The sequence below is a fragment of the Paenibacillus soyae genome, from assembly GCF_024623455.1.
GTDB classification, from domain to species: domain Bacteria; phylum Bacillota; class Bacilli; order Paenibacillales; family Paenibacillaceae; genus Pristimantibacillus; species Pristimantibacillus soyae.
Genome location: NZ_JANIPJ010000003.1, coordinates 1 through 114205, shown reverse-complemented (window position 1 = coordinate 114205; position 114205 = coordinate 1). Strand labels below are relative to the sequence as shown.

Below are 114205 nucleotides of genomic sequence, written 5' to 3'. Positions count from 1 at the left end.
CCGCTGCCCGTGAGCGAGTGGAGCGCTTTCTCGGCGGCCATGATGTCCGTAATGTCCATATTGATGCACACCGCGCCGATGATCTGGCCCGCGCTATTCTTCACGTACATCGACGAAGAGCGAAGCAGGCGTCCGTCCGCGGTTTGCGTAATGTAGTTGTGGCGATTGTCCCCGTCCCGGGACCCCCGCATGATTTCCAGTCCGAGATTGGTGCTCGGATCTCCAACCTTCCGTCCCGTGACGTGTCCGTTCTCGATCGCGACGATCGTGCTTTCGAACGGCTTCGACCAGTCATGGATGACGACCTCGCACTGCTCACCGAATTGGGCGGCAATGCCTTTGGCCAACTCGGCGAAAAAAACGAATTCCTGTGATATGGTTTCCAACAACGTCACCTCTCTTCAGAAAAACCATTTTCAAGTGTCATGGTACACCTCGCAAATGAAAAAATCAAACAAAAATTTTGGCATTCTAACAAAAAGTATGATTTGTTTTGCGCAAATCGCTGTGCAATTTCGACTTTTTTCTCTATACTTGTACATAGGAGAGGGATAGAGGGGGGCGCTTGGAATGAAGCAGGCCATGTCGCTAGTCGCTATTATGTCGATTCTTGTTGCCGTTTCGACCTCCTGCGTTGTCCAGAGGGAAGAGGCGCAGGAGACGGAATCCAGGGTCATCGAGCTCACGCTGTGGCACAATTTCACCGGGGACGATCTGCGCGCGCAGACGATGCGGGACATCGTACGGGAGTATCAGGAAGCGAATACGAACATCAGCTTGTTCGTCGAAGCCATTCCTCCGGACGAGTACCGATCCCGCCTGATGGCCGCGGCTTTGAGGGGCGAGGTTCCGGACGTTTTTGTCATGTGGAGCGGGTCGATGACGAGGAAGCTGGCGGCGGCCGGGCTTATCGCGCCGATTAATCCGCTGCTTGAACAATATCCGGAATGGCGGGACGGCTTTCTGCCGAATTCTTTGGAAGCGTTCTCGGAGTGGGACTTTGTTTACGGAGCCCCCATGGGGCTGTCGCCGACGTCGATCTTGTATTACAACAAGGATATATTCGAGCGGAGCGGGATGAAGGTGCCGACGACATGGGGCGAGCTGCTGCACGTGATCCGTCATTTCAACGAGCAGGGAATTACCCCGATCGCGCTTGGCAATAAGGCGGGCTGGCTTGCTCAAGCCAGCATCTTCAGCTCGATTGCCGACCGGGTGACGGGAACGGAATGGTTCCTGCAGGCGGTAAGCCAGAACGGCGCCCGGTTCACCGACCCTCCATTCGTCGAAGCGCTGGCTTACATGCGGCAGCTCGGACAAGCCGGGGCATTCCAAGAGGACTACGAACGGATCGATAATGTCGAGATGGAGCTGCGCTTCGTAAGAGGAGAAGCCGCGATGATGATCGACGGCGGGTGGGCGCTCACGAATATGGCCGCGCATGCATCGGACGAAGAGCTTCGGAGCATGGGAGCGACCGTGCTTCCAGCGATCCCCGGCGGCCAAGGCCAGCCGAACACGCTGGCGGGCGTCGTCGGATCGGGAATGGCGCTTGGCGTGCGGGAAGAAGGCGCGAGGAAGGAGGCCGCTCTGCGGCTCATCTTCGCGATGTCAGGCCCCGACGCGCAGCGCCGAACGCTGGCGAGCAACCAGCTCGTCAGCTATAAGCTTGCGCTGGACAAAAGCATGGTGTCCCCGATCTTCGCGCAGGTGTACGATCTGGTGAACAGCGTTCGGCTGACGCCCGTCTACGACTCGATGTTAACGGCCGAAGGCGCGGAAGCGCTGAACCGCGGCCTTCGGGAGCTGTTGAAGGGCGGCGATCCCGCGGAGGTCGCGGAGAGCGTGCAGGAAGCGCATGCCGCCGCGCTTGCGGAGCTGAATGGATCACCTATTACAGACGGGAGTTAATCGATAATGATAAGCAATGAACAAGCGAAGCCGACGCCCGTTTATTTGCTTTCGGGCTTTCTAGGGAGCGGGAAGACGACGCTTCTCGGGAACCTGCTGAGCGAATGGAAGCGGCGCGGGCTGAAGCCGGCCGTTATTATGAACGAGCTGGGTGAAGTGAATTTGGACGGCGAGCTGGTTGATCGGGAGGTGCCGATGGCCGAGATGCTGGGGGGCTGCATTTGCTGCTCCATCCGAGGGGATCTTGGCGTAGAGATCGGCGCGCTCATAGCGGAGCATCGTCCTGACGCCATCGTGATCGAGTCGACGGGCGCGGCTAATCCGATGGAGACGCTGGACGGCGTGACGGACGCCTCCATGTACAAAACCGTCGATCTTCGAGCGGTGATCACCGTCGTCGACGGTCCTGAGCTGCTGGCGAGAAGCAGGTCCGGCAAAGGCAGGACGTTCAAGCTGATGAAGGAACAGATCCGATGCGGAACGCTGCTGCTCCTCAACAAGTGCGACAAGCTGGAGCCGGAGCAGCTCGTGGAGGCGCAGCAGCTGCTCCGGGAGTGGAACGGCCATGCCGATATCGTGCCCGTCGTGCGCTGCGAGCTGGACGATTGGCGCTGGCTGGAAGCGGAATCCGGCGACATCGAGGTTGGCTCGATCCGTCATGGCCGCGAACACGGTCATGAGGAGGACGGGCATGAGCATGAGCATTCTCATGGGCATGTCATGGCCGCGACCTACTATCTGGATGAGCCAGTGAACAGCGTGGCGTTCGAGGAGCTTCTGCGCGGTCTCCCGGACAACATCTACAGAGCCAAGGGCATCGTGTCATTCTCCGACATGTCGGCCGGCAGCCGCTATTTATTCCAATACGCATACAGAGAGTCCGATTTCATCCGAATCGAGCCGCAGGGCGAAGTGCTGGACGTGGCGGTATTTATCGGAGAGCACTTCTCCAAGGAATGGCTGGACGAGAGGATCGCTCTTCTCTTGTCGGAGTCATAATTTGTTGAATCATGTCTATCGGGATACGTGCATGGGAACAATATTCCAGAAGAGGAGAGCGCTGCATGTGCTGCTAACGGCTCTCCTCGGCATACAACTGCGATAGAAGGGTGAGTCAGCATATGTATAGGAAGAAGGCAAGAAGAGGCTTCCTCTTGGCTGCGGCTGCGGGTGTCGCGGCAGCATCGATCTGGCAGGCGGTACCGGTCAGCGCGGAGACGACGGCGCCTGCGGCGGCAGAGAAACAGGCTGCGAAGCAGGAGAGCGAGGACGGGCATCATGAACGTCATCGCATCCATATGTCGAAGGAGGACTTCGAGGCCTATCGCCTGAAGAAGCTTCAGGAGATGGCGGATTACTTCGGCATCCAGACGGAAGGAAAGTCGGCGCAGCAGCTCAAGGAAGAGCTGGCCGTGGCGAAGGAAGCGAACAAAGAGAAATGGGAAGCGTTCAAAGCGGAGCACCGGGCCAAGCGTCTGGAACATCTGCAGAAGATAGCCGAGAAGCACGGCATTAAGACGGACGGCAAGACGGAAGAGCAGCTGCGCGAGGAGCTTATGAAGGCGCACGGCGGCAAGGAGCAGCGCCGGTGGAAGATCCACCGCGAGCAGAAGCAGGACGGCGGCGCTACGCCGAAGGAGTCGCCGAACGCGGGTGCCGCCCCGGCACCAGCGCCGGCACCGGCTCAAGAGAAGCAGACGTAACCGAGCGAAGCGAAGGCATGACCGTACATCGAGTGGGTAGATTCGATGTACGGCCATGCCTTCTTTGGTTCATCTATATGGTCCAGCCCGAGTGAACGACGGCGCTGACGTACCAGCCGCCTTCATGCTCCTCCATAACGAGGATGAGGCTGGCCCAGTCCATGCCTTCGTTCTTCTCGTCGAAGCCATTGAAGTGGTAATCGACGATGTAGCTCTCCGGGTAGATGTCCTTAATATTCGGCGTCGTATTGCCGCTGCCGAGTATGGAGTCATCCCCGATTTCTTGCGGCTTCGCGTAGTCATGGTCGTATACGAACCGATCGTAATATTCCGCGAAGGTCAGCTCGATCGGCTCGCCGGAGCCATCGTAGTTGCCCCAGTTACGAACCGTCGCATCTTCCATGGATGGCAGCTTGCCGGCATTGAACCGGACGGCTTTCTCGGCGTCGATATGCACGTACGGAGAGAATCGGATGCCGTGTTCCGGATGCACAAGCTTGCCGAGCGTTGCCAAATCTTTGGTTTTCAGCGCCGATATGACGGCGTCGGCCGCTTCCTTCGGTTCGGCGTAAGGCTTGTCCGAATCGTTGTCGCCGCTGTTGTCTCCCGCTGCCGGGGACGGAGAAGCAGTCGGCGTCTGCGCGTTGCCGTCGTTCGTCTGGTTGCCGTTGCCGGCATTCCCGGATTGCCCGTCCGATCCGGCCGGGGTCTGCTGCTCCTGGGTCGGCTCTTTCGTATTATTCGCCGAATCGTTAGCGCATCCCGTGAATACGAGAACGGCGGCCATGCAGAGCAGCGTCATCATCTTTTTCATGCGGATCACTCCTGTTCGTTTCATAGTCATTACACCTAAGACGCAGGATCGGAGCGGAAAAGTTGCAGCCTCCAAGCTGATTTCCGCTACTTCCCATTACCCGATATTCTAGTATTGTGAACTAAAGTCCGATTTGTTATGATAATTACGTTCAGTAAAATTATTAACTAAACATTATCTAGGGAGGTCGAAGGTATCCCATGCCAACGATCAAAGACATCGCGCAGCAGGCGGGGGTATCTCCGGCGACCGTATCGCGCGTGCTTAACAACGACGCGACGTTAGCCGTCGGCGAGGAGACGAGGACGCGCGTCTTCGCGATCGCGGAGCAGCTCGGCTACAAGCCGGCCAGACTGAAGAAGCTGAAGCGTGAAGAGCAGCTATCCAGGAAGCAGATCGGCCTTCTCATGTGGTCGTCGCTTGAGGATGAGCGGGACGATCCGTATTTCGCCTCGATCCGCCGGGGGATCGAGCATCGCTGCGACGAGCTGGGGCTGACGATATCCAAGGTCCTCCGCGGAAGCGGCGGCGCCGAGCTTGGAACGGTGAATGAGCTGGATGGCCTGATCGTTGTCGGATCCATCGCTTCGGAAGACGTCGCGCAATTGTATTCCCGAACGGACCGCACCGTCTTCGTCAACAATGCGGATCAGCCCGCGAGCTGCGATTGCGTCTCGCTTCACTTCGAAGGGGGCGTGCGCGACGCTATTGCCCATCTGCTCGAGCAGGGGCATAAGCGGATCGCGTATATCGGCGGAGACGAAACCGTGCACCGGCTGGTGCCGGGACTTACGCCTATCGAAACGATCGATCCCCGAAGATCGGTATTTCGCAGGGAGATGACCGAACGCGGCCTGTACCATTCGGAGTACGACATTGCCTCCTACTGGGCGCCGGCGGGCGGGTATCAAGGGATGCTTCGTCTTCTCGAGGCTGGAGAGCGTCCGACCGCGGTGCTGATGGGCAGCGATCCGATGGCGGCGGGAGCGCTTCGCGCGCTTCAAGAGAATGGCGTGAACGTGCCGGAGGAGATGGCCATCATCGGCTTCGACGATATCGAAATTTCCGCCTATTTGCATCCGCCGCTTACGACGGTCCGCGCCCATACGGAATTAATGGGAAGAACGGCGGCGCAGCTGCTGCTGGAGCGGATCGAAGGGCGCGAAGCGGCCATGCACGTCAAGGTAAACACGAAGCTGATTGTTCGGGAGAGCAGCGGCGCAAATCTATCACATTCGAAATCGAATTAAGGGAGGCTGTTATCGATGGGTATTCAATTTCTGCAGGAAGGCTCCGTCTTCCATCTGCAATCCGGGAATACAAGCTACGTCATGAAGGTTACGGAGCAGGGGTATCTGGCGCATTTGTATTGGGGGAGAAAAATTACGGGCATCGGCGTGGAGCGTCTCCTCGAGATCAAAGGAAGGGCCTCGTTCTCGCCGACTCCGGACATGGATCAATTGGAGCTGTCGCTCGATACGCTGCCGCAGGAATATCCTTCTTACGGCGCGTCCGATTTCCGGACGCCGGCGGTTCAGGTTCAGCAGGCGAACGGATCGACGGTAACGGAGCTCCTGTACGACTCCTACCGGATCGTGTCCGGCAAGCCGGGACTCGCAGGACTGCCGGCCGTATACGCCGAGAGCGACGAGGAAGCCGAGACGCTCGAAATTACGCTGAAGGACGACATTGCCGGCTTGCAGGTTATCCTCTCGTACACGGTATTCCGGGATTCCGACGCGATCGCAAGATCCGCCAGGCTCGTGAATACGGGAGGCAGCCCGCTCAAAGTGCTCCGAGCGCTCAGCATGAGCCTCGACATGGCGGATGACCGCTACGAGCTGCTGCAGCTTTCCGGTTCGTGGGTGCGCGAGCGCCATATCCACCGCCGGGCGCTGGTTCCGGGCATGCAGTCGGTCGAGAGCCGCAGAGGCTCGAGCAGCCATGTCCAGAATCCGTTCATCGCGCTGCTGTCGGAAGGAGCGACGGAAGAGCATGGCACGGCATACGGCGTCAGCCTGGTCTACAGCGGCAGCTTCGCGGCGGGAGCCGAGGTCGATCAGTTCCACAGCGCCCGCGTGTTCGCCGGCATCAACCCGTTCGATTTCAGCTGGCTTCTTAGCCCGGGCGAGTCGTTCCAGACGCCGGAAGCCATTCTCGTGCACTCCGATCAAGGGATCGGCGGCATGTCCCGCACTTATCATGATTTGTACCGCTCCCGTCTATGCCGCGGAACGTTCCGCGATCAAGCAAGACCGATTCTGGTCAACAACTGGGAAGCGACCTACTTCAACTTCAACGCGGATAAGATCGAATCGATCGCCCGCGCGGGCAAGGAGCTCGGCATCGAGCTGTTCGTCCTCGACGACGGCTGGTTCGGCAAGCGCGACGACGATCGCACCTCCCTGGGCGATTGGTTCGTCGACCGCCGCAAGCTCCCGAACGGGCTCGAGGATCTCTTTGCCCGCGTTAAAAATCTCGGCATGGAGTTCGGTCTGTGGTTCGAGCCGGAGATGATCTCCCCGGACAGCGAGCTGTACCGCAATCATCCAGACTGGTGCCTGCATATCGAAGGCCGCAGAAGAACGCAGGCTCGTCAGCAGCTGATTCTCGATTTGTCCCGCGAGGACGTCCAGGAGTATATCGTTCGCACGGTTTCGGACATTCTGTCCAGCGCGCCGATTACGTATGTGAAATGGGATATGAACCGCAACATGACGGAGATCGGCTCCGCCTTGCTTCCTGCGGACCGTCAGAGAGAGACGGCGCACCGGTACATGCTCGGCCTGTACTCCGTTCTGGAGCGCATTACGACGGCCTTCCCGAACATACTGTTCGAGAGCTGCTCGGGCGGCGGCGGACGCTTCGATCCGGGCATGCTGTATTACATGCCGCAGACTTGGACAAGCGACAATTCCGACGCGATCTCCAGGCTGAAAATCCAATACGGCACCAGCATCGTCTACCCGGTCAGCACGATGGGAGCCCACGTATCCGCGGTGCCGAACCATCAGGTAGGACGCGTGACGTCGCTCGAGACAAGGGGCAACGTGGCGCTCTCCGGCAACTTCGGCTACGAGCTCGACCTGACCAAGTTCAGCGAGGAAGAAAACGCGGTCGTCAAGGAGCAGGTCGAGCTGTACAAGAGCATCCGCCATCTCGTGCAGTTCGGCGATTTCTACCGTATCCTGAGCCCGTTCGAGGGGAACGACACGGCATGGATGTTCGTCTCCAAGACGAAGGACGAGGCGTTCGTCGTCTACGTTCAGGTGCTGCAAGAGCCGCACGCGCGTCTTGGCCGCTTCAAGCTGCAAGGCTTGGCGCCGGATAAGCAATATGTCCTGGAAGGCTCGGACAGCGTGCCTTACGGAGGCGACGACCTCATGTACGCCGGCTTGCCGAAGCCGCAATTCTTCGGCGATTTCGCCAGCAAGATTTACCATTTCCGCGCCGTATAAGCGCGCGTGCCATACCGCGACAAGCATAAAGAAGCAGCAGCCTACCCGGCTGCTGCTTCTTTGCGAAATTGATAACCAATGACTGATTGCTATTGCAGAACCAAGCTGCTCTTCACTACGCGATAGCGACTCATCGTGTCGCTAATGCGCCGCAACCCGCCGTCGTCACTGGAGTAACGACACGACAGACCGCTACCGCTCAACCAAGCACTCTTCTCGAAGCGATAACGATCCTTGATGTCGCTAAAGCATCGCAACCCGCCGTCGTCACGAGAGTAACGACACGACAGATCGCTATAGCTTTCTTTCTCCTGTCAACGCTCCCTCAATAATCCAGAAGACGTCCGTGATCGTGCCACTGGCCGAACATTTTGTTCTCCCTCGTGTTCGCAATCAATCGCTCCAGCCGGCTGGCGAATAGTTCGGGCTGATCTTTAACGCTTTGGATCGTATCGATCCGGACTCTCTGGTACAAGGGCGGGAACGCTAGAAAAATTTTGTAAACCTGCGGATCCTGCTTCAGCCTCTGCTCAATAGCTTCATCCATCCGGAACGAAGCGGGGTCCATATCGGGAAGCGCCTCTCTGCCTTCTTCGCTCATGAGCCCCAGCTTCTCAAGGCGGCGGACGCGTTCTTTGTTAAGCTCGGTCCAATTGCTTCTTCTGCTTCTGGGCGACAATCTTTGGGCAAGGCCCGCCCCGGGCACGTTCTTCTTGACGCTGTCGATCCATCCGAAGCATAGAGCTTCTTCGACCGCGTCCAAATAAAGCAGCGTATCCGGGCTCGGCGTCATGCTGACGGCGACCCAACAGGATTTTGCGGTCTTTCCGTTCTCACGCAGCCACTCCCTCAGCACTTCCCTTGATTTTGCCTCCAGCAGGAAATTCTCGATTTCCATTAGGCCGTTGGCGACGCAGCCGCCTGATACCAGAACAGTGCGTAGTCGTTCATGGCGGATGCATGGCCGAGCTGACGGAGCATCGTGGATACATTGCCCCGGTGATAGGTGCCGTGATTGACGACATGCAGCACGATTTCCGACAGACGGGTTTGGCGGACGCCGGCGAATGGGTTATCCAGCAGGATGGTTTGCTCCAAGTCATCTTGGCTTTGGATCCAATCTCCGTATTGTCCGGCTAACTCTTCGAACATGACTGCGTACTCATCAATGGATCCAAGAATTCTCGTATTGAGCGCCATCGTGGCTTGGAAAGCCTCCGGCATGCCCGCGCCTGTCAGCACCAGATACCACATTCGATCCACAACATAAATATGGCTTAAGGCATGCGCCACGGTCGGGAACGAGCTGTTCACTTCTTGGCTCAGCGCCGGGGCCGGGAGCTCCTTGATTCTCCCTATAATCGTTTGGTTAGCCCATGCGTGGTATTTCAATAGTTCGGCCGGATGATTCGTCATTCGTATCGTCTCCTTTGATGTTGCGTTTGTTTTTTGACCCTGAAGCGATTATACGGACTCAACTATGACAACAGTCTGTCATACTTTTCTCTTGGGTTTCGCGGCAATTAAAAATAAGGCTTGCGCCTCACGTTACGTGAGGTGATACGCTATGAACCATAGAGGAAAGCCACGCATTAGGGGAGGAAAAGCTTATGGAAATCAAACCGTTTCTATCGTTAATCGGCAGGCACCGTCCGGCCAAATGGATCATCGCCGCAGCCGTCGTGCTGGGTCTGGGAGAGACCGTCTTGTCGTTGTTTATTCCGCTTCTGACCAAAAACGTCGTGGAGCAGCTGGCAGGCTCGGCGCTGGAAACCTTCACCATCGTCGCGCTGGGGGTTGTGTTTGCCTTGCAGACGGTCATGTCCGGCTTCTCCGTCTACACGATGTCCTATGTCGGGCAATTCATGATCGCCGGCATGCGCAAGGAGCTGTGGGAGCGGGTCCTGAAGCTGCCGGTGCCGTTCTTCGACCGCAGCTCGTCCGGGGAGACGATGAGCCGGGTAACGAACGACACAAACGTAATCAAAGATTTTATTATCAGCCATGTGATTTCGTTCGTGGGAGGCCTCGTTTCGATTGTGGGCGGCGTAATCATCCTGCTCTACATTGACTGGAAAATGACGCTGCTCATGTTCATCGCCGTACCCGCCGCCATGCTGGTGCTGTGGCCGCTCGGCAATCGGATGTTCAAGGTGTCGAAGGCGATGCAGGACGAGACGGCTTTGTTCCAAGGCGATCTCGGGAGGGTGCTGTCGGAGATTCGGCTGGTGAAAGCCTCGCTCGCGGAGCGCGTGGAGCTCGAGCAAGGAAAGGGGCGCGTATCGAGCTTGTTCCGATTCGGCTTGCAGGAAGCCAAGATCATGTCGGTCGTCACGCCGCTCATGATGACGGTTATGCTGCTCATTCTTGTGCTGCTTATCGGTTACGGAGGGGTTCGGGTCGCGCAGAACACGCTTTCGACCGGCGAGCTCGTCGCGATCATTCTGTACATGTTCCAGATCGTCATGCCGTTTACGCAGATGGCGTCCTTCTTTACGCAATTCCAGAAGGCGACGGGAGCGTCGCAGCGCATTATCGAGCTACTGGAGGAACGAGCGGAAGAGGTAGGAGCAGAGCTGCCGAGCGGCCTGTCTGGAGCGAGGGCAAAAGAGCCATTAGCCTTCGAAGGCGTAAGCTTCGCCTATTCGCCGGATAGACCGATTCTGCGAAATCTAACTTTCGCGGCTAAGCCGGGAGGCATGACGGCCATCGTAGGACCAAGCGGCACGGGCAAGACGACGCTTTTCTCTTTGATCGAGCGATTCTATGCGCCGACGGAAGGCGTGATTCGTTACGGGAACGAACCGATCGAGGGGATCGGGCTTGAGAGCTGGAGAGGCCGGATCGCTTATGTTTCCCAGGACAGCCCCATGATGGCCGGTACCATCCGGCATAACTTGACGTACGGTCTGGACGGGGCGGACCCCGCACGGATGGCGGAGGCGCTGTGGCAAGCGAACCTGTCGTCCTTCATCGAGTCGCTGCCCGAGGGCCTCGATACGGAAGTGGGAGAGAGGGGCGTTAAGCTGTCGGGAGGTCAGCGGCAGAGGCTGGCGATCGCGAGAGCGCTGCTGCGGAATCCGGACATTCTGCTGCTCGACGAGGCGACCGCCCATCTGGACAGCGGCTCGGAGAAGCTGGTGCAGGAAGCGCTGCAGGCGCTGATGCGGGACAGGACGACGCTTGTCATTGCGCATCGTCTGTCGACAATCAGCGCGGCGGATCAGATCCTAGTGCTCGAGAACGGCGGGATCACGGGGCAAGGCACGCACGCCGAGCTGCTGCAGTCGCACGAGCTGTACGCGAAGCTCGTTCGTCAGCAGTTCATCGAGCAGGATTCGGCGGTTACGGCATAGAGAAGGCGGCAATAAAAAAAGGGAGGCCTGCACCGGGTGCAGGCCTCCTTCTCATTACTCGAAAAAACCATTGAAAATAGCCGCGATTTCCTCTTGCTTATCCGAGATCGAGAACAATACGTAAGGACCGTTCCGGATAACCTGATAGTTTTCCGCAAGCTGGTATTGATCCTGCAAATAGTTCTCGAAGCTCTTCATGACCGTCTCGGCGCGGAACGCGAAGGCCGCGGCGGCCGTATCATACTCATCCTCCGATTTCAGCTTTATGACGGAGTATTCGCTGGCGGAAATCATGATCATTGCTTGCTTGAACACATATTCCTCCAGCATCGCGTCCGGTTCGATGCCTTGGTAGAACTCGGGGATTTGTTCCTTTTTGATGGTTGTCATCGACGGCATCTCGAGCTCTTCGGATAATCGGGCGACGATCTCATCGACGCTTGGTTCGCCCTCCGGAGCCGAAGACGGCTGTGTCGCGGCAGGCGTTGCCGTTGGCGCCGGCGTTGCAGTCGGTGTTGCCGCGGGCTCGGCCGTCGGCTCCGGGGTTGGAGAGACCGACGGCGCGGCTGTCGGTTTAGCGCTTGGTCTGACGCTGGCGGTTGGCTTCGCGCTTGCTGCCGGCTTAGCGGCAGGCTTGGCGCTAGGCTTCGTTGTAGCGGGCTTCGATGCTGAAGACTCCGCCGGCTCCGGCTTTTCGGTTTGCTCGGGTGCAGCGGAAGGCTGACTCGTCGGCTTGTCCGTCGGCTCCGACGTTATCCCGGATTCAGGAGCTTTGCTTGCTTCTATTGTAGGCGTTTCGGTTTCGGTCGCTATTTCAGTCGGTGAAGGAGAGGGAGTGACGGCTGCGCCTGAATCCAATTGGTCTTGTTTGCCGCTGCTGCAGGCTGTCACGGTCAATGCCGCGGCCAGCGCGAGTGCCGCAAGCTTGAGATGCGTTTTGGATTTTTGTGTCATGTTGAGCTCCTTTGGTCCATGCCGTTAATGGTATAGTAGTCACAAAGGTAGACGCTTGCCGGTGGACAAAAGTTGCGTATTTCTGGCAAGGAGGAGATTTGAATGTTCTCTTGGTTTCGAACGGGCGTTATCTTCTTGATCGTGTTATTCTTGACGCGGTTTGTGCCGTTTTCGGCTTTTTTCCGCAATGTGAATACGCTCGTCCATGAGCTGTCGCATGCCGCGGCGGCGCTGTTATTGCAGGGCAAGGTGATGGAAATTCATCTCTACGCGGATCAGAGCGGCGTGACGCTGACCCGGTTCTCGGAAGGCTGGATGCTCATCCCGATCGGACTGGCGGGCTATGCAGGAGCATCGTTATTCGCGGCGCTGCTGTTCGATTTGTACCGGCGGGAGCGACTGCGGACGGGCTTGTCGTTCATTGTCATCATGGCGGTGCTCGCGCTGGTGTTGTTCGTTCGCAACGGATACGGCATCGCTTGGTGCGCCGGCTTCTCCGTCGTGACCGCGCTGATCGCGTTTCTCGCCCCAAGATGGCTGCAGAAAGGCTATTACCTGCTTATCGCGTTTCTGTGCTTGGTCGAATCGGTCGTCTCGGCATTCGTGATCCTGTATCTATCCTTCACGAGTCCCGCGCAGGCGGGCGACGCCGCCAGCTTGAGCCAAACGACGATGCTGCCGGCCGCCGTTTGGGGACTGATGTTCGCGATCTTCTCGGTGTGGTGCGCTCGAATTGCTCTTAGTCGGCTGCTGGGAGGTAGAAGGCGGCGGGAGGTGCAAGCGGGACTGGAATGAGGAAGGAAGATCCGTCTAGAGGATTTGCCTTCTTCCTTCTTCCTTTACCGCATTTTCCGATAATGCCGGATTCAGGCGGCATCATTCGGGGTAAGGTAAAGATACAGCGTCCATAACGAGAGGAGCGATGAAGATGCAAAATACGAAAAAAATTGCGTTTCTGCTGGCGGAGGGCTTCGAGGATTCCGAAATGCAAAATCCATACGACGAGATGGTGAAGAACGGGCACGAGACCGTCATCATCGGGCTGCGGGCGGGGCAGGAGCTGAAGGGGAAAAACGGCACGGTTTCGTATACAACGCATCTATCGATTGATGAGGCAGACCCGAATGATTACGCCGCTATCATCATTCCGGGAGGCAGCTCTCCGAGCAAGCTGATGGACAATAAGAACGTGCAGCAATTCGTACAGGAGGCGGACGCGTCCTGCGTGACGATCGCGGCCATCTGCCACGGTCCGCAAGTGCTCGCCGCAGCCGGCATCCTGGAAGGCCGCACGCTGACCTCCTATCCGGGCATCGCCGGCGAGGTGGAGAGGGCGGGAGGACGATTCATCGACAAGAAAGTCGTCGTCGACCAGAACTTGATTACGTCCCGCACGCCGGAGGACGAGCCGGCATTCATTAGCGAGACGCTGGAGAAGATCGGCGTGAACGCCTGGTGACGGGCCAGCGTCAATCCGCTCCGACAGCGCGGCTGATGAGGGCGACAGAGAAGAGGCTGCTCCTGCGCAGATTCATTCTGCGGGGAACAGCCTCTTTCCTATGCGATGCGAGCTGAGGGACCTCATTAGACGAGCGGACCGGCTATACCGCCTGCAGGCCGGCTTGGTTCAGCAAATTCCACGGTTTGTTATAGTGCGGCTGGAAGAAGAAGTCGACGTAGCTTAGCTCCTCCATCGTCATGCCGTTCTGTATGCATACCGACAGCGTATTAATCGATTGCGTCAAGTCGACCTTCGACAGGACCTGCGCGCCTAGAATCCGGCCGGTCTCCGCGTCGTACACGACCTTGAGCGTAACCGGCTCGTGCGTCGGCATAAACTCGGGACGGTAGTTGTCTTCGATTGTGACTTTTTTCACATTCAAGCCTGCAGCAAGCGCGGCCGTTTCGGTCAAGCCCGTCGACGCGATGTTGTAGTCGTAAATTTTGATGCCCGACGTGCCTTGGGTGCCCCTATATTTGACGGTAGGTTCCATCAGATTCCGGGCAACCAGCGTACCCATTCTGACGGCGTTCGTAGCAAGAGGGATATAGGCATGCTCCCCGGTCGGATTGTAGTGAACGGCGCAGCTGTCGCCCGCGGCGAACACGTCCGGCTTGCTGGTGCGCATATATTCGTCTACCAGGATGGCGCCGTTCGGCAGCATATTCACTTGGCCTTTCAGCAGCTCGGTATTCGGCCGGAAGCCGATGCACAGGACGACGAGATCCGCCTCGTAATCGCCTTTGTCCGTAATCACTTTCGCGACGCGTCCTTCTTTGTCGCCTTCGAACGAAGTGACCGTTTGGCCGAGCTCAAGCTGGACGCCTTTTTCCTTGAAGGCTTGCTCCGTAACGCCGGTTATTTCCTGATCCAAATATTTGTACAGAATGCGGTCCATATTATCGATAAGCGTGACTTCCTTGCCCAGCATCTCGAACGCTTCGACAAGCTCGATTCCGATGTAGCCCGCGCCGATAACGGCGATGCGGCGGGCTTGCTTTGCTTTTTCGATGATGGCCTGCGCATGGTTATAATTTTTGCAGAGCACGACGTTCTCGAGCCCGATGCCGACCATCTTCGGAATAATCGGCCACGAGCCGGTCGTTACGACAAGCTTGTCGTAAGCCTGCGTCAGCTCTTCGCCGGTAACCAGGTTGCGGGCTCTCAGCGTCTTGGCTTCCGTGTCGACGGCGAGCACGTCATGCTTCATCAGCGTCGTGACGCCCAGCTCGGCAAGCCTCTCCGGCGACGAGTAGAACAGTCCCTGCGCGTCTTTAACGACGCCGCTCACATGAAGCGCGATGCCGCACGAGAGGAACGATATATTGTCGTTCCGTTCGAAGACGGTAATGCGAGCGTCAGGATATCGTTTTGCCATTTCCGTAATGGCAGCCGTACCTGCATGGGTACATCCGATAACAGCGATTTGGGTCGTCATTTGAATTCCTCCTTATGATTGGACCGAAGCTCAGCCCCTTGAAGGGAGGTGCCCTCGATCTACGTGAATGTTTTCACAAACTAATGTACTATGTGATTTCATTCACAATCTTTTGATGCTCTTATCATATGCGATCCGCTTGAAAAAGACAATGACGGATTTGTGACAAAATTCACAACCTATTCGAAACGTATCCGCTGCCTGCAAAATAAACAAACAGCCGGGCGGACATTCCGTCCGGCTGCATCAACGGGCAGCTGCTTAACCAGCCGCGATCGTCCATACCTGCCTAGCTATAAGAAGCGCGCTGACGCCGATGAAGAGAGGCCTGACGTAACGCGCGCCTTGCTTGATCGCCACCCGCGAGCCGACGAGGGAACCAAGCACCATCGCGGCTCCCATCAGCAAGCCGACGCCGTAGGAGATGGATCCGAGGAAGAAGAACGAGCCAAGGGCAAAGAGATTGCTCGTAAAATTAAGCAGCTTCGCATTCCCGGCAGCCTTCACGAAATCGAGCCCAAGAAGCAGGAACGCGAAGATGAGGAACGATCCTGTGCCCGGTCCGAAGAAGCCGTCGTACCCGCCAAGCAGAAGTGCCGCCGCGGCCATCGCGATCCAGCCCCTGCCGGACATGGCCTTCAGAGTGTTGACCTTTCCCCAGTCCTTGCGGAAGAGGGTGTAGACGGTCACGAGCAGCAGCATGGCGACAACGAGCGGGCGCAGCCAGTCCGAAGGAACGAGCTGCAGCAGCAGCGTGCCCGACACGGCGCCGATCGCCGCCAGCGGCACTAGCTTCCCCGACATCTTAAGGTCGATGTTGCCGGAGCGGAAGAAGGCGATCGTGCTCGTCAGCGACGACATCGTTCCGGCCAATTTATTGGTGCCGAGCGCGAGGTGGGGAGGCAGGCCTGCCGCAAGCAAAGCCGGCACGGAGATTAGTCCGCCCCCTCCGACGACGGAATCGACGAATGCCGCCAAGAATCCTCCGGCTATAATAATTAAGATCATCTCTGTGGTCCATTCGATGCTCATGCTGTCCATTACCGTCCTGTCCATGATGTCTGTTGACTGTTAGAATACTGCCGAGCCATCATACCTTATTTGACGGGTTCCCGCTAGAGGCATGAGGAATTTTCCAGTTAGGCAAGCTATAATCATATCAAGCCATGATGGATACAGGTAATGAAGGAGCGTGAAACGAGTGAATGCAGATATCGTGTTTCAAAATAAAACCGTGCTCATCACCGGTGCGGGAGCCGGGATCGGCCGCGCGCTGGCGCTGGCCTACGCCGCGCGGGATGCCCGCGTCGTGCTGGCGGACAAAAATCAGGAAGGGCTGCGGCGCACGGCCGAGCTGCTGCAAGAGCAAGGCTATGCCGCAGCGGCGAGCGTCCTGGCGGACATCAGCAATCCCGATGAGGTCGGAAAGCTGTTCCGCGAATTAGACGAGAAGGTTCAGTCGCTAAATATATTGATCAATAACGCCGGGTTCGGCATTTGGAAATCGCCGTACGACTTGGAGCTGGACGAGTGGGACAGCGTCGTGAACACGAATCTGCGCGGCACTTTCCTATGCTCGAGAGAGGGAGCCAAGCGGATGCGGGAGGGCGGCGGAGGGGCGATCGTCAATATCTCGTCTACCCGGGCACTGATGTCCGAGCCGAATTCGGAGGCCTATGCCGCGTCCAAAGGAGGCATTCTCGCCCTCACGCACGCCATGGCCGTCTCATTCGGGCCCGACCGCATTACGGTCAACGCGATATGCCCGGGCTGGATCGAGACAGGCGATTACGGCGCGCTGCGGGAAGCCGATCACAGCCAGCATCCGGCCGGGCGGGTCGGCAGGACGGATGACATTGTCAGAGCGTGCTTCTACCTGACGGATCCGGGGAATAGCTTCGTAACGGGCACCCATCTAACGGTGGACGGCGGCATGACGAGACGAATGATTTACGAGGAATGAATAGCAGCCCACATATGAAAGAAGACCGCACTGCCGTTACCCAGTGCGGTCTTCATTTTCATCTATATAAAGGCTAGCTGCCGGATTTCTTCAGCAACCTCTGCAACTGCTCTTCCACCAGCGCGCTGCGCTGCTCGTTCTTCTGGCTGGCCGCCGCGTCATAGCCGGCGTAACCGCCGCCGGATGTCTTCGAGAGCTCGCGCGCCGCTTCCCATTCCAGCACCTTCTGCTCGATCCGCTCGAAGCCTTTGGCAGCCGCGCTGCCTTGCAAATGCGGGGCCGCGCCATAGCCATGGCCTGCGCCCGAAGCCGCCGATTGGCGAACCCGCGCAATCAACTCCGTCCGTTTGCTTTGCAGACGAGTTTTCTCTTCCTTAAGAGACTCGACTTTCAGCTGCAGATCGATGACCGCTTGCTTAGCGAAGCCGCGCAGCTTATCCGTCTCTTCCGCCTGCTCCAGGTACAGCAGCTTGGCTTCGAGCGCGGTGCGCGCTTCCGCTTCGCGGCCTTCAGCCGCCGCCTGCTCCGCTTTGCCTTCGTAATGCAAAGCCTGAGCGTTCTGTTCGTCGAATTTGGAGCCAAGGATGCGCTCCTGCGCTTGCTGTGCGATAAGGGCGCGCTCCGTTTTTTCGATCTCTTCGTCCAAGTCCCTCAAATAGTGGTTCAGCATCATGACCGGATTTTCCATTTTGTCCAGCATTTCATTGGCCGCGGCCTTCGTCATATTCACAACTCGTTGTAGAATTCCCATTTCGCATTTCTCCTTTGGTTTTGTTTTATTTTTAGTAGTGGAAGTGAGTGAACGTCATATCGTTGTAAGGCGGCTTGGGCACGAACAGCGCCGCCGCGAAGTAAACCAGCAGGACCGCCCCGAAGCTGAAAAACGCCGAGATGATGAACAGCAGCCTTACTATGGTGGAGTCGATGCCCAGCCATTCCGCGATTCCTCCGCATACGCCCGCGATTTTGTTGTCCGTGTGGGATCTGAACAATTTTTTCATTGTCTTCTTCATCCTTTCTTGCAGCTCATCTATGTCTTTATTCTAAATGCGCCCGGCTTTTCGGGTAACGGTCCCCGGTCTATTCTTGAAGCTGGCCTTTAGGCGGGGCAGAGGTCGGGCGTATGGCGGAGGAGGCTTCTGCAAGGGGGTACAGACATAGACAAAGATAGAACCCCGAATATATAGCCCGCCTGGGACTTTCCGTCAGGCATGTTCGCCTGCGATAGTTCTTAGGGTACGGATGGATAGCTCGAAATGCTCTTGTCCGCACGGATGCCGGTTCGATATACTCGGATACGTCCGATGTTCTAGTAAATACATAAAAAGGAGTGTGTTGGCAGTTGAAGAAAAAAACAGCAGCGGCTCTCATTAGTTTGTCCATGTTGGCGAGCATGGGGACCGGCGCGTACGCCGCGACAAAGCTGGAGGAAATCAAGGCGTTTCTGAATCCTGAAATTAAGGTGAAGGTGGATGGCTCTCCCGTTCAATTAAGGGATGTGAATGGTAACGCCATTGCGCCGATCATGTACAACGAAGCCAATTATTTTCCGATTCGGGCGATATCCGATGCGCTTGGCGTAGCGGTTGACTATGATCAGGAAAGCAAAACGATAATTCTCGGCGAGAAGGTTGAAGGCATCTCCATAGTGGATGGCTTTAATGATACGTACCATACAAAAGATCCTAAACACACGACGTACATGGGCAAGGATTACAAGGAAGCGTTCTTCGACAACGGAAAGTCGAACCGCGGCAGCTCATTCCTCCTTTATCCGAACAAGGAATACCAGACGCTTTATCTGCAAATCGCGGCAGTCGGCGAAGACCTGACCGGTCTGGAGATCGAGGATGCGGAGGAGAATATTACCCTGAAGGAAGTCGAAGTGCTAAAGGTCGAGGACGGGCTTGTTACGCTCGAGGTAGACATTGGCGGAGTGGAGAGGCTCTATATTCACAGCGATGCCAAAGCGGGCGGAGCGGTGTTCGTTCCGCTGACGACTTCTTATTATAAATAAACATTAAAACAGACGGCCTCTGACGATTCAGAGGCCGTCTGTTTTATGGCTGATTTACGGGACCATGACTTCGATGTGGGCTTCGTAGATGCCGGGAGTGAGCGGGCTGAAATCGAATTCGACGGATTCGGCGTATTGCTGGTTCCGGTTCCGCTCGCGGATCAGCAGAGGCAGCGGTTCCTCGCCGGGCGGAGCGAACACGGCCGTCGCGCGGTATTGGCCGACCGGTACTTGGTCGATCCCGAAGCCGCCGGGGAAATTATAGCCGTAGCCGCTTACGGGATCGCCTTCTCTGCCGCCTGCTCCGAGCCTCGTAAGCGTGATTTTGACGTCGTTCTCGTAATAGCCGTTAACGAAGCTGTTAATGTCCATATACAGGTACAGATAGCCTGTCGCCGTATTGACGTCCATCGTAAAGTTTCGGACAGCGCCCGTATTGCCTGCAAAAGGCTGATCAATATCAGGGATCAGGTCAACCTCGAAGCTGCTCCCATCGATAACGACCGTATGCGAGCCGCCCATGTTCCAAGTCGTGGCGAGAAGCGGGAGCTCAATCCGGTAGAAGCCGTCTTCATCGGTTACCGCGTGAAGATTGCTGTTATAGAGGAGCTGGTTATCCGCGAACACCTCGGCGCCTTTGACCGGATGGCCCTCTTCGTCGACGACGCGGCCTTTCACGACATAAGGCTCGGCTTCGGCGTGGGAGGAGGCGCCGCTAATCCGGATGACATACACGTCGCCCTGGTTCGCGAACGAAACTTCATAGCCGCTGTTCTCCGCAACAAAGCGAAGCGGAATCATGGTCCTGCCGTTAACAAGCTGGGCGGGGACGTCCAGCTCCACCTGCCGGCCGTTCACGGAGGCAAATTTCCCGTTAATGGGCAGCTCGATCGACAGTCCGGTTTTGGTGCCCGTCGCCTTGCGAACGCCATCCTTGTCGACCCAATTCACGGTGAAGCCGAACGTCTCGAACAGCTTGCGGAAAGGGACGAGCGTCCTTCCGTTCTTCACGATCGGCGCCGCGTCTTCGAACGTCAATAGACTGTCTTCGAAATAAATATCGACGCGGGGCGTTTTCGCCGCGGTATAAGCGGCGGGAATGACAAGAATAAGCAATAATAACGCGCTGAGCGAGCAAACTAGGTAACGATGCATTTTCTTCAAAAGGGCACACCTCTACTTTCTTAGAATGGCCTCGGGCCTCTAGCGCTATTGGCCGCGAGTCAAATCCTGGAAAAGCTGCTCCAAAGCGAGGTTTAAGTATCGATAATAGGTAGCCGGCGACATGTTCCACTTCTTCGCGATGCGTTCGGCCGGCCTGATCTTCTCTAAGTAGGTGTCATGAAGCAGCTTGCCGTACAGCTCTTCCCGCTCATAGCCTTGGCATAGCCTTTGAATGGCCTCGCTTAAGGCTTTCTGCGCGGCGTAGCCCATATTGCCGTCCGATTCCGGGCTTGCCGTCCGGTGAGGAAACAACCTCGCGTACATCTGGGACAACTCCGATTTGCGAGGAAGGGCATGCCAATTTTTTAACAACAGCCTGAGGCTCGGAATTGCCTCTTCATCCGCCGGAACGTTCGAAGCGCTCTCGGCCATGCTCCGGTTGACGGCGCGGTCCATCTTCGTCACGAAATCCTCCTGCCGCAGATCGAGCGCGAACGCCCGGAATTCGATTCCGTCCTCCGTTGCCGCGTCGGCCCAAGGAAGGCGTTCGAAGCCGCACAGCTCGAACACGGGGAACCATTCCTGCAGACAGGTGAAGTCGAGTATCCACTCCGAACGGGAGAAATGGTTGATCAGCGCGGTGATGATATAGCCGCGAGTCTTGCTCTCCAAGTCGGGCTCGATGCCGATAAGCGAAAATAAATAAGCATTCGGAATAGGCTTCCACGCCGAGAAGAACGGAAGCAGCAGCGGTTCGGTTTGAAGCAAAGCGAGGGTTTTTCCCCGCAGCGGTATTTTCGAAAAAAACGCGATCATCCGGTCTTGCTTCCAAAGCGTGATGAATGAGGACGGCTCCGCCTGCCATAAGCTGCGCAGGAGCGAGACCATAGGCGGATCCGCGCTTAAGTCCGCAAAAGAATGGCGATGAAAGCGAATATAGAGCTCCTGGACCGCGGCCACGTCGGCTTCCCTGCACATGCGCAGCTCGACCTCGTCAAGATGCCCGGACGCGCAGATCGCGCGCACGACCGGCTGCTCGTGAAGGCTCATCTTATCAAGCTGCAGCTTGCTTCGCTGGGAGGGATTCAGCTGTTCTTCCAGCTGGAGCTGCTTCAGCGCTTTGCGTCTCATTTGCTCGTAAGCGACCGGCTTGCGCATGGTTAAATCCTCCAGCGCCCATGCTCTGACGGCATCATGGAGCATCCAGCCGTCTTCCGTCAGGGAAAGGAAGGGCAGCCCCGCGAATGCCCGGAACTCATCGCTGCCGGAGGGTTCGTTCAGAATCGCGGCTAGTCTCTCTTCATTAAAGCACCGATAGACCGAAGCCGCTTCGAGAAGGCGGTGAATGGCAGGGGAGTAGCCCCTTAGCAAATCCGCCATGAGCGTCGACAGAAGCTGGAAGCGATCCCCGCGCTCGGGTATTCCGGGGTTGTCGTTCCGAAGCATCGATTCCGCAGTTAGGGTCATGGCTAGAGGCACGCCGCCGGAGAAACGGTATAGATGGGCGTGAACCTGCTCATCCACTAACCCGCGCTCTTGCGCATATCGGCCTACATCGCTCGGATTCAGCTCGCGAAGCCGAAGCGAATGGGCCCGGGCCGCCCAAGAAGAACGAAGCCATCCGCCCGTTAAGGAATGGCGGCAGGCCGATACGACCCGAACCGGCTCCCGCAATGTCTCGAGCCATTGCAGGAACCGGTGCTCGATCGGCCGGAGCTGATCCAGCTCGTCGACGAGCAGGATGGGAGCATGGTTATCGGCGTTCGAGCGGCTGCCTGATTCGCCGGGTCCGGCGCTGCCTGAGCGAACGAGAAAGGCTTCTTCAAGCTGCCCGAACGTCTCTTCGGCTTGCCGCACGGCGCGGCTGCCGTCCAAATAGCCGACGCGCATTCCCGCGTTTGCGCATTCCATCCGGAATTGTCGCAGCAGCGCCGATTTTCCCATGCCGCCTTGCCCGTAAATATGAAGCCACTGCCAGGGCTCATCGCCTGCCGCGTAGCGGCGCAGCGCTTCTAGTTCCTCGGAACGGCCCACGAATAAGGTTCGTTGCGCGTTCGATAATTTTTCGCTTGCCGACATCCATCACCGACCCCTTTAGCATACGAATTATTTTCATTATATTCCATGGGATTTGACAGATATAGAAAATTTGAGAGGGTTTTGAGAGAGAACCGAGAGGACGCGCCAGTGAACGGAAGCAGATGCGGAAGCGGAGGCGTCAGAGGGCTCGTTCACGCTTGTCAAACTAGTCCGCATAAATGTCCAAGTCCCCTCATAGACATGTTATCAGCCAGTTAAAATTAAGGGTGCAGAGGGGATGATTACATGCGTCGCATGACATGGACCGCGGCAATTATTTTGTGCTTCACACTCGTCTTGTCCGCTTGCGGTACGACTAAGGACGCCGAGTCCGTGGTGAAGGAGCTCGACAAAGTAGTAAACAGCATGGAAAGCTATCAAGGAAGCGGCACGATGACGCTTCATACCGGCCAGCAGCCGCTGGAGTACAAGGTGGAAGTCGCTTATCAGAAGCCTTCGAATTACCGCATTAAGCTGACGAACGAAGAGAAGGACATTACCCAAATCGTGCTTCGCAACGACGAAGGCGTATTCGTGCTGACTCCGAAGCTGAACAAGGTATTCCGGTTCCAAAGCGACTGGCCGCAAAACCAAGGACAGGTGTACTTGTATCAAACCTTGATTCAAAGCATCATCGTGGACGGCTCCAGAAATTTCGCGGTGGACGAAGAGGCGTACGTGTTCGACGTCATGGCGAATTACAATAACGGTTCCCTTGCCCGCCAGAAAATTTGGCTCGACAAAGAGGACCTTAGCCCGGTGCAGGTGGAAGTCAGCGATACGAACGCTTCCGTCATGGTGGACGTGAAGTTCGATTCGTTCACGTTCAACCAGAAGTTCGACAAGAGCGTATTCGAAACGCAAGCGAACATGGCGGCTTCTCCTCCTGCTTCCGGCGAGCAAACCGAGCCGTCCGAAGACAACGCGGACCAGCCGACGCTCGGCACGCCAGAGCAAACCGACGAAGCCGCGGCGCCAGGCGACGACGCCGTAGAAGAAGACGGAGCGGAGAACGGCAGCGAAGAGGAAGAAGTGAGCAATCCGGACGAAGAAACTTCGGCTGGAGCGGAAGGCGAAGCAGCGGCCGAATTCCTCGCGATGGAGCCGTCCTACTTGCCGGAAGGCGTGGCGGAGCTGGATAGCCAGGATATCGTATACGGCGGCAATAAAGGCATGATTACCCGCTATACGGGAACGTACAGCTACACGCTCATCCAGACGATGCCGAAGGATATGGCGTCCTCGCTTGTACCGGGCACGATGGTGAGCCTTGGCCATACGATGGGCGAGATGACGACGAGCGAAGACGACACGCTGAAGACGCTGACGTGGACATACGAAGGCCATCTGTTCCGCTTGACGTCCACCGACCTGCCGGAGACCGAAATGATCAAGGTCGCGCAGTCGGTGCAGGGCGAGATGGATAAGTAAGCAAGCAAGTCCGGCCTGGCGCGGTCTCCGATTTTCCAAGAGCTGCTAGCCGATTCCGGCCCGCAATTCATTGACAGTCCCAGCAGCAGGGTTTAACATTGTTTTTATGAGATTTGCTGCTCGGACTGTCAGGGTTGTGTAAGCGGAGAGAAGGTGTAGGAGTTGGAGGAATTTAATCGCCCGACATGGGCCGAAATAGACTTGGACGCGCTTCGTCATAATCTTGGCGCCATTCGCGATTCGCTGCCGGAAGGCTGCCTGCTAATGGCATCGGTGAAAGCGAACGCGTATGGACACGGCGCGGTAGAAATAGCGGAGGCGGCTGAGCGCTTCGGCGTAGATTACTTGGGGGTCGCGTTTCTCGACGAGGCGCTCCAGCTGCGCGGAGCGGGCATTCAGTCGCCTATTCTTGTGCTCGGCTACGTGCCGGCGGAGGCGCTCGAGCTTGCGAGGGAGCAGCGGATCACGATCAGCTTGTTCCGCGAGGATATCCGGGAAGCGGCCGCGAAGCTGCCGGCTCATCCGGACGGGCTGAAGCTCAAGGCGCATGTGAAGGTGGATACCGGAATGGGACGTCTCGGGGTGCTGGGTCACGACGAGGCGCTTGCTTTTATCGGGCGTTCTCTCGGTACGCCGCAGCTCGAGGTCGAAGGGCTGTTCACGCATTATGCCAAAGCGGACGAGAGGGACAAAACATATACGAAGCTGCAGTACGATCGATTCCGTCAGTTGGCCGAGGCCGTGGAAGCGCGCGGCTGGACGATCCCGATCATCCATGCGGCCAATAGCGCCGCCGGCATGGATACGCCGGAAATGGCGGGCAATATGGTGCGTCTCGGCATCGCGATGTACGGCTTGTATCCATCGGACGAAGTGAATAAGGACTCCATCAAGCTTCGGCCGGTTCTGTCGCTCAAGACGCGGGTCGTATGGACGAAGACGGCGCCAGCCGGATGGGGCATCAGCTACGGAACGCGATACGTAACGTCGGAAGACGAGACGATCGGCACGCTGCCGATCGGTTACGCCGACGGCTTCAGCCGGATGCTGACAGGCAAGGCGCATGGACTCGTGCGCGGCGTGAAGGCGCCGATCCGGGGCACGATCTGCATGGACCAATGCATGATTGCGCTGGACGGCGTGCAGCAAGCGGCGGGAGGCGCGTCCGTCGAGACGGGAGCAGAGGTCGTGCTGATCGGCCGCCAAGGGGAAGCCGAGATTACGGCCGAGGAAGTGGCCGAACAGCTGGGCACCATTCCTTATGAGGTGACATGCATGCTGGCGGCGCGCGTGCCCCGGCTGTACGTCGAAGGCGGCGAAGTCAAGAAAACGAGCAATCCGCTCGTTCGATGAATCGATTCTTCCCGGCTGGTAATAATTCCATTATGCCGAATTACGGATTCGAGCAGGGAATTGCCGTCCGGAGAGCGAATATAGTAAGCAGTTATCTTTGAATTCGTGCATGCGAAGCATATAGCATATCTGATATACGTCAGGCATAGATATGGTGGAGTATAGCCGGAGCTATATTTTGTCATACTGTTAATGTGGGTTTTGGAAAAGTTTTGGGGGTGCAGTTCGGTGGCTAATTTGCATAATACGAAAAGGATCATGATCAGCTTGCCCGATCAGTTGCTGGAGGAGGTCGACGGCATCGTCGCGAAGGAAAATTCCAATCGCAGCGAGTTTATTCGGCAAGCCATGAAGCTGTATCTGGTGGAGCGCAAAAAGCGTCAAATCCGTGAGTCCATGCAGCGCGGATATATGGAGATGGCAAAAATCAACCTGAACATGGCCTCGGAAGCGTTTCAAGCGGAGGAAGAAGCCGACCATACGTTAGGCCGTCTCGTAAGCGGGGTGTAGAGCTTGATCGTAAAACGCGGAGATGTGTTTTTTGCCGATTTGTCCCCTGTCGTCGGCTCGGAGCAGGGAGGAGTCCGTCCTGTGCTCGTCATTCAGAATGACATCGGTAACCGCTTCAGTCCAACGGTAATCGTAGCCGCCATTACCGCGCAGATTCAGAAGGCGAAGCTGCCCACTCATGTAGAGATGGACGCCGCTACACATGGGTTCGATCGCGACTCTGTCGTGCTTCTGGAGCAGATCCGCACCATCGACAAGCAACGTTTGACCGACAAAATCACGCATCTGGACGACGAAACGATGCGTAAAGTAGACGACGCCTTGCTGATTAGCGTAGGCTTAATCGATTTTTAACAGCATTTGCCGCCATTAAGCGCGAGTTCAAAAAGTCCGGATCGGAGAGGAATAGTGGGCTTTTTGAACAACCTCTTAAATTTGGTGTAGACAATTCATCCTCCTATTTGCTATTATAGGCTCAAATTCATGGCATAACCGAATAGAAGAGCACGAAATGCGAAGAACGCAATGAATCGCCGATTACGGCGGTTGATGGCGTTCTTTTTTTTGTTGCTCCGGGAGGGAAGAAGATGGGGAGAGGAAGGAATAGGTGGATCGGCGTGACGGCTGCCGTGCTGTCGGCCGCGCTGGTGTACGGATTGTACATGCTGCAGCGGCAGCAGCTCGTTCATCAGGAAACGGTGGCCGTGCTGGCGCCGAAACGGTTCGTGGCAGCGGGAGAGAAGCTGGAGCGGACGGATCTGGAATGGATTCGGATGCCGGCAGGAGCGTACAGCAGCGATATGGTGACGGAGCTGGACGCGGCGTCGGGGAAGGAGACGGCGATTCCGCTCGGGCGGGGCGAAGCGATACGGGATTGGAAGCTTAACGAGCATCAGCTGCAGCCGCTTAGCGGGCAATCCACGTTTCAAATTCCGAAGGATTACGTCCGCTCGGTCTCGAACGGCATTCGGGCCGGCGACCGGGTTCTGCTGTACGGGTCCGGCGAGGGGAACGAGTCCAGGCGCGTGTTCGGGGAGCCGGTGGTCGTCGCTTCCGTGAAGAGCTCGGCCAACGTGGAAGTGGACGGGCTGGAGCAGTCCCACCTGCTGTCGATGGCGGAGAACAACAAGGACGGCATGTATGCCGCAAGACGGGACGCGAACGCCATGATCGAATACGTGAATTTGAATTTAACGGAAGAGCAGTGGCTTGCCATCGACCGGCTGTGCAAGGACGGAAGCGTGAAGCTGGTGATCGCCTATAGTCCGGAATCTTACGGCGGCGTCGCGGCGGAGGAGGGGTTGCGGAATGAATAGAGCAGGGGCGCCTATGGCCGCGTTTATCGGGACGACCCCGAACATCGGGACGACTTCCGCCGCGTTTGCGGCGGCTTTCAGGCTCGCCGAGCTCAGCGGCTTGTCGGTCGGCTATCTCTGTCTGAACCTGAAGAGCGCCAAGCTGCATCGGTTTCTCGGCATTGAGGAGCCTGAATTAACGCTCGATAAGCTCCAGCCGGAGCTGCGGTCGGCCTCGCTGACGCCGGAGAGGCTGCGGAGAGCGGCCTATGCCGTTCCGGTGATGCGGAATCTGAGCATTTTGTTCGGCAACCTGGACCGGGAAGGAGCGGAATTCATCGGAGCGGAGGAGATCGATCATCTGCTGGACACGGCAGAGATGGCATTCGATTTCGCCGTGCTTGACGTGGGGGCTTATTGGGACAATGCGGCGACGGTATGCTGCATGCGGCGCGCGTTGTCCCGCATCGTCGTCACGACGCCGGCGTTGTCTCACTTCCAGGAGGACGGAGGGAAGTGGATCGGGGGCGTCTCCGCGCGCTTCGGGATCCGCCCCGATCAATACGACTGCATCGTCGTGCAGCCCTCTTGGGCCAAGGGAGGCTACGGCATGAAGGTGATTTGCAAGGAGCTCGGCTGCTCGCCGCTTGGAGAATTTCCGCTCACCGAAGCTTTGCTCGGCGGGTTCGACCGCGGAGAATTCGGCGCGTGGCTATGGGAGGATCCCGCCGGCAGGACTGCGATGAAGAAGATTGCGGCCGTCTTGATGGAACGGCACGGGCTGCGGGCGGTCTTCCCTTCGATGATGAGGCAGCCATGGTACCGGAAGCTTCGGTTGTATCGGAACGGAGTGAGCTCCTCATGAAGAACGGCAGGTTTTCGTTAGCAGAATTCGCGGCCAAAGTACGGACGGAGGGAGAGAGAGAGCCGGAAGCCGGTGAAGCCGGGGAATCGCGCGGGCAATCGGATTCGTCCGAGGATTTCGAGCGGCTGGCCGGCGAGATCCGGACGTACTTGAGCGCGCCGCGGGGAATGACGGAGGAAGAACGCAGGCAATACAGCGAGACGCTCAATCGGGCGGTGCTTGGCTTCCCCCAGGAGAGGGAGCAGGTACTGGCGGTTATCGAGGATCGGCTATTTCGGCTTCGCGCTCAGAGCCTGCCGGACTATAAGCATCCATACGGCAGTCTGGCGGAAGCGCTGTTCGCCGAGGTGGTCGGTCTTCATGTGCTGGAGCTCGTGCTGGCGAACCGTCAGGGGCTTGAGGAAATTCAAGTGCTTGGCGACCGGATCTATGAGGTTCGCGGAGGGACGGCGTCCTTATCCGAATTCCGGTTCGCCAGCGTTCGCGACGTGGAGCGCATTCAGCAAAATTTGGTTCTCTACAACAATGACCGGATCAATCCGCGCAAGCGCTGGGCAGAGGTCATGCTGAGGGACGGCTCGCGAGTCACGATGACCGGATTCGGCTTCACCTCGCGACCGACGCTCACGATCCGGTTCTATACCGTTCGGCATTACGGTCTCGAGGCGCTGACGGCTCCCCCGTACCGCACGATGAGCGAAGAGATGCGGCGAATGCTGCTTGCCGCTCTTCGCGGAAGATACAATATGGTGTTCATCGGTCCGACGAACTCCGGCAAAACGAATTTGATGAAAGCGATGATCGCGGAATTGCCCGACGACGAGCGAGTCGTCACGATCGAAGGACGGTTCGAGATGATGCTCGGCAGGGATTTCCCGGGGAAGAACATCGTCGAATACGAGACGTCCGAGGAAGACCCCGCCCATAGCGCGGCGCAAGCGTTCAAGCTTGCGCTCCGGCAATCGCCGCAGCGAATCATCCATGCGGAAATCCGCGATGATGACGCTAATATCTATGTAAGGGCCTGCACGCGGGGACATGCCGGAAGCATGACCACGGTGCATGCCAACCGGCTCGAAGACGTGCCCGAAGCGATCGCTGACATGTGCATGCTCGACGGCAGGGGCATGAATCCGGAGAGACTCACCAAACGAATCGCGGAATACGTAACGGAGCTCGGCGTCGAGATGAAGGTGTGGCGGGGGCGGAGAATTGTTAGCCGAATCGGCGAGATCCGGTGGGATGACGGCGAAGTGCGCGTGAGGGAGTGGGCGGTTTTCGACGAGAGCAGAGACGCTTGGTTTTATCCGAATACGCCGTCATCCAGGGCTGCCGCTTGGCTCATGAAGGAGGTGGCGCAATGAACCAGATTTCGATGCTTGCAGGCATGACGCTGTTGTTCATTCTTCTGAACATCGTCTCGTACGGCATCTTGCAGTCAATCGCCGAGAGACGGCGATTGCGAGGCAGGCTCACCTATGAGTCTCCCTATAGCCTGCGCAAGCTGCTGTTGGACAAGAGCAAAGCGTACCTTGCGCTCACGGGGCATATCGGCGAGCTTCTCGAGACGGTGCGGTTCCGGGTGAAAGCGGAGATGTTCCTCGGCATATCGGGCTTGCTGCTGCTGGCGGGAACGTTGGCGGGAGGGCTGTTTTTCCAGACGCCGAAGGGGACGCTGCTATTTGGCTGCGTTGTCGGCTTAAGCCCTTATGTTTGGATAAGGGGACTTCTCGTTCATCGCCGAATGGGCGCGCAGATCGACTTTTTGCCGGCCGTGGAATTGTTCTATCAATGTTATCTCGTGACGGGGGAGCGGCAGGTGAGGGTCGCGCTGCAGCGGACCGTGGAAGAGAAGCGCCTGCTCGGTCCGATGCAGGCGGTGTTCGAGCAGCTGTACCGGAATTTATCCGTGCGCGGCGACGACGAAGCCAGCCTGCGGATCATGGCGGGATCGCTAGGGCATGTGTGGGCGGAATATTTCGCGCAAATATTGAGGGTATCGCTTACCGAAGGCGTATCCGTATCGGAAAGTTTGAGGGAGCTGCTCGGGGACATGCGCAGAGCGAGAAGGGCGAACGAGCAGGAGCGGAATCGGCTGCTCGAGATTCGCGTCGCGAATTTCACCCCGGTATTGTTCCTTGCGTTGTTCATCGGCATTAATATTCGGTACAACCCGAGCAACGCTTATTACTATTATTTGCAGGACGGCGGGGGCCGCGACATGCTGCTTAACGCGGTAATGCTTATATTCGGTTCGTTCTTGATGGGATTGTATCTGTCCCGCAGAAAAATGTAAGGGAGGCGCATCTCTCGATGATGCAATGGGTAACGGCTTGGGCGGCGGCCGGAGCCGTGCTCGGCCAGTTCGTATTCGCCGCGTTCGGTCTCTATGCGCTGTTACGTCTGCTGCCTCGGCGGCCGGTAAGATGGAAGCGTCTGGCGTTCCTGACCTGGCGCAAGACTCCGGCTCCCGACAGCTGGCTGAAGATGTTCGGCATCCGCAGAGAAGGGCCCTCCTATCAGGAGAGGGAGCTGTTGCTTGCCGGCTGCGGCTTCGCGGCGGATCCCGCGTGGTATCTGCTTGTCCGAAGAGCGGGCATTGCCGCTTGCCTGGCTCTTGCGGCGCTCGCGGCCGTTTTGTTCCAGGATCGGCTGTTATCGGTCGCGATGCAGCTGCTGGGCGGCATTCCGCTGCTGGCAGCCTTTCTAATGAAGCTGGACCGCGTGTGGCTTCGAGCCTTGCGCAAGATGAGGGCCATGCAGCTGACCAAAGAAATTTACGTCATCAGCAATCAGCTGCTTTATTTGGCGGATTCCACGCTTAATATTCACACGAAGCTGATGCGCTGCGTCCCGTACACCAAGGTCATGCGCGGAGATCTCGAGAGAATGCTTGCCGAATGGTATCACGATCCCGCCGTTGCGCTGAGAGAGTTCAAGCAGCGGATAGGGACGGATGACGGCATGAGCTTCGCGGAGACGATCGACGCCCTTCGCCAGCATGAGAGCGTTGAGTACTACGAGCTGCTGCGGGTGCGGATTTCCGATTATAAGGAGAAGCTCGAGCTTGCCAAAGAAAGCCGGAAAGAATCGACCTCGTACGCATTGTTCATCATAGCGGGCGTTCCGATTCTGTATACCTTTCAAGTGTTTATTTATCCTTGGGTCAGGGAAGGGCAGAAGCTGTTCCAGTCCCTTGGTTGACGATTGTATCTCGATATATTTCGCACGGGGAGGTGACGGATATGCGCAACATTCTGATGACAGTCATGCTGCTGGTGGTCGTGGTCGTCATGTTCAACACGATCATCGCGCAGGACACGACGGGGACGAGAAGCCAAATCGAGTCCCAAGGCAACGCGGCGAATACGCGGATCAGCACGCTTCTGCCATAAGGAGCGATAGCTTGCCGGAGAGTAATTACGGCGGGGATTGAAGAGGAGAGACAGATCGGAGATCGGTTCAAAAATTTGAAAGTTCGAAGTTTCGAAAGTTAGGCAGGTTCGGGGGTGAGAGCATGAGGGCGATACTGACTTCGATGTTGCTGATCGTAACGGTCGTGTTGATCTATACGACCGTAGCGGATGGCGAAGACGGGCTCAAAAGCGGGATCAATCGTTCGGGCAGCGCCATGAGCGATTACGTGAAGGGAATGAGCCCATGAAGCAGATTCTGGTATTTGTTTTATTCGCGGCAACGATCTGTTGGATCATGTTTTCTCCAATCTACAAGCATGTGGCGATCGTCAGGCAAGCCGTGCTGCAGCAGGAGGTCGATTATTTGCTCGAGGTTGGGGCAAGCGGAACCTACGGTTATATCAGCACGGCGATGGAGGAAGAGTCGAGGCGAAGGCTGGCTGGATTCGGACTTCGTGAGGACGCGGTCGAGTACCGTTATGAGACGACAAGCGGAGCGGACGCGACCGACCCTATGGCCCCCGTCATAAGGGGAGTAGGCATCGAGTTGACCGTAACCTACCCTTTCGAAAATTTATTCCTAATCGATTCGTTAATCGGCGTCACCCCGGTCGGCCCGGACGAGCGAATGAGCGCCTACGGCATGAAGATGAGCGAATATGTCCCATAAACCGGCGAAGGAAGGAGGCGAACCGTCTTGTACAAGCTTGTGCTGTACGTGGCGATGATGGCGATCTGGCTCAGCGCGCATACGCTGCAAATCGAGGAGGAGATGGCGATGAAGGCGCTGTTCCAAGGCAAGCGCGCCGTTAACCGCGCGGCGCATGCGGCCGCCCAGCAAGTGGACAAGACCGCTCTTGCGGACGGCATCGCAAGAATAGATGCTTCCGCGGCCTCCGATGCCGCGGCGCTCTATTTGCAGCGTAATTTGCAGCTGGACGAGAACGGCGAGCCGCTGGCCCGTTCCTTCCTCCGGGAACGCGTGGATATTCTCGTCTTCGAGGTCATAAACGATGATCGGGAATTTCCATTTTTTTATCGGAACGAAGATTATGATTTCGAGGCGGTGCTTAAGCAACCGGGTGTAGTACTTATTGTAAGAATGGCTCACCCCCGTCGTTTTTCGGTCATGGAACCGATTAGCTGGGAAATTAAGGGCACGGCGGAGCTGGTGGTAGGTTGACTGCGAATTGGAAAATTGGTGTAATAGGAGGGGGGAACGAATAGGGGGAGAATCATAATGGACAGGGAATTAACGAAACGGCTTCATCCCGATTATTTAAAGGCATACCGCATTGCGGATTTCATCGGCAACGGCATCTTCCTGCTCCTCATTATCGCGTATGCGATCATCGCGAAGTGGCAGGATTGGACATGGATTCCGGTTTGGATTTGTTTAGGCTTGCTGGTATTGTTCCTCCTTATATTCACATGGCTGGTTCCTGCCGTGAAGTATAAACGGTTTCGCTACGAGCTGTTCGAGGAAGAGCTGGAGATCGAATCCGGCGTCATCTTTATTAGCAATGTGCTGGTGCCGATGGTGCGCGTGCAGCACGTCGAGCTGGGAAGCGGCCCGCTTATGAGAAAGTTCCAGCTGGCGACGGTTTCCGTCGTAACGGCAGCGACGACTCATAAAATCGCGGGATTAAAGAAGGAAGAAGCGGAAGCGCTCAAACGACGTATCGGACAGCTCGCGAAGGTGGAAGACGATGCTGAATGAACGGCGTACGCTGCATCCGTCCTATATATTGTTCGTCGTCTTTTCGATTATCAAGGGTTTCCTGCCGATTATTATCGTATTTCTGCTTAAGCGGCCGGACTGGGCGGATATCAAATGGTACTGGTACGCGGGAGTCGGCGGCCTTTTATTGATTTTTGTGCTGCTTAGTTATTTGTCTTGGCGCAGGTTCGGCTTCTGGCTGGAGGAAGATCGGATTATTATCCGCTCCGGCATTCTGTTCCGCGAGGAGAAAACGATCTACTATTCCCGCATTCATTCCGTCAATATAGAGCAGCCGTTGATCCAGCGTCTGCTGGGCGTCGTCCAGCTGAAAATCGAGACGCCTGGCGGCAACAAAAAAGCCGACGGCATTCTGCATACGTTGAAAACGGAGGAAGCGAACGAGATCAAGCAGCTGCTTCGGCGGCAAACGCCAGTCGCCGGTCAAGAATCGGGGACCGAAGCTGGCGGCGCGGCCACGGAGATGTCCGGGGCGGGAGCCAGCCTTGCTGGCCCGGAGTCAGCTGGCGTGGATGCTGTGGGAGCGGCGGCGTCATTCGATACTCGACAGGTCTCCTCCGTTAATGTCAGCTCGACGGCCGCCGGTAATGATAAGCTTTCCGGGCAGAATGGTGCGGCCGGTACGCAAGGCATCGACATCCCGGATGCCCAGATAACGTTAGGTCCGGGCCAGCTGTTCCAGGCGGCCGCCTCTTCGCTTAACTTTGGTTTGGCGGCGGCGTTCATCGGCGGTCTGTATTCCTTTGCGGACGATTTTCTCGATTTACTGCTCCCGGAGCATTTTTTCGAAGACGTCGTAGAGGACTCGATCCGTTCAATGCCCAGCGTTTTTCTTATCGTGGGAATCGCCGTGGTTGTTATCCTTTTTGCCTGGATTCTGTCGATCCTGCTCTATATATTGAAATATAGCGGGTTTACGCTGCGGCGAGACGGCAAGCAAGTGATGCTGTCATATGGTCTTCTCGAGAAGAAGAGCATCCTCTTCGATCCGAAGAACGTGCAGGCCGTCATCGTGGGCGAGAGCTGGCTCCGGCAGCCGTTCGGTTATGCGGAGGTTAAGCTGCAGGTCGTGTCCTCGGACAAAAACGAACAGCTTATGCTCCATCCGTTCATCAAAGCGACGGAGATCCAGAAGCTGCTTCACAGCTTCGTGCCCGGCATAATGACTCACGCTTCGGAGCAATTGGCGTTATCGCCTCGGAAAGCGCTGATCTACTACGTGCGGATTCCGCTGCTGATCGCCCTTTGCCTCTGCATCGCCTGCATCTGGATTTTCGGGGCAGTCGGCGCATGGTCGCTTGCCATTGTGCCTCTTACGCTTTGGTGGCGCATTAGCTGCCATCGTGCGGCAGGGCTGCTGCTTCATGACGGACAGCTCACGATCCGTAAGCGGATCCTTCATCGCATCACCTATTACGTTCGCAGGCCGCGTATCGTCGTCATGAAGGTGAAACGCTCGGACGCCCAGCGCCGCAGAGGAATCGCCGCGCTATCCGTTAACGTCCTAGGCAGTCCCTTCGGCTACACGGTATCCGGAATGGAACAATCCGTTATCCAGCCGATCTGGAACTGGTTCAGCCGGAGCGGCAAGAACGGACGCAAAGGTAACGGAATCGGAATAGGTGAAGGGGACGGAGATGGGGAGTCAATCAGCGTCTAATAGAAGCTAACCCTTTTTCGAACAATAGCAATGACACGCCGCTTTTGCGGCGGTCATTGCTTTTTTGTTGCGCAGGGTCTCCGTTTTCGAGCTGCGGGTTGTTTTTCGGGGCTGTAAGGCGTTGTTACCGCCTTAGAGACTCGCAGGTGCTTCTAGCTGCTGCTGCAAGGCGATATCGGCGCCTTAGAAGCTGGGGCGCGCTGTTTTTCGGGGCTGTAAGGCGTTATTACCGCCTTAGAGACTCGCAGGTGCCTGTAGCTGCTGCTGCAAGGCGATATCGACGCCTTAAAAGCAGGGGCGCGCTGTTTTCCGGGGCTGTAAGGCGTTATTACCGCCTTAGAGACTCGCAGGTGCCTCTTGTTGCCGCTGCAAGGCGATGTCGGCGCCTTAAAAGCAGGGGCGCGCTGTTTTCCGGGGCTGTAAGGCGTTATTACCGCCTTAGAGACTCGCGTGTGCCTCCAGTTGTTGCTGCAAGGCGATGTCGGCGCCTTAAAAGCAGGGGCGGGCTGTTTTTCGGGGCTGTAAGGCGTTATTACCGACTTAGAGAGTCGCGGGTGCCTCTAGTTGTCGCTGCAAGGCGATATCGACGCCTTAAAAGCTGGGGAACGCTGTTTTTCGGGGCTGTAAGGCGTTATTACCGCCTTAGAGACTCGCATGTGCCTCTAGCTGCTGCTGCAAGGCGATATCAGCGCCTTAGAAGCTGTGGCGCGCTGATTTCCGAGTCTGTAAGGCGTTATGACCGCCTTAGAGACTCGCATGTGCCTCTAGTTGTCGCTGCAAGGCGATATCGACGCCTTAAATGCAGGGGCGCGCTGTTTTCCGGGGCTGTAAGGCGTTATTACCGCCTTAGAGACTCGCGGGTGCCTCTAGCTGCTAGCTCCCATCGCGCAGCGACTGAGTCGGAGGTATCGACTGTTGTTTTGGATGCAGTAGCCCAAGCGAAGCGAAGGGAACGTTCCGGAGAAGCGTCAGCGCTCGCCTTTGCAAATGGATTCTAACCGCAGAATAGTCCTAATGAAAAGAATCCATTTGCAACAGCGATCGGAGGAATGATCCCTTCGCACAGCGACTGAGGCGAGGGTAACGATCAGTTTTGATGTAGTAGTCTATCCAACACGCCCAAGCAAAGCGAGCAATGCGGGCGGAAAGTGACGAGAGGTTGAGCCAGCAAAAAAAAAATTTCACCCCAATGAACGAAATCGACAACCTCGTCGTCTAATCACCAAAGGACAACAAGAGAGATGGGAGAATACGCCATGCACGATGAGGCGGCAATCATAAAACAAGCGGTAAAAGGCGACATACGGTCGTTGTCCGAATTGCTTCGGCTGCATTACTCCTTCCTCTACCAGTACGTCCTGAAGCTGACGATGGATAAGAGCAAAGCCGAGGATATTACGCAGGAGACGATGCTGAAAGCGATCGAAAAGATCGGGACCTACAAAGCGAAAGCGAAATTTTCGACGTGGCTGATCGCCATCGCGTCGAGGCTCGTCATCGATCGCGCGCGAAGAAGCCAGAGGGAGCGCAGGTACGTGCAGGAGGAAGGCGCGCTGCGTCAGCTGCGGTACGAATCGCTGGGCCGAATGAATGACTGGCCGGACGCGCTCGAGGCGCTGGGACAGCTGGACGAGAATCACCGCATGGCCGTCCTGCTCAAATATTATTACGGATATGCCCAAGAAGAAATCGCCGATATGCTGGATACTCCCCTAGGCACGGTCAAGTCTAGAATCCACGCAGGCATCAAGCAACTGAGGAAGGAGATGGCCCAAGATGAAGAAGAACGGAGCTCATGACGAGGAACAGCTATGGTTCGACGAGCAGGTGAAGACGGGGTTGTTGAAGTTCGACCAAGCCTACGAGAGACCGGAGCCCGAGCTGGCGCAGCTGGAAGCCTTCGTCGCCGAACACCGCAGGCAGCATCGAAGGAAGCTGCTGCGGGAGCTTGCCTTGTTCTGGCTTGTCGCCGCGATTGTTCTGACCGCGATACTCGGTTTGCTTGACCGCAGCTGGATCTGGTACGTCACGCTTCAAGGCATTTCGGCGGTCGGCGCCATTGGGTTCATCGCGGCGGCTTCCGTGAAGAGGAGGAAGCAGTCATGGAAGAACAGTTAAGGGAGTCGGTGTGGTTCTGGCTGGGGCTCGCGGCGATTCTGCTGACGCAATCGACATGGCTGTTCTTGGATGCCCGCAAGAGAGAGAGCATGCCCTGGTTCTGGGGCATATGGGGACTCTTCCAATTCCCGCTGCCGCTTATCTTCTATTGGCTCATTGTCAGACTGCGACTATTTCAGAGGGGGAAAAGAAAATGAACGAAACAACAATGGAAATTAGCAAGCTGATTCCGATCATCGCGCCTATTTTTGTCATCCAGCTCATTCTCATGGTTATCGCGCTGATTCAATGCTTTAAGGCCGAGGAGACGAGAGGGCCGAAGGTTGTATGGGTGCTCGTCATTATTTTCGTCAACTTGCTCGGTCCGATCGCTTTCTTCCTATTCGGCAGGAGGATCAAAGCATGAATCGTCTTCTTCAAGTCGAAGGTCTTGTGAAAACCTTCGGTACGACCCAAGCGGTTAAAGGCATTGGCTTCAACATTAAGGAAGGCCGATGCACCGCGCTGCTTGGTCCGAACGGGGCTGGTAAAACCACGACGATCCGGATGTTAACCGGATTGCTGAAACCGACGGAAGGCAAGATCGAATTCCAAGGACTTCGTCCCGGCGAGGATCAAAGAAGCCTGCTCGGTTATCTGCCGCAATCGCCCGCATTCCATAACTGGATGAGCGGCATGGAGTATGCGGTATACGCGGGGAAGCTGTGCGGGCTAAGCGCGGGCGAGGCAAAGTCGCGGGCCAAAGAGCTTCTCGGACGCGTTGGACTGGCCGATGCCGCTAACCGGAAAATCGGGGGTTATTCCGGCGGCATGAAGCAGAGACTAGGTCTTGCGCAGGCTCTTATTCACCGCCCGAGACTGCTCGTCATGGATGAACCGGTGTCCGCCCTGGATCCGATCGGTCGCAGGGAAGTGCTGGGAATCCTTAAGGAATTGAAGGAGGAGACAACGGTATTATTCTCCACGCATGTCCTGCACGATGCGGAAGAGTTATGCGACGATGTCGTCATCATTCAAAGCGGTCAGGTTGCCCTGCAGGGATCGCTGTCCCAGATTCAAAGCGATCACCGCCGTCCTGTCATCGAGCTGAAGCTGGAGGATAAGGAATCGTCGATGGAATGGGCCCGATCGTTCGTGGAGCGGCACCAAACGGATGATGCTTGGCGCATGATTATAGAGGATGCGCATCTCGAGGATCGCACGCTGCGATTGACGGTCCTCGATATGGAGAAGGCGAGGCAGGCGTTAACCGAAGAACTGGCGAAGCAGAGAGTGGGCTTTGTTCGTCTGGAAGCGGGCTACTCCTCGTTAGAAGATCTGTTCATGAAGGTGGTGGGAGCATGAATGCCGGTAAATTGCTGACGTTGGTGCAGAAGGAATGGCTGGAGCTCCTAAGAAGCTTCAAGCTGATATGGGTTCCGCTTGTATTCGTCGTTCTTGGTATTATGCAGCCCGTAACCAGCTATTATATGCCTGTCATACTTGAGAAAGCGGGAAATATGCCGGAGGGCACGGTGATCGAAATTCCATTGCCAAGCGGAGCCCAGGTGCTTGCGGATACGCTGTCCCAATTCGGGGTGATGGGACTGCTTATTCTCGCGTTGTCCTTCATGGGCACGGTGTCCGGCGAGCGTAACAGCGGGGCTACGTCTCTGGTGCTCGTCAAACCGATCTCGTTCGGCACGTATATCGCGGCGAAATGGATCAGCATGATGACTCTAACGTGGGGCGCGCTCCTGCTCGGCTACGCCGCATCCTGGTACTACACTTGGCTGCTGATCGAGCAGGTGGCCTTCGGACCCTTTCTCCTTAGCTACATTTTATTTGGCCTTTGGTTTACTTTTATCCTTACGGGTACGCTGCTATTCAGCACGCTTCTGCGAAGCGCGGCCGGGGCTGCTTTCTCCTCGCTTGGACTTGCTGTCCTATTGTCGTTGCTAGCGGGTCTTATGCCTAAATATTTGAGCTGGAGTCCGGGCTCCATAACGGGCTCGGCTTATCAGGCCGTTCAAAGCTTGGAAGGTTTCGACGCCCTCGCCAGCTTCGGTTGGTCCATTGGCATCACCGTCTTGTTAATCGGGGCGGGGTTGATCGGCTCGGCCGCCATGCTTAGACGTTCTCCGGCACTAGATTAAAAAATGTAAGCCGCCCTCCGCAAAAAGCAGTGTGAACATAAGGGCTCCGCGGGTTATAATGGAATCAACAAAGGGCGCTCGACCGCCCTGACACCAAAGAAGGAGCTGACGGCGATGAACCTAGTGGTAGAGCAGGCGGCGGCACGATGGTACAAGGAGCAGATGGGGCTGAGCGACGGCGACAGCTTGCGCATCTTCGTTCGTCTTGGCGGTTGCGGCAGCGTCCATCCCGGCTTGTCGCTGGGCATTACGAAAGAAGAACCGAGGAAGCCCGGCTTGCTACAGCAAGTCGAAGGCGTTAATTTTTACATGGAAGAAGACAACGTCTGGTATGTAGACAACAAGGAGCTTCGCATCTCTTTCGACGAGAAATACGAAGAGATCAAGATGAACGTCGTTTGAAGACGGACGCTTAAGGCGTCTCTTACCGGAATGTAGAATTCCGGTAAGAGACGCCTTTCGCCCGCAATGGCCATTCCGAACGCTGTTACGCGCATCGGCTGTCCAATGCGGCAAGGGAGATTAAGAATTCGAGCGATCGGCTTCCGCGCTCAGCTCTTCCAGCGACTTGACCTTGCCATGAGTAGGACGCTGGGTATGCTTCCGTTGATGCCAAGCGTTCTCTCTGCGGCGTTTGGACGATGACATGGTCTCCACCTCCCTTCCTTCGTTAGAATGGCGAAAAGCCCCCCGTCTCATGCGCCGAAAGCGCGGAGACGAGGGGCTTTGTTATGCCCAATTATTACACGCCGGAGTAAGCCATAAATCCGCCGTCCACCGGAACCGTCGTGCCCGTAACGAAGCCCGAGGTTGTGTCGTCCACCAGCCAAAGCAGGACGCCGAGCAGATCCTCCGGCTTGCCGAAGCGGCGCATCGGCGTATGCGAGATGATCTTGCCCGAACGAGGCGTCAGGGATCCGTCTTCGTTTATAAGCAGCTTATGGTTCTGTTCGGTCAGGAAGAAGCCCGGCGCGATCGCGTTGACCCGAATGCCCGCGTCCGCCATATGCACCGCCAGCCATTGCGTGAAGTTGTTGATGGCCGCTTTGGCCGCGCTGTATGCCGGCACCTTCGTCATCGGAGACGGCGCGCTCATGGATGAAATATTAATAATGACAGGACTTTGGCGTTCCAACATCTGCTCCGCAAAAATTTGAGACGGAATAAGCGTGCCGACGAAGTTCAAATCGAGCACGTTGCGAAAGCCCGTTATGCTGAGGTCGAAGAAGCTGGTGACGCCTTCGAGCGTCTTATCCTCCGGCTTATAAGTCTCGTTCGTCGTGTTGGCGCTCGGATGATTGCCTCCGGCGCCGTTAATCAGAATGTCGCAAGGGCCAAGCTTCTCGAGCACGACCCGAGCGGCTTCGCGCGTGCTTTCCGCATCGGTGACGTCGCAAGCGACGCCGATGGCGATGCCTCCGGCCGCCACGATCTCGTCGGCCACCGTCTGGTTCTTCGCCTGGGTGCGCCCAAGAATAGCCACCTTGGCTCCCTGCCGGGCAAGCTCGATCGCCATGGCGCGGCAGAGCACGCCGGCTCCTCCCGTCACGACCGCTACCTTCCCGCTGATCGAATCATGAATCGGCTGCTGCTTGCTCATTACGCTTCAGCTCCTTTGCCGTTTTTGGCGTATTCGAATCCGTCCCATAGTCCCCACAAATGCATGATGCCAAGCGCGCGGTCATAAAGGCCGTAGCCCGGGCGGCATTTCTCGTCCCAAATATGGCGTCCGTGGTCTGGACGTGCATAGCCCGTAAAGCCGATATCGTGATACGCCTTGACGATGCCGGCGATATCAACGGATCCGTCCTGCGTGCGATGGGAGCTCTCGATAAAATCGCCGTTGTCGTAGCGGCGGACGTTGCGGATATGCGCGAACGGAATCCGGTCGCCGAATTCGTGAATCATCGAGATGATATCGTTGTCCGGGTTCGCGCCGAGCGAGCCGCTGCAGAGCGTTATGCCGTTAGCCGGATGATCGACCAGCTTCAGGAACTTGCGGAAGTTCTCCTGGCAGGTCATGATGCGCGGCAGGCCGAAGATGGACCATGGCGGATCGTCCGGGTGAATGGCCATCCGAATGCCGTTAGCGGCGGCTACCGGAATGATTTCCTTCAGGAAATAAGCGAGATTGTCCCACAGATGCTCTTCCGTAACGCCTTGATACGCCTCGAACAGCTTCGTCAGATGCTGAAGACGCTCCGGCTCCCAGCCCGGCATCGTAAGCGCGGAATTCGCGTTGATCTGCTCGACGAGCGCGAAAGGATCGGCGTCCGCGATGCGGCTATGCTCGTAGAAGAGGGCGGTGGAGCCGTCCTCCATCTCCTTGTGCAGGTCCGTGCGCAGCCAATCGAAGATCGGCATGAAGTTGTAGCAGATGACTTTGACGCCGACTTGGCCAAGCTTCTCGATCGTGCGTTTGTAGTTCTCAATGTATTGCTCGCGCGACGGAAGGCCAAGCTTGATGTCCTCATGCACGTTAACGCTTTCAACGACGTCGATATGAAGCCCCGCCGCGTCGGCTTGCGCTTTGAGCTCCATAATTTTGTCCATCGGCCATTCTTCGCCCGCGGGAACGTCATGCAGCGACCACACGATGCCGTCCGTTCCCGGAATTTGTTTGATATAGCGGAGAGGAACCGTATCATTGCCTTCGCCGAACCATCGGAATGTCATCTTCATAGTGCATAAACCTCCTCGTTTGTTCAATCCTTGTAATAATGCGGGTACTTCTCCTTCAGCATCGCTTGGTCTGCGATGTTCAAGCTGAGGTGCAGCTTCATCAGCCCTCTGGCCCCCTCGGCGTTCCCCGAACGAATGGCATCGGCCATCGCCAGGTGCTGCTCATACAGATGCTGCCAGTTGTGGTCGTCCGCGAGTCTCAGCCTGCGGCTTCGGTTCAGATGGATCGTCAACTGGGACAGGGCGCCCCACGTGTGGCTCTTGCCGCAGCCTTCGAACAGGATGCGGTGAAATTCCTCGTCCAGCTCGAACATGCCGCTTTCGTCCAATTGACGAATGCTCTCCTGCTGCTTCGCCAGGTTCGTTTCCAGGCGCGACATCGCGTCGGCGTGGAAGGACGCGCATGCGAGCTCGATGACGGCCGTCTCGAGATGCTCCCTCATGAACCTGGCTTCTTCCACGAGCGCCGTATCGATGAGCGAAACGAACGTTCCCCGCTGGGGAAGCACTTGAACGAGGCCCTCCTGCGCGAGCCGCATAAAGCTTTCGCGGACAGGCGTCCGGCTGACCTGGAATTGCTGGGACGTCTCGTTCTCCGACAGAGGCGTGCCGGGAGGCAGCGACAAGCTCAAGATCTGCTCCTTTAATGAGGCGTAGACCGCATCTCTCGTCGAGAGCGTCCCCTGACGGCGCAAAAAATCCATTGGTATGCCTCCTTTCAAACATAAATCGTTTATTCTTACATACTACCATACAAGTATACAAGTGCGAAAGAGGGGAGCTGCAGTTGGCGCAAAACGATGACAAGGCAAGAAGACGGGGAAAGAGAAACTCGCCGCCGTATTCATGAAGAGCCAGCGGAGAATACTGAACCTAAACATTTTGGTATAAAACCTATAATTATTTGGGTACGGTTGACCGGATAGGACGACTATAATCGAGTTGTAACCGATTTCACTATAAATTGCAGCAGGTTTATGCGGAGAGGGGAGACTGAACTTATGCATAAGGTTCTCCTTGTCGATGACGAGATGTTCGTTAGAAAGGGATTATGCAGCCTGATTGAATGGGAGGAGCACGGATTCTCCGTAGCGGGCGAAGCCGAGAACGGAGAGGAGGCGCTTCGGGAAATCGTTCGGCTTAAGCCGGATTTGGTCATCTCGGATATTCGGATGCCGTTAATGGACGGCTTGGAGCTGATCCGCCGGACAGTGGAGCTCCCGGACGCCGATCCCGCGTTCATAATTATTAGCGGCTACAATGATTTCGCTTATGCGAAGCAGGCCATCCAATTCGGCGTTCATGACTATATTCTGAAACCGATTGACGACGCGGAGCTTAGCGCCACGCTAAGAAAGCTGGCGGGGACGCTGAGCAGAAAGAAGCTGATGAGCCATACGCAAGACCGGCAGCTGACCAGCTCCATCATGGATACGCTTATTCACGGCGCGGCGGACGAGGAGTATGCCTCCGTCGCGACCGCGGCGCTGGGCGTGGAGCCTGACAGCATGTTCTGCTATGCCGTGATCGAGGTATACGACGAAGAAATCGGAATGAAAGAAGTCGCGGAAGCGGCGAAGTCCGTAGAAGGAGAGATCGACGGCGCGGCTCTCACGTCCCCTGGCGGAGCTCAGCAGTTTCCCGTGTTCGAGCAGCAGGATGGCAGATGCGGTCTGCTGCTCGCTTGGAAGCCGGGGGAAGAGCAGGAGCCTGACCGCCGGCTCGGGGCCATAGCGGCCGATCTCTCCCGGACACTGAATGCTCCGGCCGTGCTGTTCGCGGGCAAGATCGTCTCCGGAATACCGGAAATCAAGCAGTCATATATCACTGCGAACGAGACGGTTAAGCACAAATACGCGGAAGACTACCGTCCGGTTCTTCGTTATGACCAAATAAGCGGCAAACCGCTTCACGGAGAGCTCCTCAGCGACTCGTTCTACGACCGGTTCATGGAGCAGCTGGAGGAGAACGACGTGCCCGGCTGCATGAAGACGATCGGAGCCATGTTCGATTCCTTCCGCCAGGACCGCTTCGATCCCGGCGCGGTCTGGAGCGCGATCAACCGAAGCGCGATTGCCATCATGCGCGTGATTCAAGAGATGGAGGGGAATGCGCAGCAGCTTCCATCCTTCCGTCATATGAAAAATTGGGAGCACCGCCGCACGGGCCCGAAGCAGCTGCAGGAGCTGTTCGAACGTTTCGTTACGGAGGCGTCGGAGTATATTAATCAGCTCAGGCAGGACCAATCCAAGGGCGGCATCGAGAAGATTCGCAAATATATCGAAACGCATTACGACGAGAACATCAGCTTGAAGACGATCGCGGCGCATTTCTATATGAACCCGGTTTATCTCGGACAGCTCTTCCGCAAGAGCTATGGCGTCTATTTCAACGACTTTCTGTTGTCGATCCGAATGACCGAGGCGAAGAAGCTTCTGCGGCTTACCGATCTGAGGATGTACGAGGTCGCGTCGAAGGTCGGCTTCCAGAACGCGGATTATTTCGTCGCGCAATTCGTGAAGCAGGAAGGCATGACGCCCAAGGAATACAGGAACAAACTGATCGAGAAGCCATAGAGGGGCAGGGGCCGAAGCGAAGGCGGAGGGAGCAGGCGCATGAGAAAATTTCGTTTCAACGACATCAGGCTTCGGGACAAGCTGCTGATTATGTACGTGCTTTCGGTATTTATACCGATCGTCCTGACGAACGTGATCTTCTATCAAGTAACAACCACGAATATTAAAAATCAGAAAATACGGGACGCTAACATCACGCTTGAAAAAACAAAAAACGAGCTGCAAACCTTGTTCGACGAATTGGTGGGCATCTCTTACCATTTCTATCTGGATTCCGGCTTCAACGATATTATCGACCGAGAATACGGTTCGGCGATCGATTATATCGAAGCCTACGAGGCATACCTGCGGGGCGCGTTGTCGATCTACAGCCAGACCTACGCCTCGGTGGGCAAGCTTACCGTGTATACCAGCAATCCGACGATTCTAACCTCCGGCAATATCGAGCGAATTTCGGACGAGGTCAAGGAAGAGGGCTGGTTCCGCATGCTCGGCGAGTCGACGACACGCTATCCGTATCTGTACCATGACGGCGCCTCGTTCAGCATGCTTCAGGCCCTTAACCATTATGATCCGGCTTCGGAGAACATTCATATCCTGAAGATCGACCTGAACATGGTCGAGATGAGCGCGTTGTTCCGGCATTCCGCCTTCGACGGTGAGCTGTATTTGATCGGCCCGGACGAGACCATTACGTACAGCACGAACGAAGGCGCGGATTGGCGTTCGGAACGGTTGACCATGGAGGCCATGCCCGCACAAGCGGACATTATAACCTTCCGCCAGCCGTTATCGAACGGGGAATATATGAAGGACTGGACGATGCAAGGCGTTATGAACGAGAAGATCGTGATGGAGGAGGTTTATAAATCCCGCTCGTTCGTCTTGTATTTGGCTCTCATTAATTTTGTGCTCCCGACGCTGATTATCGCGCTTATCTCGCAATCGCTTCATAAGCGGCTCGTAGGCATTCTCAAGCAGATGAAGAAGGTGAAGGGCGGCACGTTCGAGCCTATTCCCAAAGCGGAATCCAGGGACGAAATCGGACAGCTGACGATGGAATTCAACCGGATGACGAACCGGATCCGCAGCTTGATCGACGACGTCTATATCGCCGATATCGAGAAGAAGGATCTGGAGCTGAAGCGGAAGCAGACGCAGCTGCGTGCTCTTCACAGCCAGATCAACCCGCATTTTCTATTTAACGCGCTGGAGACGATCCGCATGCGCAGCCTTATGAAAGGCGAGAAGGAGACCGCCAAGATTATTCTGGATATGGCCAAAATATTCCGGAAGTCCATCAGCTGGGGACGCGACTGGGTGCCGATCCGCGACGAGATCGAGCTGATCGTCTGCTTCCTTGAAATTCAAAAATACCGTTTCGGCGACAAGCTGGAATATATCATTCATGTCGATGAGGCGCTTCGCGATTTCACGATCCCGAAGATGACGTTCCTGCCTTTCGTGGAGAACGCCAGCATTCACGGCATCGAGAAGTCGGCGGGCAGCGGATTGATTACGATCGATATCCGCCAGTCGGGGGAGACGCTCGTATTCTCTCTCGTCGACAACGGGATTGGCATGGACGAAGAGAAGCTCGAGGACATTCTTCGCTACTTGCAGCAGGAAGAGGAGTCGGGCAGGGAAAACGTCGGCATGAAAAACGCTTACTCCCGTCTGAGAATGTGCTACAAGGAGGAGTTCCGCTTCAAGCTTGAAAGCGAGCCGGGCAGCGGAACAAAGGTCGAAATCCGATTGCCTATGATTTACTAAGGATTAGCTTTAGATTGATGGGTACAAGCCGAAAGCGCTTTCGATTTATACTGAAAGTGCTTACAACAAGCGCATAAGAGTTAAGGGGGCCAAACAGATCATGGGTAATAAAAAGCTTATCACCATCGCGATGTCGTTATTCCTGGCTTCATCGGCGCTCGCCGGATGTAGCGGCGGCAACAACAGCAAAAATAGCGGCGCGCCGGCTTCGGACGCTCCGGCGTCTTCGGAGGAAGCGGTATCCACGGAACCGGTTACGTTCACGTATTACAACTTCCAGTCCAGAGGCAAGGATGTCATGGCAAGCGAAACCACGATCGGCAAGAAGCTTCAAGAACAGACAGGCGTGGATTTCAAACTGGAATATCTCGTCGGCGAAGCCGACACGAAAGCGGGCGTCATGATCGCCTCCGGCGATTATCCGGACCTGATCGCGCCTGAAGATCAAATCGACAAGCTGATGGATGCGGAAGCGTTCATACCGCTCGACGAGCTGATCGAGGAGCACGGCCCGAACATTAAGCGCGTATACGGACCTTATTTCGATAAATTCCGTCACACCGACGGCAAGATGTACATTCTTCCTTACTCCGCGAACCAAGGCTACATCGGCGACCCGAACATCAGCCAAGGCGCGTTCTGGATGCAGCGTTCCGTTCTGAAGGAGTTCGGGTATCCGCAGCTGAAGACGCTGGACGAGTACTTCGATCTTATCCGTCAGTACAAAGCGAAATATCCGCAAGTAGACGGCAAAGATACGATCGGCTTCGCGGTATTCGCGCCGGCCGACACGTTCTACAACGTGCAGAACGCGGCGATGCACCTGGCCGGCTTCCCGAACGACGGCGGCGTGACCATCGACCTGGAGACGCATGAAGCGAAGGTCGTGGCGGGCACGGATAACATCCAGAAGCCATGGATCAAGAAGCTGAGCGAGATCAACGCCGAAGGCTTGTTCGACGCCGAGTCGTTCGTCATGAACAAAGACCAATTCATGGCGAAGGTCACTTCCGGCCGTCTGCTAGGCTACTTCGCGTACAACTGGCAAATCGGCGAAGCGACGAACAACCTGAAGGCCGCTGACATCGACGAGAAGCGTTACGCTCCGCTGCCGATCGTGTACAGCGCCGACATCAAAGACCAATACGTCGATCCGCCGGCATTCGTCAACAACCGAGGCGTAGGCATTTCCGTCGATGCCAAGGATCCGGTTCGCCTGATCAAGTACATCGATAACCTCCTGCAAGAAGAAAACCAAATTCTCGTGCAATGGGGCGAGAAGGACGTCACGTACAGCGTTGACGAGAACGGCCGATACTTCCTGAACGAAGAACAGCAGAAAAACCGCGACGATACGAACTTTAAGCTGAGCTACGGCTTCCAATACTTCGAGTATGGCTGGCCGCGTTACGGCAGCAACTCTTTGTTGACCGACGGCAACTCCTACGGCGTAGGCAACCAGCCGGAGGTAGCGGCGGCAGGCTTCACGGAAGGCGACAAAACGCTGCTCGAAGCTTTCGGCGCCACAACGTTCAGCGACTACTTCTCGGATCCGGACGATCGTCCTTGGTACCCGGCTTGGTCCATCAATCTGGGCCAAGGCACGCCGGAGCAGATCTTCTCGCAGAAGTCCGACGATCTTCAGAAAAAATATTTGCCGAAGATGATCCTGGAATCGCCAAGCTCCTTCGATGCTCTCTGGAACGAATATATGGGTGAATTCAATAAGCTGGACAAAGCAACATATGAGGCGACCATGACGCAGAAGGTTCAAGACCGCATCGCCGGCAAGTGGTAATCAAGCATCAATCGGGAGGGCCGGAGATGTCGTATTCCGGCCCTCTCCCCATCCATATTGGATAGCGGAAAGGAGAAACCGTAGTGGAGAAACATACAGAACCCGTTATTCAAACGTCGCGGGGGGCAGTGACAGCCCAGACGTCCGGCCTCCAATTGTTTTTGAAGAGGCTCGTGCAGCAGAAGGTGCTTGTCTTGATGTCCGTTCCCTTCCTGCTATGGCTGTTCGTCTTCAAATACGTGCCGCTGTGGGGATGGCTGACCGCCTTCCAAAATTTCAAGCCGCATAAATCGTTCTCCGAGCAGAAGTGGGTAGGCTTCGACCAATTCAAAATCTTGTTTTCCGATGAATCCTTCTACCGGATACTACGCAATACGTTCGTTATGAGCTCCATCAAGCTCGTCTTAGGCTTCGTGACGGCGATTACGCTGGCCATTCTGCTTAACGAGCTGCGGAACATTATTTTCAAACGGGTCGTTCAGACGATCAGCTACCTGCCGCACTTCATCTCCTGGGTCGTGGCGGCCAGCATCGTAACGACCGTGCTGTCGAGCGAAGGAATCATCAACGTTCTCTTCATGAAGCTGGGTCTCATCGACGGGCCCGTGCTATGGCTAGGCAAAGGCGAATACTTCTGGGGCATTCTCGGGATAACCGAGGTATGGAAAGACGTAGGCTGGAATACCATCATCTATTTGGCGGCGATGTCGACGATCGACCCTTCGCAATACGAAGCGGCCGAAATCGACGGGGCGAACCGCTTCCAGCGCATCTGGAGCATCACCCTTCCCGGTCTCAAGCCGGTAATCGTCATCCTGTTAATCATGAATTTAGGGCATATCCTGGAGGCGGGCTTCGAGCCGCAGTACTTGCTGGGCAACGGCATGACGGCCGACTACTCCGATAACCTTGAAATATTCGTGCTCAAGTGGGGGATGGAACAGAGCAACTTCTCCCTCGCGACGGCCGCGGGCATGTTCAAAACGGTCGTCAGCTTCGTGTTCCTCGTCTCGGCCAACACGATCGCCAAGAAAATGGGCGAAGCACGATTGTATTAAGCGAGCGCAGCATGCTGACGCAAGCGCAACGATAGGAGGAAACAAACGATGAGCAAAAGCAGCGCTGCCCGCAGCCGGTACAACAGCTTGCAGGACCGGATCTTCGATACGCTGAACATCATCTTCATGCTGTGCCTTGTCGTGGTCACGTTGTATCCGTTCCTCAATATGCTGGCGGTATCGCTCAACGACGCGAACGACGCGGTGAGAGGCGGCATTCACGTCTTGCCGCGCATGCTCACTTGGGAAAACTACGAATACGTATTCGGCGAAGCGACGATCTTCCACTCCATGTTCATCTCGGGTGCCCGCGCGGTCATCGGCACGATCGTCTCGGTATTCTGCACGGCCATGCTGGCCTACACGGTCAGCCGTCAGGAGTTTGTCTTAAAGAAATTCGTAACGATCGCCTTTATTATGACGATGTATTTCAGCGGCGGATTGATTCCGAACTACCTGCTGATCCGTGATCTCGGCATGCTGAATACGTTCGAGGTGTACATCATTCCGGGTCTTATCGGCGTATTCAACATGATCGTCATCCGGTCGTTCATCGAAGGGCTGCCGGAGGGGATATTGGAATCGGCTCGGATCGACGGCGCGGGAGAGTTCATAACCTTTATTCGTGTGGTCTTGCCTCTGACCGTTCCGGCGCTGGCGACCGTCTCCCTATTCGTGGCGGTGGGCCAGTGGAACTCCTGGTTCGACGTATTCTTGTACAACTCTTCGAACATCGACCTGAGCACTCTGCAATATGAGCTGATGAAAATATTGCAGACGACCAATACGTCGAACAGCTCGCAATCCGCGGCGGACGCGTTCGCCGGCGCGCAAGGCGGCGTCACGGCCGTTACTCCGGCTTCCATCCGCGCGACGATGACGATCGTGGCGAGCGTGCCGATCATTATCGTGTATCCGTTCCTGCAGAAATATTTCGTCAAAGGTATGACGGTCGGCGGCGTGAAGGGTTAAGCGCCAGCAATTAGCGGCTTGGAAGGCACTCAAACAAACGAAAAGAGAACATGAGCGGCCGGCCGGGTTCGGTGGAGCCGGCCGCGCATGTTCTTCTTTTTTCGTGAGCGCGGAAGAACGAATTATTAGGGAGGGATTACGATGAACGATCAATCGGGAAGTAAATCTATAACGCCGTTGGCGGAAGCGTATCGCGGCATGTTCGATATCGGGGCAGCCGTCAACGCGAGGACGCTGGCGACAAGCGGCGACCTGCTGAAGACGCATTATAACAGCCTGACGGCGGAGAACGACATGAAGTTCGAGCGCCTCCATCCGGAGCCTGGCGTGTACACGTTCGAGACAGCCGACAGCATCGCGCGGTTCGCTTCCGAGAACGGGATGAGAATGCGCGGCCACACGTTGGTCTGGCATAACCAGGCGCCGGAATGGGTATTCCAGAATGAAGCGGGCCAGGCCATCGGCCAAGAAGAGCTGCTGAAGCGGATGGAAGAGCATATCAACGCCGTTGCGGGACGTTACCGCGGCCAGGTTTACTGCTGGGACGTCGTCAACGAGGTCATCGAGGACAAGGCGGAGGAGTGGCTGCGCCGGTCGAAGTGGCTGGATATCGCGGGCGAAGGCTTCATCGCCAAAGCATTCGCATACGCGCACGCGGCGGATCCGGACGCGCAGCTATTCTACAACGATTATAACGAATGCGATCCGGTGAAGCGGGACAAAATCGTTCGTTTGCTGCGGTCTCTGAAGGAGCAGGACGTTCCGCTACACGGCATGGGCATGCAGGGGCATTGGAGCTTGTACGGTCCGTCAATGGATGACATCCGCCAAGCCATCGAAAGCTATGCCGCGCTTGATCTGCGTCTTCACGTGACGGAGCTTGATCTGTCTGTATTCGCGCACGACGACCGGCGAACCGATCTGACCGAGCCGACGGCGGAGATGCTGGAGCTTCAAGCCGAGCGTTACGAAGCGGTGTTCGCGCTCTTCCGCGAATACCGGGACGCCATCGATTCCGTTACGTTCTGGGGCGCGGCGGACGACTACACCTGGCTTCACGATTTCCCGGTGCGGGGCCGGCGGAACTGGCCGCTCGTCTTCGACGCGGCGCATCGTCCGAAAGCTTCATTCTATCGAATTACGGAGTTCTAGGAGAACATGATCATCACGGCCTTTGCCAGAGCGCGAATTCGGAAGAGCGCTCCGGCGGAGGCCGTTGTCATGCGGACAGACAATATTTTGTCAATTAATTCCCAAATAATGTAGTTGACGTAATAGGATGCCAAGGGTAATATTAAACGTGCCTGTGATAATCATTATCAGTGAGAATGAACGGGCAAGGCAGGCTTACCCGGGTGGTAGCCAGACTGAGCGAAAGCTCCTTTTTTTTGGGTCTTTAATGAGAATGATTATCTTTGTTACATAATGACATCCTATGAGGCGAGGTACAGCGGCGAAATGAAGTTATGGATGCTTATAGCAGCGCTGGCGATCATGTCGGTCGCCTCGTTGTTCATCGGAGTTAAGGATATATCCCCGCTGGATCTGTTCAGCATGACGACGGAGCAGTGGCAGGTGATGAACATCAGCCGGATCCCGCGTCTTGTCAGCATCCTGATCGCGGGTGTCGGCATGAGCATAGCGGGTCTGATCATGCAGCAGCTCAGCAGGAACAAATTCGTATCGCCGACAACGGCGGGTACGGACGACTCGGCGAAGCTTGGCATATTGGTAGCGCTGCTTCTCTTCCCAGCGGCGGCGACGATGCACAAGATGCTGATCGCGTTCGCTTTTGCGCTGGCCGGCACTTATGTCTTCATGAAATTCATGGACCGGCTGAAATTTAAGGACACGATCTTCATTCCGCTGGTGGGTCTCATGTTCGGGAATGTCATTAACGCGGCGACGACGTTCTTCGCCTACAAGAACGACATGATCCAGAGCATCACGTCGTGGCTGCAGGGCAGCTTCTCCTCCGTCATGTCGGGGCGTTACGAGCTGCTGTACGTCAGCTTGCCGCTGCTGGTCGTCGCGTACCTGTACGCGAATAAGTTTACGATCGCGGGGATGGGCGAGGAGTTCTCGGTCAACCTGGGGCTGAATCATAGGCTGGTCGTGAATATCGGGCTGGTCATCGTCGCGCTGGTGTCGGTAGTCGTCATTCTGACGATCGGAACGATTCCGTTCCTCGGGCTCATCATTCCGAACATCGTCACGCTGTACGTCGGCGACAACTTGCGGAAGAGCCTGGTGCATACGGCTCTGCTCGGGGCGGCGTTCGTCTTGGCCTGCGACATCTTGGGACGCGTGATCATCTATCCCTACGAGGTGCCGATCGGCTTGACCGTCGGCGTGATCGGGAGCGTCGTGTTCCTGTATCTGCTGATGAGGAGAAAAGCGTATGAAGCTTAAACTAACTTTGCTGGCCGCCCTCGCCGCCGCCGTCATAATCGCTTTCCTGTTCGTCGACCTGCCCCATAACTGGGATTACGCGCTGCCGCGCAGGCTGAAGAAGGTGCTTGCAATCGCGCTCACCGGCGGAGCGATCGCCTATGCGACGCTGATCTTCCAGACCATGACGAACAACCGGATTCTTACGCCGAACATCATCGGGCTCGATTCGTTGTACATGCTGATCCAGACGTTCGTCATCTTCGCCTTCGGCGTCGTCAGTCTGCCGAGCACGAACCAGAATGTCAATTTTGGCCTGACGGTCGGTATCATGCTGTTGTTCGTAGGCGTGCTGTACAGGTTGATCTTCAAGAGGGAAGGCAACAATTTGTTTTTCCTGCTGCTAGTCGGGCTTGTCATGGGCACGATGTTCGGGAGCATGTCGACGTTCATGCAGGTGCTGATCGATCCGAACGACTTCTTGATCGTGCAGGGCAAGATGTTCGCCAGCTTCAACAACGTCAATACGAAGCTGCTGCTGCTATCCGTCATCGTCATCGCGGGGGTCGCGCTGTACGCGTCGAGATTCTCGAAGTACTTGGACGTCTTGTCCTTAGGGAAGGAGCACGCCGTTAATCTCGGCATTCCTTACAACTTCGTCGTCAAAAACTTGCTAGTCATCGTCGCGATCCTGATCGCGGTGTCGACGGCGCTGGTAGGTCCGATCGCGTTCCTCGGCCTGCTCGTCGTCAATCTCGCGTATCAGTTCATGCGAACGTACCGCCACCGCATTTTGATTCCCGGCTCGATGCTGATCAGCATCATCGCGCTTGTCGGCGGTCAGCTGATCGTGGAGCAGGTGTTCACGTTCGAGACGACGGTGAGCGTGATCATCAACTTTATCGGCGGAGCCTATTTCTTATATTTGCTTCTGAGGGAGAGTAAGGCATGATCGAGGTCAAAGGGGTATCCAAAGCATACGGAGGCAAGCCGGTCGTCGACAACGTGTCTCTGACGATCCGGGAAGGCTGCGTCACTTCCTTCATCGGGCCGAACGGCGCGGGCAAGAGCACGCTGCTCTCGATCATAAGCCGGCTGCTGCAGAAGGACGGCGGCGAAGTGCTGATCGACGGGCGGGACGTCGCGCAATGGAAAAGCACGGAGCTGGCCAAGAAGATATCGATCTTGAAGCAGTCCAACCACGTCAATCTTCGGCTCACGGTTCGGGAGCTTGTCAGCTTCGGCCGATTCCCGTATTCGCAGGGCAAGCTGACCAAAGAGGATTGGTCGAAGGTCGACGAGGCGATCGCCTACATGGACTTAAGCGATTTGCAGCACAAATTTCTCGATCAGTTGAGCGGGGGGCAGAACCAGCGGGCGTTCATCGCGATGGTCATCGCCCAGAACACGGATTATATCCTTCTAGACGAGCCGCTTAACAATCTGGACATGAAGCATTCGGTTCAGATTATGAAGGTGCTGCGCAGACTGACGGAGGAGCTTGGGAAGACGATTATTATCGTCATTCATGACATCAACTTCGCTTCCTGCTATTCCGATTATATTGTGGCGCTGAAGGACGGAAGGATCGTCAAGGAAGGACCGACCGAGACGATCATTGACAGCGCCGTGCTGCAACACATTTATGACATGGACATTCCGATCGAATTGATTAACGGCAATCGCATCGGCGTCTATTTCAAATAATTTAGAGGCTGCAAAGGCTTCAGTATACTTAAAGGGAGTGGGAGAAAAAATGAAGAAGATTTTTAGTTTAGCGGCAATCATTCTTGTATTCGCCATGGTGCTCGCGGCTTGCGGAGGAAACTCCGGCAATAACGCGGGAAGTAATAATGCAAGCGGGGCGGCGGCAACCGAGTCGAGCTCTCCATCCCCGTCTCCGTCTGAAGCGTCGGAAGCGGCAGCGCCTGCGGAAATCGTCGTGAAGCATGAATTGGGTGAAACGACTGTAAAAACGAATCCAAGCAAAGTCGTCGTATTCGACTTCGGCTCCCTGGATACGCTGGATAAGCTTGGCGTAGAGGTTGCATCGATTCCGCAAGGTAACGTGCCTGCTTACCTGGAGAAGTATAAGGACGCCAAATACGTGAACGCCGGCACGCTGCAAGAACCGGACTTCGAAACGATCGACGGCATCGAGCCGGACCTTATCATTATTTCCGGACGCCAATCCGCTCATTATGACGCGCTGACGGAAATCGCGCCGACGATCTTCATGGGCGTCGACACGAAGAACTATATGGAATCGTTTAAGAAAAACGTGAACACGCTGGCCGAAATTTTCGGCAAGCAAGCGGAAGCGGAAGCCGCTTTGGCAGAAGTGGAAGCATCGGTGAAAGCCGTTAACGAAAAAGCGACGGGGGCAGGCAGCAACGGTCTGATCATCCTGTCGAACGAAGGCAAGATCAGCGCATTCGGCTCCGGCTCTCGCTTCGGTATCATCCACGACGTTCTCGGCATTACGCCGGTAGACCCTAGCATCCAAGTCGACACGCACGGCAACGAAGCATCCTTCGAATTCGTAGCGGAGAAAAATCCGGATTACTTGTTCGTCGTGGACCGTAACGCTGTTGTAGGCGGAAACGCGACGGCCAAGGATTCCATTGAGAACGACTTGGTGAAAAACACGAACGCGTTCAAAGATGGCAATATCGTGTATCTCGATCCGCAGTACTGGTATCTGTCGGGCGGCGGTCTGATCTCCGTATCGGAGATGGTGGCCGAAATCGGCGCCGCTTTGGAATAAGGCTAACGAAGCTGCTCCCGGAGGAATTCGGATCCTCTTGGGAGCAGCTTTTCTGTTGGCTTCATTAGAGGGTGATTTCAACGGAGAGATGGTAGCGGGTATCCAGATAAGTAAAGTAGGCGAAGGCGGAAACATGCTTAGCCTCCTCGATCCGCTCGACGACGATGGGCTCCCCGTAAGTCAACGTTTCTTTCTTTTGCAGTGCGCTAGTTAAGCCGATGTCGTCGAAATGATGGGCTTCCGCATTGCCGTCCGCCGAGTAGGAGATCGAGATCAGCGGGTCGGAATGCGAAATTTCAATATCTTGGTCTCCGGAAAATTTGAGCTTGCGAATCAATTGAAGCCTCTGATCATCCAAACGCTGGACCTCGACAATGAGCTCGAAGGGACCTTCGCTCGCTGATTTTTCGGCTATGATGGAGGGGCCGCCGCCTCTGCTGCAGCCGGCAAGTCCGATGGCAAAACAAAGGATAATGATTCCGAGCCATCTCATTTGCGGCACAGGTCCTCGCCTCCTTAATTTTGCTGTTATCATTAGAACAACCAATGGAAACAAAAGGTTGCAGGTTGAATGAAAGGAATCATCGCATGATTGCCCTCCATAGTGGGAAAACTGAAGGGACGACTTTAATGCGGGAGGTAATTAGATGTCTAACCGGGGATTGGGAACGGCGCTTGTCGCGGTCGGAGCCGCTCAGCTGCTCAAGCTGCCTTGGCACTATGCGAAGACGGGCAAATGGGATTTACGCAAAATCGTTGGCTCCGGAGGAATGCCGAGCTCGCATTCCAGCGGCGTTACCGCTCTTGCCGCCTACACGGCGGTCAAGCATGGCGTTCGCACGCCGGAATTCGCCATCGCCTCCATGCTGGGCATCATCGTTATGTACGACGCCATGAATATTCGGCGGCATGCGGGCGAGATCGCGATCCAAGTCAATGATTTGGACGCTGACGTGGAACGGCTCGCCGGCCATCATCCCGGCATCTATCATAAGCGCCGCAAAGAAAGATTGAAGGAATCATTAGGCCATCAGCCAAGGGAAGTGGCCGCGGGAGCGGTGCTCGGTGCGCTCATCGGACTGCTTGGAGCCATGAAGTCCAAATAACGATTTTCTTTGGTACCAGCTCGAATTAAAAATAAATGCAGCGCCGGCTTCGATTGAAGAAGCCGGCGTCTTTTTATATTGGATCGGATTGCGCCATTGACTTCTGAAATTAAATTGTATACAATTTAATTAAATCATCGAAATTAATTCGGGAGGTATCATCATGTCGATATACGATTACGAGATCAAGACCATTAGAGGGGAAGAGCAGTCACTCGCGCCCTATAAGGGAAAGGTCATGCTGATCGTCAATACGGCGACGGGCTGCGGCTTCGCGCCCCAGTTCAAGGGACTGCAGAAGCTGCATGACGCATACAAGGATCAAGGCTTCGCGGTGCTCGGATTTCCTTGCTCGCAATTCGCCAATCAGGAGAAGGAGAGCAATGACGAGATCGCGCAGGCGTGCGAGCTGAATTTCGGCGTGAACTTCCCGCTGCACGCCAAGATCAATGTGAACGGCAGCGAAGCTCATCCCCTGTTCAAGCATTTGACGAACGAGGCGCGCGGCGTGCTCGGCTCGAAGTCGATCAAGTGGAATTTTACGAAGTTTCTGGTCGACCGGGAGGGCAACGTCGTGAAACGGTTCGGCTCTACCGATGAGCCCGAGAAGATCGAAGGCCATATTCGGAAGCTTCTTGAATCGTAGTATATAGAGCAGACTCCCCGGCGGTTCACCGCCACAAGGGGAGTCTTCTTTTTTTGCTATGATATAATAAAAGGAATAGAACTGGATTCGGGGGGGAAACGGCATGTTCACGATTATGCTGGTGGAGGATGACGAAAAAATCCGCGGGATCGTGGCGGATACGCTGCGCAAATGGCAATACGAGGTCGTGGAAACGACGGATTTCCACGGCGTGCTTGCGGATTTCGAGAGAAGTCGGCCGCATCTGGTGCTGTTGGATGTGAATTTGCCGGTATTCGACGGCTATTACTGGTGCCAGCAAATACGAGCGGTATCCAAAGTGCCGATCCTCTTCATCTCATCCCGCGATCAGAACATGGATATCATCATGGCGATGAACATGGGCGGCGACGATTTCGTGCAGAAGCCGTTCGATCTGTCGGTTCTGGTGGCGAAGATCAGCGCGGTCATCCGTCGAAATTATACGTATCAGGACGAAGGACATAAGCTGACGCACCGCGGCCTGACGTTCAATTCGGCGAACTCCACCGTCGAAGCCGCGGGGGGACAAGCTGCGGAATTGTCCCGCAACGAATTTATTATGCTGCAGCTGCTCATGCGAAGCGCGGGCAAGATCGTCTCCCGCGAGGAGTTGATGCAGGCGCTGTGGCATGACGAGCAGTTCGTCGACGACAATACGCTGACCGTGAACGTCAACCGGCTCCGGCGGAAGCTCGCGGAGCTGGGGCAAGACGATTTTATCGCGACGCGCAAGGGAATGGGGTATATCGTCGAATGAGAATGAGAAGCAGATGGCTTCGCTTTCTAGCCTACGAGCGCCCTTACTTGATCATGAGCGCTGCAAGCTATTTACTTGCGATGGGCATCTTCTACGCGGATCCTCGAACGAAGTGGCACGCGGATACATTCTTCTACGGCTCCCTGCTATGGCTCGCGATGACGGCCTTGTTCCTGGCCTATCGCTACTATCGAACCGAACGTTCCATTGCCCAGATGGACGATGAAGATTCGGAGCCGTTGTCGCTTGAGGCGGAAGCCTGTCATCAGGAAATGGCGCGGAGAGAGATCGGGCACATCCGGGCGATGAACGAAGCGCAGGCCAAGCAGCGGGACCATTACGACTTTATCGTCTCCTGGTTCCACGAGATCAAGACGCCGATCTCCGTCCTACGGTTGATGCAGCAGACGAATATGGATCCGAGAAGCGTGGAGGAAGAGGTAGCCCGCATCGAGCATTACGTCGATCAGGCGCTTTATTACGCGAAGCTCGACAGCTTCCATCAGGATTACGATATCGGAAGCCGCGAGCTCGAACCGATCGTGAAGAAGGTCGTCAAGCAGCACGCGAAGACGTTTATATTCAAACGGATCAAAGTGGTGATAGAGATCGGGGACGTTCATGTGCATACCGATTCGAAATGGCTGGAATTCATTCTTAGCCAGCTGCTCGCGAACAGCCTGAAGTACACGGGAGAAGACGGGGAGATCGTCATTTCCGCGGAGGAAACGGACGGAGAGAAGCGGCTGCACGTCAAGGATAACGGCATCGGCATCGACGCCGCGGACATGCCCCGCATCTTTAACCGGGGATTTGCGGGAGCGAATGGGCGCGCGCATATGAAATCGACGGGGATGGGGCTGTTCCTGGCTCAGGAGCTGTCCCGGAAGCTCGGTCACTATTTGACTTGCCGATCGGAAGCGGGAAGCTATACGGTGATGACGATTCACTTCCCGGTCCATCACGATCCTTATCTGAACGCGCTAACCGGAAGCGCTAAGGCTTCCGGTTAACGATCCGGCCATACAGGTTCACGGCCGACAGATAGAGCAGGAAGTAAATCAGGAAGTAGACGAGCATCGTGCCCCATACAATCCGGTTCAAAGTCGGATAGTTCTGCAGCGCGTCCAGCATATACGAATCCATGATCAGCCAGCTGTGCGCGAGGCCAAGCGTAAGGGGCGGCGCGAAGACGAACATCAGCTGCTTGCGGATGACGCCTACGATTTGCTTCTGCTGCACGCCGATCTTCCGAAGGATGCCGTATTGCTGGCGGGCCTCGGTCGCTTCGCGGAGCTGGTTGAAGTAGATCACGCTGGCGAGCGCGAACAGGGCGATGACGGCAAGGAAGGCGCCGGAGAACAGCAGCAGCGACGAGCTTTCGATCTGCTTGGAGTAGACGTCCGCAAACGAAGAGTAATACGCATCCGGACTCGCTTCCTTCACGATTGCATGAACCTGCCGGGACAATTCCTCCGCGTTGCCGGCATCCTCCAATCCGTATATGCGGTACGTATCCGTGGACGCGCCGGACTGCTTCAGCGATTGATACAAGAAATCCGCCACGATCAGAACGGCGGGCTTGGCGATCATCGAATCGTCCGGATCGCTCCACCAGCCGAGAAGCGAATAATCCTTCAGCTCCACGAGCGACAGCTCGGCCGAGGCGTCCCCGCTCCGGATACTGAACCGAGGCGCTTCATTCATCTCATATCGTTCGTCGAAATCGCGGCCCATCGACAGCGCGATCGCTTCGTTGCCGCTTAGCGGCTCGGGCTCCTCATGCCCCCGCAGCTTCAGAAATTCGCGATAAGCGCTCTCCGATACAAGCAGCGGCTCCGGACTGAAGTCGCCCGAGTTCTGGAACGCCGTCTCCATATCCGTAATCGGCTCCGCGCGCAATCCTTCGAGCGTGCGTTCGAAGGAAATCGGATGGTTCTCCGATTCCCGGATCACTTGATCGATCCGCGCATTCGTCTCGTCGTCAAGCGACGCGTACGCCATGTCGTTAGGCAGGTTATGCGACGTAGCGGTAAACTGCACGCTGTAATTGATGGCGACGAAGGAGGTCAGCAGCAACAGCGCCGCGCTGAACAAGGTGATAAAGCTGAGGTTCATGGCATTGCTTCGCAAGCGGAACCGAAGCGACGACGTCCAGAGCAGCCGATTGCTTTCAAGATAGCGCGGACTTTTCTTGACAAGCAGCAGGATCCAGCCCGTCAATTGGCGGAAGAACAGCCAAGTCCCCGCAATAATGCCGACGGCGACGGCAATAAGGCTAAGCTGGGCATGATGCTCCCACATGTAGGAGCCCCGGCCGGCGATGATCAAATAATAGGCTTCGGCCAGCAGCAGGACGGCGAGCAGGGCGAGCGCGGCCGAAGCGCACGGGGGCTTCTCCATCGCGGATTTGGCATGGAACAGCTCGACGAGCTGAACGCGGCGCGTCATGATCCCGTTCTGAACGCTTATGATGACGGCAAGCGCGGCGAACACCGCGATCGTCATGCCGATCGCTTGCGGCGGGAAGGACAGCGATACCGTCTGATCGTATTGCATCAGCTTCATCAGGAGCATGCCGAACCACTTGGACATCAGACCGCCCAGCAGAATGCCGCTGACCAGCGAGACCGCGCCGAGCGCGATCGTTTCGTAGAACAGCATGCGGGTAACCTGACGTTCGTTCATGCCGAGCAGCAGGTAGAGCCCGATCTCCTTCTTGCGCTGCTTCATAAAGAACGAATTGGCGTACAGGATGAAGAAGATGATGAACAAGAAGATGGCGACGGAAGCGATCGTAACGCCCGTTCGAAAGTTATCGCTGTTGCGCATGACGGATAATATGTCGTCCTTATACATCAGCGAGGAGAACGTGAAGTGAATGACCACGCCGGCTATCATCGACAGCAAATAAATCGTATAGATTCGGAAGTTCCGGCGGACGTTCCGAAGCGTAAGCTCGAACAAGCTCATCGGTAAGCCCCTCCCAGCAGGCTCTGCGTCTCCAGAATCCGGTCGAAGAAGGATTTGCGGGATTGATCGCCCGCATATAATTCATTGACGATGCTCCCGTCCTTGAGGAAGATGACCCGCTTGCAGTAGCTCGCGGCATACGGATCATGCGTGACCATTAGAATAGTGGAGCCGAATGCCGCGTTCATCTCCGCAAGCTCTTCGAGCAGCTCCGTCGCGGAGCGGGAATCGAGCGCTCCCGTCGGTTCGTCCGCGAAGACGACCGCCGGCTTCGTAATAAGCGCGCGCGCCGATGCCGTACGCTGCTTCTGGCCTCCGGATATTTCGGTCGGGTAGCGGTCCAGGATCGATTCGATATGAAGCGCGTGGACGAGAGGCTTCAGACGGTCCTCGATTTCCCGCGACTTCACGCCTCGAAGGGACAGGGGAAGCACGATATTTTCTTTGACGGTCAGCGTGTCGAGCAGGTTGTAATCCTGGAAGATGAAGCCCATCCGTTCCTGGCGGAATTGCCGGAGCTCCTTCTTGGAGAGCTCGAGCAGCGACTGTCCATCCAGCCATACCTCGCCGCCGGATAGACGGTCGATGGTGGACAACACGTTCATGAGCGTCGATTTGCCGGAGCCCGAAGGTCCCATGATCGCGGTGAACTCGCCTGAGGTAATCGTGAGGTCTATGTTTTTGAGCACCTGCGTTTTGCCATAGCTTTTCGTAATTTGATTGGCTCGAATAATGGTTTGCATCTCCATATCTCCTCTCTTTCCCTTACTATATATCGCAGGGCCGCATCTATCCATCGAGTTGCCGATGTTCAAAGTGACGTTTTTGTCACATGCGACTTCCGTGTATAATAAGAAGATGAGAAAAAGAAACCATACGAGGGGGTAAGTCGCATGAGCGAGCAGGTAAACGAGAAGGAGCTTGTTGCTTACATAGCGGAACAATCGAAGCAGGATGCAGGGGGAATCAGCCTTGTGCTGCGCTACGAGCAGGAGTTCATAGGCAAGGCCAGAGTAGACGAGAACGGCGAGGTCGACATCGACATCGACGATCTGGTGGATTACATCCTGGGCAAGAAGGATATCAAGCTTCACGAGCCCGAGGTCGAGCAAATCTTGGAGCTGGAGATGGATTATTTGACGGAGAAAGGCTTGGCGGGATATATCGATTAATAGAAAGCGGAAGGAGCACCACTATTGGCGCATATCAAAGAACATAAAAAACTGACGTTCACCGAAATGCTGATCCGCGCGGTATTCATTACGATCGGATCCATCCTTATGGGCGTCGCGCTGGAGCTGTTCCTCGTGCCGTTCAACATCATCGACGGGGGGATCGCCGGCGTGTCCATTATGCTGGCGGAGCTGACGCCGCTCTCGCTCAGCTTGTACTTATTCCTTCTTAACGTACCGTTCCTCGTCCTCGGCTACAAGCAGCTAGGCAAGACGTTCGCCGTCTCCACATTGTACGGCATTACCATCATGTCGATCACGACGGCTCTGCTCCATCATGTCGATGCGTTCCCCGACGACAAGCTGCTGGCGGTCTTGTTCGGCGGGATGATACTAGGAGCAGGGGTCGGGCTAGTCATCCGTTACGGCGGGGCGCTAGACGGCATTGAAATTATATCGATTCTCATTTCCAAAAAACTGCGCATGGCCGTCGGCCAGATTATTATGCTCTTCAACGTCGTCATCTTCTTGATCGCGGGCTTCGTGTTCGAATGGTCGTCCGCCATGTACTCCATGGTGACCTATTACATCGCGATCAAAGTGATCGACATCGTCGTGGAAGGTCTCGAGGAATCGAAGTCGGTGACCATTATTTCCAAAGAATACGACGAGATCTCACAGGCGATCATGGACCGTCTCGGCCGCGGCACGACGCTGTTGCTAGCGAGAGGCGGCTATACCGGCGACGAAACGCAAGTGATCTATTGCGTCGTCTCCCGTCTGGAGCTGGCGAAGCTTAAGAGCATCGTACATTCCATCGACGAACGGGCGTTCATCGCGGTCGAGCATGTATCCGACGTCATGGGCGGCAATTTCAGCAAAAGCAGCATTCACTAAAAAAGAAGGAAACCGCAGGCTTTTTCGGCCTTTGGTTTCCTTTTTTTGTAACGGCTAACATTTAGTCGAAGCGGGATGCGGTATTCGCGGCCGCTCGGGCTGTCATACCCTTCTCCTTGACGCCTAGCAGGAATAGTAGAGCCATCACCATGCCTCCCGCCGCAATTGGGAACAGCACCGAATAATCGAACAAGTCGATCAGGATGCCCATGAGCGGGGGAGACGCGACGGCCGCGAGTGAAGAGGCGATATAGTAAATGCCCGTTCGCGTGCCGATGCTGCTCTCTTCTCCGAGCGAGACGATGAACGGATAGGAGTTAATGTTAATAAGTGCCCAGAAGATGCCGCCTACCACTAGCAAAATTCGAAGGCCCATTAGCGATTCGATGAACGTTATGCTCGCGAAGATGGCGATCAATCCAATAATGCCGACCATGATGACGGGCTTCTTGCCGTACCGGTTGCCGAGCAGACCGCTTGGGATCGCCATGACGACGAAAGCCAGCGAGAAGAAGGCCAGCGAGAAGGAGGCTTCGGATTCCTCGAGCCCCAGCTGATTTTTGCCATACAAGGTGAATAGAGCTTCGATGCCCTGATAGGAGAAAAACCAGAAGAAGATGGCGCCAAGCAAGAATAGGGTAGGCCTATTCCATTCTTTCTTGAACGAGACGAGCGGCTGCGATTCCGCTGGCTCGTAAGCGATGGCGTCCCGTTTCTCCCGAATGACAACGTACAGGATCGCCAAACATAGTACGGTCAGAAGAGAAGAGGTCAGGAAGGGCAGCGACTCATGCTTGTCGTAAAGCGCGGAGCCAGCTCCGAACGCGATGATCGACCCGACGCCTCCCATGAAGTTGATAATGCCGTTGGCCTGCGTCCGCTTTCCCGGGGGCGTGATGTCCGGCATAAGCGCGACGGTAGGCGAACGATAGATGCTCATGGACAGGTTCATCAGCACCATGAACAAGATGAGCAGGAGCAGTCCGCTATGCCACGGGATAAGCGCTCCGAATACGGCGGCCAGCGGCATGCCGATCAGCAGGAACGGCATTCGCTTCCCGAAGCGGGTGTTCGTGCGGTCGCTTCTTCTACCGATGATCGGCTGCAGGAAGATGGCGAAATAGTTGTCGAGCGTCATCAGGAACGCGATCATGCCCACGCTGCCGATGTAATCTTCCAGGAAGAAAGGGACGAACGCGTTGTAGAGCGACCATGTGATGCTAATGCTGAAGAAGCCTAAGCCAAGCAGCCAAGTTTTTCTCATGGTGCGCCGGCTCCTCCCCGTTTCATGACGTCGTTCAGGCGATCCGGGTAGTCGGTAATAATGCCCGACACTCCGCATGAAAGCAGTCTTTCCATCTCTTTCTCTTCATTAACGGTAAACGGATGGTAGTGGATGCCTTGCCCAGCGGCCTCCTGCACCCATTCCGGCAGAACGGCATAATGGAAGGCGTGAAGGGCATCCGCCTTCAAGGTGGCGGCGTATTCCCATGGGCGATAAAGCCCCTCCATATAGAGAATGCCGGTTCTGATCTCGGGGGCCAGCTGCTTGCAAAGCGCAAGGGAGTAATGATTGAAGCTGGAGATAACGACTTGCCCGCTCATGCCGAAGCTTCGAACCGCGCGAATGACTTCCTCTTCCATTCCCGGATATAGAACGATTCCGTTCTTGAGCTCCAGGTTCAGAATGATATCGGTATTCTGGATCAGCTCCAGCAGTTCATCAAGCGCTGGCACTCGCTCCCCGGAAAAGGAAGATTCGAACCAGCTGCCGGCATCCAGCCCGGCGAGCTCGTCAAAGGAAATGTTCTGCACGAGCCTAGGATCTCCCGTCGTTCTCTGGAGCGATTCGTCGTGAATAAGAACGAGACGCCCGTCCGCGGTCCGCTGTACATCCGTTTCGATTCCCGTTGCACCAAGCTCCAGCGCTTTGCGGAATGCGGCCATCGTATTTTCCGGGCAATAAGCGCTCGCGCCACGATGGGCGAAATTGATAGTCTGCAACATATTCGGCACATCCTCTCGTATAGGGGGGCGTTTCCTCCAACTATAGCTCCCGTATGTTATGGCAGTATCAAACGGTTATGTCTGATCCGGGCAAGCCATGCGTATACTATAGCTGTCTGGGCTCCATTATTTGGATCGTAGCACAAACGATTCGATTCTGATAGTACCAATTCGAGTGACGAAGGTCTCTTTACATACCTATAGGGGGTATGATATGATGAGTATAGATTCAAAATACCCCGCGGAGGTATCTAATATGATTGTAGAAGACAAAAACGACGGTCAGACGGCGGAGGCATGCTGCCATTCCGATTCCGAAGAAGGCGCAAGGAAAAGCCATCACTCCGATAAGATGAAGCAGGGTCTCGTGTCCCGGTTGAACCGGATCGAAGGGCAGATTCGCGGCATTAAAGGGATGATCGAGAAGGATACGTATTGCGATGACGTGCTTACGCAGATTGCCGCCGCGCAATCCGCACTTGGGGGCGTCGCGAAGTTGCTGCTCGAAGGCCATTTGAAATCCTGCGTCATCGAGAGAATTCAAGCCGGCGAAGACGAAGTGGTGGAAGAGCTGCTCTATACGATTAATAAGTTAATGAAGTAACCATACCATTGAGAAAGGGGATTATACGAAATGAAACAATCCGTATTGAAAGTAGAAGGCATGAGCTGCGGTCACTGCGTAAGCGCGATCGAGAAAGCGTTGGTACAGGTGGGGGCAAGCGGCAAGGTGGATCTGGCAGGGAAGAAGGTAGCGGTCGATTACGATGAATCGAAAGTATCGCTGGGCGCGATCAAAGCCGCAATCGAGGACCAAGGCTACGACGTCGTCTAAAGAGGGGTCTGGAGATAGAGTCATGCAAAGAAATTGGAAATGGATAGCGCAAGGCCGCTTCTATCGCGCTGCGGTCCTTGCTTTCGCCTTGACCGCAGCTTTAACGGCTTGCGGAGGCAATGGCGATAACGGCGGTGGCGGGCACGAAGGACATGGAGAAGGGTCCGTAGTGGCAAGCGCTCCGGAGACCGCGCAAGCATCAAACCCTACCGGCGGACATGCTGGCCATGATTCAGGCAGCGCCCACTCGCAGCACGGTGAAACGGCGGAAAGCGGCATCGCGATGGAGTGGAGCTTCGCGCCTCAGAGCCCGAAGGCCGGCGATACCGTCACGATAACGATGACCGCGCGGGACGAGAACGGCGAGAAGGTGCAGGAATATGAGCTCGGGCACGAGAAGGAGATGCATCTCATTGTCGTACGCGAGGATTTGAGCGAATTTTACCATGTGCATCCAATCAAGAGGGCTGACGGCGAGTTTACGCAGGAGATGACATTGCCAAGCGGCGGGACGTACAAGCTGTTCGCCGATTTTATCCCCGCCGGGCATGAGCAGATGACCGCTTCCGGAACGCTCGAGCTGGCAGGGAACGAGAACGTGTCGCCGCCTCAGCCGGACGGCAAGCTCCTTCGCTCCGAGCAAGGAGTAGAGGTCGAACTGGCGCTCTCCAGCACGAAGGCGGGAGAGGAATCCGAGCTTGCTTTTACGCTAAGAGATGCCGCTTCGAAAGCCGGGCTGACCGACTTGGAGCCTTATCTTGGAGCGATTGGTCATGTGGTCATCATCAGTGAGGATACCGAGCATTATTTGCACGTTCATCCCATGAACGAGGATGACAGCGGTCCTGTCGCAAGGTTCGCGACCGCCTTCCCGGAGGAAGGGCTGTACCGCATCTGGGGACAGTTCCAACGGAATGGCGAAACCTTCATCGTACCTTTCACGATCCAAGTAAACAACTGAAATTGGACAGGGCTGCCCTGCGGACAACGTCGTAACGTTGCCTGCCGGGCAGCCCTTATTAGTCGTATATATTTAACCGGTCTGTCCCGAAAGCGGAAACAGCGCGTTATACCCCGCATGAATTGCAAACAACATGTAAGCTAAGCTGCGAATACCCAAACATCCTAAAACAACGGAAGCCCTACCTCTCTTCCATCCTTGCGGCTCCGATGACCGCGCCAGTGTGAATCAGAATAACGTCGTGAAACATGAGTTCGGAATGGTCAGTCAAGAAATCAAATCAGAGGGAAATAGAAATCTAACTGGGGATATATAGGGGTTAAATATTACATTCTTTCAATAATAACATATCTGCGAGGCGAACGCAAGGTTTGCATGTCTCTCCTAATTCTGGACATGCTAAGAGGGGAAAGGGGGAGAAGTGTGTCGGAATTGATTGAGATCGTCTTGCGCACGCTTGCCGCCGTTGTTGTTATGTTCTTGCTGACGAAGGTGCTGGGCAAACGGCAAATATCGGAGCTGTCCTTGTTCGAATATATAACCGGCATCTCCATCGGCAATATCGCGGCGTACGTTTCCTTGGATTTGCAGAACACATGGTATCTCGGCATTGTTTCGCTAATCGTATGGGTCGCCGTTTCCGTGGGTATCGAAATATGGACGATGAAGAGCATAAAGGTCAGAGATATTATCGACGGCAAAGGCCGGGTTCTTATTCAGGGCGGCAAGCTGTCCAAAGAGATGATGAGGAAGGAAAGGCTGACCCTTGACGAGCTGCTTGAACAGCTTAGAAGCAAGGACGTATACCGGGTAGCGGATGTTGAATTTGCAGTGATGGAGTCTAACGGAGAGCTTAATGTCCAATTGAAGAAAGAACATCAACCCATTACGCCTGCGATGCTTGGGTGGAAGATGGGAAACGACCAACCAGCGCGCACCCTTGTCATGGACGGACATGTCATGCACGAAGAGCTTAGGCTTGCCGGGAGAAATGAAAATTGGCTCAAGCATGAGCTGGACCGGCACAAGCTTAAGCTAGAGGACGTCTTTCTGTCCCAGCTCGGAAGCGACGGCAGTTTAACGTTCCAAACGGTGGACGGGCGCAACGTATCGATGAAGAATAGCACGAACGCCGAAGAGAAGGTAGCCTCTCTCGCCAGTCAGCTTCAGGAAGAGCTAAGAAGGCTTGAACGGCTGGCGCAGAACGAAAAAGACGCCAAGCTGTACCGACGCGCTCAATTCCACTTGAGCCAGGGGGCAGAGAAGCTGAAGGCAGACGGAGAGACGGATGCCATGCGCGAGCAACAATAAAGGAGGCGGGCCGCTTGTTCCGTACCCGCCTCAAATTGCGCATATATATAGGAAGAGATTTTTTCGTCAGCGGCGTGTTTGCCATTCGGTCGGCGTGTTCTGCCCAGGCACCGTAATTCGTTTTGGCATGACCGTGCCGCCGTCGAATTGATACTGAACCACTTCGTTAAACTTATCGATCCATGGCGTTAGCGATCGGCCGCCCCAAGCTTCTTTGGCGAATTGGGCAAAGTAGTTGTTAAACTCCATATTGGCCGAGATATGCACCTCTTGGACGGACGGCAAGTATTCGCGGATCAGGGAAGCAATGGTCTGCTTCAGTTCATGGGACAAGTTATTGTGGTCGTTGACGGTGTAATAGGAGTTGTAAGGAGAAGCGAGCAATCGCCCGTCAGCGTATGGACTGCCAGTATCGGCGTTAAAGACGCCGGCATTCGAGCCCGTATTGTCCTGCTCCTCCGTACCGCCCGAGCCAGTCGTTCCGACGGCCGTCCAATCGAGTAGGATGGCGGCATAGGCGTTCTTGTCTGTCAGCATAACGATTGCCGAAGCGATTCCGTTGAGCGAGCTAACCTTATTAGACAGTGTGGAGCTGTATTCGAAGAAGGCATTGTCATGATGATAGCTGCTTCCCGTGACGTTGCCGTACGCTTTGGGACCGATCATCTTCGGATCGCCGGACTTCCGGCTGCCGTAATCGTAGTCGCTCTGCTGGACGAGCTGCTCGTAGTTGCAGCCTGGGACGAAGCTGATTGCGGCTGCGGATAGCAGAAGGATGGCCATTCGTTTGATCATTGCGGCTAGACCCCCATTTCGTAATAGACATGACCTTAGTGTTGATTATGGAGGGGGAAATATACGTTTCCAATCAGATACATAATCGACCATGGGTTTGGTGCACAATGTAAGGGAGAGCGAACCTCCGAAAGGCAGGCAAACGGGAGTTTTCGACAACGGGAGAAGGGCTGAAAAACGGCTAAAATATGCGTTTTTGACAGCTTTGAGAACAATTTGTGAACTCTCTGTGGAACATTGACAAATAGGGTTCCCAACTTTATATTTAATAAAGTGCTTTAAGTTGCAGGAGTTGTCATAACATCTGTGAAACACGCAGCAAAGCCGCTTGCCACGTGACTTTAGGCAGCTGCGAAAACGTCAAAAGTGGGGTTGATTAATGATGAATCGGTGGCAATATTTTAAACGGCTTGCGCCCCTAATGGCCATTATGGCGTTAGTGCTGGCCGCTTGCGGACGGGAAGACTTGTCGACGCTGAATCCCCAGGGTCCCGTAGCGGAAGAACAATTCGGACTGATGGTAACGGCAATTCTCATCATGTCTCTCGTAATTGTTGTCGTATTTGCAATTTCTTTGTATGTAATTATCCGTTTCCGCAGACGTAAAGGAGACAAGACGGTTCCAAAGCAAGTGGAAGGGAACCATAAGCTGGAGGTTATCTGGACGGTAATTCCGATCATCCTGCTTATCATCCTTGGCGTGCCTACGGTACAATCGGTATTCAACCTTTCGAAGGACTACAGCAACGATCCTGACGCCGTTAAGGTCATCGTGACGTCTCATCAGTACTGGTGGGAATTCGAATATCCGGAGCTAGGCATTAAGACGGCTCAAGAGCTTGTTATTCCGACAGGCAAGACTATCTCGATCGAAGCCAAGACGGCCGACGTGCTTCACTCGTTCTGGGTTCCGTCGCTGGCGGGCAAGATCGATACGAACCCTGGCGGCAACACGAACTACATGTACTTCTCCGCGCCGAAAGAAGGCGTTTACTTGGGCAAATGCGCCGAGCTTTGCGGACCGTCGCACGGTCTGATGGACTTCAAAGTGAAATCCGTCGATCCTGCTTCGTTTGACCGTTGGGCAGCGGCCATTCAAGAGCCGGTAGCTCTTCCAAGCGATCCTGCGATTGCTGAAGCATTCGAGAACAAATGTCTGACTTGCCACGCTGTAGGAACCTACGGTGGACCTGCCTTCCCTAACTTGACAGGTATCGGCAGCCGCGAGAGCGTAGCCGGCATTCTGGTCAACGTGGAAGCTGATGATAAGAAGTACGAACATGAAGATACCGTGTACAACAATCTCTACAAATGGATCAAAGATCCGAACGGAGTTAAGCCAGGCAACCTGATGGCTGGCCAATACGACCTGACGGAAGAAGAGATTGAAGGTATTGCGAAGTATCTGTCCGAGCTTACTCTAGACTTCGAACAATAATACGATCATCAGTGATTGAAGGAGGTACCTACCTTGGCTCATGCACACGCGCATGCGGTCAAACGTTACAGCGGCATTATGGACTGGCTGACTACGGTTGACCATAAAAAAATCGGTATTTTGTATTTGATTGCGGGGGGATTTTTCTTCCTGATTGGCGGATTGGAAGCGATTCTGATCCGGATCCAATTGTGGAAGCCGCAAAATGATTTCGTTGGTGCGGATACATACAACGAATTGCTGACGATGCATGGAACAACGATGATCTTCTTGGCCGCGATGCCAATCATCTTTGCTCTCATGAACGCCGTCGTTCCGCTCCAAATCGGCGCGCGCGACGTCGCGTTCCCGTTCGTTAACTCGCTCGGCTTCTGGACGTTCCTCTTCGGCGGTTTGCTGCTGAACGTGAGCTGGATCGTCGGCGACGTGCCTGACGCAGGCTGGACGTCTTACGCTCCTTTGGCCGGCACAACTTACAGCAACGACCATGGTATGGACTACTATGTATTAGGTCTACAGATCGCCGGTATCGGTACGCTGATCGGCGGTATTAACTTCCTGGTTACGATTATTAACATGCGGGCGCCAGGCATGACGTTCATGCGCATGCCGATGTTCACTTGGTCCGCATTCATTACGTCGGCTCTGATCCTGTTCGCATTCCCTGCCCTGACCGTTGGTTTGGCGGCGCTGATGTTCGACCGTTTGTTCGACGCGAACTTCTTCGATCCATCCGCAGGCGGCAACGCGGTATTGTGGGAGCATATTTTCTGGATCTTCGGGCATCCTGAGGTTTATATTCTTATCCTGCCGGCATTCGGCATCATCTCGGAAGTTATTAGCACATTCTCGCGTAAACGCTTGTTCGGTTACAGCTCGATGGTATTCGCGACAATCTTGATCGGCTTCTTGGGCTTCATGGTTTGGGCGCATCACATGTTCACGGCGGGTCTTGGACCAGTGGCGAACGCGTTGTTCTCTATCGCAACGATGCTGATTGCGGTACCAACAGGCATCAAGATCTTTAACTGGCTGTTCACGATGTGGGGCGGTTCCATTACGTTCCCGACCGCGAACCTGTTCGCGGTAGGCTTCATCCCGACATTCGTAATGGGCGGCGTAACGGGCGTTATGCTCGCGGCAGCGCCTGCCGACTTCCAATATCATGACTCGTACTTCGTCGTCGCGCATTTCCACTACGTTATCGTAGGCGGCTTGGTGCTTGGTTTGTTCGCCGGCGTTCACTACTGGTGGCCGAAGATGTTCGGCCGCATTCTGAACGAAGGACTTGGCAAGCTGACGTTCTGGACGTTCTTCATCGGTTTCCATCTGACGTTCTTCGTCCAGCATTTCCTTGGTTTGATGGGGATGCCGCGTCGTATCTGGCAGTACCTGGACGGCCTTGGCTTTAACGAAATGAACTTGATTAGTACGATCGGCGCCCTGTTGATGGGTCTCGGTACGATCATCTTCCTGATTAACGTTGTCGTAACCTCGGTGAAACCGAAGAACGCGCCTGCGGACCCATGGGAAGACGGCCGTACGCTGGAGTGGACGATTCCATCCCCTCCGCCGGAATACAACTTTGCTCAAACTCCGCTTGTACGCGGATATGACGCCTACTGGAAAGAGAAGCAAGACGGACACAGCGGCATGACGCCGGCTGAACCGCTTGGCCCGATCCATATGCCGTCTCCGTCGATTCTGCCGTTCTTCATGGGCCTTGGCTTCTTCATCGCCGGTTTCGGCTTCATGTATGCTCCGGATTGGGGTCATTTCATGGGCACGGACCTGACGGTCGGCCACGCGATCGGCATCGGTGGCTTGCTTATCGTATTGATCTGTATGCTTCTTCGTTCCGTAATCGACGATCATGGCTTCCATATCGAAGAAGATGAAATTAAGAGGGATCTAGGGGGTAAAGCATGAGCGCGCACTCGCATGTAGAAGGACAATTGCCTCATGAGCCGGAGAAGGCCACCCTTGAGGGACGCAATAAAGTATTAGGCTTCTGGTTATTCCTTGGCGGGGAGACGGTACTGTTCGGAACGCTGTTCGCGGCGTTCCTTGCCCTCCGCCATCAAGTGCTGGACGGTCCGACCCCGGACCACCTGTTCGACCTGAAACTTGTCGCTTACGCTACCGCAATCCTGCTCACGTCGAGCTTGACGAGCGTATTCGCGATTCAAGCGATGCACCAGCACAAAGTAAAAAGCTTGATCAACTGGTTGATCGTCACCGTTCTGCTCGGTGCGGGCTTCCTTGGACTCGAGATTTACGAGTTCTATCATTACGTGCATGAAGGCCATGGCTTCACGACGAGCGCATTCAGTTCTTCCTTCTATACGTTGGTCGGCTTCCACGGCGCTCACGTCTTGTTCGGTATCCTGTGGATCACGCTGCTGATCATTCAGCTCGCAAGAAAAGGTCTCACCGTCGTAACGGCGCCTAAAGTGTATGTAGCCGGTATGTACTGGCACTTCATCGACGTTGTATGGGTATTCATCTTCACCGTTGTGTACCTGATGGGAAAGGTGGTTTAACGAAATGGCAAGCAATCACACGGCCACGGAGCAAAACACCAAGCGACACAAAGTCGAAGGACCCAAAAAGCATATCATCGCGTTTCTATTCTCGGTTCTGTTGACGTTCATCGCCTTCGCGACTGTCATCAGCGGAGAGATCAACAAAGACTTTATCTACATCATCCTCATCGGAACGGCTATCCTGCAAGTATTCGTACAGATGGCGTTCTGGATGCACATGAAAGACCGCGGGCATCGTTACGCGATTATCGGCATTCTATCCGGAGTAGTCGTCGTATTCACGGCGGTCATCATGGCTGAATATTGGGTTTGGTGGTAAGACTGTAAACTAAAGAGAGGAGGGTCCCAAGATTGTGGGTCCCTCCTCTTTCGTAAAATCGGCTTTGTCCTTTATGAAAGGAGCTTCCTAAGGTGCTAGACTTAAACAAATATTTCTCCTTCGCCGAGCTGTGGAACCCTATGTTTCTATTTGCGATGATCGGTGTCGTGATCCTGTATTACTATATGATCGGTCCGTGGAGAGAGAAGCATGCTCCAAGCGAACAGGCAGCAACGCTCAAGCAGAAAACCTTGTTTGTCGGCGCGATCGTGCTGGTGTACCTGTGTCATGGCGGTCCGTTTAATTTGCTTGGACATCTTATGTTTACTTTCCATATGGTGAACATGTCGATCTCGTATTTGATCGTGCCTCCTATGGTGCTTCTGGGGATCCCGGCGTTTCTGTGGCGGGCGGCGTTTTCGGCTAGCTTCTGGAGGAAGCTCCGACTGTTCATGCATCCGATCGTAACGCTTGTCCTGTTCAATATGCTGTTCTCAATTTATCATGTGCCGATGGTTCATGATTACGTCATGACGAACTTCACGGTGCATCGTCTTTATTATGTGGTTCTGTTCATAACGGCATTCATGATGTGGTGGCAGATCGCTTGTCCGGTACCGGAGTGGAATAAGATTACGGACGTCAAGAAGATGGCTTATGTTTTCGCCAACGGCGTGCTGCTGACGCCAGCATGCGCGCTTATCATCTTCTCCGACGGCGGGATGTACGCGACGTACAACGATCCGCAAGTATGGGCAACCGCGATGGGGTACTGCATGTCCGGCGATACGAGCTACCTGATAGGGGAATTCGGGGGACCTCAGTTCTTCAACAAGCTGGGCGTGATGGATGATCAGCAGCTAGGCGGCATTGTGATGAAGCTGGTGCAAGAGCTGATGTATGGGATCATCCTGGCCTATATCTTCAAGCAATGGTTCAAGCGCGAGCATGCCGAGGACGATTTGCCGAACCCAGAAACTGCTTAATCGGAGAGGATTAACATGGACATCAAAATACTTATGCCAACGGTGAGCACCTTCTTCATCGTCCTGAGCGCTACGCTTGTCGCGATCGGCTGGAGGCTGGCCGTTAAGCGCAAGCTGGAGCAGCATCAGAAGGTGATGTTTAATGCGGCGATCGCGGCGGTTTTGTTTTTTATCATCTATGCTTCCCGGACGTTCATCATCGGCAGCACGCCTTATAACGGTCCGGACGGGCTGAAGCCTTATTATCTTGTATTCTTATTGTTCCATATTGTGCTCGCGACCGTCGCTGCCGTGTTCGGCATTACGACGATCACGCTTGGCTATCGCAAGAAATTCGCGAAGCATCGCAAACTGGGCCGGGTTACGTCGGTCATCTGGTTTTTTACGGCGATAACAGGTGCAGCGGTATATTCGATTCTCTACGTGCTGTATCCCGCGGCAGACGCTAAACCGTTATTTGAAGCGATTTTCGGCTAACTGCTGGAATAGGAATAACCGTTCTCTTAGGAGAGCGGTTATTTTTTTGAAAAAATAGGGAATGGATGGTTGACAAAGAGGCACACTGTACATATACTGTGTATATAGATATATACAGTATATAAACGAACACAGTATGCACACTTAAGAGCAAGCACAAAAAAAGCTTTGGACAGCTAAAGGGAGGCGGTCGCTTATGACCACTTGGCAAGGCGGATGGTATCTGGCGAAGGAAGAGTTCAGAAGAATCAGATGGAAACATGTTATGACGATCATTTTCATTGGGTATCTTTCTCTCTTCCTCGTGCCCATGTTTGCTGACACTTATGAAGGGGAAGAGATGGGAATGATGTACTGGGCGGTGGACTTCGTCACGCTAACGCTGCTCCCTTGCCTGGGATTTATGTCCACTCAATCATTCGGGCATTATTGGAAGTCGGATCCTTATACGAAGAAGCTGGCAGCATGGCGGGTGATGCCGATTAGGCCCAACCAAATCGTACTTGGACGAATCCTCCTTTTTATATTGAACGCGCTGCCGGCTCTCATTGTTTTCTTCCTTATCTTTTACCTTGTTGTCCGAATGGAGGCCCCTGATATTGAACTGGCCGCATTTATTCCATTCGCCATTATGTGGATCGGCTATTCGATAGCGATGGGCATCCTATATATCTACTTCGAAATCGGATTTTCCGGCAAAATATATTTCTGGTTTTGCATGATATTTACACTCGGTTTCCTCATCGGAATGATCATTACCTCTCTGTTGTTGAAGAAAAGCCTCATCGTGGAAAGCTACAGGCTGTGCGAGGAAGGCGGATGGTGGATGGCTCTAATCGGACTTGTGTTAGTTGCGGTCTCCATCTATATCGGGCGTCCGCTTCTGGAGAAGAGGCTGAAGACGCGAAGTTATTCCAGTTAAGCGAAAGCAGGTGAAGCGATGCGGCTGCCCATACAGATTAATGAACAAAGCGCCGAACCTCTCTATCACCAGATCGAGGTTCAATTAAGGGCTCTGATCGTCAGCGGACAGCTGGAGGAAGGAACGCTGCTGCCTTCCATCCGGGAGCTGGCGCAATCAGTGAAGTGCAGCGTCATCACCGTCAAGCGGGTATACAGTGACTTGGAGGGCGAAGGGCTGCTCCGAACTAGACAAGGCACGGGTACTTACGTTGCGAAGGTTGGCGAGCAGGAACGCGACCGCCACAAATACGCGTCGGTGATCGAAGCCTTGGAACAGGCCTTGATGGCAGGCAAGCGAATGCAGTGCACGGAGGAAGAAATGAAGGAGCTGTTCGAGGAATCGCTCCGTCAGCACTATAAGCAGGGAGGAGAAGCATAATGGGAGCATGGGAAGAGGAGACGGCGATCCGGTTCGCGGGAATCTCGCAGCGAAAGCCTAATTTCAAGCTGGGACCGATCACATTGGACATACCAAAAGGCTATATAACGGCGATCGTCGGACCGAACGGCAGCGGCAAGAGCACATTGTTCCGGATGGCGCTTGATCTCGAGAAGCCAAGCGAAGGGACGGTTACGCTGCTGGGTGAGCCCGTCGGTCAAGGGGATGACGTCGAGGTGAAGCAGAAGATCGGCTTCCTGCCGGAGGAAACGCTGCCTCATGAGGATAAGCTTACCGCGCGGGAGAAAGCAAACTTCAACAGCTTCTGGTATAAGGATTGGGATGTGAACCGTTATCAGGATTTGCTGCTCTCCCTGCAGGTGAACGACAATCTGCAGCTGGGCAAGATGTCCAAAGGCATGCGGAGAAAATGCGAGTTCGCGCTTGCTTTATCCCATGCGCCGGAGCTGCTCCTTCTTGATGAGCCCTCCTCCGGACTCGACCCGCTCGCATGGAAAACGATGATTGAGATCCTGCATCGTTACATGGAGCCTGGCAACCGGACGATACTAATGACCTCCCATATCGTGGAAGAAGTGAAACGATTAGCCGATTTTATCGTATTTATGGCGCAGGGCAGAGTGCTCGGCGTCTACGAGAAGGATGAACTGTTCAGCAGTTGGTTCACCTTCTTCGTTAGCGGCGATGGCTTGACGGCGCAGAAAGCGGCCAGTATGCCGGGCGGCAGCGGAGTAGAACCGGCAGGGAACGCAACCTATCGGATCACGACGGGCAAAGCGTTCGAGGCCGAGCAATGGTGCGAAGCGAACGGCTTGCAGATCGTAGGCAGACAGGCGCTCGAGCTGGACGAAATCATGAGCACGTTACTTCAGCAAGAAAGCATAGGAAGACGATAAAGGATAGCGAGGGGAAACGCGACATGAAACCATTGGTAGTCGAAAATGTGGTGAAGCAGTATGCCGACAAAACAGCGGTTAACAACATCAGCTTCGAGGTTAACGAGGGCGAGATCTATGGTCTGCTCGGCGCGAACGGCGCCGGCAAAACAACGACGATGCGCATGGTACTGGGGCTGATCTATCCGGACGGAGGCACGATCAAGTATCACGGTAGGCCCTACAGCAACGAGCAGTTAAGCAAGCTGGGCTACCTGCCGGAAGAGAGAGGACTGTATCCGAAGGTAAAAGTCAGCGATCAGATTCTGTACTTGTCGCAATTGCGCGGCATGTCCAAGAAGGATGCGGATCAGAACCTGAAGCGCTGGCTCGAGAGATTCGAGGTGCCGGAGTACTATAACAAGAAAGTCGAAGAGCTCTCGAAGGGCAACCAGCAGAAAATCCAGTTCATCGCGGCGGTCAATCATCGACCCAGCATCGTCATCTTGGACGAAGCGTTCAGCGGACTCGATCCGGTCAACGTGGAGCTGCTGAAATCAACGGTTAAGGAGCTGCGCGATTCCGGCACGAGCATCTTGTTCTCGACCCACCGCATGGAGCATGTCGAGGAGCTGTGCCGCAACATTACGATCCTGCACAAATCGAATACGGTGCTGAAGGGCAACATCAAGGAGCTGAAAAAACAGTATCCGAGAGAACGCGTTATCCTGGCGACGGAAGGCGAAGTGCAAGGTCTCGAAAATATTGCGGGCGTAACGGGAGTTAAGAGGCAGGAATACGGCTATGAGATCGGCATCAAGAACGAAGCGGCAGGAGGAGAGATCCTGCGCAGCGCAATGGCACAGACGACGATTACGAAGTTCGAAATCAAGGAACCGACGTTAAACGAAATCTTTATCAAAACGGTAGGTGATCGCCATGAATAGTTTCTGGACGGTAGTAGGATTTACGGTTCGCAACAAGATGAGAGGAAAGGCCTTCCTCATCACGACTCTAGTAATTGCTATCATTATGTGTATCGGCGTCAACGTTCCTTATATCATCGAGCAGTTCGATAAAGGCGGCAAGAAGATCACGAACGTCGGGTATATCCAGTCGGCAAGCGAAGAGCTCGCGGCAGGCTCCGCAACCGGCGACAGCTTGAAGGTATACTTCGAGCAGCAGGAAGACGCCAGCATCAAGCTGGTGCCGTTCGAGGACAAAGGCGATACGGCGGCCAACGAGGATCAGCTGAAGCAAGCGATTCAGGATAAAACGATCAAAGGCTATCTCGACTTCGGCGCCATGTCGGATAGCGGCTTCCCGGAGATGACGTATAAGTCGGAGAAGCTGATGGAGTTCTCGCAGACGGGCGCGCTGCAAACCGCGCTGCAAACCATCCGGATGACTACCGTACTAAGCGACGCGGGCCTCACCGACGAGCAAATGAAGCAGCTGAATACGCCGATCAATATCGAATCGGTTCAAATCTCGGCGACGGAGGACGGGGCAACTGGCCGAACGCCTTCGGAGCAAGGCGTCAACATGGGCTTCATCTACGTCATCATCATCTTCTTGTTCATGGCGATCATGACATCGGGTCAGCTCATCGCTGCCGAGGTAACCGCGGAGAAGAGCTCGCGCGTCATGGAAATTCTGATCACGAGCGTCGCGCCGCTGAAGCAGATGTTCGGCAAAATATTCGGCATGTTCATCGTCGTGCTGAGCCAGGTTGCGCTCTATGTTATCGTGTTATACGTTAACGTGACGCTGCCGCATAACAAAGAAACGTTAATCAACTTCGACATCGACCTAAGCAAAATCGAACCAAGCTTGATCATCTATGCGCTGCTGTACTTCTTCACGGGCTTCTTCCTGTTCGCGACGCTCTACGCCGCAGTCGGCTCCATCGTCAGCCGGACGGAGGACCTCGGCCAGGCGACCATGCCGATGACGCTGATCTCGCTTGCCGGCTTCTACATTTCGATCTTCAGCTTGAGCTCGCCGGACAGCATGCTGGTGAAAGTCACCTCGTTCATCCCGCTGTTCTCGCCGTTCGTCATGCTGCTCCGTCTCGGCCTGACCGACGTGCCGTTCTGGGAAGTCGCGATCTCGATCGCGCTGCTGCTCGTCGCCATCTACGTGGCGGTCTACATCTCGGCTAAGATTTATCGCACGGGCGTCCTGATGTACGGCAAACGTCCGAGCTGGAAAGAGATTCGTAAAGCTATGAAGGCTTATAAGATCTAGTTTAAAAAGGATGATGACAAGTTGGAACAATTTCTGCAACAGCTGCAAGACTCAAATCCGATCTTACAATTCCTTGGGGTTATGCTTGTAGGAATGATCCCCTTTCTCGAAGGATACTTTGCAGTACCTGTAGGGATTGCGCTCGGGTTCCCTGCCGTGATGACGATCGTAGCGGCAATCGTCGGAAACTGGATTTCGGTTATGGTTGTTATCCTGGCCAGCGATCGCGTTAAGCAGTGGCTGCAAAGAAGAAAACCGTCCGAACGTAAACAGGAAAAGCACAATAAACGTCTGGAACGCGGGCAGAAGCTATTCCATAAGTACGGTGTTCCCGGAGTATCGCTTCTAGGTCCATTGTTGATCGGAGACCATATCGCGGCATTAGTTTGTATCGCAGCGGGCGCATCGAAACGATATGTGATGATATGGCAGACGATTGCCATAGTCGTATGGGCTGTGGGTATGGGGATTCTGGTGCTGTTAGGAATCAATGTTGTAAAGTAATTCATTCCAAGGAAACAGAAGAGAACCTTTGATTCATGGCTAGCATGGATGTATCAAGGGTTCTCTTCTTTCATGCAACGTCACGATCATACTGGAGGTCGAGTTCGATGAGCGAAGAGAATCCGTCGGGCAACAATAATAATCGAAACAAAAAGTTTGCTTCAGGTATGGCGCTTGGAGTTGCTATCGGAGTCGCCCTCGGGGTGGCGTTAGATAATATCGCAATCGGTATAGCCATTGGCGCCGGATTGGGAGCTGCATTCAGCGCAACAGCATCTAAGCCACCGAAAAGCAAGTAAGCAGGAGGATGAAGAAAGGAAGGCTTGCCGATGCAGAGGATTAAGATGATGTATAAATTATTTTTAAGCGAGCCTCTATGGTTCAAGATCCTTATCGTTTCCATGCTTCTCATTGCCATTATCTTTAGCGGTTCATCGTTTAATGGGTACTATCAGAGCGCTGCTAAACTTGCCGCTGCAATATTCTTCCTCTCATACGGCATCAAATTTAGAAGGAGCACTCGAATTGCCGTTCTCTTCTTTGCGGTTGCGCTCATCTCGCTTTATCTGTCTTGGGACAACTTTAGCGGAGCATAGATGTATATCGGGGAACGATAGAACACAAATCATTTACGATTGGAGATCGTTATCCCGTCTAATCATAAGAGTCGGTTGGGAGTCCAAGCTAAGCTTGGGCTTCTTTTGTTTATGCAGAAGGAACTAATCGATTAGGGAAAAGGCCGTTTTACCGCCCGTCGGCACTCATATCAACCACGGACAACGACCGCAACTCATGACAATAGCTCCCCATCCCGCATGCGTATTCAGCGCTTCCCGCATCAATTTCCATCCGCATTACGTGAGCCGGGTTTTCCGTAAAAGTTGATGCCTGCCGCTTCACGGGACACCTCGCTTAAATAATTCGGGTTCATGCGAACATTATTAGCCGCCGATTACAAGGTCAGATTTCCTTTTCGCGCCTAATTCGCCCAAAGACTACTCTACTATTTATGGAGCTCTCATTGATTACTCGTAATAAATGGCGACGTATGGGAATTCGAGCTTTTTCAAGCGGTATTCCTTCGGCGTCATGGACATGTACTCGCGAAATACTTTTCCGAAGTAGCTGGGACTTTCGAATCCGCAAAGCCGACCGATCTCCTGAATCGGCAATTCTGTTGCGCGAAGCATGGAGAGAGCAGCTTCTACCCGGCGCTCTCGCAGGTAGGAAAGCGGCGTGATGCCGATTGATTTTTGGAACAGCCTGCACAAGTGGTATTTATTAATTCCGCAATGCTCGGACAATAGTTCAAGCGTAATGGGGGATGCATAGTGCTCCCGCATATATTTTTTTGCGCATTCTACGATTGTGGACGATGTGATGCTTATATCCTTGGACTGCTCCTTGCTTGTCCGAACCAACGTAAGCATCCATTCGTAGGCCTTGGCGGATAGCAAGTATTTATCGGTCACCTTCTCTTCGCCAATCATTCGCAGAAGCGTCCAAAGTTCCAGAATCAGGGGAGAGCCGGAAGCCCTTTTAAGAAGCGGTCCTTCTTGTTCTATGACGAGGTTCCAAATGCGGTTGGCTTCTTCTCCTCGCAGGTTTAACCAAAGAATCTCCCATGGTTCATGATGAGGCTCGTAATAGTATCGGTGTCTGCTTGGCACCTTGACGAGGAATGCCGTGCCTTTAGACAATGAATAACTGCGGCCCTCAAAGTCAAGATAGCCTTGACCGCTAATCGTATACTGGAATATTACGTGTCCCGTATCCGGGCGGTCGTCGCCATAGAAGCTGTATTCTGGACTGCGAATAATCTGCCAGCCAATAGAGTCAATTGTCAAAATCGATGTATCCTCATTTCGGAAGGCAAAGGAATAAGAGTCCATTTTTAATTAGCTCCTAATTCATAAGATCAATTTTATTATATTTTAATGCAATATCTTAAGATTGTCTTCCTCCTGTCACGCATATAAGATCGATGTAGAAAAGGAGGGAAAGGCGATGACGACGAGTGATCTGGAATTGAAGCTGATGCCAGATGAATACTGGTGGGGCGGCCGGGCTGCAGATGGAAGAAGCATGCCTTACGGCATGGAGTTGTTCGAAGCGGAACTGGGGGCGACCGATAAGGGGAATCAGGCTTGTCCTTTATTACTATCAAACAAAGGCAGATTCGTCTGGAGCGAAGAGCCGTTCGCTTTCCGGTTCGAAGAAGGGCGTCTGCGAATCGGCGCTAACTCGGGAGAATTAATATCAGGCGACGGCTTCGGAACGTTGAAGGGAGCCTATCTTCATGTGTCCCGTACGTACTTTCCGCCGGTTGCTTCCATTCCGGAGGAGCTGTTGTTCACGGCTCCGCAATATAATCTGTGGATCGAGTTGCTCTATGAACCGACGCAAGAGAAAGTGATTCAGTATGCCAAAGATGTTCTCGCTCATGGTATGCCACCCGGCGTTATCATGATTGATGATAACTGGCATGGACCATATGGCACGTGGACCTTCGATTCGAGTCGCTTCCCCGATCCGAAGAGCATGGTGGATGAGCTGCATTCCATGGGCTTTCAGGTCATGCTGTGGGTATGTCCATTCATAAGTCCTGATTCTCGCACGTTCAGAAAGCTGGAGGGAACGGGAGTACTGCTGAAGGACCGGGAGGGTAAGACGGCGATCCGCAAATGGTGGAACGGCTACAGTGCCGTACTGGATTGCACCAATCCGGATGCGGTGAAATGGATGCAGGAGCAGCTGGATTTCCTGCAAACCGAGTATGGGATCGATGGCTTTAAGCTGGACGCGGGCGATATCGAGTTTTATGAAAATGACGATTGCAGCTTCGTCCCGACTACCTGTAACGGGCATTGCGAGGCGTGGGCGAGAGTGGGGCTGAAGTATAGACTCAACGAATATCGAGCTTGCTGGAAGCTTGCCGGCCAGCCTCTCGTGCAGCGGCTGAAGGATAAGTGCCATGAGTGGCAGGGGAACGGTCTGGATGCTTTGATTCCGGACGGATTGGCGCAAGGATTGCTTGGTCATGCCTATACATGCCCCGATATGATCGGCGGAGGCGAGTTTTTGAGCTTCACTTCCGCCAGATTGGATGCCGAATTATTCGTCCGATATGCCCAATGCTCCGCTTTGTTCCCCATGATGCAGTTTTCGGCGGCTCCTTGGCGGGTTTTGGATAAGGAACACCTGGAGTATTGCGTAGAAGCAGCTAAGCTGCATACACGAATGGGACAAGAAATAGTGGAGCTTGCCGAGCAATCTTCCGTTAGCGGGGAGCCGATCCTGAGGCATATGGCGTACGAGTTTCCGGAAGAAGGAATGGAGCTGGTACGGGATCAGTTCATGCTGGGAAGCTCTTTGCTGGTAGCGCCAATCGTAACGAAGGGAGCCCGAACACGGCAAGTCGTCTTTCCTTCCGGTTCATGGGTTGGAGATGACGGCAGCTTGATGGAAGGACCGTCCGTACAGTGGATCGATGCGCCTCTCAGCAGGCTTCCGTGGTATAGAAAGCGTCAAGCAGACTAGTCGTACTTACAATTTTAGGTAGTATAAATATTAGACGAAAAAAAGCCCAAGCTATGCTTGGGCTTTCTCTATTCTGCCGATCCTTCCCCGTTCCCGCTGAAGCCTTTCGCCAAAGGGGGAATGCCGGGGAACGTCAAGGAGAGGCTAGCCCGCTCTGGTGAACCTTCTCCAAAGTGGCATGCGTAGTCTTCATAATATCGACCATTTCCTTATACGGCTGGTCCTGCTGATTAACGAGTCCGGTGTTATAGCTCTCGCCGTCCGGACGCCCGGTAACCGGTTGGTCGTAATAGGAGTACCAGCCTGAACCGACAAACAACGGATGCGCGGCTTGGCTTTCGGCAAAAGCTTGGTACGCCAGTCCTCTCTCCCTCACGCTTGTTGTCCTCGTTCCCACATTGATATAGGAAAGACCGCGTTCGGACGAGCCGAACGAATGCTCCAGATTGAGCAGCGGCTTGCCGAATGCTTCGTATCTGGATATCCAGCTAGCGTCTCTAGAATAGACGTCGACGGAGAAGGCATCGACGAAAGGCATTGCCGCCTGATCCCACTCCAGGCTCGTGCGCCAAGTCGGAACGATGGACGTCCCCAGGAACAGATGGTTCGGGTCGTATTTCTTCATTATATCCCTGATCATCGAATGGTACGTTCTGGACGCTAGCCTGATATAGTCCGATACGATAGCCGTAGGAACTTTGGCGATATCGATTCGGGTATTCTTCAAAGCGTCGAACGAGGCTGCGTTCGTACCCAGAGCCTGATTGGCCGAGGCGAGGCTGCCGTTATATCTTTGGGCGACAAAATCAACGAACGCGCTCTTCGCCGGAGAGGTTGAAGAGTAGGTAAGCACCTCTTTTACGATTTCGGCATTCCAGCCCGCTTCATTATCGTAGGTATAGCCGATCAGCCATTTGCTGTATCTCGTGTTTTGGAGCTGCGCCTTCAGCGCGTTCTCGATGATGGGCCCGCTCTGCGGATCGAACATGTCGTACGACCATAGGATTCTTCTCAAATTCGAGGGGTCCTGCAGCGATTGAATGTACGGAAACGTGAAGTTCCGCGGTTTGGTCCACTTGCTGAAGGTGTTGAAGCCCCATTGGATCAAACGCTTCTTCGTTATTTCCTCCCATTTCGACTCGTAATCGCTGCCGTATTTCTTCATGACGTTCGCGACGACGAAGCTGACATATTCGCCGTTTGCATCCCTGGTGTAAGAGGGAGCATAAACCGTCCGATCGGGCAATTCCTCGAAAATTTTCTTGAGCGTGCCGTCCGGCTTCAGAATCGGCGTCTTATAGCCGGGCTCCCACAAGCTTGTCGAGTCAATTCCTTTCACTATAAAGGGATAGCCATCCGGCGTAATGAACCACCATTTTCCGTTGATGGTCTGAAGTCTGAAGTAGCCGGTGGCGGCTTGCTTTCCTAAGCTTTTGATGCCGCCATAAGGATCATATAATGCGGGATCCAGCGAAACATTCGCCAAGGCGGCGGCCTCGGCCGCATATTCCTGCCGCAGCTGGGCTTCGGTGGTCACTTTGCCCGGCCAGTCTTCATTCATCCATTGGCCGAATCGATCCGCCAGCAGCGCCTCTTTCTTCAGCTCGGCCTGCAATTGTTCCGCGGTAAGCGCGGGTCCCGGAATCAGATTGCTAATGCCTGTTCCTCTAACAAGCTCGACTTCCGTCAGCGGAATATGTTGGTACGCTTGGGTGCGCCTAATATTCAGCACGATAAACCGGGCCATCTTGTCCGACATCGGGACGGCTACCGAATAGTTGAGTGCGCTTCCCGTTCTTACGTGCCTTGCCGCAATGTAATACCCCGTCGCCGATTCGGGGCGGTACTTGACGGTAATGTCCTTAAATCCCCAATATTGGTTTGGGGAATTGAGCACGACTCGGATTTCGCTCAGCGGGTAGTCCTTGAGCAGATCGATGACGACATTTACGGTTGATTGCGAGGTCGCGCTGCCCATCCAGCCTGCGTAAGCGGATGTTCCGTCGAACAAGACGCCGTTCGCCGCGGAAATAACCCCGGACTCGTTATAGTCGGGAGAATTCCCTCCGTTCGGAGCGGGGCTGTGAAGATAGTTGCCTGTCCTTAGCATAAGGCCTTCCCCTCCAATTTTACCGATTGGGACGAAAATGGATGCGACGACGAATGCCAACAAGCAGGTCAAAATACGATTGCAACGATATTTGGAACTTGTATTCATCCTATGTAAAACCTCCGCTTAGTGTGATACTTCGTTTATCGTCATTCCGATAAGTTTTTGTGAAGCGCAGATCAGGGTGGTGAATAAACTAGCCGGGTCGGACCGTAATTCTCGTCGAAATGAAGGCGGGAAACTCCCTCCTCCGGCACAATGCGCCTGACGCTTTCGTTCTTTTGTCCTGCAAGAAAATGCTAGGAGCGATGTCGAATAGGCTCAGAAGCGCGTTAAAAGGAATAAAATCATGATGTTTTTGGAAATCAAGCGTTATTATTTTGATTGAAACAGCTTTATTTTTATTATTTATAGAATAAATAAACCGTTTTCATGATTGACGGCGATTCTATTCGATGGTTGCGAATTATGTCGACTAACATGATCGTGTCAGAAATTTTCGGGACATCCGTCCACAGCCCCATTTCTGGCGACTGCTGCATCGTATTTTTTGCATAATTGGAAAATCGGCGGAAATCTGGAAGCGCAAACAACCTTTATATGACAAGGAAAGCCGTTAGATTATGGGGATGCGGAATGAGTCTGAAGGCGGATAGATCGATGAAAGTCATAAAGCGCTTTCAAATGACAAATTTATCATTTTTGTAGGCAAAAGCGGATACGTTAAAACTTATGAATTGGATAAATTAGGAGTGAATTCTTATAAATTTCATTCGTAAAATGAGAAAGAAAGGCTAAATGACAACATGTCTTTATTCCCTCAAGAAATGCGATAATCTATGGCATACTAGTCTCAAAGTTGAAGCTTGGCAGAGAAAAAACTAAATTATTACTAATATTAAAACTTCCTAATTATAGTTGTTTTAATTGTCGATTTGTAGCAATCTTAATTTACCTGACGGAGGGGACGAGAAAAGTAAGTTCGGAATTGGAGGAAGTCGTAATGGAAATTTCGAATCAAGAGCAGAAGCGAATAAGGCTGAAGCTATTTCTGAACATATTATCCGAAGATCCTTCAATGGCAGGCGGGGAAAAACTGCCGAAAGCCAATTCGCTCGCCGACCTCCTTGTTTACACCGGCTATTATCCAAGTAACGGCACCATAGACATGGCCAGGGTCGTGACGCTTCTCCTTAAAAAGCTTGGCCATGAGGCGTGCTCGGAGGACATGGTGGAGCATGTCATTAACGGAGGAACTTTAGAGGAATTTATAAACAAACGACAGGTAAGGGCGTCGGGATAACGGAGAGAGGATAGAGGTGGATACTTCTATGCTATTCTCATGCCCAAAAGTTCGCGTTTTGAATAATGTTTATATCTAAATATTCGTTACGAGTACGTATTAAGCTGATCAAAATAAGATTTTACGAGTAATGGAGGAGACCTCGTTGGAATTGAAACATTACTGGAACATCGTCCAAAAAAGACTGCTGTACATTGCACTTCTGATTATCGTCGTTTGCACGGCCGTAGGCATCTACTCCTTCTCGTTCATCAAGCCGCAGTTCGTGGCTTCGTCTACGCTGATCGTCAACGATTTCAAGGACAGCGCCGAGCTGCTGCCGAGCATAGACCCAGGATCCATTACCTCCACGATCGGGCTCATCAAAACCTACAAAGAGATCGTGAAAACGCCTAGCATGATGAAAAAAGTGCTAGCCGAGCATCCGGAGCTTGCACGCTCATACAGCGAGCTCAGCGGCAAGGTTACCGTCGGTTCGGTGAACGAAACGCAGATTATGATCATCACCGCCCGCGAGGACTCCTACGAGAAGGCGGCCAATGTGGCCAACGCCGTTGCCACCGTGTTTCAAAAATCGGTTCCCGAGCTGATGAAAGTCGACAACGTTGCCGTCTTGGACTTGGCTGATCCAAGCGAGCAGCGCGGCCCGGTGGCGCCGAATCCGATCATGAACATTGCCGTTGCATTCATCTTGTCCGCGATGGCGGGCATAGGCCTCGCCTTCCTTCTGGAGCATTTGGATGAAACGGTCAAGAACGAAGAAGACGTCGAGATGCTGCTTGGAGCTCCGGTGCTGGCCTCGATCCCGAGGTTCAAAAAAAGCGACACCTCAGAACCAGGCAGCAATATGACGATGACGCGAGGAGCAGGGAGGGGAAGCAATGTCTCGCTTGACACGTAAATGGAATCTGATTACGGAACGAAATCCGGGCTCTCCCATCTCCGAGGGGTATCGGATGCTGCGGACGAACATCGAGTTCGCGACGAACGAGAATAAACCGCAAATCATTTCGTTTTCCTCGGCCCAACCGGGTGAAGGAAAAAGCACGACATGCGCCAATATGGCGGTCACATTCGCTCAAGCGAACAAACGGGTGCTGGTGATCGATGCGGATCTGCGAAGACCGGCGCAGCACAACATTTTTTCCGTGTCCAACCATAAAGGCTTGACGACCGCCTTGCTGAACCGGATGGAGCCGCAGGAGGTCATCCAGCGGACGAATACGGACAAGCTGTCCGTTCTCGCCGCAGGTCCGACTCCTCATAACCCGTCGGAGCTGCTGTCGTCGGAGGAAATGGACAGCCTGCTTAAGACGTTGAGGGAGGCCTACGATGTCATCCTTATCGATACGCCGGCGATCATGTCCGTGACGGACGCTCCAATCGTTGCGGCTCAAAGCGATGGCGTCGTTATGGTGATCGATTCGGGGAAGGTGAAGAAAGAGGTCGTGCTCAAAGCGAAGGCCTCTCTCGCGCATGTACAAGCCAAGCTAATCGGAGTCGTACTCAACAACGTGAATCGCAAACAAATGATTTCCTATTCCTAGTCATACAAAAGGTTCGGTTCTCAGTACCGAGAAGGTTGGATGAAGCTAGAAACTGAGGAGCGGAGCGTAGCAGCGCTACGTGAGCACCGGAAGTTTCGGCTGAATTCAAGATTCGATGTCGAGTAAGCTTCTAGAAATACCTCGTAATGGGAACTGAACGGAAGGTAATGTCTCCTGCACCTTTATCACCGGAGGCACTCGGTCATGCTGTGGGTCGCTTGGCCTTAGACGTTAATCGTCAAGGGCGTGACGTGAGGGGGGGTTAGATGCCCTATTTGAGGTTGTTCAAAAAGTCCACTTTTGATCACGAAGCGTATCAGGAAGCCTAATCAGCATCAAATATCGAATTCAGCCGAAACTTCCGGTGCTCACGTAGCTCCACTACGCTCCGCTCCTCAGTTTCTAGCTTCATCCGATCTTCTCGGTGCTGAAAACTGAACTTTTTGAACTTGTATTTTATTTTTCGCTATACAAAAAAAGAGAGGGTAGGGTGAGGTCAATTGAAAAAAGTGAGAAAAGCCATTATTCCTGCTGCTGGTCTCGGTACCCGGTTTTTACCGGCGACGAAAGCCATGCCGAAAGAAATGCTTCCTATCGTTGATAAGCCTACCATTCAATACATCGTGGAGGAAGCCATCGAGTCGGGCGTGGAAGACATTATCGTCGTAACGGGCAAAGGCAAACGGGCGATCGAGGATCACTTCGACAGCGCGTTTGAGCTGGAATATACGCTCGAGAGCAAGGGGAAGCTCGACATACTGGAGGAAGTAAGGAAATCCTCGAACGTGAACCTGCACTATATCAGGCAGAAAGAAGCGAAGGGGCTTGGCCACGCCGTATGGTGCGCCCGCAATTTCATCGGGGACGAGCCGTTCGCCGTTCTGCTTGGCGACGATATCGTGGAAGCCAGCACTCCTTGCACCAGGCAGCTGATCGAGCAATACGATCTTACGGGTCGCTCGGTAATCGGCGTGCAGGCCGTCCAGCCGGATCAGACGAACCGCTACGGAATAGTCGATCCCGGCGAGACGATGGGGCGCCTCTATCAGGTGAACCGGTTCGTCGAGAAGCCGCCGATGGGACAAGCGCCTTCCAACCTGGCCATTATGGGCCGCTATGTCCTGACGCCGGAAATATTCGAATACTTGGGCCAGCAAGAAATCGGGGCGGGCGGAGAAATTCAGCTGACCGACGCGATTCAGAAGCTGAACGTGGCTCAAGGGGTCTACGCCTACGATTTCCAAGGCAAGCGGTATGACGTGGGCGAAAGGCTCGGCTTTATTATGACGACCGTCGATTTCGCCCTTCGGAACAACGAGCTACGCCATCAGCTCTTGACCGAGCTAGGCGAACTGCTCGAGAGGGAGCACGGAAAACAATTGATTGCGATAGGGGGTGAATAATGATGCAACCGCAGTACCGCGATGAAGTCGCAATAAACAGGCCTAACGAATATCGTTTTTCTTTGAATTCGGTGCTCAAGAGGACCATTGATATCACCGGTTCTTTGATAGGTTTGATTCTGTTAAGCCCGTTGTTCGTCCTCATTGCCGTTCTGATCAAGCTCGAGGATCCGAAAGGCTCCTTATTATTCTATCAAACGAGAATCGGCAAGAACGAGAAGCCGTTCCGGATGTTTAAATTCCGCTCAATGGTAAGCAACGCCGAAGAAAGGCTGAAGGAGCTGCTCGACCAGAACGAAATCGAGGGCGCCATGTTCAAGATGAAGAACGACCCGCGCATTACGAAGGTCGGGAAGTTCATCCGCAAGACGAGCATTGACGAGCTTCCGCAGCTAATCAACGTGCTTCGGGGCGAGATGTCCTTGGTCGGTCCGAGACCTCCTCTTGTGAGGGAAGTCGCGGAATATACCGATTACGACAAGCTGCGGTTGACGGTTACGCCCGGCTGCACGGGACTATGGCAGGTTAGCGGCCGCAATGAACTCAGCTTTAAGGAAATGGTCGAACTGGATTTGAAATATATTCAAAATCGGAGCGTTATTTTTGATTTAATCATCATATTCAAGACGTTCCGAGTGCTTTTCGGGGCAAAAGATGCATTCTAAGGCGGAAAACCAATGAAAAAAATGATGTTTATTACGAATAGGCTGCCGTTTCCGAATACGGACGGCAGAAAAAATCTGCTTCAGCAATACATTCAGCAAGTCAAAGACATCTATCCCGAATGCCGGATCGTGAATTTGTCCTTTGTCGACGACAAGAAGTACTTGGAGCACAAGCCGGATGCGATTGCCCGGCTCGAAAGTCTGGAGCTGCCAGGCATGCTAGAGAAGCTGTTCAATGCGCTGGTCTACTCCTTGCTTATGCGGAAGTGGCCGCTTCAAGTATCCGTCTATTACTCCCGGAGAACGCATCGGCGGATCAAACAGTTGATCGAGGAAGAGCAGCCGGAATTCATCTTCTACGACATGGTGCGCGTCGCGGAGTACGTGGCGGACGGAACCGGGCAGCGCGTGCTCAGCTATGATGACCTGCTGTCCTTGCGCTATGAACGTCAGCTTCAATGGTTCCGGTACATTCCGTCCGTATTCGGCGGCTTTTCGGACAAGCTTCCGTCCGGGCTCAAGCGGTTTGCCGATTTGAAGTTCATTCAGAAATGGCTCATCGCGTTCGAAAGCAAGCTGCTGCATAAGTACGAGAAGCATGCTGCACGCCATTTCCAGCATCTGATCTTCACTTCGCCCAAGGAAGCGGAGACGTTCCGGCAAATCGTAAGCCACCGTTCTTGTCTCGGCATCCCGATGCGATTCGATCCGGATGGGCAATCGGCGGGGAATCCCCGCCCTTACGATCGGAACAAGCTCGTCTTTGTCGGGAAGATGGACATTCCCCACAATAGCTCCGCGTGCGTTTTTTTCTGCGAGAAGATATGGCCCAGCATCAAGCGGAAGGCGCCCGACGCAACATTCTATATCATCGGCAAAAACCCGACCGCGGAAGTGCTGAGGCTGCAGCAGACCTATCCCGGAGTGATCGTAACCGGCGAAGTGGATGACGTGAAGCGGGTCGTGAGCGATGCCGCCTTAATGATCGCTCCGCTGCTGTTCGGCACGGGAATCAAAACGAAAATCGTCGAGGCGATGTCTTGGGGCGTCCCCGTCGTCACGAATCCGATCGGCAGCGAAGGCATCAATGCCATTAATCACGAGGATCTGTTCGTTTCCGAAACGGATGAGGAAATGGTGCGGAACGTGCTCCTGCTGCTGAACGACAAGGAAATGAACGAAAAAGTCTCGCGCAATTCGATCCGTTACGTGAGCCGTCACTTCAGCAGCTCCGTAACCCGCAAAAATCTGGAGTTGATATTATCGTACAGCCATTAACGAAGCAGGCGCTCATTGTCCGAAATCTGGTTATCTCTCTATTCCTATTATCCTTGATGCTTCTGACGTACGACAGCTTGCCGTATATCCCGTTCTCGGTCTACCGGCCGGTATCGATGTTTCCGATGTTCCTTGCTTCCGTCTTGCTCCTGCTGACCGACTTCAGGTTCAAGAAAGGGGATGTCTTTCTTCTCCTCTTCGCGATGTACAGTATCGGGCATTCCTTGATCGTCGCTACGACGAACGGCGATATCGGCAGCAGCGCGTCGCATGTCATTACGCTGTTGTTCGGCTTGTCGATGTACAGGGTAACGGTATATGTCTGCGAGCAGGCGAAGAAGGATCCGGAAATATGGAGGGGCATCGCCAAAAGCATCGCGATCGGGTTCATTCCCCCGCTCGCTGCCGGAATTCTGCAGTTCTTCGATTCGTTCTTCGTCCGCAGCGGATTTTCCGGCGCCTTTACGGGGCTATTCGCGGAGAAGGTGTATCTCAGAAGAATCCAGATGCTGTCGGGAGAGCCCTCATGGGCGGCGATTCATATGCTAAGCGGCGGACTTATCCTGTTTTTCCTGTACAAACGGGGCTTTCGCAAGCTGCTGCTCCTGTTTATAGCCACCATATTTATACTCGTGGTGTCGTTCTCGGCTTACGCCTACATGGTGCTGCTGACCGCGCTGGTTATTTACGTGCTGGCAACGAGCAAGAACAGAGGCAAGATGCTGGCCGTTCTGGCGGCCTGCGCCTTCGTCGTTGTCGTAGGCGTGCCTTATCTGATCGAAACGTTCAAGATAAGCGGCTACTTTACGGACCGCTTTCAGTTCGATCTCAATCAATTGATGAATAACGACAATTCTTTTTTTATCCGGGTGGTGTTTCCGGCCATCGGTTTCCTGGAATTCGCCAAACATCCGATTTTCGGAGTAGGCGGCGGTTATTACTATACGGAATTTGCCTCCCTTCTACAGCAGCATTTCAGCAGTGGATTGAAATTCACCGAAGTATACGATCTAGTGTTTAATAAGCCCGATGCAGCCACGTCGAGAAATCTGGTGTCGAAGGTGTTCGCGGAGGAAGGCCTTATCGGGGTTATCCTCTTTGGAGGGTTTCTCGTTTCGATTTTTCGTAGCTGCGGGGCAAATCCGTATTCGAAATTCGCTTTTGCTTTATGCATCGCTCTTGTCATGAATTTTGATTCTTATGCGTTTCTGGATTTCTGGTTGTTGTTCGGGTTCATCCGCGGGGGTGGGTTCGACCTATCTATAGCGAATGGAGACGAAAGGCATGAAGATCGTTATCGTAAACAGCTTGTACACGCCGCATATAATCGGCGGCGCGGAAATATCGACGCAAATTTTGGCCGAGACGCTTGCACCAGTGGCAGACGTGCACGTGTTCACGACGGGCGGGCAGAAGAGAAGCGCCGGCATCCAAGCTGAGAGGATCAATGGGGTTACAGTGCACCGCCTCCCCTACAACAATCTGTATTGGATCGGAGAGGGGGAGGGCCGAGGCACGCTGCAGAAGGTAGCCCGCAGGCTTATCGATATGTACAATCCGATGCAAATCGGGGCCGTATCGGGCTTGCTTAGGCAAATACGGCCGGACATCGTCCATACGCAAAATTTGTCCGGGTTCGGAGCGGGGATCTGGTCGGCCTTCCACCAAGCGGGCGTGCCGATCGTGCATACGCTGCGGGATTATTCGCTCATCTCGCCCGTCAGCTCGCCGATAGCGAATCCGCTGCTGGCGCGGTTATACAAGCTGCCTTCCCTTGCGTTCAGCAAGCGGGTATCCGCGGCGGTCGGCATCTCCTCGCATATCTTGAACCGGCATACGAAGTCGGGCTTGTTCCCGAACGCGGAGCACCTCGTCATTCCGAACGCGGTGGAGGGCGACATCGCCGCGGGCGAGAAGGAATTCGAGCGCAAGCCGCTGCGCGTCGGCTATTTCGGCAGAATCGAGCAGGAGAAGGGCGTCCGCGAGATCGTCGAAGCCGTCCTCTCGCTGCCGGCGGAGCAGGTGGAGCGGCTCTATGTATGCGGCGAAGGCAAGCTGAAGGATGAGCTGGCGGCTGCTTGCGGCGATGACGGACGCATCGTGTTCACCGGCAAAGTGAAGCCGGCCGAGGCGCGGGACCTAATGGCCAAGGTGGACGTAACCGTCGTTCCCTCGATTTGGGAGGAGCCGTTCGGCCGGGTCATCATCGAATCGTATCAAGTCGGGACGCCGGTATACGCCTCGGCCGTAGGCGGAATTCCCGACGTCGTCATGAATCGCGGGTATCTGTTCGCGCCGGGCAGCTCGGGCGCGATCCGGGACAAGCTGACGGAGTATTACCGCCGCTCGGCCGAAGAGAAAGCAGCGATTCAGAAGGAGTGCCTGGAGCACAGCCGCAAATTCACCAAGCAATCGCTGCTTGAACAGCATAAGGAATTATACCAATCGGTCATGCTCGGGCAATCCGGCATTGCTCTATCGGAGAATTTATTCTCCGAGAAAAAAATGAAGGCCGGCGTAGGAAGGTAGTTTATTGTTATGGCACAGTTGGCAATCCAAAAACGGCTAAACGGGAACGGCCTCGTTCAGACGATCATGCGAACGAGCGCCACCAATTTCTTGGTGATGGTCATTACGACGATCACCTCCATCGTGACGGCGAGAATGTTCGGCGTCGAGGGCAAAGGCGAGTTTACGGCGATTCTATTCTGGCCGACCTTCCTGGTCGGAATCGTCGGCTTCGGTCTTCCCACTTCCCTCATCTACAACATGAAGCAGCAAGCCGGCAGAGGGGCCGAATTCATCAGGGCGGGATTTCTGTATCAGCTCGCGGTAAGCATCGTGATCGGCGTCGTATCTTGGATCTGTCTCCCGGTATGGCTGGGCGGCTATTCCGCGGAGGTCATTCAGACCGCGAAGTGGTACACCGTGCTGACGTTGCCGCTGCTGCTGGCGGTCAATCTGACGGCGGCTCTGGCGCAAAGCTCGGATAACTTCCGAACGTACAACGGCGTAAGGCTGTTCGTCCCGCTCTTCAATTTGGCGGGAATCGCCGCGCTCTACGCGGTCGGGGTACTGAGCATTCACGCCGCTTCGTTCGTCTTCTTGATCACGACGCTGCTCGTCGTCATTTGGTCCTTGTACCAGCTGAGGGGCGAGCTCCGGATCGATTGGCTCAGGCGCATGGTCGACAAGGCGGCGGCCGGCTCGCTGTTCGGCTACGGCAGCCGGGTGTTCGGCGTCGAGCTGCTCGGAACGCTGTATACGCAGTTTGACAAAATCATTATTTTATCGCTGCTCACGCCTCGGGATCTCGGTTTGTACAGCGTCGTATACGCGCTGTCCCGCGTGTTCAACACGGTTCAGACGGCGATCTCGAACGTCATCTTTCCGAAGCTGACGGGAATGGACAAGGACAAGATCCTGTCAACGGTCGGCCGAGCCTTCCGGCTGTCTCTTATTCTAATGACGATCGTGGTCGTGCCGAGCATGTTCATCGGCAGGTTTCTGATGGGCCTCTTGTTCGGCCATGAATTTCTGGAGGCCAGCACCGCCTTTTATCTGCTTTCGATCGAATGCATACTCGGCGGCGGCTCCTGGATTCTGGCCGCTTCGTTCAACGCGCTGGGCCGTCCCGGCCTCGTGCTGATCCGGCAAATCATCGCGCTTGCGATTACGATCGGACTATTCTTCCTCTTCACGCCCCTGTACGGGCTGAACGGAATCGCCTTGGCGCTGCTAGTCGGCGCGCTGGTGAGAATGCTCGTGACGATAGCCGCGATGCGGGTCGCATTCAAAGTGAGGATTGCCGGCATGTTGTACGACAAGGACGACTTCCGCTTCCTGATGGGGCGTTTAAGAGAGAACAAGATCATGAAAAGAGTTGGAAGAGCAGGTGGAAATGGATGAGTAACCCTACGGTCTACATGTGGCCGAAAGCAAGCCCGCATAACAAATACTCCGAGCTGCTGACGAAGTCCATCGAGGACAACGGCCTGCAGGTGGAGCATTACGACAAACGGAACCCCCTGAAGCCATCCAAGGGAGACATCGTCCATATGCATTGGCCCAGCTACTCGTATCAAGCGTCGAGTTTTCCGTTAACGCTCATCAAGTCGCTGTTCTTTGCCGGACTTCTTCTGTTCTTGAAGGCGCGGGGCGTGCGGCTGTTCTGGACCGTTCACAACGTCTGGCCGCATTCGACGGGCAAAAGCAAATGGGATTACCGTATGCGCAAGTTTATATTGTCCGTTTGCAACAAGGGCTTTGTCTTGAGCGAATCGGTCAAGCAGGAAGTAACCGAGACGTTCGGGGTCAGCGCAGACAAGCTGATCGTTACGCCGCACGGCCATTACGTGGATGCCTATGTCGGCACGGGCACGGATATCCGGGGGCGGTTCGGCATCCCGCCGGAGCAGTTCCTGTTCTTGTTCGTCGGTCGCATCAATGCGTACAAAGGGGTCGAGAAGCTGGTCGAAGCCTTTCTATCGCTTAAGCTGGAATCGGCCGGCCTGCTTATAGCGGGCAAGGTAGACGACGGCTACAGCCTGGATTACATCGATCCGATCAACGACGGCCGAATCAAGGTGTATCCGCAGTTCGTGGACGATCGCGAGCTGGTGGATTTCTTGAAGGCCGGCGATGTCATGGTGCTGCCATATAACCAGATCACGACTTCCGGAAGCGCGATTCTCGCGCTCTCCCATTTCAAGCCGGTCGTTGCGCCGCGGCTCGGCTCGCTTAGCGAATACATTGCCGAGGGATGCGGAATCTTGTACGATCCCGACGACCCGGACGGATTGCGCAAGGCGCTTGCGAAGTCGATCGACATGAATATGAGCGAAGCCGAGAAGCATATTTCGAAGAAACTCGCGGAGCTGGACTGGCAAGGGATCGCCGGGAAAATGATCAAGGTCTACACCGGCACAAAACGGTACGAGGTGAACGTATGAAAGCGACGGTAGCGATATGCACGCATAACAGGGCCGAAGACGTGAGGGAAGCGCTGTTCAGTCTTCTGCAGCAAAGCTTCACGGGCGATTACGAGGTCATCGTGGTCGACAACCGGTCCACCGACAATACCAGGCTGGTCGTCCAGGAAGTCAAGCGGATGACAAGCATTCCGATCCTGTATGTCTACGAGGAGCGGCTGGGCCTGTCCGTTGCCCGCAATCGCGCGATTCGCGAGGCGAAGGGCGACTACATCCTGTTCCTTGACGACGATGCGGCGGCCTCCAAGAACTGGATTGAAGGCATTGTGTCCGTGTTCGAGTCCGATCCCCGGATCGGCTGCGTCGGAGGCAAGATCGATCCGGCGTGGGAAGGGGCGGAGCCGACCTGGCTTCTGCCGGAGAACCGCACGCTCTATACCATATTGGACTACTCGCAGGAAATCGTGGAAATGAAAAAGCCGGCCATCCCGTTCGGAGCCAATGTCGCTTTCCGCAAATCCGTGTTCGATACGCTGAAGCCGTTCCGCGAGGACCTGGGAAGAGTGGGAAGCAACCTGCTCTCGAGCGAAGAAGCCGAGCTCATTGACCGTATCCGCAGCCGCTATACCGTCTATTACACCCCTCATGCCTGGGTTCGGCACAAAATACCCCGAAGCAGAGTCAGCCGCAAGTGGCTGCTGCGCCGGATCTATTGGCAGGGCGTGAGCAGCGCGGTGAGCTCGGAGCGGAAAACGGGCATTTTCGTTAAATCCGTACTGAAGGTGCCGGTGTTTCTGGCGCTCACGGTCGTCTTCTTCTTCGATAAGCATCGGATTTTTCGCAATATTAGCAAAATTATATACAATAACGGCTTAATCAGCGGCGTTCTGCGAACTTATAACTAGAATAACGAGAAGGGAGCAAAGCGGTGGATCGGGCAGCAAACATAAAGAGAAACCGTCGCGCTATTTTTTACTTGATCTCGGTCTTATGTTTACTCCTAACCCTGATCCCGAGAAGCGGTCATGCGGACAGCGCCATTGCCGCGGAATTAGTCGTTGACGATCTGGCGGATTGGAGTCGCGTCTACAAGCGGTCGAAGACGCTATCCCTGCAAGTGCATGACGGCTTCGACGACCCCACCAGGGTGATCCGAAGCTATGCGCCCAAGGAATACATCACTTACCGGACGGACGGCCCGCTGAGGACCTTCACCTTGTACGCCTACTATCGGGAGGACAGCAAGGCGTACGATCAGCCTAATTTCTATGTTTCCGCCGACGGCAGCGATTACGAGAAGGTAACGCCTCGCAGCTACCATGATGCGGACAAAGTCAATCACGTCGCGTATGAGCTGAATGGTCTGGGCACGGACGCCCGCTATTTGAAAATCGAATTCACCGGCAAAGATGTCGCGAATTCGCCCTTCCTCGGAAAAGTGGTGCTGAACGGTCCGATAGGCGTAACCGCTAATCTGCCTTCGGGATCCGTCCCTTACGGCAGCATGATCATGCTGCAGAGGGCATCGAACGGCGATACCGTCTATTACACGACGGACGGAAGCGATCCGAGAACGTCCCTGACGCGCAAGCATTACGCCTCGCCGATCACCGTGCTGAACGAGCTCTCGCTAAGGACGACCGCCGTCAGCCATCCAGCCGCGGGCAAATCGGCGGCAAGCCGGGTATCCGCTTACCATTACGTTCCCGAAGGCAAGCTGGATAAGACGGTGGGCTTGTACGATCCGCTCGACGATTTCAAGCAGCTTGCCGGCCGCTCGAGCGTCTACATGGAGAATGAAGATTCTTACTACTTCGGCAACGATTCGAGCCGGATCGTGCGAACGACCGAGAAGCCGGGGCACATCGTCTACCATACGAATGACGATATGACGTCCTTTATGGTGAACAGCTACTTCTTCGCGGGAAAAGCGATCGAGAAGCTTCGAATCTATGCATCGAGCAACGGCAGCGATTATACGGAGCTGGCCGCTGCCGCTTACGCGGTAGGACAACCTGTATCCAATTGGCAGAAATATACGTACGAAGCGACGTCGCTGCCGGCGGGCACGAGGTATTTGAGAATCGAGCTGCGCGGAGGGGTCGCATGGTCGCCTCAGATTTCGGATGTCATGCTTAACCGGAATACCGCTTCCGTAAAGGTGCAGTCGATCAGAAACGGCGATTCGCTGCAAGCGGTGCTGACCACGGCTTCGAGCGGGGCCCGCATTTATTACCGGCTGAATAAAGAACCCGCCTTCCGGCGTTATACCGAGCCGCTTGAGCTCGCCGGCTATAACGTGCTGGAAGCCTACGCGGTCAAGGAAGGCCTCGAGCCGAGTCCGATCCGCAGCTATACGCTGAACGCCAGCGATCAAATCCAGGTGGACCGGTTCGGCCAGATCGAATCCGCCGACTTTCCCGGGAAAGTCACAAGCGAACAGCAGCTGAAGGCGGACGCCGTTACGGACGCCACATATTACGGAGGCTTGAAGCCGCCTGCGAACAGGGATGCGTACGGCGGCCTGGCCGGCAGCGCGACGAAATACGGCTTGCGGAAAACGGGCTTTTTCGCCATCCAGCAGCTGGGAAGCCGCAAGGCGATGACGACCCCGGACGGCAATCTCTTCTTCAGCTTAGGCGTGAACGGGCTGACGGCGAACGAAACCTATGCGATGGTCAAAGGCCGGGAGGAGCAGTTCGAATCGATACCGTCCATTCTTGAGGATTATCGAACGGCCTATAACGGACAAGCCAACTTCTCGTTCTACTTGGCCAACAAGTACCTCAAGACAGGCAAGGTCCCAACCGAGCACGCGATTTATTCGGAAGCGGCCGAGCGGATTAAGAAATGGGGATTCAACAGCGCGGGAGGCTTCTCGCCGGACAAATACGGCGCGGAGAACGATCTGCCTTACGTGCGGATGCTGCCGTTATCCAGCATGAGCTGGGCGAAGATAGACGGGCTCTCGCTGTTCGATATTTTCGCTCCTGACGCGGCCGCCAAGCTCGAGAAGTCGTTTGCCCAATACGTCGCGCCGTATAAGGACGATCCGATGCTGATCGGGTATTTCATCGACAACGAATATGAATTCCATAAGTTTTATACCCACGTGCCGAAGCTGAAGGCAAGCGAAGCGGCGATCAAGGGACGCTTGGTCAAACGGCTGAAGGACAAGTACCAGGAGCTCTACAAATTCAACAGCGAGTGGCAGACGAACTTCGAATCCTTCGAAGAGTTGAAGGAAGCGGAGCTGCCGCTTAAGACGTCGGCGGCTTGGCGCGATATGGACGCCTTCTACCGATACTACCTGGATACGTTCTACGGGACGGTCTCGCGGCTCTACCGCAAATACGATCCGAATCATCTTCTCCTAGGCGACCGATGGCTGATGACGCCGTTCCTTAACGAGAAGTTTCGAACCGTTATGGCGGAGGTCGAAGGGAAGTACGTCGACGTCATCAGCATCAACAACTACAGCTATGACTTGGATGCCGGCCTTCTGGAAGACGTACACGCGAGATCGGGCGGCAAGCCGATTCTGATCAGCGAGTTCGGGTTCGGCACGGCGGAGCAAGGCCTCGCGCCGCTCCTGCCGAATTCCGCCGACAATCAGTCCGAGCGGGGGTTGCGTTACCGAAATTACGTAGAGGCGGCCGCGAGCTTGGAATACATGGTGGGCGCCCACGTGTTCAATTACGTGGATCAGGCCGGTCTCGGCAGATACTGGGAAGGCGAATGGGGCGAACGCTACAACTCGGGTCTCGTCAATGTCGTCGACCGGCCGTACAAGGACTATTTGGACGGCGTCATGGCGACCAACTACGACATTTACAAGGTCATGCTGGGGGAGAAGCCCAAGTACGAATGGAGCAACAAATGATCGGTGAGGTGAAGGTTGTCGTGGACGGAAGGAAGAGAAGCCTCAAGGAATATGTCAGATACGGATACCGCATTCTGCTTGGCTTGATGTTCCGGACGAGGCTGGATCAAGGAGGCAGCCTGCTCCGGGTCTGCGGGAGAGTCATCGTATCCAAAGCCAAAAACGCCAAATTGATCGTCGGGAGAAACGTCATCCTGCATCAAGATATCGGCCTTTATCTGGAATCGGGAAAGGCGAGGATCGAAATCGGCGATCATACGTTCATTAACCGAAGATCGGAGATCAGGTGCAAGGAGCAAGTGAAAATCGGTAGTCATTGCGCGATTTCCTGGGACGTGTCGATCATCGACACCGACTACCATCAGCTTGTCGGCACCGAATCGACGAAGCCGGTCTTCATTGGGAACAAGGTGTGGATCGGCTGCAAATCGACGATTCTGAAGGGCATCACGATCGGCGACGGCGCCGTCGTGGCGGCGGGCTCGGTCGTCACGAAGGACGTGGCTCCCTATACGCTCGTGGCTGGCGTGCCGGCCAAGGAAATTAAAAGGAACGTCGAGTGGACCCTATAAACCGAAGATGGGGATTGTTAGATAAGTTGAACGAGTTAACCGAACAAAGTAGCGGAGCAAGAGCGATGAATCTGGAGAAGCGTCAGCGTTCGCCTTTGTTCGCAGATTACATCCTCGGATCATAAATTCAAGTAATCTGCGAACAACAGCGATCGGAAGATCATCACTCCCCGCGCAGCAGCCGATTGTGAAGTCATTTCTTTAGATAAATAAAAGGAGAGAGTTATCATGCAGAGCACTTCGAGTCTTCACCAGATGGACGTGCTGAAAAACAAGCTTCGCCAAATTACGGACGTCATTCCGCCTGGCTCCAACATTTATTATATCGACATTCCCGTGTACAACAACGGAGGCGACATGCTCATCATGAAGGGCACGGAAGCGTTCTTTCGGGACTACAACATTCGCGTCCATGCGCGTTACAGCGTGCTTGATTTTCCCGATTCGCTTGTCATCCCGAACGATATCATTATCGTGCTTCAAGGGGGAGGCAACTTCGGGGATCTGTATCCCACGCATCAGAAGCTGCGCGAGAAGATCGTCGCCGGCTATCCGAACCATCGGATCGTGATTCTTCCGCAGACGATCTTCTTCAAGAAAGAGTCCGAATTCGACCGGACGGCGCAAATATTCAACCGGCACAAGGACGTTCATCTCTACGTCCGCGATCCGTTGTCCTTGCAAGCCGCAACCGAAAAGTTCCATCGGTGCAACGTGTATCTATCGCCAGACATGGCTCATCAGTTATGGCCGATCCGTCATAAGGACAGCCCGCAAAAGGATTTGCTCTGCTTCTTCCGCACGGATATCGAGAAGACGGCCGAGCAGGAACAGCTCGAATCCGCGAGCCGCGGCGACTATCTAGACTGGGGCTCCCTGTACAACAGGATGGAGCAGAAATCGATTCATCTCATGGTCCGAATGTTCAAGAGCGGCGCCGGCCCGCTGCCGATGCACGCGATCTGGGGCAAGTACACCGATTATTTGGTGGATAAAGCGGTCAAGCGCTTCAGCGGCTACCGGAGCGTGCAGACGTCAAGGCTTCACGGCCATATCTTGTCCTGCCTGATGGATAAGCCGAACACGCTGCTGGACAACTCTTACGGCAAGAACTCCAACTATTACAACACCTGGACAAGCGGCATCAAGTCTGCCCAGTTGATCGTGAAGAACTAAAGCTAACTAAGATGAACTAGACAACTGAACAAAGAAGCGGAGCAAGAGTAATGAATCTGGAGAAGCGTCAGCGCTCGCCTTTGTTCGCAGATTACATCCTCGGTCATACGTTCAAGTAATCTGCGAACAACAGCGATCGGAAGATCATTACTCTTGCGCAGCAGCCTCTTGTTGGAATTTTCAGTTCATATGAACCATAGAGGAGGAGTAACCATGAAGATTGTTCTACTCTCGGGAGGCTCGGGCAAACGCCTATGGCCGCTGTCGAACGATTCCCGCTCCAAGCAGTTCCTGAAGGTGCTGAGAAATTCGGAAGGGAAGCTCGAGTCGATGGTGCAGCGGGTTTGGGGGCAGATCGAAAGCGCCGGGCTTCGCGAGCATGCTTACATCGCGACGAGCAAGCCGCAGGTCGAGATGATCCACAGCCAGCTTGGCAGCGAGATCGAGGTGATCGTCGAACCGGAAAGAAGAGATACGTATCCCGCGATCGCGCTGGCGGCCGCCTACCTGTATTCCGTGGAAGGCGTCAGCTTGAACGAGACGATCGTCATCATGCCGGTCGACCCTTACGTCGAGGAATCGTTCTTCCTGAAGACCAAAGAGCTGGACCGCGTCTTGAACGAGTCGGGAGCGGATTTGGCGTTAATGGGCGTAAAGCCGACGTATCCTTCGGAGAAATACGGGTATATCGTTCCGCAAAGCGGGACGCCGCTTGACGCACCCTATATGAACGTGCACAGCTTCCGGGAGAAGCCGCCCGAAGAGGAAGCAAAGGCGATGATCGAGCAGGCCGCTCTATGGAACTGCGGGGTGTTCGCGTTCAAGCTGGATACCATCATCAATATATTGCTGTCGCACGGGCATCCGATCCAATTCGACGAGATGGTGAAGCAGTACGGCAAGCTTCCGAAGAACAGCTTCGACTACGAGGTTGTCGAGAAAGCGAACACGATCGTCGCGCTGCCTTACGAAGGGGATTGGAAGGATCTCGGGACGTGGAATACGCTGACGGAGGAAATCGCCAGCCCGATGATCGGCAAGGGGATCATCACGGACGATTCGTCCAATACGCATATTATTAACGAATTGGATATTCCGATCACGCTGCTTAACGTATCCAACGTCGTCGTCGCGGCGAGCCCGGACGGCATTCTCGTCTCGGACAAGGCGTCAAGCCCGATGATCAAAGAGGTCATGAAGCATTCGGATCAGCGTCCGATGTACGAGGAGCGGCGCTGGGGCCGTTACCGGGTGCTCGATTATTTGAAATATCCGGACGGTACGGAAGTGTTGACCAAGCGGCTCTGCGTCGGACCGGGCAATAACCTTAGCTACCAGTATCATCTGCTTCGGGACGAGGTATGGACGGTCGTCTCCGGCAACGGGGAGATGGTGCTGGAAGACAAGCGATTCCCAGTAAAGGCCGGAGACGTGCTCACGATATCGAAGCAGAGAAGGCATAGCCTGCGAGCGGAGACGGAAATGGACATCATCGAGGTGCAGACCGGGTCGGAGCTTATCGAAGAGGACATCGTCCGGCTTGCGTTCGATTGGGAAGAAATCATGCAAATATGCGCGGAGCAGGCGAGGGGTATCCAATAAAGGGAGTGATGAGAATGAACATTACGGTTATCGGCACCGGCTACGTCGGGCTCGTCTCGGGCGTCTGCTATTCGGAGCTGGGCAATCAGGTCATCTGCGTCGACAAAGATGCCGGGAAGATCGACATGCTGCAGGCCGGCGAGATTCCGATCTACGAGCCGGGACTCAAGGAATTGGCGGACAAGAACCGTTCCGCCGGAAAGCTCGCGTTCACGACCGACCTGACCGAAGCGGTGCGGCAATCGGACATTATCATTCTGGCCGTCGGAACGCCGCCGATGCCAAGCGGCGAGGCGAATATGGCCTATATCAACCAAGCCGCCCTCGACATCGCCGAAGCGATGAACGGCTACAAAATCATCGCCATCAAGAGCACGGTGCCGGTCGGCACGAACGAACGGATCCGGGAGCTGATCCGCTCTACCACCTCGGAGCCGTTCGACAGCATCTCGCTGCCGGAATTTCTGCGCGAAGGCTCGGCCATCCAAGATACGATGAATCCGGACCGAATCGTCATCGGCGCCGATTCCGACAGCGCGGCTGACACGATGGTTCGGCTGCATCGGCCCCTGACGGAGCAAATCGTCGTGACGGATATCCGCAGCGCGGAAATGATCAAATACGCGTCCAATGCTTTTCTCGCCACGAAAATATCGTTCATTAACGAGATCGCGAACATTTGCGAGAAGGTAGGAGCGGACGTGACGAAGGTTGCGGGCGGGATGGGCTACGACAAGCGGATCGGGCAGTCGTTCCTCAAAGCCGGGATCGGTTATGGCGGCTCCTGCTTTCCGAAGGATACGAGAGCCCTGATCCAAATCGCCGGCAACGTCGATTACGAGTTCAAGCTGCTCCGTTCGGTCGTGGAAGTGAACCAGGATCAGCGGTTTAACGTGATACGCAAGCTGGAGACGATCTTCAGCGGCCAGCTGAGAGGCAAGACGGTCGCGATATGGGGCCTGGCTTTCAAGCCGAATACCGATGACGTCCGGGATTCGCCGGCGCTGGAGATCATTCAATATTTGGTCGAGAACGGCGTGAAGGTGAAGGCTTACGATCCGATCGCGATGGATAACTTCAAGGCTTTATACGGCAAGGAAGGCGTCGTATGGTGCAATCAGGCGCTCGAGACGGCGCAAGACGCGGACGCGCTTTGCCTGCTGACGGAATGGGACGTATTCGCGCAAATCGATTTGAACCTGCTGCAATCCGTCATGAAGCAGGCCATTCTGATCGACGGTCGCAACGTGTTCGAAGAAGAAGATTTGCTCGGGACCGCGTTCGTGTATTATTCCGTCGGACGGCCGAGCCTGAACCAAGGCGTGAAGCAGCAAATTCCGGTCATGCAGTTGTAATTCTAACGATAGCGGGGTTCTTACATGACGAAGAAAGCAGAGAAAATTGATTTAAGCGATATTTCGAATGAATTATCCTTTCTGTTATTCATTCTGCGCGAGGCTAAGGAACGGGATGAGCAGCGAATGCGGGAATACGCTTCGAAGACGAAGTGGGATTCCTTCATCCAATTAGCCCTGCATCATCGCGTCTATCCTATCGTTTACTCGAAGCTAAGCCAAATCCGTTCATCCTGCATTCCCGCCGATGTTATGGAGACACTCCGCTACCATTACAACGCCAATGTATTGAAAATGATGCAGCTTACGAGAGAGATGAACACGATATGCGGCCGATTATCCGCCGGCGGCATACGGACTCTCATCTTGAAGGGGCCTGTACTGGCCGTTCAGCTTTACGGCGATATGGCGCATCGGACGTCCAAGGATTTGGACATTCTGATCGATATCGAAGATTTGGAAAGCGCGGAGGAAGCGATGGCGCAGCTCGGGTACATTGCTGAGGATAAGCCGACAGCCAAACCGAATTGGAAAAAGAAGACGCATCATCTCTCGTTCTGGCACAAAGAGAAGGCCGTTCAAGTCGAAGTCCATTGGCGGATCAATCCTTACTCCGGCGGCGGCACGCATTCGTTCGGGCAGCTGTGGGAACGCAGAAATACCGTCGACATCATGAATTTATCCTTTCATTGCTTAGGAAATGATGACCTGCTCTACTATTTGGCCGATCACGGCGCCAGGCATGCCTGGTTCCGGTTGCGCTGGCTGGTGGATATCGATCGGTTGATCCCTCGCTTGAACGTCGACGAAATGCTCGTTTACTTGAGGAAGCACGGCGGACAATCGTTCGCCGGGCAGGCGTTCCTGCTCTCCGAGCAGCTGCTCCATTCGAAGCTTCCTTCCTCCATGGATGGGCTGACGAATAACAAGAAGACGATCAGACTGGCAAGAACGTCTTTGTTTTTCTTGAAAAGGATCGTGAAATTAAACCCGGTTCCGGAGAAAAGCGTCGTATGGCCCTATTTCCGGTACAGTCTATCGCTAATGACAGGCAGGCAGCGGGCGAGGTATCTATTGAATCACTTAGAGCCTAACGGGAAAGACATGTCGCAGCTGCCGCTGTACAAACCGCTACACTTTCTCTATTTCCCGCTCCGGCCGTTCCTATGGTTCTGGAGGCACATCATAAATAATTGAGATTGGGGTGTTTACGCTGAATGATTATCGATTATTTGGTTTGAACATCAGGAGTCAAATGGTTCTGCCAGAGGGATTGGAAATGAAAGGCATGCAGAGCGTCGACGTGGAAATCGACGTGAATCCGCCGCAGGACCCTGTCGGGGATTCGTTTGAGACGGCGAACTACGGCGTCGATAACGGCCGATTCCTGTTTCATGTACCCGAAACGGCCGTTTACAGCGTCGCGGACGGGAATCATATCGCGATAACCCCTTATCCGGCAGCGGACGAGGCGAAGGTTCGGCTGTTCCTGCTCGGAACCTGCATGGGGGTGCTGCTCATGCAGAGAGGCATATTGCCGCTGCACGGGAGCGCCGTCGTCATTGACGGGAAGGTATACGCCATCGTAGGGGAATCCGGCGCTGGCAAGTCGACTCTAGCCGCGGCGTTCGCCCGCGCGGGATATCCGTTAATGACGGATGACGTAATTGCGGTCGACTTAAGCGGCGATGCGCCGCTCGTCCATTCGTCCTATCCCCAGCAGAAGCTGTGGGAGGAAAGCATCGAGCAGCTGGGCTTGCAGGATCGCGGCTATTCCTCGATCTACCAGAGGGTGAACAAATACGCGGTGCCGATACGGTCTAGGTTCTGCAGAGAGGCGCTCCCTCTCGCGGGGGTCGTCGAGCTTGTCAAGTCGGAAGAACCGAAGCTGTCCATGCAAGCCTACAATCAGCTGGAAGGGCTTCATGCGCTGAACGTGCATACGTACCGGAGTTCCCTACTCCATCTGATGAATAGGCAGCAATGGCAATTCCAATCGATTGCCCGGCTCGCTTCCGAGCTGCCGGTGTACCGGCTCCGTCGTCCGGTAGACGGATTCTCCGCCTTTGACCTGGTGGATTCCATCATACGTTTAACCACTAAAAAGGAGGTTGTGAATTCATGAGCGTCGATACTATGGCTTCTAACGAGCTTTTTGTACAGTCGCAAGGCTACCTCGTAAGCGAAATGAACGGCGAGAAGGTCATGCTGAGCATCGAGAACGGCAAGTATTACAACTTGGGCCAGATCGGGGGGCGGGTATGGGAGCTGATCGAATCCCCGGCGTCCATTCAGGACGTGGTGGATCGGTTAGTGGCCGAATACGTCATCGAACCCGAGGACTGCCAGCGGCAAGTCCGCCAGTTCCTGCAGCAGCTGAAAGCCGAAGGACTCATCCAAGCCGGTAAGGAATAATGAGCTTGTTCCGAAGAGCGGCGAGAAAAGCCAAACGATTCGCGGCTTATCCCGCGGAATTGAAATTTATGTACGCGGAGGCTTACTTCTACCTGGCTTGGGCGAGGGTGCTTAAGCTGCTTCCGTTCGCGAAGGTGGCTCCGTCGCTTGGCACGCAAAGGAAGGAGACCTCCTATGCGAGCACGACGGAGGAGGCTCTGCTGCAGCGCAAGGTATCCAAGGCCGTTCACGCGATGAGCCGCGTCACCTGGTGGGAAAGCCAGTGCATGGTCAAAGCCGTCGCGGCGATGAAGATGCTGCGGCGAAGAGGAATCGCGAGCACGCTCTATCTGGGCAGCGGCAGAGACGATGGCGGCAAGATGATCGCGCATGCCTGGCTGCGCAGCGGGTCGTATTACGTAACCGGCAACGAGAAGCTGGAGAGATTTGCCGTCGTTGCCGTGTTCGGGAATGACAGAGAAGCCGCGGGGTTGTCGCAAGTGGAGCGTTAACCTGCATTAGGAGTATGCCATATGAGGGATTTGTTCTATTTTATACGAAAAATGCACCGGGACTCCGGGTTCCGACTGTACCTTAATATGTTCACGACATTCGTGATCAGCTGCCTGGACGGAATCGGCATTTATCTGATTGTCCCCATGCTTAGCTTAATAGGCGTTTTTCAAATGAATATGGATGAAGTGCCGCTCGTGTCGACTTTGTTCGAGGTCGTCGATTCCTGGTCGATCGAGCTTAGCTTGCCGATCGTGCTTGCGATATACGTATTAATCGTGGGGGGACAAGCCCTGCTGCAGCGGAGCCAGATGGTGCTGAATTCCCGTATCCTGCAGTCCTATGTTCGTTCTCTTCGGACGGAAACGTATCGAGGGCTGCTCCAGGCCAGATGGGAGTTCTTCCTCCGCAAGCGCAAGTCGGATTTCCATCATGTCATGGTGAACGAGCTCGGACGGGTCAGCTATGGCTCCTCACTCTTCCTGCAGATGGTCACGGCCATTATCTTTACGGTGATTCAAATCGGCCTGGCCTTCTGGCTGTCCCCGCTGCTAACGGCCGTCGTGCTGGCGAGCGGCGGCATGCTCGCCCTGTTCTCGCGCAAGTTCGTCAAGAAGGCGGGACGGATCGGCGATCAGACGTCGGAGCTGTCGCAAAACTATTTTGCGGGAATTAACGAGCATTTTAACGGCATCAAGGACATTAAGAGCAACAGGCTGGAACGCTCGCATATCGGTTGGTTCGACGGCATGAGCAAGCAGCTGGAGAGCAACGTCGTCCAACTGGTGCGCGTCAACTCGCTGTCCCAGTTCATCTACCGGATCTCGTCGATCACGCTGATTGCCGGGTTCGTCTATCTGGCTCTGGAAGTGTTCCGCACGCCGGCCGAGCAGCTCATCCTGGTCGTGCTCATCTTCTCGCGGCTATGGCCGAGATTTATCGGCATTCAGTCGAATTTCGAGCAGCTCGCGGCCAATCTGCCCGCTTTCCGCGTGATGCGCAAGCTGCATCAGGAGGTAGAGGAGGAGAAGGAGCTCACGTTGTCGGAATCGCCGGATACGAGCAGGCCGTTTCACTTGCAGGACGGAATCGAATGCAGGCAAGTCCATTACCGGTACGATCCGAAAGAGCCGGCATTTGCTCTGCGCGATATCAACGTCTACATCCCGGCGAATCGCATGACGGCGATCGTAGGTTCGTCCGGCGCGGGGAAAAGCACGCTGATCGATATGCTCATGGGACTTATCGGGCCGGAGCGAGGGCAGGTTCTGATCGACGGCGTTCCGCTGCGGGAGGAGAAGCAGCTTCTCGCGCTGCGGGGCTCGATCGGCTACGTGGCGCAGGAGCCCTTCCTCTTCCACGCGAGCATTCGGGATAACTTGAAGCTGGTAGATCCGGGCGCCGGGGACGCCGAGCTGTGGAACGCGCTTACATTTTCCGCATCCGACGAATTCGTGCGCATGCTGCCGCAAGGCCTGGATACGGTCATCGGCGATCGGGGCATTCGGTTATCCGGCGGAGAGCGTCAGCGAATCGTGCTCGCGAGAGCGATATTGAAGCGTCCGTCCATCCTCGTGCTGGACGAAGCGACCAGCGCGCTGGACAGCGAGAATGAGAGGCGCATTCAAGAAGCGCTTGAACGGCTGAAGGGCAGCATGACGATTATCGTCATCGCCCACCGCTTGTCAACCATCCGGAACGCGGATCAAGTCATTGTCATCGAGCAAGGCGAGGTCGTTCAGCAAGGCGGCTACAAGCAGCTGTCTCAAGAAGCCAAAGGCAAGTTCAAGCAGCTGCTGAGCTATCAGACGGGCATCAACAGTTAGTTCCGATAAGCCATTCGCCGTCAAACATCATGAGAAGGATTGGAGAAAGAATGAGCGCGATAACCGGAGTATTTCATTTTAACGAAGAACCCGTATCCGTCGAGACGATCGAAAGCCTGATGCAAGCCTTGCAAAAGTATCCTGCCGATGATGTCCGGGTTTGGCAAGACCGGTTTGCTTTTCTGGGTTGTCGCGCGCAATGGATTACGCCCGAATCGAGGGAAGAGCGGCTGCCTTATTACGATGAACGGCAGAAGCTTGCCATTACCGCGGACGCGATCATCGATAACAGGGAGGAATTGTTCGACCGGCTGCGGATCGAGCATTCCCGGCGGAGAGGGATGACGGACAGCGAGCTTATTTTGCTGGCTTACCTGGAGTGGGGGAAGGAGGCTCCGCAATACCTGGTCGGTGACTTCGCTTTCATGCTATGGGATGAGCGGCAGCGCCTTCTGTTCGGCGCGCGCGATCTGTCGGGAACTCGAACGCTGTATTATGTTCGCCATCCGCGACGATTTGCTTTCTGCACGGTGATGGATCCTTTGTTCGCGATTCCGGACGTCAAGAAGGAACTGAACGAGTCCTGGCTTGCCGAGTTTCTCATGATCCCGATCATTCTGGATACGATCGACGTTCACTCCACGGTTTATCGCGGCATCGGCCAAGTTCCTCCCGGCCATTCGATTACGGTCGAGGATGGGAAGCTTTCCTTGCAGCGATACGGGACGCTCGCGGCGCCCGTCGGGAAGCTGAAGCTGAAATCGAACGGCGAATACGAGGAAGCGTTTCGCTCCGTCTTTCAGGAAGCCGTTACCTCGAAGCTCCGGACGTACCGGAGGGTAGGCGCAAGCTTAAGCGGGGGACTCGATTCGGGAGCCGTCGCCAGCTTTGCCGCAGTTCCGTTGCGTAAGGAAGGGAAGAGCCTGCATTCCTACAGCTACGTGCCTCCTTCCGATTTCGTGGATTGGACATCGAAGAGCATGATGGCCGACGAGACTCCCTATATCGATGAAATCGTTCGGCATGTAGGAAATATTTCGCACAGCCACTTGGATTTCGCGGGTCGAAACTCCTTCGAGGAGATGGACGACCTGCTCGGCTTGATGGAGGCGCCTTATAAGTTTTTTGAAAACTCCTTCTGGATTAAAGGCATTCTCGAGCAAGCGAACAAGGACGGAGTCGGCGTTTTGTTGAACGGAGGGAACGGGAACTACTCGATCTCGTGGGGCCCGGCGCTGGATTACTACGCCCGGCTACTAAGAAAGCTGCGTCTGCTGCGGTTCTACCGCGAGCTGAAGCTCTATGGCCGAAACATGAGAATCGGGAGATCCCGGTTGCTGCCCATCGTCGGAAAAATGGCTTTTCCGGTTCCGTCCCGGGCCTCGAATCCTTCGCCGGATGTTCCGCTGCTCATCCAACCGGATTTAGCGGAACGAACGAAAGTGTTCGATAAGCTGAAGAACCATAACGTCGGATTAACGGAGTCTTCGATGGACGAATTCGAGGCAAGAATCGACCAGTTTGAAAACTTGTCCATTCTCAACCATCAGGGGACGTCTTCAACCAAATTATCGCTGCGGTACGCCGTCCGCGAAAGGGATCCGACCAGCGATCCGAGAGTCGTTCGTTTCTGTTTATCCGTTCCCGTGGAACAGTATGTCCAGAACGGGATCGACCGTGCTCTCGTTCGAAGGTCGACGGAACATTATTTGCCCGATAAAGTCCGGTTTAATCTACGCGTTCGTGGCGTTCAGGGGGCGGACTGGATCCATCGCATGAAGCCGTCGTGGGGCGCCTTTAGGGATGAACTTCATCAGCTTTGCCGAGATCCCGGGGCTTCGCATTATTTGAACGTGAGCCAAATCAAAGAATCGCTTTCGAGAATGGGGAGCTCTCCCAAACCCGAATGCGCCTTTGATCCGAACGCGCGACTATTAATGCAGAGCTTGATCGTTTACCGGTTCGTTCGGCAGTTCTCATCATGAATCCTTGAAGGGAGGTGAACCACATGACAAAGGAAACAAGGAAGGAATGGCAGCCGCTGAAGCTCGAGCTTCTTGACGTGAGCGCGACTATGGGCGGACCAAACGGAATTTATCCTGACCGCAATGGCAAAGGCAACAACAATGGTCACCCTCATGCGGAGGAGTCCTAGGCCTACGTAACGATCGTTTCTCGGATTGAAAGAAAGCCCTTATCCTTATCACTCTGATAAGGGCCTTCCTAACGATAAAGAAGGTCCAAGAGAGCTTTCTTTACCGTTAAGAGGGTAAAGGCCTAAGAAGAGGCATGTAAGAATCCTAGAATGGAGGTGAGATGACATGAGCGTTATGGCCGGAGTGATCCAATTCGATAGACCTCTGGAACCATCCGACGGCACGGCGGAATTCATGGAAGCCGTCCGGCATTTCCCCGGAAATGCTTTCGCGACATGGGAAGAGGATACGGCTCTGTTCGGCTGCCGGTCGCAGTGGATAACGCCGGAATCGGTTCGGGAACGGCTTCCCTTCCGGGACGAGCAATCCGGGCTGGTCATTACCGCCGACGCGATCATCGACAATCGCGGGCAATTGTTCGAACAGCTCGGAATCGGACAGGGCGGAAGGGACCTTCTAACGGATAGCGAGCTCATTCTGCTCGCTTACCGCAAATGGGGTTCGGAGACGCCGAATTATTTGGTCGGAGACTTCGCCTTCGTCATATGGGATGAAAGGAAGAAGCGGCTATACGGCGCAAGAGATCAGCTGGGCAGCAGGACGCTGTATTACCACCAGGGCCGGAACCGGTTTTCGTTCTGCAGCGTCATCCATCCGCTGTTCTCCCTGCCGGGTATCGACAAGCGACTGGCGGAGGAGCGATTCGCCGAATTTCTGGCGATCCCGACGCTGCTGGACGCCGTCGATGTTCACACGACTTACTTCGCGGATATCTTCCAGCTGCCGCCGGCACATTCGTTTACCCTGCAAGACGGGAAACTCGCGGTTTCAAGGTACGGTTCCTTCCTGCCGGAACGGAGTCTGATCTTGGGCTCCGACGACGAATACGTGGAAGCCTTCAAGGAGATTTTCCAGGAATCGGTCCGCGCCAGACTGCGCACCTTCAAGCAGGTGGGCGTCACGCTGAGCGGAGGACTCGACTCCGGATCGGTGTCGGCGTTCGCGGCGGGCATGCTCGCGGGGGAAGGCAAGAGCCTGCAGGCTTTCAGCTACATTCCCGAGCGCGACTTCATCGACTGGACGCCAAGAAGCATGTTCGCGGACGAAAGCCCGTACATTCAGTCCGTCGTCGACCATGTCGGAAACATGAACGCCCATTATTTGGATTTCCCCGGGGTAAGTCCTTTTACCGAGATCGACGAATGGATGGACGGGCTGGAAGCGCCTTATAAAAATTTCGAAAACGCGTTCTGGGTGAAAGGCATCCATGAAGAAGCGGCGCGTCAAGGAATCGGCGTCCTGCTCACGGGCGCCCGGGGAAATTATTCGATATCCTGGGGTTCCGCCATCGGTTATTACAGCCTGCTGCTGAAGAGGCTCCAGCTGCTTCAGTTATATCGCGAAATTTCCATGTACGGCAGACAGCTCGGTACCGGCAGGAAACGAATCGTCCGCGCCATCCGGCAGCAGGCGTTTCCGGAGAAAGGCGCTCCGTTCGAGCCTGGCGTGCCTTCCCTGATCGGGCCCGATTTCGCAAGAAGCACAGGCGTATTCGAGAAGCTGTCGCCGTACGACGTCGGCCTGCGTGAATCCACGTACCGGATGCTGACGGAACGCGAGGATTATTTCGGCAATCAAGCGGTGTTGAACATGCAGGGCACCATATCGGCGAAGTCGTCGTATCGCCTTGGCATATGGGAGCGGGATGCGACCAGCGATATCCGCCTGATCAAATTCTGCTTGTCGATCCCCGTTGAGCAATACGTGAAAGACGGGTATGGGCGATCTCTTATCCGAAGGGCAACCGAACATCGTTTGCCGGACAAAGTGCGATTAAACCAACGGACGCGAGGCGTTCAGGGCATGGATTGGGTACACCGGACCATCCCCCGGTGGTCATCCACCCTGGAAGAGCTTCACGCGCTGTGCGGAGACGAGCGGGCTTCCCGCTACTTGAACGTGCAGCAGGTGAAGGAATCGCTTAGCAAGGTAGGCCCGGCCCTCCGTCCGGATCAGGCCGACGATCCCCACTTGAAGCTGCTGATGCGAAGCTTGATTGCTTATCGTTTTCTCAAACGATTGCAATAGATAACCTGACTTGAAAGGAGGTGAAAGACGATGGAGAAAAAAGAATGGACGACTCTGTCCCTGGAAGTGTTGGAAGTATCCGAAACGATGGCAGGCTATGGCGTTTCGAAGCTGGACTTTACTTACGTTGACGGTAAGCTCGTAGACATTGATGTTTATGACTCCTAGTATTCTTCGGCACCAATCCGGAGGAGACTGATGGCCGCACTTAACTATACAGCAAGATAAGCCTATCGGTTTCTCGCACGGCAGAAATCGGAACAAGAAAGCTTTTGAGAGGAGGTGGAACGAATGGAGAAGAAGCAATGGACTTCGCTGTCCCTGGAAGTGCTGGAAGTATCCGAGACGATGGCAGGCTTTGGCGTTTCGAAAATGGACTTCACTTACGTTGACGGCAAGCTCGTAGACGTTGATGTTTACGATTCCTAGAATTCATCGTTTCCTTTAGCTCCGCGGAAAGCGCCGTAAAGGTTCACAGCTTCGGCTGTGCCTTTACGGCGCTTTTTTTGTGTCGACAGAAAGATTTATACGGCTAATGGAACTCACAGGCCTTATTTACGCTAAAAACCGCATTTATGAATCTCTTACGGAACCATAAGCCCTTGATATGAACGAAACCTGTCAAGCGTCTGTGTCGCTCCTACGTTTTTGACGCACTTGAATAAGGGTCTGTCAAAAAGTTTTTTGACAGACTTTTCTCGCTTGTAATCTAACTACCAGTAAAG

At 54.8% G+C, this 114205-nt stretch carries 116 protein-coding genes (1 of these 116 cut by a window edge); 93 read left to right on the top strand and 23 right to left on the bottom strand.

What is annotated here, in order from left to right; genetic code table 11:
* Positions 1-386, bottom strand: partial view of a helix-turn-helix transcriptional regulator gene (locus NQZ67_RS05685; protein WP_257443591.1) — the 5' portion only. The gene continues 277 nt to the left of window position 1, outside the view; the window shows 386 of its 663 coding nt (coding positions 1-386); it begins with the start codon at positions 384-386; its stop codon lies beyond the left edge, outside the window.
* Between the two features lie 184 nt (positions 387-570).
* On the opposite strand from NQZ67_RS05685, the gene NQZ67_RS05680 reads away from it, so the two are divergent.
* The 3 genes from NQZ67_RS05680 to NQZ67_RS05670 all read left to right on the top strand — a co-directional run bounded on the left by NQZ67_RS05680 (position 571) and on the right by NQZ67_RS05670 (position 3614).
* A complete protein-coding gene (locus NQZ67_RS05680; RefSeq protein WP_257443590.1) occupies positions 571-1911 on the top strand; it encodes an extracellular solute-binding protein in 1341 nt (446 codons plus the stop codon).
* Positions 1912-1917: 6 nt separating this feature from the next.
* Complete coding sequence (locus NQZ67_RS05675) at positions 1918-2910, top strand: CobW family GTP-binding protein (RefSeq protein ID WP_257443588.1); 993 nt, start codon at positions 1918-1920, stop codon at positions 2908-2910.
* Positions 2911-3032: 122 nt separating this feature from the next.
* Entirely contained in the window at positions 3033-3614 is a 582-nt protein-coding gene (locus NQZ67_RS05670) for a hypothetical protein (protein ID WP_257443586.1), read from the top strand.
* A 73-nt stretch (positions 3615-3687) separates the two neighbouring features.
* Here the strand turns inward: NQZ67_RS05670 and NQZ67_RS05665 are convergent, their stop codons facing one another.
* Positions 3688-4428, bottom strand: coding sequence for a hypothetical protein (locus NQZ67_RS05665; RefSeq protein WP_257443584.1), 741 nt, complete (start codon positions 4426-4428; stop codon positions 3688-3690).
* A gap of 200 nt (positions 4429-4628) precedes the next feature.
* Here NQZ67_RS05665 and NQZ67_RS05660 point away from each other — a divergent pair, with 200 nt between their 5' ends.
* The gene (locus NQZ67_RS05660; RefSeq protein WP_257443582.1) at positions 4629-5678 is read left to right on the top strand and encodes a LacI family DNA-binding transcriptional regulator; all 1050 of its coding nucleotides are present in this window, start codon (positions 4629-4631) and stop codon (positions 5676-5678) included.
* A gap of 15 nt (positions 5679-5693) precedes the next feature.
* Positions 5694-7886 (top strand): alpha-galactosidase, encoded by a 2193-nt coding sequence (locus NQZ67_RS05655; protein WP_257443580.1) that lies wholly within the window; start codon positions 5694-5696, stop codon positions 7884-7886.
* A 325-nt stretch (positions 7887-8211) separates the two neighbouring features.
* On the opposite strand, the gene NQZ67_RS05650 is transcribed toward NQZ67_RS05655, so the two are convergent.
* Both NQZ67_RS05650 and NQZ67_RS05645 read right to left on the bottom strand, forming a co-directional pair.
* Complete coding sequence (locus NQZ67_RS05650) at positions 8212-8784, bottom strand: YdeI/OmpD-associated family protein (RefSeq protein WP_257443579.1); 573 nt, start codon at positions 8782-8784, stop codon at positions 8212-8214.
* Positions 8784-9302, bottom strand: a complete 519-nt coding sequence (locus NQZ67_RS05645; protein WP_257443577.1) for a DinB family protein — start codon at positions 9300-9302, stop codon at positions 8784-8786. The genes NQZ67_RS05650 and NQZ67_RS05645 overlap by 1 nt, the downstream gene beginning before the upstream one ends.
* 194 nt (positions 9303-9496) lie before the next feature.
* Between NQZ67_RS05645 and NQZ67_RS05640 the strand changes: the two genes are divergently transcribed.
* Entirely contained in the window at positions 9497-11242 is a 1746-nt protein-coding gene (locus NQZ67_RS05640; protein ID WP_257443576.1) for an ABC transporter ATP-binding protein, read from the top strand.
* Positions 11243-11296: 54 nt separating this feature from the next.
* Here the strand turns inward: NQZ67_RS05640 and NQZ67_RS05635 are convergent, their stop codons facing one another.
* On the bottom strand, positions 11297-12196 hold the full coding sequence (locus NQZ67_RS05635) for a DUF4358 domain-containing protein (RefSeq protein WP_257443574.1): 900 nt from the start codon (positions 12194-12196) through the stop codon (positions 11297-11299).
* Between the two features lie 102 nt (positions 12197-12298).
* Between NQZ67_RS05635 and NQZ67_RS05630 the strand changes: the two genes are divergently transcribed.
* Together NQZ67_RS05630 and NQZ67_RS05625 are read left to right on the top strand one after the other, a co-directional pair.
* Entirely contained in the window at positions 12299-12991 is a 693-nt protein-coding gene (locus NQZ67_RS05630; RefSeq protein WP_257443572.1) for a M50 family metallopeptidase, read from the top strand.
* A gap of 133 nt (positions 12992-13124) precedes the next feature.
* Positions 13125-13655: a type 1 glutamine amidotransferase domain-containing protein gene (locus tag NQZ67_RS05625; protein ID WP_371825271.1), complete on the top strand. Its 531-nt coding sequence runs from the start codon at positions 13125-13127 to the stop codon at positions 13653-13655.
* A 142-nt stretch (positions 13656-13797) separates the two neighbouring features.
* On the opposite strand, the gene NQZ67_RS05620 is transcribed toward NQZ67_RS05625, so the two are convergent.
* Together NQZ67_RS05620 and NQZ67_RS05615 are read right to left on the bottom strand one after the other, a co-directional pair.
* Positions 13798-15135, bottom strand: coding sequence for an FAD-dependent oxidoreductase (locus tag NQZ67_RS05620; protein ID WP_257443569.1), 1338 nt, complete (start codon positions 15133-15135; stop codon positions 13798-13800).
* Positions 15136-15396: 261 nt separating this feature from the next.
* Positions 15397-16176: a sulfite exporter TauE/SafE family protein gene (locus tag NQZ67_RS05615; RefSeq protein ID WP_257444060.1), complete on the bottom strand. Its 780-nt coding sequence runs from the start codon at positions 16174-16176 to the stop codon at positions 15397-15399.
* 160 nt (positions 16177-16336) lie between these two features.
* Between NQZ67_RS05615 and NQZ67_RS05610 the strand changes: the two genes are divergently transcribed.
* Entirely contained in the window at positions 16337-17098 is a 762-nt protein-coding gene (locus NQZ67_RS05610) for an SDR family NAD(P)-dependent oxidoreductase (protein WP_371825270.1), read from the top strand.
* Positions 17099-17171: 73 nt separating this feature from the next.
* Here NQZ67_RS05610 and NQZ67_RS05605 read toward each other — a convergent pair whose 3' ends face one another.
* Entirely contained in the window at positions 17172-17849 is a 678-nt protein-coding gene (locus tag NQZ67_RS05605; protein WP_257443568.1) for a PspA/IM30 family protein, read from the bottom strand.
* A 31-nt stretch (positions 17850-17880) separates the two neighbouring features.
* Positions 17881-18099, bottom strand: a complete 219-nt coding sequence (locus NQZ67_RS05600) for a PspC domain-containing protein (RefSeq protein ID WP_257443566.1) — start codon at positions 18097-18099, stop codon at positions 17881-17883.
* A gap of 341 nt (positions 18100-18440) precedes the next feature.
* On the opposite strand from NQZ67_RS05600, the gene NQZ67_RS05595 reads away from it, so the two are divergent.
* Positions 18441-19115: a stalk domain-containing protein gene (locus NQZ67_RS05595; protein ID WP_257443565.1), complete on the top strand. Its 675-nt coding sequence runs from the start codon at positions 18441-18443 to the stop codon at positions 19113-19115.
* A gap of 54 nt (positions 19116-19169) precedes the next feature.
* Here NQZ67_RS05595 and NQZ67_RS05590 read toward each other — a convergent pair whose 3' ends face one another.
* On the bottom strand, positions 19170-20270 hold the full coding sequence (locus NQZ67_RS05590; protein ID WP_257444057.1) for a stalk domain-containing protein: 1101 nt from the start codon (positions 20268-20270) through the stop codon (positions 19170-19172).
* Between the two features lie 54 nt (positions 20271-20324).
* Positions 20325-22358, bottom strand: a complete 2034-nt coding sequence (locus NQZ67_RS05585) for an ATP-binding protein (RefSeq protein ID WP_257443563.1) — start codon at positions 22356-22358, stop codon at positions 20325-20327.
* A gap of 246 nt (positions 22359-22604) precedes the next feature.
* On the opposite strand from NQZ67_RS05585, the gene NQZ67_RS05580 reads away from it, so the two are divergent.
* The 22 genes from NQZ67_RS05580 to NQZ67_RS05475 all read left to right on the top strand — a co-directional run bounded on the left by NQZ67_RS05580 (position 22605) and on the right by NQZ67_RS05475 (position 39284).
* Positions 22605-23789, top strand: coding sequence for a LolA family protein (locus NQZ67_RS05580; protein ID WP_257443561.1), 1185 nt, complete (start codon positions 22605-22607; stop codon positions 23787-23789).
* Between the two features lie 162 nt (positions 23790-23951).
* Entirely contained in the window at positions 23952-25142 is a 1191-nt protein-coding gene (gene alr / locus NQZ67_RS05575) for an alanine racemase (protein WP_257443560.1), read from the top strand.
* A 228-nt stretch (positions 25143-25370) separates the two neighbouring features.
* Positions 25371-25652, top strand: coding sequence for a CopG family ribbon-helix-helix protein (locus NQZ67_RS05570; protein ID WP_257443558.1), 282 nt, complete (start codon positions 25371-25373; stop codon positions 25650-25652).
* Positions 25653-25655: 3 nt separating this feature from the next.
* On the top strand, positions 25656-26006 hold the full coding sequence (locus NQZ67_RS05565; protein ID WP_087569551.1) for a type II toxin-antitoxin system PemK/MazF family toxin: 351 nt from the start codon (positions 25656-25658) through the stop codon (positions 26004-26006).
* Between the two features lie 233 nt (positions 26007-26239).
* Positions 26240-26968 carry an SAF domain-containing protein gene (locus tag NQZ67_RS05560; RefSeq protein WP_257443552.1) on the top strand — a complete coding sequence of 243 codons (729 nt, stop codon included), beginning with the start codon at positions 26240-26242 and terminating at the stop codon, positions 26966-26968.
* Positions 26961-27812: a P-loop NTPase family protein gene (locus NQZ67_RS05555; protein ID WP_257443549.1), complete on the top strand. Its 852-nt coding sequence runs from the start codon at positions 26961-26963 to the stop codon at positions 27810-27812. Before NQZ67_RS05560 ends, NQZ67_RS05555 begins: the two co-directional genes overlap by 8 nt.
* On the top strand, positions 27809-29176 hold the full coding sequence (locus tag NQZ67_RS05550) for an ATPase, T2SS/T4P/T4SS family (protein WP_257443547.1): 1368 nt from the start codon (positions 27809-27811) through the stop codon (positions 29174-29176). The genes NQZ67_RS05555 and NQZ67_RS05550 overlap by 4 nt, the downstream gene beginning before the upstream one ends.
* Positions 29173-30108 carry a type II secretion system F family protein gene (locus tag NQZ67_RS05545; protein ID WP_257443546.1) on the top strand — a complete coding sequence of 312 codons (936 nt, stop codon included), beginning with the start codon at positions 29173-29175 and terminating at the stop codon, positions 30106-30108. The genes NQZ67_RS05550 and NQZ67_RS05545 overlap by 4 nt, the downstream gene beginning before the upstream one ends.
* Before the next feature lie 17 nt (positions 30109-30125).
* The gene (locus NQZ67_RS05540) at positions 30126-31016 is read left to right on the top strand and encodes a hypothetical protein (protein ID WP_257443544.1); all 891 of its coding nucleotides are present in this window, start codon (positions 30126-30128) and stop codon (positions 31014-31016) included.
* Positions 31017-31057: 41 nt separating this feature from the next.
* Positions 31058-31207, top strand: a complete 150-nt coding sequence (locus NQZ67_RS05535; RefSeq protein WP_257443542.1) for a hypothetical protein — start codon at positions 31058-31060, stop codon at positions 31205-31207.
* A gap of 122 nt (positions 31208-31329) precedes the next feature.
* Positions 31330-31476, top strand: coding sequence for a hypothetical protein (locus NQZ67_RS05530; protein ID WP_257443541.1), 147 nt, complete (start codon positions 31330-31332; stop codon positions 31474-31476).
* Positions 31473-31898, top strand: coding sequence for a hypothetical protein (locus NQZ67_RS05525; protein ID WP_257443540.1), 426 nt, complete (start codon positions 31473-31475; stop codon positions 31896-31898). The genes NQZ67_RS05530 and NQZ67_RS05525 overlap by 4 nt, the downstream gene beginning before the upstream one ends.
* Positions 31899-31925: 27 nt before the next feature.
* Positions 31926-32411: a hypothetical protein gene (locus NQZ67_RS05520; protein WP_257443539.1), complete on the top strand. Its 486-nt coding sequence runs from the start codon at positions 31926-31928 to the stop codon at positions 32409-32411.
* Between the two features lie 57 nt (positions 32412-32468).
* Complete coding sequence (locus tag NQZ67_RS05515) at positions 32469-32948, top strand: PH domain-containing protein (RefSeq protein ID WP_257443537.1); 480 nt, start codon at positions 32469-32471, stop codon at positions 32946-32948.
* Positions 32938-34629 carry a PH domain-containing protein gene (locus tag NQZ67_RS05510; protein ID WP_257443536.1) on the top strand — a complete coding sequence of 564 codons (1692 nt, stop codon included), beginning with the start codon at positions 32938-32940 and terminating at the stop codon, positions 34627-34629. Before NQZ67_RS05515 ends, NQZ67_RS05510 begins: the two co-directional genes overlap by 11 nt.
* Positions 34630-35885: 1256 nt before the next feature.
* Entirely contained in the window at positions 35886-36428 is a 543-nt protein-coding gene (gene sigY / locus NQZ67_RS05505) for an RNA polymerase sigma factor SigY (protein WP_257443535.1), read from the top strand.
* Complete coding sequence (locus NQZ67_RS05500; protein ID WP_257443533.1) at positions 36406-36747, top strand: YxlC family protein; 342 nt, start codon at positions 36406-36408, stop codon at positions 36745-36747. Before sigY ends, NQZ67_RS05500 begins: the two co-directional genes overlap by 23 nt.
* Positions 36732-36944, top strand: a complete 213-nt coding sequence (locus tag NQZ67_RS05495; RefSeq protein WP_257443531.1) for a sigmaY antisigma factor component — start codon at positions 36732-36734, stop codon at positions 36942-36944. The genes NQZ67_RS05500 and NQZ67_RS05495 overlap by 16 nt, the downstream gene beginning before the upstream one ends.
* On the top strand, positions 36941-37153 hold the full coding sequence (locus tag NQZ67_RS05490) for a PLD nuclease N-terminal domain-containing protein (RefSeq protein ID WP_257443529.1): 213 nt from the start codon (positions 36941-36943) through the stop codon (positions 37151-37153). Before NQZ67_RS05495 ends, NQZ67_RS05490 begins: the two co-directional genes overlap by 4 nt.
* Entirely contained in the window at positions 37150-38091 is a 942-nt protein-coding gene (locus NQZ67_RS05485) for an ABC transporter ATP-binding protein (RefSeq protein WP_257443528.1), read from the top strand. The genes NQZ67_RS05490 and NQZ67_RS05485 overlap by 4 nt, the downstream gene beginning before the upstream one ends.
* Positions 38088-38882, top strand: coding sequence for an ABC transporter permease (locus tag NQZ67_RS05480; RefSeq protein WP_257443526.1), 795 nt, complete (start codon positions 38088-38090; stop codon positions 38880-38882). Before NQZ67_RS05485 ends, NQZ67_RS05480 begins: the two co-directional genes overlap by 4 nt.
* A gap of 114 nt (positions 38883-38996) precedes the next feature.
* On the top strand, positions 38997-39284 hold the full coding sequence (locus NQZ67_RS05475) for a HesB/YadR/YfhF family protein (protein ID WP_257443524.1): 288 nt from the start codon (positions 38997-38999) through the stop codon (positions 39282-39284).
* Positions 39285-39404: 120 nt separating this feature from the next.
* Here the strand turns inward: NQZ67_RS05475 and NQZ67_RS05470 are convergent, their stop codons facing one another.
* The 4 genes from NQZ67_RS05470 to NQZ67_RS05455 form a co-directional block, all read right to left on the bottom strand.
* On the bottom strand, positions 39405-39530 hold the full coding sequence (locus tag NQZ67_RS05470) for a DUF6254 family protein (protein WP_257443521.1): 126 nt from the start codon (positions 39528-39530) through the stop codon (positions 39405-39407).
* A gap of 94 nt (positions 39531-39624) precedes the next feature.
* Positions 39625-40482 (bottom strand): SDR family oxidoreductase, encoded by an 858-nt coding sequence (locus NQZ67_RS05465; protein WP_257443519.1) that lies wholly within the window; start codon positions 40480-40482, stop codon positions 39625-39627.
* Positions 40482-41564: a mannonate dehydratase gene (gene uxuA, locus NQZ67_RS05460; RefSeq protein WP_257443517.1), complete on the bottom strand. Its 1083-nt coding sequence runs from the start codon at positions 41562-41564 to the stop codon at positions 40482-40484. The genes NQZ67_RS05465 and uxuA overlap by 1 nt, the downstream gene beginning before the upstream one ends.
* A 23-nt stretch (positions 41565-41587) precedes the next feature.
* Positions 41588-42268: a GntR family transcriptional regulator gene (locus NQZ67_RS05455; RefSeq protein WP_257443515.1), complete on the bottom strand. Its 681-nt coding sequence runs from the start codon at positions 42266-42268 to the stop codon at positions 41588-41590.
* A 297-nt stretch (positions 42269-42565) separates the two neighbouring features.
* Between NQZ67_RS05455 and NQZ67_RS05450 the strand changes: the two genes are divergently transcribed.
* The 10 genes from NQZ67_RS05450 (at position 42566) to NQZ67_RS05405 (ending at position 54899) form a co-directional block, all read left to right on the top strand.
* Complete coding sequence (locus tag NQZ67_RS05450; RefSeq protein ID WP_257443512.1) at positions 42566-44140, top strand: response regulator; 1575 nt, start codon at positions 42566-42568, stop codon at positions 44138-44140.
* A gap of 39 nt (positions 44141-44179) precedes the next feature.
* Positions 44180-45913: a sensor histidine kinase gene (locus NQZ67_RS05445; protein ID WP_257443510.1), complete on the top strand. Its 1734-nt coding sequence runs from the start codon at positions 44180-44182 to the stop codon at positions 45911-45913.
* Positions 45914-46013: 100 nt separating this feature from the next.
* Complete coding sequence (locus tag NQZ67_RS05440) at positions 46014-47711, top strand: extracellular solute-binding protein (protein ID WP_257443509.1); 1698 nt, start codon at positions 46014-46016, stop codon at positions 47709-47711.
* An 83-nt stretch (positions 47712-47794) separates the two neighbouring features.
* Complete coding sequence (locus tag NQZ67_RS05435; RefSeq protein WP_257443507.1) at positions 47795-48769, top strand: ABC transporter permease; 975 nt, start codon at positions 47795-47797, stop codon at positions 48767-48769.
* A 48-nt stretch (positions 48770-48817) separates the two neighbouring features.
* Complete coding sequence (locus NQZ67_RS05430) at positions 48818-49741, top strand: carbohydrate ABC transporter permease (RefSeq protein WP_257443505.1); 924 nt, start codon at positions 48818-48820, stop codon at positions 49739-49741.
* Between the two features lie 141 nt (positions 49742-49882).
* Positions 49883-50893, top strand: a complete 1011-nt coding sequence (locus NQZ67_RS05425; RefSeq protein WP_257443503.1) for an endo-1,4-beta-xylanase — start codon at positions 49883-49885, stop codon at positions 50891-50893.
* A 306-nt stretch (positions 50894-51199) separates the two neighbouring features.
* Positions 51200-52153 (top strand): ABC transporter permease, encoded by a 954-nt coding sequence (locus NQZ67_RS05420; RefSeq protein ID WP_257443501.1) that lies wholly within the window; start codon positions 51200-51202, stop codon positions 52151-52153.
* Positions 52143-53084, top strand: a complete 942-nt coding sequence (locus tag NQZ67_RS05415; protein WP_257443499.1) for an iron chelate uptake ABC transporter family permease subunit — start codon at positions 52143-52145, stop codon at positions 53082-53084. Before NQZ67_RS05420 ends, NQZ67_RS05415 begins: the two co-directional genes overlap by 11 nt.
* Entirely contained in the window at positions 53081-53839 is a 759-nt protein-coding gene (locus NQZ67_RS05410) for an iron ABC transporter ATP-binding protein (protein WP_257443498.1), read from the top strand. Before NQZ67_RS05415 ends, NQZ67_RS05410 begins: the two co-directional genes overlap by 4 nt.
* A gap of 49 nt (positions 53840-53888) precedes the next feature.
* The gene (locus NQZ67_RS05405) at positions 53889-54899 is read left to right on the top strand and encodes a siderophore ABC transporter substrate-binding protein (RefSeq protein WP_257443497.1); all 1011 of its coding nucleotides are present in this window, start codon (positions 53889-53891) and stop codon (positions 54897-54899) included.
* A 64-nt stretch (positions 54900-54963) separates the two neighbouring features.
* Here the strand turns inward: NQZ67_RS05405 and NQZ67_RS05400 are convergent, their stop codons facing one another.
* Positions 54964-55401 (bottom strand): hypothetical protein, encoded by a 438-nt coding sequence (locus NQZ67_RS05400; RefSeq protein WP_257443495.1) that lies wholly within the window; start codon positions 55399-55401, stop codon positions 54964-54966.
* A gap of 145 nt (positions 55402-55546) precedes the next feature.
* Here NQZ67_RS05400 and NQZ67_RS05395 point away from each other — a divergent pair, with 145 nt between their 5' ends.
* The 4 genes from NQZ67_RS05395 (at position 55547) to NQZ67_RS05380 (ending at position 58442) form a co-directional block, all read left to right on the top strand.
* Positions 55547-56005, top strand: coding sequence for a divergent PAP2 family protein (locus NQZ67_RS05395; RefSeq protein WP_257443494.1), 459 nt, complete (start codon positions 55547-55549; stop codon positions 56003-56005).
* 163 nt (positions 56006-56168) lie between these two features.
* Positions 56169-56651, top strand: coding sequence for a glutathione peroxidase (locus tag NQZ67_RS05390; protein WP_257443493.1), 483 nt, complete (start codon positions 56169-56171; stop codon positions 56649-56651).
* A gap of 103 nt (positions 56652-56754) precedes the next feature.
* Positions 56755-57429, top strand: coding sequence for a response regulator transcription factor (locus NQZ67_RS05385; protein ID WP_257443492.1), 675 nt, complete (start codon positions 56755-56757; stop codon positions 57427-57429).
* Positions 57426-58442: a sensor histidine kinase gene (locus NQZ67_RS05380; protein WP_257443491.1), complete on the top strand. Its 1017-nt coding sequence runs from the start codon at positions 57426-57428 to the stop codon at positions 58440-58442. The genes NQZ67_RS05385 and NQZ67_RS05380 overlap by 4 nt, the downstream gene beginning before the upstream one ends.
* Here NQZ67_RS05380 and NQZ67_RS05375 read toward each other — a convergent pair.
* On the bottom strand, positions 58426-60402 hold the full coding sequence (locus NQZ67_RS05375; protein ID WP_257443489.1) for an ABC transporter permease: 1977 nt from the start codon (positions 60400-60402) through the stop codon (positions 58426-58428). The genes NQZ67_RS05380 and NQZ67_RS05375 overlap by 17 nt on opposite strands.
* Complete coding sequence (locus tag NQZ67_RS05370) at positions 60399-61145, bottom strand: ABC transporter ATP-binding protein (RefSeq protein WP_257443487.1); 747 nt, start codon at positions 61143-61145, stop codon at positions 60399-60401. The genes NQZ67_RS05375 and NQZ67_RS05370 overlap by 4 nt, the downstream gene beginning before the upstream one ends.
* 150 nt (positions 61146-61295) lie before the next feature.
* Here NQZ67_RS05370 and NQZ67_RS05365 point away from each other — a divergent pair, with 150 nt between their 5' ends.
* Positions 61296-61574: a hypothetical protein gene (locus NQZ67_RS05365; protein WP_257443485.1), complete on the top strand. Its 279-nt coding sequence runs from the start codon at positions 61296-61298 to the stop codon at positions 61572-61574.
* Between the two features lie 66 nt (positions 61575-61640).
* Complete coding sequence (locus NQZ67_RS05360) at positions 61641-62471, top strand: YitT family protein (RefSeq protein ID WP_257444049.1); 831 nt, start codon at positions 61641-61643, stop codon at positions 62469-62471.
* A gap of 61 nt (positions 62472-62532) precedes the next feature.
* Here NQZ67_RS05360 and NQZ67_RS05355 read toward each other — a convergent pair whose 3' ends face one another.
* Together NQZ67_RS05355 and NQZ67_RS05350 are read right to left on the bottom strand one after the other, a co-directional pair.
* Positions 62533-63735 (bottom strand): SLC45 family MFS transporter, encoded by a 1203-nt coding sequence (locus NQZ67_RS05355; RefSeq protein WP_257443483.1) that lies wholly within the window; start codon positions 63733-63735, stop codon positions 62533-62535.
* Entirely contained in the window at positions 63732-64478 is a 747-nt protein-coding gene (locus tag NQZ67_RS05350) for a glycerophosphodiester phosphodiesterase (protein ID WP_257443481.1), read from the bottom strand. The genes NQZ67_RS05355 and NQZ67_RS05350 overlap by 4 nt, the downstream gene beginning before the upstream one ends.
* 256 nt (positions 64479-64734) lie before the next feature.
* On the opposite strand from NQZ67_RS05350, the gene NQZ67_RS05345 reads away from it, so the two are divergent.
* The 4 genes from NQZ67_RS05345 to NQZ67_RS05330 all read left to right on the top strand — a co-directional run bounded on the left by NQZ67_RS05345 (position 64735) and on the right by NQZ67_RS05330 (position 67585).
* Positions 64735-65082 (top strand): metal-sensitive transcriptional regulator, encoded by a 348-nt coding sequence (locus tag NQZ67_RS05345; protein ID WP_257443479.1) that lies wholly within the window; start codon positions 64735-64737, stop codon positions 65080-65082.
* 30 nt (positions 65083-65112) lie between these two features.
* Positions 65113-65313 carry a cation transporter gene (locus tag NQZ67_RS05340; RefSeq protein WP_257443477.1) on the top strand — a complete coding sequence of 67 codons (201 nt, stop codon included), beginning with the start codon at positions 65113-65115 and terminating at the stop codon, positions 65311-65313.
* Between the two features lie 22 nt (positions 65314-65335).
* Positions 65336-66274 carry a DUF8832 domain-containing protein gene (locus tag NQZ67_RS05335; RefSeq protein ID WP_257443475.1) on the top strand — a complete coding sequence of 313 codons (939 nt, stop codon included), beginning with the start codon at positions 65336-65338 and terminating at the stop codon, positions 66272-66274.
* A gap of 423 nt (positions 66275-66697) precedes the next feature.
* Positions 66698-67585, top strand: coding sequence for a DUF421 domain-containing protein (locus NQZ67_RS05330; protein WP_257443473.1), 888 nt, complete (start codon positions 66698-66700; stop codon positions 67583-67585).
* A 66-nt stretch (positions 67586-67651) separates the two neighbouring features.
* Here the strand turns inward: NQZ67_RS05330 and NQZ67_RS05325 are convergent, their stop codons facing one another.
* Complete coding sequence (locus NQZ67_RS05325) at positions 67652-68380, bottom strand: hypothetical protein (RefSeq protein WP_257443471.1); 729 nt, start codon at positions 68378-68380, stop codon at positions 67652-67654.
* Positions 68381-68759: 379 nt separating this feature from the next.
* On the opposite strand from NQZ67_RS05325, the gene coxB reads away from it, so the two are divergent.
* The 14 genes from coxB (at position 68760) to NQZ67_RS05255 (ending at position 79734) form a co-directional block, all read left to right on the top strand.
* Positions 68760-69818: a cytochrome c oxidase subunit II gene (coxB, locus tag NQZ67_RS05320; RefSeq protein WP_257443469.1), complete on the top strand. Its 1059-nt coding sequence runs from the start codon at positions 68760-68762 to the stop codon at positions 69816-69818.
* Between the two features lie 78 nt (positions 69819-69896).
* The gene (ctaD, locus tag NQZ67_RS05315; RefSeq protein WP_257444048.1) at positions 69897-71747 is read left to right on the top strand and encodes a cytochrome c oxidase subunit I; all 1851 of its coding nucleotides are present in this window, start codon (positions 69897-69899) and stop codon (positions 71745-71747) included.
* Positions 71744-72361 (top strand): cytochrome (ubi)quinol oxidase subunit III, encoded by a 618-nt coding sequence (locus tag NQZ67_RS05310; RefSeq protein ID WP_257443467.1) that lies wholly within the window; start codon positions 71744-71746, stop codon positions 72359-72361. Before ctaD ends, NQZ67_RS05310 begins: the two co-directional genes overlap by 4 nt.
* Before the next feature lie 4 nt (positions 72362-72365).
* A complete protein-coding gene (locus tag NQZ67_RS05305) occupies positions 72366-72683 on the top strand; it encodes a cytochrome C oxidase subunit IV family protein (protein ID WP_257443465.1) in 318 nt (105 codons plus the stop codon).
* Positions 72684-72775: 92 nt separating this feature from the next.
* Positions 72776-73669 carry a cytochrome c oxidase assembly factor CtaG gene (gene ctaG / locus NQZ67_RS05300; protein WP_257443463.1) on the top strand — a complete coding sequence of 298 codons (894 nt, stop codon included), beginning with the start codon at positions 72776-72778 and terminating at the stop codon, positions 73667-73669.
* 15 nt (positions 73670-73684) lie between these two features.
* A complete protein-coding gene (locus tag NQZ67_RS05295; protein ID WP_257443461.1) occupies positions 73685-74146 on the top strand; it encodes a DUF420 domain-containing protein in 462 nt (153 codons plus the stop codon).
* A gap of 196 nt (positions 74147-74342) precedes the next feature.
* Entirely contained in the window at positions 74343-75068 is a 726-nt protein-coding gene (locus tag NQZ67_RS05290; RefSeq protein ID WP_257443459.1) for a hypothetical protein, read from the top strand.
* 18 nt (positions 75069-75086) lie between these two features.
* Positions 75087-75488 (top strand): GntR family transcriptional regulator, encoded by a 402-nt coding sequence (locus NQZ67_RS05285; RefSeq protein ID WP_257443456.1) that lies wholly within the window; start codon positions 75087-75089, stop codon positions 75486-75488.
* Positions 75488-76405 (top strand): ABC transporter ATP-binding protein, encoded by a 918-nt coding sequence (locus NQZ67_RS05280; RefSeq protein ID WP_257443454.1) that lies wholly within the window; start codon positions 75488-75490, stop codon positions 76403-76405. The genes NQZ67_RS05285 and NQZ67_RS05280 overlap by 1 nt, the downstream gene beginning before the upstream one ends.
* Positions 76406-76428: 23 nt before the next feature.
* A complete protein-coding gene (locus NQZ67_RS05275) occupies positions 76429-77331 on the top strand; it encodes an ABC transporter ATP-binding protein (protein ID WP_257443452.1) in 903 nt (300 codons plus the stop codon).
* The gene (locus tag NQZ67_RS05270) at positions 77324-78634 is read left to right on the top strand and encodes an ABC transporter permease (protein WP_257443450.1); all 1311 of its coding nucleotides are present in this window, start codon (positions 77324-77326) and stop codon (positions 78632-78634) included. Before NQZ67_RS05275 ends, NQZ67_RS05270 begins: the two co-directional genes overlap by 8 nt.
* A gap of 21 nt (positions 78635-78655) precedes the next feature.
* Positions 78656-79138, top strand: coding sequence for a small multi-drug export protein (locus tag NQZ67_RS05265; RefSeq protein ID WP_257443448.1), 483 nt, complete (start codon positions 78656-78658; stop codon positions 79136-79138).
* Between the two features lie 107 nt (positions 79139-79245).
* On the top strand, positions 79246-79437 hold the full coding sequence (locus tag NQZ67_RS05260) for a glycine zipper domain-containing protein (protein ID WP_257444073.1): 192 nt from the start codon (positions 79246-79248) through the stop codon (positions 79435-79437).
* A 30-nt stretch (positions 79438-79467) separates the two neighbouring features.
* Positions 79468-79734, top strand: coding sequence for a hypothetical protein (locus tag NQZ67_RS05255; protein WP_257443446.1), 267 nt, complete (start codon positions 79468-79470; stop codon positions 79732-79734).
* A 429-nt stretch (positions 79735-80163) separates the two neighbouring features.
* On the opposite strand, the gene NQZ67_RS05250 is transcribed toward NQZ67_RS05255, so the two are convergent.
* Entirely contained in the window at positions 80164-80985 is an 822-nt protein-coding gene (locus NQZ67_RS05250; protein WP_257443444.1) for an AraC family transcriptional regulator, read from the bottom strand.
* A 160-nt stretch (positions 80986-81145) separates the two neighbouring features.
* On the opposite strand from NQZ67_RS05250, the gene NQZ67_RS05245 reads away from it, so the two are divergent.
* Positions 81146-82678 carry a glycoside hydrolase family 31 protein gene (locus NQZ67_RS05245; RefSeq protein ID WP_257443440.1) on the top strand — a complete coding sequence of 511 codons (1533 nt, stop codon included), beginning with the start codon at positions 81146-81148 and terminating at the stop codon, positions 82676-82678.
* Positions 82679-82811: 133 nt separating this feature from the next.
* Here the strand turns inward: NQZ67_RS05245 and NQZ67_RS05240 are convergent, their stop codons facing one another.
* On the bottom strand, positions 82812-84788 hold the full coding sequence (locus NQZ67_RS05240; protein WP_257443438.1) for an alpha-amylase family protein: 1977 nt from the start codon (positions 84786-84788) through the stop codon (positions 82812-82814).
* A 1003-nt stretch (positions 84789-85791) separates the two neighbouring features.
* On the opposite strand from NQZ67_RS05240, the gene NQZ67_RS05235 reads away from it, so the two are divergent.
* From NQZ67_RS05235 to NQZ67_RS05110, 26 genes are all read left to right on the top strand, one after another.
* Positions 85792-86091, top strand: a complete 300-nt coding sequence (locus NQZ67_RS05235; RefSeq protein WP_257443436.1) for a hypothetical protein — start codon at positions 85792-85794, stop codon at positions 86089-86091.
* Positions 86092-86236: 145 nt separating this feature from the next.
* Complete coding sequence (locus NQZ67_RS05230) at positions 86237-86992, top strand: YveK family protein (protein WP_257443434.1); 756 nt, start codon at positions 86237-86239, stop codon at positions 86990-86992.
* The gene (locus NQZ67_RS05225) at positions 86973-87638 is read left to right on the top strand and encodes a CpsD/CapB family tyrosine-protein kinase (RefSeq protein ID WP_257443433.1); all 666 of its coding nucleotides are present in this window, start codon (positions 86973-86975) and stop codon (positions 87636-87638) included. Before NQZ67_RS05230 ends, NQZ67_RS05225 begins: the two co-directional genes overlap by 20 nt.
* A gap of 500 nt (positions 87639-88138) precedes the next feature.
* Positions 88139-89041 carry a UTP--glucose-1-phosphate uridylyltransferase GalU gene (gene galU / locus NQZ67_RS05220; RefSeq protein WP_257443432.1) on the top strand — a complete coding sequence of 301 codons (903 nt, stop codon included), beginning with the start codon at positions 88139-88141 and terminating at the stop codon, positions 89039-89041.
* A complete protein-coding gene (locus NQZ67_RS05215; protein ID WP_257443431.1) occupies positions 89041-89706 on the top strand; it encodes a sugar transferase in 666 nt (221 codons plus the stop codon). Before galU ends, NQZ67_RS05215 begins: the two co-directional genes overlap by 1 nt.
* A 12-nt stretch (positions 89707-89718) precedes the next feature.
* Positions 89719-90984, top strand: coding sequence for a glycosyltransferase family 4 protein (locus tag NQZ67_RS05210; RefSeq protein ID WP_257443429.1), 1266 nt, complete (start codon positions 89719-89721; stop codon positions 90982-90984).
* Between the two features lie 224 nt (positions 90985-91208).
* Positions 91209-92423, top strand: coding sequence for an O-antigen ligase family protein (locus tag NQZ67_RS05205; protein ID WP_257443428.1), 1215 nt, complete (start codon positions 91209-91211; stop codon positions 92421-92423).
* Positions 92341-93513, top strand: coding sequence for a glycosyltransferase family 4 protein (locus tag NQZ67_RS05200; RefSeq protein ID WP_257444047.1), 1173 nt, complete (start codon positions 92341-92343; stop codon positions 93511-93513). The genes NQZ67_RS05205 and NQZ67_RS05200 overlap by 83 nt, the downstream gene beginning before the upstream one ends.
* A 9-nt stretch (positions 93514-93522) precedes the next feature.
* Positions 93523-94893 (top strand): lipopolysaccharide biosynthesis protein, encoded by a 1371-nt coding sequence (locus NQZ67_RS05195; protein WP_257443427.1) that lies wholly within the window; start codon positions 93523-93525, stop codon positions 94891-94893.
* Positions 94890-95936, top strand: a complete 1047-nt coding sequence (locus NQZ67_RS05190; RefSeq protein ID WP_257443426.1) for a glycosyltransferase family 4 protein — start codon at positions 94890-94892, stop codon at positions 95934-95936. Before NQZ67_RS05195 ends, NQZ67_RS05190 begins: the two co-directional genes overlap by 4 nt.
* Positions 95933-96820 (top strand): glycosyltransferase, encoded by an 888-nt coding sequence (locus NQZ67_RS05185; RefSeq protein WP_257443425.1) that lies wholly within the window; start codon positions 95933-95935, stop codon positions 96818-96820. Before NQZ67_RS05190 ends, NQZ67_RS05185 begins: the two co-directional genes overlap by 4 nt.
* Positions 96821-96843: 23 nt before the next feature.
* Positions 96844-99798, top strand: coding sequence for a chitobiase/beta-hexosaminidase C-terminal domain-containing protein (locus tag NQZ67_RS05180; protein ID WP_257443424.1), 2955 nt, complete (start codon positions 96844-96846; stop codon positions 99796-99798).
* Positions 99783-100370: an acyltransferase gene (locus NQZ67_RS30295; RefSeq protein WP_306812724.1), complete on the top strand. Its 588-nt coding sequence runs from the start codon at positions 99783-99785 to the stop codon at positions 100368-100370. Before NQZ67_RS05180 ends, NQZ67_RS30295 begins: the two co-directional genes overlap by 16 nt.
* Positions 100371-100598: 228 nt before the next feature.
* The gene (locus NQZ67_RS05170; RefSeq protein ID WP_257443423.1) at positions 100599-101546 is read left to right on the top strand and encodes a polysaccharide pyruvyl transferase family protein; all 948 of its coding nucleotides are present in this window, start codon (positions 100599-100601) and stop codon (positions 101544-101546) included.
* Positions 101547-101759: 213 nt separating this feature from the next.
* Entirely contained in the window at positions 101760-103148 is a 1389-nt protein-coding gene (locus NQZ67_RS05165) for a sugar phosphate nucleotidyltransferase (RefSeq protein WP_257443422.1), read from the top strand.
* Positions 103149-103162: 14 nt separating this feature from the next.
* Entirely contained in the window at positions 103163-104503 is a 1341-nt protein-coding gene (locus tag NQZ67_RS05160) for a UDP-glucose dehydrogenase family protein (RefSeq protein WP_257443421.1), read from the top strand.
* Positions 104504-104527: 24 nt separating this feature from the next.
* The gene (locus NQZ67_RS05155) at positions 104528-105700 is read left to right on the top strand and encodes a nucleotidyltransferase domain-containing protein (RefSeq protein ID WP_257443420.1); all 1173 of its coding nucleotides are present in this window, start codon (positions 104528-104530) and stop codon (positions 105698-105700) included.
* An 82-nt stretch (positions 105701-105782) separates the two neighbouring features.
* Positions 105783-106628 carry an ATP-binding cassette domain-containing protein gene (locus tag NQZ67_RS05150; RefSeq protein ID WP_257443419.1) on the top strand — a complete coding sequence of 282 codons (846 nt, stop codon included), beginning with the start codon at positions 105783-105785 and terminating at the stop codon, positions 106626-106628.
* Positions 106625-106918 carry a lasso peptide biosynthesis PqqD family chaperone gene (locus tag NQZ67_RS05145; RefSeq protein ID WP_257443417.1) on the top strand — a complete coding sequence of 98 codons (294 nt, stop codon included), beginning with the start codon at positions 106625-106627 and terminating at the stop codon, positions 106916-106918. The genes NQZ67_RS05150 and NQZ67_RS05145 overlap by 4 nt, the downstream gene beginning before the upstream one ends.
* On the top strand, positions 106918-107409 hold the full coding sequence (locus NQZ67_RS05140; RefSeq protein WP_371825269.1) for a lasso peptide biosynthesis B2 protein: 492 nt from the start codon (positions 106918-106920) through the stop codon (positions 107407-107409). The genes NQZ67_RS05145 and NQZ67_RS05140 overlap by 1 nt, the downstream gene beginning before the upstream one ends.
* 21 nt (positions 107410-107430) lie before the next feature.
* On the top strand, positions 107431-109236 hold the full coding sequence (locus NQZ67_RS05135) for an ABC transporter ATP-binding protein (protein ID WP_257443415.1): 1806 nt from the start codon (positions 107431-107433) through the stop codon (positions 109234-109236).
* A 50-nt stretch (positions 109237-109286) separates the two neighbouring features.
* Complete coding sequence (locus NQZ67_RS05130; protein WP_257443413.1) at positions 109287-111221, top strand: asparagine synthetase B family protein; 1935 nt, start codon at positions 109287-109289, stop codon at positions 111219-111221.
* 23 nt (positions 111222-111244) lie between these two features.
* A complete protein-coding gene (locus tag NQZ67_RS05125) occupies positions 111245-111391 on the top strand; it encodes a paeninodin family lasso peptide (protein WP_257443411.1) in 147 nt (48 codons plus the stop codon).
* 166 nt (positions 111392-111557) lie between these two features.
* Positions 111558-113480: an asparagine synthase-related protein gene (locus tag NQZ67_RS05120; RefSeq protein ID WP_257443409.1), complete on the top strand. Its 1923-nt coding sequence runs from the start codon at positions 111558-111560 to the stop codon at positions 113478-113480.
* Positions 113481-113510: 30 nt separating this feature from the next.
* Positions 113511-113648, top strand: coding sequence for a paeninodin family lasso peptide (locus tag NQZ67_RS05115; protein ID WP_257443406.1), 138 nt, complete (start codon positions 113511-113513; stop codon positions 113646-113648).
* Between the two features lie 123 nt (positions 113649-113771).
* Entirely contained in the window at positions 113772-113909 is a 138-nt protein-coding gene (locus NQZ67_RS05110) for a paeninodin family lasso peptide (RefSeq protein ID WP_257443405.1), read from the top strand.
* The last annotated feature ends 296 nt before the right edge of the window (positions 113910-114205 follow it).

Bases quoted from the DNA above. Each gene is read 5' to 3' on its own strand.
- NQZ67_RS05305 (WP_257443465.1), top strand. From the start codon at position 72,366: ATGGCAAGCAATCACACGGCCACGGAGCAAAACACCAAGCGACACAAA.
- NQZ67_RS05190 (WP_257443426.1), top strand. From the start codon at position 94,890: ATGAGTAACCCTACGGTCTACATGTGGCCGAAAGCAAGCCCGCATAAC.
- NQZ67_RS05395 (WP_257443494.1), top strand. From the start codon at position 55,547: ATGTCTAACCGGGGATTGGGAACGGCGCTTGTCGCGGTCGGAGCCGCT.
- NQZ67_RS05680 (WP_257443590.1), top strand. From the start codon at position 571: ATGAAGCAGGCCATGTCGCTAGTCGCTATTATGTCGATTCTTGTTGCC.
- NQZ67_RS05355 (WP_257443483.1), bottom strand. From the start codon at position 63,735: ATGAGAAAAACTTGGCTGCTTGGCTTAGGCTTCTTCAGCATTAGCATC.
- NQZ67_RS05325 (WP_257443471.1), bottom strand. From the start codon at position 68,380: ATGATCAAACGAATGGCCATCCTTCTGCTATCCGCAGCCGCAATCAGC.
- NQZ67_RS05195 (WP_257443427.1), top strand. From the start codon at position 93,523: ATGGCACAGTTGGCAATCCAAAAACGGCTAAACGGGAACGGCCTCGTT.
- NQZ67_RS05115 (WP_257443406.1), top strand. From the start codon at position 113,511: ATGGAGAAAAAAGAATGGACGACTCTGTCCCTGGAAGTGTTGGAAGTA.
- NQZ67_RS05365 (WP_257443485.1), top strand. From the start codon at position 61,296: ATGAGCGAGCAGGTAAACGAGAAGGAGCTTGTTGCTTACATAGCGGAA.
- NQZ67_RS05515 (WP_257443537.1), top strand. From the start codon at position 32,469: ATGGACAGGGAATTAACGAAACGGCTTCATCCCGATTATTTAAAGGCA.
- NQZ67_RS05160 (WP_257443421.1), top strand. From the start codon at position 103,163: ATGAACATTACGGTTATCGGCACCGGCTACGTCGGGCTCGTCTCGGGC.
- NQZ67_RS05550 (WP_257443547.1), top strand. From the start codon at position 27,809: ATGAAGAACGGCAGGTTTTCGTTAGCAGAATTCGCGGCCAAAGTACGG.
- NQZ67_RS05495 (WP_257443531.1), top strand. From the start codon at position 36,732: ATGGAAGAACAGTTAAGGGAGTCGGTGTGGTTCTGGCTGGGGCTCGCG.
- NQZ67_RS05215 (WP_257443431.1), top strand. From the start codon at position 89,041: ATGATGCAACCGCAGTACCGCGATGAAGTCGCAATAAACAGGCCTAAC.
- NQZ67_RS05125 (WP_257443411.1), top strand. From the start codon at position 111,245: ATGACAAAGGAAACAAGGAAGGAATGGCAGCCGCTGAAGCTCGAGCTT.
- NQZ67_RS05535 (WP_257443542.1), top strand. From the start codon at position 31,058: ATGCGCAACATTCTGATGACAGTCATGCTGCTGGTGGTCGTGGTCGTC.
- NQZ67_RS05185 (WP_257443425.1), top strand. From the start codon at position 95,933: ATGAAAGCGACGGTAGCGATATGCACGCATAACAGGGCCGAAGACGTG.
- NQZ67_RS05370 (WP_257443487.1), bottom strand. From the start codon at position 61,145: ATGCAAACCATTATTCGAGCCAATCAAATTACGAAAAGCTATGGCAAA.
- ctaD (WP_257444048.1), top strand. From the start codon at position 69,897: ATGGACTGGCTGACTACGGTTGACCATAAAAAAATCGGTATTTTGTAT.
- NQZ67_RS05510 (WP_257443536.1), top strand. From the start codon at position 32,938: ATGCTGAATGAACGGCGTACGCTGCATCCGTCCTATATATTGTTCGTC.
- NQZ67_RS05445 (WP_257443510.1), top strand. From the start codon at position 44,180: ATGAGAAAATTTCGTTTCAACGACATCAGGCTTCGGGACAAGCTGCTG.
- coxB (WP_257443469.1), top strand. From the start codon at position 68,760: ATGATGAATCGGTGGCAATATTTTAAACGGCTTGCGCCCCTAATGGCC.
- NQZ67_RS05475 (WP_257443524.1), top strand. From the start codon at position 38,997: ATGAACCTAGTGGTAGAGCAGGCGGCGGCACGATGGTACAAGGAGCAG.
- NQZ67_RS05645 (WP_257443577.1), bottom strand. From the start codon at position 9,302: ATGACGAATCATCCGGCCGAACTATTGAAATACCACGCATGGGCTAAC.
- NQZ67_RS05155 (WP_257443420.1), top strand. From the start codon at position 104,528: ATGACGAAGAAAGCAGAGAAAATTGATTTAAGCGATATTTCGAATGAA.
- NQZ67_RS05375 (WP_257443489.1), bottom strand. From the start codon at position 60,402: ATGAGCTTGTTCGAGCTTACGCTTCGGAACGTCCGCCGGAACTTCCGA.
- NQZ67_RS05590 (WP_257444057.1), bottom strand. From the start codon at position 20,270: ATGCATCGTTACCTAGTTTGCTCGCTCAGCGCGTTATTATTGCTTATT.
- NQZ67_RS05615 (WP_257444060.1), bottom strand. From the start codon at position 16,176: ATGGACAGCATGAGCATCGAATGGACCACAGAGATGATCTTAATTATT.
- NQZ67_RS05275 (WP_257443452.1), top strand. From the start codon at position 76,429: ATGAAACCATTGGTAGTCGAAAATGTGGTGAAGCAGTATGCCGACAAA.
- NQZ67_RS05470 (WP_257443521.1), bottom strand. From the start codon at position 39,530: ATGTCATCGTCCAAACGCCGCAGAGAGAACGCTTGGCATCAACGGAAG.
- NQZ67_RS05285 (WP_257443456.1), top strand. From the start codon at position 75,087: ATGCGGCTGCCCATACAGATTAATGAACAAAGCGCCGAACCTCTCTAT.
- uxuA (WP_257443517.1), bottom strand. From the start codon at position 41,564: ATGAAGATGACATTCCGATGGTTCGGCGAAGGCAATGATACGGTTCCT.
- NQZ67_RS05350 (WP_257443481.1), bottom strand. From the start codon at position 64,478: ATGTTGCAGACTATCAATTTCGCCCATCGTGGCGCGAGCGCTTATTGC.
- NQZ67_RS05245 (WP_257443440.1), top strand. From the start codon at position 81,146: ATGACGACGAGTGATCTGGAATTGAAGCTGATGCCAGATGAATACTGG.
- NQZ67_RS05415 (WP_257443499.1), top strand. From the start codon at position 52,143: ATGAAGCTTAAACTAACTTTGCTGGCCGCCCTCGCCGCCGCCGTCATA.
- NQZ67_RS05135 (WP_257443415.1), top strand. From the start codon at position 107,431: ATGAGGGATTTGTTCTATTTTATACGAAAAATGCACCGGGACTCCGGG.
- NQZ67_RS05660 (WP_257443582.1), top strand. From the start codon at position 4,629: ATGCCAACGATCAAAGACATCGCGCAGCAGGCGGGGGTATCTCCGGCG.
- NQZ67_RS05530 (WP_257443541.1), top strand. From the start codon at position 31,330: ATGAGGGCGATACTGACTTCGATGTTGCTGATCGTAACGGTCGTGTTG.
- NQZ67_RS05270 (WP_257443450.1), top strand. From the start codon at position 77,324: ATGAATAGTTTCTGGACGGTAGTAGGATTTACGGTTCGCAACAAGATG.
- NQZ67_RS05670 (WP_257443586.1), top strand. From the start codon at position 3,033: ATGTATAGGAAGAAGGCAAGAAGAGGCTTCCTCTTGGCTGCGGCTGCG.
- NQZ67_RS05390 (WP_257443493.1), top strand. From the start codon at position 56,169: ATGTCGATATACGATTACGAGATCAAGACCATTAGAGGGGAAGAGCAG.
- NQZ67_RS05385 (WP_257443492.1), top strand. From the start codon at position 56,755: ATGTTCACGATTATGCTGGTGGAGGATGACGAAAAAATCCGCGGGATC.
- NQZ67_RS05310 (WP_257443467.1), top strand. From the start codon at position 71,744: ATGAGCGCGCACTCGCATGTAGAAGGACAATTGCCTCATGAGCCGGAG.
- NQZ67_RS05165 (WP_257443422.1), top strand. From the start codon at position 101,760: ATGAAGATTGTTCTACTCTCGGGAGGCTCGGGCAAACGCCTATGGCCG.
- NQZ67_RS05585 (WP_257443563.1), bottom strand. From the start codon at position 22,358: ATGTCGGCAAGCGAAAAATTATCGAACGCGCAACGAACCTTATTCGTG.
- NQZ67_RS05655 (WP_257443580.1), top strand. From the start codon at position 5,694: ATGGGTATTCAATTTCTGCAGGAAGGCTCCGTCTTCCATCTGCAATCC.
- NQZ67_RS05555 (WP_257443549.1), top strand. From the start codon at position 26,961: ATGAATAGAGCAGGGGCGCCTATGGCCGCGTTTATCGGGACGACCCCG.
- NQZ67_RS05210 (WP_257443429.1), top strand. From the start codon at position 89,719: ATGAAAAAAATGATGTTTATTACGAATAGGCTGCCGTTTCCGAATACG.
- NQZ67_RS05240 (WP_257443438.1), bottom strand. From the start codon at position 84,788: ATGCTAAGGACAGGCAACTATCTTCACAGCCCCGCTCCGAACGGAGGG.
- NQZ67_RS05260 (WP_257444073.1), top strand. From the start codon at position 79,246: ATGAGCGAAGAGAATCCGTCGGGCAACAATAATAATCGAAACAAAAAG.
- NQZ67_RS05665 (WP_257443584.1), bottom strand. From the start codon at position 4,428: ATGAAAAAGATGATGACGCTGCTCTGCATGGCCGCCGTTCTCGTATTC.
- NQZ67_RS05650 (WP_257443579.1), bottom strand. From the start codon at position 8,784: ATGGAAATCGAGAATTTCCTGCTGGAGGCAAAATCAAGGGAAGTGCTG.
- NQZ67_RS05280 (WP_257443454.1), top strand. From the start codon at position 75,488: ATGGGAGCATGGGAAGAGGAGACGGCGATCCGGTTCGCGGGAATCTCG.
- NQZ67_RS05145 (WP_257443417.1), top strand. From the start codon at position 106,625: ATGAGCGTCGATACTATGGCTTCTAACGAGCTTTTTGTACAGTCGCAA.
- NQZ67_RS05450 (WP_257443512.1), top strand. From the start codon at position 42,566: ATGCATAAGGTTCTCCTTGTCGATGACGAGATGTTCGTTAGAAAGGGA.
- NQZ67_RS05255 (WP_257443446.1), top strand. From the start codon at position 79,468: ATGCAGAGGATTAAGATGATGTATAAATTATTTTTAAGCGAGCCTCTA.
- NQZ67_RS05635 (WP_257443574.1), bottom strand. From the start codon at position 12,196: ATGACACAAAAATCCAAAACGCATCTCAAGCTTGCGGCACTCGCGCTG.
- NQZ67_RS05540 (WP_257443544.1), top strand. From the start codon at position 30,126: ATGATGCAATGGGTAACGGCTTGGGCGGCGGCCGGAGCCGTGCTCGGC.
- NQZ67_RS05290 (WP_257443459.1), top strand. From the start codon at position 74,343: ATGACCACTTGGCAAGGCGGATGGTATCTGGCGAAGGAAGAGTTCAGA.
- NQZ67_RS05225 (WP_257443433.1), top strand. From the start codon at position 86,973: ATGTCTCGCTTGACACGTAAATGGAATCTGATTACGGAACGAAATCCG.
- NQZ67_RS05420 (WP_257443501.1), top strand. From the start codon at position 51,200: ATGAAGTTATGGATGCTTATAGCAGCGCTGGCGATCATGTCGGTCGCC.
- NQZ67_RS05545 (WP_257443546.1), top strand. From the start codon at position 29,173: ATGAACCAGATTTCGATGCTTGCAGGCATGACGCTGTTGTTCATTCTT.
- NQZ67_RS05335 (WP_257443475.1), top strand. From the start codon at position 65,336: ATGCAAAGAAATTGGAAATGGATAGCGCAAGGCCGCTTCTATCGCGCT.
- NQZ67_RS05485 (WP_257443528.1), top strand. From the start codon at position 37,150: ATGAATCGTCTTCTTCAAGTCGAAGGTCTTGTGAAAACCTTCGGTACG.
- NQZ67_RS05560 (WP_257443552.1), top strand. From the start codon at position 26,240: ATGGGGAGAGGAAGGAATAGGTGGATCGGCGTGACGGCTGCCGTGCTG.
- NQZ67_RS05525 (WP_257443540.1), top strand. From the start codon at position 31,473: ATGAAGCAGATTCTGGTATTTGTTTTATTCGCGGCAACGATCTGTTGG.
- NQZ67_RS05620 (WP_257443569.1), bottom strand. From the start codon at position 15,135: ATGACGACCCAAATCGCTGTTATCGGATGTACCCATGCAGGTACGGCT.
- NQZ67_RS05480 (WP_257443526.1), top strand. From the start codon at position 38,088: ATGAATGCCGGTAAATTGCTGACGTTGGTGCAGAAGGAATGGCTGGAG.
- NQZ67_RS05465 (WP_257443519.1), bottom strand. From the start codon at position 40,482: ATGAGCAAGCAGCAGCCGATTCATGATTCGATCAGCGGGAAGGTAGCG.
- NQZ67_RS05235 (WP_257443436.1), top strand. From the start codon at position 85,792: ATGGAAATTTCGAATCAAGAGCAGAAGCGAATAAGGCTGAAGCTATTT.
- NQZ67_RS05675 (WP_257443588.1), top strand. From the start codon at position 1,918: ATGATAAGCAATGAACAAGCGAAGCCGACGCCCGTTTATTTGCTTTCG.
- NQZ67_RS05120 (WP_257443409.1), top strand. From the start codon at position 111,558: ATGAGCGTTATGGCCGGAGTGATCCAATTCGATAGACCTCTGGAACCA.
- NQZ67_RS05295 (WP_257443461.1), top strand. From the start codon at position 73,685: ATGGACATCAAAATACTTATGCCAACGGTGAGCACCTTCTTCATCGTC.
- NQZ67_RS05605 (WP_257443568.1), bottom strand. From the start codon at position 17,849: ATGGGAATTCTACAACGAGTTGTGAATATGACGAAGGCCGCGGCCAAT.
- NQZ67_RS05130 (WP_257443413.1), top strand. From the start codon at position 109,287: ATGAGCGCGATAACCGGAGTATTTCATTTTAACGAAGAACCCGTATCC.
- NQZ67_RS05170 (WP_257443423.1), top strand. From the start codon at position 100,599: ATGCAGAGCACTTCGAGTCTTCACCAGATGGACGTGCTGAAAAACAAG.
- NQZ67_RS05140 (WP_371825269.1), top strand. From the start codon at position 106,918: ATGAGCTTGTTCCGAAGAGCGGCGAGAAAAGCCAAACGATTCGCGGCT.
- NQZ67_RS05625 (WP_371825271.1), top strand. From the start codon at position 13,125: ATGCAAAATACGAAAAAAATTGCGTTTCTGCTGGCGGAGGGCTTCGAG.
- NQZ67_RS30295 (WP_306812724.1), top strand. From the start codon at position 99,783: ATGGAGCAACAAATGATCGGTGAGGTGAAGGTTGTCGTGGACGGAAGG.
- NQZ67_RS05500 (WP_257443533.1), top strand. From the start codon at position 36,406: ATGAAGAAGAACGGAGCTCATGACGAGGAACAGCTATGGTTCGACGAG.
- NQZ67_RS05110 (WP_257443405.1), top strand. From the start codon at position 113,772: ATGGAGAAGAAGCAATGGACTTCGCTGTCCCTGGAAGTGCTGGAAGTA.
- NQZ67_RS05430 (WP_257443505.1), top strand. From the start codon at position 48,818: ATGAGCAAAAGCAGCGCTGCCCGCAGCCGGTACAACAGCTTGCAGGAC.
- NQZ67_RS05490 (WP_257443529.1), top strand. From the start codon at position 36,941: ATGAACGAAACAACAATGGAAATTAGCAAGCTGATTCCGATCATCGCG.
- NQZ67_RS05440 (WP_257443509.1), top strand. From the start codon at position 46,014: ATGGGTAATAAAAAGCTTATCACCATCGCGATGTCGTTATTCCTGGCT.
- NQZ67_RS05580 (WP_257443561.1), top strand. From the start codon at position 22,605: ATGCGTCGCATGACATGGACCGCGGCAATTATTTTGTGCTTCACACTC.
- NQZ67_RS05150 (WP_257443419.1), top strand. From the start codon at position 105,783: ATGAAAGGCATGCAGAGCGTCGACGTGGAAATCGACGTGAATCCGCCG.
- NQZ67_RS05405 (WP_257443497.1), top strand. From the start codon at position 53,889: ATGAAGAAGATTTTTAGTTTAGCGGCAATCATTCTTGTATTCGCCATG.
- NQZ67_RS05340 (WP_257443477.1), top strand. From the start codon at position 65,113: ATGAAACAATCCGTATTGAAAGTAGAAGGCATGAGCTGCGGTCACTGC.
- NQZ67_RS05640 (WP_257443576.1), top strand. From the start codon at position 9,497: ATGGAAATCAAACCGTTTCTATCGTTAATCGGCAGGCACCGTCCGGCC.
- NQZ67_RS05455 (WP_257443515.1), bottom strand. From the start codon at position 42,268: ATGGATTTTTTGCGCCGTCAGGGGACGCTCTCGACGAGAGATGCGGTC.
- NQZ67_RS05345 (WP_257443479.1), top strand. From the start codon at position 64,735: ATGATTGTAGAAGACAAAAACGACGGTCAGACGGCGGAGGCATGCTGC.
- NQZ67_RS05630 (WP_257443572.1), top strand. From the start codon at position 12,299: ATGTTCTCTTGGTTTCGAACGGGCGTTATCTTCTTGATCGTGTTATTC.
- sigY (WP_257443535.1), top strand. From the start codon at position 35,886: ATGCACGATGAGGCGGCAATCATAAAACAAGCGGTAAAAGGCGACATA.
- NQZ67_RS05360 (WP_257444049.1), top strand. From the start codon at position 61,641: ATGCTGATCCGCGCGGTATTCATTACGATCGGATCCATCCTTATGGGC.
- NQZ67_RS05380 (WP_257443491.1), top strand. From the start codon at position 57,426: ATGAGAATGAGAAGCAGATGGCTTCGCTTTCTAGCCTACGAGCGCCCT.
- NQZ67_RS05425 (WP_257443503.1), top strand. From the start codon at position 49,883: ATGAACGATCAATCGGGAAGTAAATCTATAACGCCGTTGGCGGAAGCG.
- NQZ67_RS05410 (WP_257443498.1), top strand. From the start codon at position 53,081: ATGATCGAGGTCAAAGGGGTATCCAAAGCATACGGAGGCAAGCCGGTC.
- NQZ67_RS05600 (WP_257443566.1), bottom strand. From the start codon at position 18,099: ATGAAAAAATTGTTCAGATCCCACACGGACAACAAAATCGCGGGCGTA.